The organism is Natrononativus sp. DTA114 (assembly GCF_059736515.1).
Window position 1 is genome coordinate 877,305 of the sequence record NZ_JCASSN010000001.1, and the last position, 110,963, is coordinate 988,267.

Below are 110,963 nucleotides of genomic sequence, written 5' to 3' on the forward strand. Positions count from 1 at the left end.
CGAGACCTCGCTCGGACGGCACGACCGCCTCGAGCGCTCGCTGCTCGCCGACCCGCGGCTGTTCGCGCGGGCGGCCGCCCGACCCGGCTCACTCTCCGGCCCGCGGGCGACCGACCGGCGGCTCGAAACCGTCTGTTCGCTCGTCGACGCCTGTCTCGGCGGCTACTCCCACTGGGTCCTGAAGGGGCTGCCGCGCCTCGAGGGGCTCCGTCGGTGGGAGACCGAGTCGGATTTCGAGGCGTCGATCCTACTCCCCGAGGACGCGCCGGCGTACGTCCGCGACTCGCTCGCCTGCTTCGGCTACGGCGACGACCGCCTCCTCGAGTGGGACGGCACCGACAGCGCGGTCGACCGGCTGGTCGTTCCTTCGGTCCGCTCGCCCGAGCAGCGCCGGTCCGCCTACGCGCAGCTGTTCGAGTACGACCTGACCTACAAGCTCACCTCGCCGGCGGCCTGCGCCTGGCTCAGATCCGAACTGGGGAACGCACTCGAGAGCCGCCGACCATCGTTCGACGGCTCGGGCCTCTCGGACGCCCCGAAGGGCGACGAGGGGCGGCGACTGTACGTCTCGCGAGCCGACGCGGATCGGCGGCGCGTGGTCAACGAGAACGCGCTGCTCGAGGCGCTTTCCCCCCTCGGCTTCGAGTCACACACGCTTTCGGACCTCGAGTTCGCCGACCAGGCGCGGCTCTTCTTCGAGGCAGACGTGATCGTCGCCCCCCACGGCGCCGGGCTGGCGAACCTCGCGTTCGCGAGCGACTGCGCGCTGGTCGAGCTGTTCGGCGAAAAGGTCAAACCGACCTACTGCATGCTCGCCTCGGCGCTCGAACTCGAGTACGAGTACGTCCGGTGCGAGTCGAGGGGAACCGATCTCAGGGCCGATCCCGAGCGGATTCGAGTCCGCGCGGCCGAACACTGCTGAGGCGGGGCTGGCCGACCGCCTCGCCAAGCCGACTCAGAGGTAGCCCATCTGCCGGAGGTTCTCCTCGGTCTCGGCGCTGATCGTCTCGCTCCCGCCGAGGGCGGCGTCCGCGAGGCTCTCGTAGTGGGCGAGCAGCTGCGAGCGGAGCTCGTCGTCGTCGGCCGCGGGGCCGTCGAACTCGTTTTCGTCCGGGTACCAGACGGTCTTTCGCTCCGGGGACTGCCAGACCGCGTACTGGCGGGCGGGTGGCAGGTCGTCCGCAGAGCCGTCACACTCCTCGGCTGCGCTCTCGAGCTGCGTGTCCGAACACCGGTAGTAGACGTAGGCCGCGTCGCGTCGCTCCCTGGTAAGATCGACGCTCTTCGTCTCGGGGGGCTCGATGCCGAGCAGCGAGAGCAGCGTCGGGTAGATGTCGTTCAGCTGTGCGAGGTCGTCAGTGTGACCCGGCTCGAGGGTGCCGGTCGGGTCGCGGATCAACAGCGGAACGCGGATGAGTTCGTCGGCCACGGAGAACTGGTGGCTCGTGAGGCCGCTCCAGCCCAGGTGGTCGCCGTGATCGCCGAAGACGATCAGGATCGTCTCGTCGTAGACCCCTGCATCGCGGAGTCCCTCGACCAGCCGCTCGATGTGGTGATCCGTCTGGGCGACACAGCCCCGGTAGAGGTCCGCGGCGATCGCGACCTGCTCGAGGTCGGGACGTTCGAGGCCCGCGTAGACGTTCCCCTGATTCTCCCGCAGCCGGTGCTGGTAGCGGACGTTTTGGCGACGCTCGAGCAGGGAGTGATCGCCGAATCGGGCGTGGTAGGGGGCGCTCGGGTTGTAGAGGATATGGGCGTCGTTGAGGTGCGTGAGATAACAGAACGGCCTGTCGGCGGCCGCGACCCGCTCGCGAGTTGCGTCGACGGCGGGCTTGTCCTTCATCGTGTGTCTGAACCCGAAGCTCGCGGCCTTCTCGAGTCCGGCTCTGAGAAATCGACGCGTTCCCGCCGTCGTCTCGGCGGGTGAACCCGCGCGTACCCCGTCGGTCATCGCGGCGAACCCGTTTCGGACGTGCGAAGGGTCGTGGAAGTAGTGGTGGTCGAATCCCCGGGTGAGTTCAGCGGTGTTGAGCCAGCCGTTCCGCCCGAACGACTGGGTGTCGTAGCCGATATCGGCGAGGAGTTCCGCGAACGTCGGCTGCGAACCGAGCACCTGCCCTTTGTCGTACAGTCCGTGTTCGGGCGGGTAGCGCCCGGTGAAGATCGAGCCGTGGACCTGGAGCGTCCAGACCGACGGCGAGATGGCGTTCTCGTAGACGGTCGACTCGTCGGCGAGCTCCTCGAGAAACGGCGTCGTCGGCGCCTCGCCGGAGAGAAACGAGCAGTAGTCCGGTCGAAGGCTGTCGACCGAGACGAGAAGAACGTTTGGCAGATCGCGGGACATACCGCTAGCCCGACTCGTCTGTAAAAATACGTTTTGGTCGGGAAGAGTCACGCGTCCTGGAAAACAACGAAGGACGTTTACCCGCGGCAGGGAACAGTACGCCAACGCCGGCTATGAGAATCGGGCAGACCTCGTTCCTCCAGTTTAGCGCGGAGATCGCCGCCTCCGGGATCGGGTTTTTTGCGACGATCTACTTCGCGCGTGTTCTCGGTCCCGAAGTGCTCGGCTACTACGCCGTCGCGCTCGCGGTCGTAACCTGGCTCGGCATCGGCGGCAACATCGGCCTCTCGAGCGCGATCACGAAACGGATGAGCGAGGGCGAGGAACCGAACGCCTACTTCTGGGCCGGGACGAGCATCATCCTCTCGTTGTTTGGCGTCCTCGCAATCGGCGTACTCGCGTTCAGCGAGCAAGTAAACGCCTACGTCGGCGCTGACGTTCATTGGCTGCTCGTCGCTATGCTGCTCGCGAGTCTGTGTTATTCGCTGTTCAACGCCGCGCTACAGGGCAGACACCTCGTTCACGTCTATGCCGTCCTCAAGCCGCTGAAGATCGGCGGGCGGGCGATCGTTCAGATCGCGCTCGTCTTCGCCGGCCTCGAGCTCACCGGGATGCTGATCGGCTACTCCACCGGCTGGCTGATGGCCGCCGCGGTTGCGGTCGTCGTACTCACGCCGCGGTTCGAACTCCCCTCGAGACGTCACTACAGGCAACTGATCGAGTTCGCGAAGTACTCCTGGCTCGGCCGCGTCCAGGGCAAGACCTTCAGCGAGGCCGATATCCTGATCCTCGGCGCGCTCGTCTCGAGCGCGCTCGTCGGTATCTACTCGATCGCGTGGGCGTTGTGCTCCTTTTTTCTGATCTTCGCCCACGCGATCAGCACGGCGATGTTTCCCGAGATCAGCAAGCGAAGCGCACAGGGGGAGTCCGGACGGATCGCCAGGTTGACGACGGACGCGCTCGCGTTCGCCGGCTTCGTCCTGATCCCCGGGGTCGTCGGCGGACTGCTCGTCGGCGACAGAGTGCTCGCCATCTACGGAACGGAGTTCGTCGAAGGGCACGTCGTCCTCCCGATCCTCCTCTTCGGTTCCCTGCTGTACGCCTACCTCGATCAGCTGTTGAACACGCTCAACGGAATCGACCGGCCCGACGTCGCCTTTCGCGTCAACGGCCTGTTCATCGGAACGAACGTGGTCGCCAACGTCGTGCTCGTTTACGAGTTCGGCTGGGTCGGCGCAGCGGTCGGGACCGCGCTCTCGGCCGGCGTCGGCCTGGTTGCTGCGCTCTGGTTGATCCGTCAGCACCTCGATTTCGAGCTCCCGATCGTCGAAATCGGCCGCCAGTGGGCGGCGGCGCTCCTCATGGCTGCAGTTGTGTACCCGGCGACGGTGCTCGCAGGGCCGCCTGCCGAGACGCTGTCGGCAACGGCCGTTACGGTCGTCATCGTCGGAGCCGGCGCGGCGGTGTACACGACGGCACTCCTCGTGATGTCCGCACGGTTTCGAACCGTCGTCAGGGAAAACGTGCCCGTCGACTTTCCGCGCGTCGCCGGCCCCTGACCGCTGACCGCGGACCGACCGTGTTTCACGCGTGCCGGCAACAGTTCGCGCGCCGAAGACGTTACAGTACGCTCGCGTAAATCTCGAGCAGCCGATCGCCGATCCGATCCCAGCTAACTTCCTCGACGATTTCGCGGCCGTTCGAGCGCGTCTCGGCCTCGAGAACGGCCACGAGGTGATTGACCAGTTCGTCTTCGTTCGCCCCGACGCCCGAGGGAGCGACTCCTTCGAGGCGTGTCCGGACGTCGCCGACGGGCGTCGAGACGACCGGCACGTTGCAGGCCATCGCCTCCTTGACCGTATTCGGCGACCCCTCGTGTCTCGAGGTGAGCAACAGCGCGTCGGCGGCGTTCATGTAGGTCGCCACCCGGTCGTGGCTTACGCCGGAAATCGTTCGCAGTTCGACTTCGTCGTCGATCCGATCGGCCACCCGCGCCACTACCTGCTCGGCCAGCGGGTAGTTCTTGCGCTCGTAGTCGGGCGCGTACGGAAAGAGGACGTTCGCTTTCGAGGAATCCCAGCCGACCGCCTCGCAGGCCTCGCGGCGATCCATCGGCTGGAACCGCTCGAGGTCGATCCCGCTCGGCAGGACCTCGGCGTCCCGGCCCAGCAGTTCGCGCATCTCCTCGCTTCGAACGGTGATCGCGTCGCAGCGCCACGCGCAGGCCTTGGTCACGAGCCCGTCGAAGCCGACGACGTCGGAGCCCCACAGCGTGAGGACGACGGGAAGCCGAAACTGCGTCACCGCGTACGGAGCCGTCAGGCCGTAGTTCGCGTGTATCAGGTCGTAGTCACCGCGTCGAAGCTCGCGGCGCACCCGCGGGAAAAACTGCAGGTACTCCTTCGGGCCGCGACCGCGGCCCATCGCCCCGTCGATCTGGTCAGCGCCGGGAACGACGAGCACCGTCGTCTCGACGCCCTTGCCCTCGAGGGTCTCTATCTGCTGGTCGAAAAAGACCTCTCGAGCCGTCACCAGGTGGAGAACGCGAAGCGATTCCTCGGGTACAACTCTCGGCGTCACGCGTCCGCTCCGAGTAGCTCACGTCGGGGTTTCGTCAATCCGTACAGGTAGCCGAAGCCGACCGCCGCGGTGAAGACGAAGATGGTGACGAGCTGTTTCGCCTTCGCTCTCGAGGGCGCTTCGACGAGATCACGCAGCCGAATCGGGACGAACTCGAGCAGGAGCTGTTTCAGGTAGTCGTTCTTGTCGCCGGCGGCTTCGGGTAACAGCAGGTCCATGATCCGCTTCGAGTAGCCCTGCCAGAACGAGCGAAATACTAGCCAGCCGAAGTCGCCGCGATAGTCGAACAGCCTGTGGTTGACGACGGCGTCGGTGTTGTAGATTACGCCCTTGCCGTACCGGTTCGCCATCCGGATACAGACCGGTGCCTCGTGGGCCTGAATGTGGCGGTCGCCCTTCCGCCCCGTGTTCTCGTCGTAGCCGCCGACGGAGAGGAAGACCTCCCGACGAAAGGAGATGTTCGAGCCGTAGGTGTTTCGTAGTTCCTCCATGTGCTCGCCCATCCCGCGCTCGTCACAGCCGACCAGCCAGTAGAACTCTGCGGGGAAGAAATCGGGCTTTTCGGTGACCCAGTCGGGTTTCGCGTGGCCGCCGACCGCGATCGCGTCGGTTTCTTCGTACACGCGCGCAAGTTCTTCGATCCAGTCGGATTCGGCGACCGCGTCGTCGTCGATGAAGGCGACGACGTCGCCGGTCGCGATCTTCGCCCCGCGCGTGCGACTGTACGAAATCCCCTGATTCTCCGCGTTGCAGTGGAGAACGACGTTCTCCCGGTCGCCGAACTCCGTACAGACGCGATCGAAGACGGCCTCGTTGCCGTCGACGACGATGACGACCTCGAGGGGCTCGTACGTCTGGGCGAGGACGCTCTCGACGCACTCGGAGAACACGTCGTAGCGCTCCATCGCGTACGTACAGATGACGACGGAGACCTTCATTGCCGTTGGATTTCCGCGAGCGGCGAATAAGCCTTCCCCTTCAGCCATCACGTCGGCACAATAGAGGGTTGATCCGCAGTTTGAACATGAAACTGCGGCGAGTATATGACAAGGCTTATTCTTGACTTGGGACTGTTGCAGCCTAATGAGTACTGATACCGAACACGTCGAGGAAACCACCGAGTCCTCCGTCCTCGATACGTGGGAGGAATGGTATCATCTCCCGGTAATCGGGATCGTGATGCTGTTCATGATCTGGGTGCGGACCCAGCGCTACGAACGGTTCGTTACCGACGACGGTTCGCCGGCACTCGCCGCAATCGACTCCTGGTACCACTGGCGGACCGTCCAGTGGACGGCAGAGAACTACCCCAGAACGATGCCGTTCGACGTCTGGACCGGATTCCCAACCGGACGATACGTCGGACAGTTCGGCACCCTGTTCGATCAGTTGATCGTCACCGCCGCGATGGTCGTCGGCCTCGGCGATCCCTCGACGGAAACGCTGTACACCGTTGCACTGCTCTCCGTGCCGATAATGGCTGCACTCGTGGCGCTACCCGTGTTCTACATTGGTCGTCGCCTCGGTGGAACCCTGGGTGGACTCGTCTCGGTCGTACTCCTCGCGCTCGCGCCGGGGACGTTCCTCTACCGGACGACTGCAGGGCAACTCCAGCACCACGTCGCGGAAGTGCTGTTCATGGCACTCGCCATCCTCGCGATGATGGTCGCACTTCGGGTCGCAGAACGGGAGAAACCGATCTACGAGCTGGCGGCCGGCGGAGAGTGGGACGCGCTTCGGGTACCTGCACTCTACAGCGTGCTTGCGGGCGTTGCCCTCTCGTTGTACATCTGGGTGTGGCCCCCTGGCGTCGTCCTCATCGGCATTCTCGCCGTCTTCTTTACCGTACAGCTCTGTCTCGACTACCTCCGGGGTATTTCGCCCGACCACGTCGCGTTCGTCGGTGCCGTCAGTCTCGGGGTCACGGCGCTCATTACAGTTCTCCTGGTTGAGGAGTGGTCCTCGAGCCCGACCAGTTTCGGCTATCTCCAGCCGGCCGCCGCGGCCCTCGTCGCGGCCGGCTGTCTGTTCATGGCGTGGCTGGCTCGCCAGTGGGACCGGCGGTCGATCACGCCCGTCTACTACCCGGCGGCGATCGGTGGCTTGCTCCTCTTCGCGTTCGGGATGATGGCGCTCGCCCTCCCGGATCTCTTCGGGACGATTTCGGACAACCTGGTTCGGCGACTCGTTCCGTTCGGTGCGGCCGATACGGACCTCACGATCTCCGAGGCACAGCCGCCGGATAGCTTCACCGACCACGTCGTCTCCGAGTTCGGGATGGCGTTCTACACGATGCTCGCCGGACTCATCCTGCTGGCAGCCCGCCCCCTTCTCGGCCGCGAGTATCGCGCCGAGTACACGCTGATCCTCGTCTGGTCGCTGTTCCTGATCAGCATGGCCGCAACGCAGGTCCGCTTCGCCTACTATCTCGTCCTCGCCGTCGCGGTCGTCAACGCCGTCTTCATCGCCGACATCATCCGACTATTCAATCTCGACTTCGAAACCAGCCGCCAATCACTTCGGGAGATTGAAACCTACCAGGTGATCACCGTACTGCTGGTGGTGACGCTACTGTTCGCACCGCTGCTCCCGCCAGTCGCCGCGAATACCGCGTGGGAGCGTGGCGAGGGGGCCGCACCGAGTGGAAACGCAATAGAGTGGGAAGAGTCGAACCACTGGCTTCAAGAGAACACCCCTGCGCCGGGCGACTGGGGCGGTGCCGACAACGCGAGTGAACTCGAGTACTACGGCGTCTACGACTACCCCGAAGACGGCGACTACGACTACCCCGAAGGAGCGTACGGGGTGATGTCGTGGTGGGACTACGGTCATCTGATAACGGTCCAGGGTGAACGGATTCCACATTCGAACCCGTTCCAGCAGAACGCCCGCTCCTCCTCGGCGTTCCTGACCGCCCAGTCCGAAGCGCGCGGCGAACTCGTCATGGACGGCATCGCCGCGGACGTCTCCGTCGCCGACGAATCCGACGAGGAGATCGAACGGCTCCTCGAGGACAACGACTCCCACGAAGAGCTGCGCTACGTCATGATTGACCACCAGATGGCCGGCGGGAAGTTCGGTGCGATCACGACGTGGTCCGGTCCCGGCTACGGCACCTACATCGAACAGAACCAGTACGAGTACCAGGGTGAAGAGCACACCCTCAACGGACCGGGTGAGGCATACTACGACACGATGCTCGCCAGTCTCTACCTCGAGGACGCAGACGAACTCGAGCACTACAGGCTGGTTCACGAAGCCGACGATTACGCGATCGTCGGCGGCATGGAGACTCCTCAGGGACCGACCCCCCGGAGTTCTGCCGCACTGGGACTCGAATGGAGCGACGAAACCGAGCAGTTGCACGATGAGTTCGCACAGTCTCGAGAGGAAGGCTCCGTTGAAATGCTCGGCATGACCCCGATCTGGGACGGTGCGATCGTTTCCTCCGTGAAAACCTTCGAACGCGTCGAGGGTGCGACGATCACCGGGTCCGTCGACGACCAGAGCATCGACGAGGACGCGGTCGTGTACGCACAGGTCGAACTCGAGACCGCCCCCGGCCGGACGTTCACCTACACGCAACAGGCCGACCTCGAGGACGACGGCTCGTTCGAACTGACGGTGCCGTACGCCACGAACGACGAACTCGGCACCGAGGACGGCTACACCGACAGCAGCGTCGAAGCGCTCGGCGAGTACGAGATCGCAGTCGGAACGCCGACCGACGACGGCGTCGAACAGCAGTACGCCGGCGAAACCGCAGTGTCGGAAACCGCCGTCGTGGACGGCGAGAACGTGGACGTGACGCTCGAGCAAGGAGATGGCGAAGTGCTCGAGTATCCTGGAGTGGATGATGGTGAAGAAACACAGGACGACGCGAACGGTGACGGTTAGACGACGACTCGAGTGAAAATACGACAGAGGACCTCGAGTCAAAGAGGCGTCGGTTGAAATATGGTCTCGAGCTAATATTCAATACAAGCTACCACAGTCGATCAATTCTAAACAGCTCAGACTGAGGTATGAGATGAGCTACGGCGCACCGAGAAAGCTTTTGATCTACTTTGAAGTCGTAACTATATGTTCACAATTTACGCACTCATAGATAATTGTGCACAAACCCCTCTAAAATTATAAGATAGATTGATTTCCGTTGGCAATTTAGTAGTGAATACAATGTCCGCAAAAGACAGCATGAAGGATTACCTGGAATCGCACCCACGAATGATCGGCGCGTTATTCACATTGCTCGTATTACTTGGTCAATCCAGTACGGCATTAGCGGGGAATTGTAGTTCGACTGTTGGGCCATAATAGAATACCATTTTGTTGCAGTAGCCTATAATGATTCTAAATTAGGTATTGAAATCCCATCCATCCAGTGAATTCTATCTTTGTGTAAAACCGGACCCCCTGCCCACGTTAAATATTCTTCTAACTCATATTTGTCTATATGCGTAGATGTGTGTTGACCTGGGGTTAAGTGTTCAACACTATCCGACTCTAAATTTGGACTAGACGTTGTTCCAAGTCTAAATTCTTTAGTTGGGTAGGTACGCAGCGAAACATCATACATATCATTGTGTTGTGGTTCAAGTTCAATAATAGATGGCGCACCGCCATCTGATTGAGCAATATCCGCAGATCCGTCTCCAATAATCAAGTATTGTTCAGCGAGTTCGTACGTTTCTTTAGATAATTCAACAGCTGCACGAAGCGGGAATCCTAGATTCAAAAAGCGGGCCATCATAACCCCAACATTTACAGCATCCTCATTAATGACGTTCCCGAGTGTTCCGACACCGCCAAACGCACCCTGCTGTACGAGTGCGAGTCCTTGATGATATGATCTACACGCATTGATAAAGAAGACATCAATATTGACAGATGGTAACGTATAAACATCGAGTTTACCATCTGGACAATCTAATCCAGTTTCAGTTGCATGCCCAATATAATGCAAAAAGTCGAAAGAATGATCAGTTAACAGTAACTCTAACTTATCCGTAGATATTCCGAATTCGGATTGAACAGCAAATGGTAAAGTTTCCCTATTTCCGTAAACTTCATCCAAAATATCATGCTCTTCAAGCATTCGAACGTCATTACAAACAACCAATATCTCAATAGAGTCTGATTTTTTATCACGTTTCAATTGACTTCTATACGCTTCAATAGTTGCTTTTGAGGCACCGTGGGGAATGTTTTTATCAAACCATGCGTGCTCAATTGATTCACCACAATGATTTGGGGAAATAACTTCGATGTCCTGGGCTATTGGTGAATTGGATGGGTTTCGGTTAATTTGAGTATCACCGATAGACCGTGTCAACCTGTCCTCTGTGCTTGAATCTGGATAACGGTATCTAAGAGTTGTTCCTTGTGGTTTGCGGATTATACCTAGCTCATTTATCACAAAGGGTAGCAACTCAACCCGACTTGGTTCTGCTGGTATATGCGCTGTTAGTGGCCACCGAGGAAGATGAGGTTCAAGAAGGTCGTATGGGACCTCGATATACTGCATCAACTGTGAGGAAAGTGCATCTTCATATATTTCATCAAGGTTGAAAGGTAAGAAATCCACGAGAAGGTTCCTTTCGTGAAGATCATATTGGTATAAGCCCTCTGTCCGAACAAGACAATCTAAGAAAAACACCTGTTTGAGAAGCCTACTCACGTCATTTTCTAACGAATCAGCTTCTCCAAGGGAATAAGTGAACTCGGGAGTTATAAGGTTTGCATCAGTGCCAAGTCGTATTTCGGCACCTAAATAAAATGCAAGCGGCGAAACTTGATACAATGACTCATATCGAGGTGGGGTTTCAATTATTATATCCGTGTCTGGTTTTTTAAGTGATTCTGGGATTTGGAGTTGATCTCCTCGTTCGATTAGCGGTGGATGCCCTCTAAGCGTCGGCCAGCTCCGTTCTGGCGTTATTGATTTGAGTGATGACGAAAGTGTAGAAATGGCAGTGGCCATTGATTCAATACTATCGTCAGTACGAATGGTTCCGGCTGGACGTTCATGTAATGACCGGGCACCTAATTCGACATGTGATTCACAGTCAAATACTAAATGAATCGAGTCTATTCCAGCTTCAATATATCCCGATGAAGCAATGCGACAGTATAATTTAATTGGTCCATCAAGTCCCACAAACCGAATAGATTCATCAAACGTGGTTTTTTCACCAGTTTTCAAACTGCGTATAGTACGCCCGTTCTTGTCATGAAGGTTGACTGTATACCGTTGGCCAAAAACGATAGAATCTGTTTTAATTGAGCAAACTTCATCAAGTGGAAAACAAAATTCCTCACCGGACAGAGTTGTTGGTGAAACGGCATTTGAGGTATATATTCGTAGCCGACGCTTTTCGATTTCGTCGTACACCTCGAGTCCCACCGGATCTGTTGTCCCTTCGAATTCAATTGCCATATTACTCCGCGTCGATACTTCGGTATACATCTCAGCGACTAAAAACCAACCGGCAATAAAGTTCGACGATTGTCGTATCCGGTGTTGCTGAACGAAGGCGAAGGGCACGCGGCCCGAGCACAATTACATTACAGTTTCCGGAGTAGAGTCCTTCAGCGCCGCCTCGAGCACCTGCAACGGGTGAAGAATCTCGTACCCTGTGCCGTGTTCCATCTGCATCGCACACGTCGGACACTCCGTGAGGCCGGCGTCGGCATCGGCCCGCTCCATGTGTTCGAACATCTCCTCGCCGATTTTCATCGACGCGTCGTAGTTCTCGGTTTTCCAGCCGTAGGTGCCGGAGATGCCCGAACAGGAATCGCCGACGTCGTGAGCCGAGATGTCGTCGATTTCCTCGAGGACCTCGAGCGCCTGGCCGTCGAGACCCTGGTTGCGTGCGTGACAAGGTGCGTGATAAGCGAGGTTCGGCACGTCGACTTCCGCTCCCTCGAGTGTCTCCGCCAGATCCTCGTGGACGCGGAGGTACTCCAGGGCCTCCCAGGTGTTGTCCGAAACTTCGTGAACGCCCTCGAGGTCGAACAGTTCGGGGTACTCCTGGCGCAGCGACATCGAACAGGAGGTACAGGAGGCGATGACGTCCGCGCCGTCCTCGATTGCCGCCGCGAGTTCGGGAACGTTCGTTTTCGCCGCCCGCTCGGCGTCGTCGAGCATGCCGTTCGCGTACATCGGCGTGCCTGAACAGCGCTGGTCGGGCACGAGCACCTCGTAGCCGAAGTGTTCGAACACCCGGACCATCGCCTTCCCGACCTCGGGGGTGTTGTAGTTCGAGTAGCAGCCGTGGAAGTAGGCGACGCGCTTGTCGTCGCTCTGTCCCTTGCCTCGCTTCTCTCGCGCTTCCTGCGCTCGTTTTTTCGAGGCGGCGTTGCCGCCTCGCTTCTCCCACCACGTTCGGAACGTTTCCGTCGCGAAGTCGGGGAATTCCCGCTCGCTCGTGATGCCCAGCAGTTTGTCGTTGACCAGTTTCGTTATCGACAGACCCATCACGAAATTCGTCAATCGGGGCACCTTGCTCCCGAGCCGGGCCATCGTCCCGTAGTTCGACAGCAGGCGATTGCGCCAGTACTCGAGCGAGCGCCTGCTCATGTTCTCCTCGACGTACTCGCCTCGAGCGGTGTTGTGCATCTGGCTCAGCGGGACCTCAGAGGGACAGGCGTGGTCACAGCGCATGCAGTTCGAGCACTTCATCACCGAGTCGTCGATATCGTGGTCGTCCTGGCGCTTGAGCCGCCACTGCTCCGGTCCCTGAAACTTCGGTCCGGGGAACTCGTCGTCGACTTCCGCGACGGGGCAGTTGGTGTCACAGGTCGAGCACTTGTAGCAGTTGTCCGCCCCCGGCCGGAGGTCCATCTCCTCGGCTTCGGGGAAGACCTGGATCGGGTCGAATTCGTCGTCTGCGCGGTCATCGGTGGGTTGTTCTGCGTCGCTCATTGGATCAGATCGGTGGTGGTGATTGGAGAACCGCTACGGTACGGAATATGAACCTGTGCACTCATTTGGAGGCCTCCGTCGCCCGCTCGCCAGCGCGGCTGCCTGCGACGTAGCCCGTCGCGAGTGAAACGCCGCTACCGGACTTCTCGGCCGCGTAGTCGTAGCCGCCCAGTACCGCGCCCGCTGCCCGTAGGTTCGCAAACTCGAGGCCCCCCTCGACTCCGAGGGGCCGTAGCTCCCGGTCGACGGCGAGGCCGTAGCGGGCGAACCGCTGGTCGCCGAAGGCGTCGTCGACGAACCAGTCGTAGCGGTCGGGGGCGTGGGAGACGTGGCAGTCGAAGATCGGTTCAAATACGCGGCCGGAACGCTGTGCCGGCGTCTCGACGGCCCCGTCATCGGCCACAGTCTGGGATGTGGTCGACTTCTCCCCAGAGTCCATACTCGAGCGGTAGGCCGGCGAGGCCTCCGAGCCGTGTGTCGCCGCATCGTCGCCCGCAGCCGAGGTCGCGGTGCGCTCCGAGCGAATCCCCTTTCCGACGAGGCCGCCGGTCGCGAGGACGTACTCGCTCGCGCGGTATGGCACTTCCCTGCCCTTGCGGTCGACGAGAACGTGGTCGATACGGATCGCGTCGCCCTCGTCACCAGTGCCATTCGCGTCGCCGTCGGTCGTCGACGTGGGCTCGTATTCGACTACGGGAACGCCGGTCGTCACCCGGACCCCCGCGTCCTCGAGCGCCCCGTACAGCAGGTCCTCGAGTCGCATCCCCGGCAGACTCGGCGGTCCCGACGGGACCTCGAAGACGTCGACGCCGAGGCGCTCCTCGAGATCGCGGCGCACAACGTCGGCGTGTTCGTCGCCGAGTATCGGCGGGAACCCGACTCTCGATTCGGACTCGAGGTGCGGCCGAACGGCCTCGGCTAACGCGGTCCGGGCGGGTGCCTCGCCAACGCCCGTGTCGACGGGCGTGTTCCGGTCGAGGAGGTGCGCGTACCGCGTGATCTTCGCATCGTCGCGTTGGATGCCGGGAAACGGGAGAGTCACGCCTCGAGCGGCGAACGGTACGTCGGCAGCCTCGAGGTGCGCCGCCGCCAGCGGCGCGTCGAAGTCGGGGAGGGTGGGGAAGCCAACCAGCAGGGTGTCTCGTGGATCGCTCGCGACGCCGGATTCGCTCGCAGTGGGGTAGCGAGCCGTCGGCTTGATCGCTCCGCTGCTGGTGGGGACCAGCGCGTTCGAGTCGGTGTGAGCACCGACGTAGGCGTCGCCGGCGATCGCATCGAAAAAGAGCAGCGCCTCCCGGACCGCATCGACGCCGACCCGCTCGTAGGGGTGGCCCTCGGGGAGGGCCGGAATCGACTCGAACGGCTCCGCGAGCGGTCCCTCCCCCGCCGGCGTGTAGCCGAGCACGTCGATCAGACCGCTGGCGTGTCTGAGGGTGCTCTGTTTGTACGACAGCAGTCGAACGCGGATGTCCCGTTCGGCCGCGGCGAGCGCCGCCGTCGCACCGGCGAGACCGCCGCCGATTACCAGCACGTCGTCTTCGATCGCCATTCAGCGGTCGCCTCCGTCGTCCCGGTCTCGAGGGCGGTGTGCGGGGTAGCCGCCGTCGGTCGTTACACTGTCGGCCGTCCCGCGCAACGGCGAACTCGAGTCCGGGCCGCTATCGAACGCCCCGTAGTCGACGTCCGCGTCGGTGCTCGCGGGATCGGCGTCGCGGTTCATCGTCGTCGCGTGGAGCGCGTAGTTCAGCATCGCCTGGGAGAGCTGTTCGCCCCAGAGGGCGTGGCGTTCGCCCTTCCAGCGTTCCTGGAACAGCTCGTCGAGGGCGCTCCTGACAGTCGGCTCGTCGTACTCGGGATGGAGTTCGTGGGCCATCGTGTGACAGCAGAAGCCGCCCTGGCAGTTCCCCATCGAGGCTCGCGTCCGAATTCGAACCGCGTTCAGGTCCGATCCCGACTGGGAGATGGCGTCGCGGATCTCCGCACGGCTGACCCCTTCACAGGCACAGAGAACGGGGTTCGGCTCGTCCGTCTCGAGCACGTCGGGAGCGCGGCTGCCGAGGCGCTGTTTGCTCCGCCGGGCGATCGGTGAGCGGAGACCGAAGTCGTCCATCGCGTCCTCGAGTATCGCGAGGTTCTCGCTCCCCGGGAGCGCCTCCTCGGCGGTGGCACACGAGGCCCGAACGCCGAGTTCGGCGCAGACGTGGTCGGCGATCTCCTCGGCCATCGCCCGGTAGGTGGTGAACTTCCCGCCGACGATGCTCGACATTCCCGAGACGCCGTCGCGTTCCTCGTGGTCCAGCAGGAAGAAATCGCGCGTGATGTCGGTGGGGTCGGCCGTTCCGGTTCCGGGCGGTTCGTACAGCGGCCGGACACCCCAGAACGACCGGATCGTGCGCGCGTCCTTCAGGATCGGCACGAGCTCCGAGAGGGTGTCGATCATCATGTCGACCTCCCACCCCTCCTCGGGGTAGTCGTCGGGATCTTCGACCTCCTCGTCGGTCGTCCCGAGAATAGCCGTCGTCTCGTGGGGGACGATGATGTCCGCGTCGCCTTTCGGTCGACAGCGGTTGATCACGGTGTCGACCTGCCGGACGTTCATGATCGTCATCACCCCTTTCGATGGGCGGACCGCGACCTCGAGGTCAGCCATCTTCCCGATCTGGCCGGCCCACGCGCCCGTCGCGTTGACCACGTAGTCGGCGGTGATGTCCTCGGTGGTCCCCGGCGACCGGTGGACGCGCTTTCCGGGGCCGGAGTCGTGGCGGACGGTGACGCCGTAAATATCGTCGCCCTCACGCAGGAGGTCGATCACCTCGGCGTGAGGTTCGATCCGAGCGCCGTGGGCTTCGGCGTCGAGGGCGTTCGCAACGCAGAGTCGGAACGGATCGACGGCGCCGTCGGGCACCTGGATCGCGCGCGTGATATCGTTCGCGAGGTACGGTTCGACCTCGCGGGCTTCCCGGCCGGAGAGGGCGCGGGCGGGAATGTTGCAGTCGCGACAGCCCTCGAGTTTTTCCCGAAAGTACTCGTCGGGATCGTCGGGGCCCTGGACGAACAGCCCGCCGGTCATCTCGACGCAGTGGCCCGCGATATCGCGGAGGATCCGGTTCTCCTCGATGCACTCCCTCGCGCTGGCCTGGTCGGAAACCGCGTAGCGCCCGCCGCTGTGTAACAGACCGTGCATTCGACCGGTCGTTCCGTGTGTCAGATTCCCCCGCTCGAGGAGGGTGACCTCGAGGCCGCGCATCGCCAGGTCGCGGGCGATACCACAGCCGGTCGATCCACCCCCGAGAACGAGAACCTCCGTATCATGTGCCATCCCTTCGCTCACATCGACGGGCGGGCGAGTCTTTACGGTGTCGTTGATCACAGCCGCCATCCGGTTCGAGGAGTGAGCTGCGAACGGTTCCCGGCTCCGTCCCCGGTCGCCAACATTTATACCGATCGTCGCGACAGTTTACCGGTGCTATGCGACGCCAGTACCACCGGCGCTAAACGGACCAGGAGTGATCATCAGTGACGAACAACACATACGTCGGCGCAGTTGACCAGGGGACGACGGGCACGCGATTCATGGTTTTCGACCACGGCGGCCAGGTCGTCGCGAACGCCTACGAGAAACACGAACAGATCTATCCGGAGCCGGGCTGGGTCGAACACGATCCCGTGGAGATCTGGGAGAACACGAAACGGGTCATCACGACCGCACTCGATCGGGCGGGGATCAGTCCGGAGCAGCTAGCTGCCATCGGGGTCACGAACCAGCGGGAGACGACGGTGCTGTGGGACGCGGACACGGGCAAACCGGTCCACAACGCCATCGTCTGGCAGGATCGTCGGACGACCGATCGGGTCGAGGAGCTCGAAGAGAACGGCATGGTCGAGACCATCCGCGAGAAGACGGGGCTCGAGGCCGACGCCTACTTCTCGGCGACGAAAGCCGAGTGGCTGCTCGAGAACGCCGACCCGATCAAACTCGAGCGATCCCGCCCTGAGGACGTCCGCGGGAGAGCCGAGAAGGGCGAGGTGCTGTTCGGGACGATCGACTCCTGGCTGATCTACAACCTCACCGGCGCCCACGTCACCGAGGTGACGAACGCCTCGCGGACGATGCTGTACGACATCCACGACCTCGAGTGGGACGACGCCCTCCTCGAGGAGTTCGGCGTTCCGGAAGCGATGCTGCCCGAGGTCCGACCCTCGAGCGACGACGACACCTACGGCGCGACGGATCCGGACGGCTTCCTCGACGCGGAGATCCCGGTCGCGGGCGCGCTCGGCGATCAGCAGGCCGCCCTGTTCGGCCAGACCTGCTTCGATGCCGGCGACGCCAAAAACACCTACGGCACCGGGAGCTTCTTCCTGATGAACACCGGCGGAGAGGCAGTCGAGAGCGAACACGGGCTGTTGACGACGATCGGGTTCCAGCGCTCGGGCGAACCGGTGCAGTACGCCCTCGAGGGGTCGATCTTCATCACCGGGGCGGCGATCGAGTGGCTCGAGGACATGACGCTGATCGACGATCCCACGGAGACGGCCGAACTCGCCCGGAGCGTCGACACCACCGACGGGGTGTACGTCGTTCCCGCCTTCACGGGACTGGGCGCACCCCACTGGGACCAGCGCGCCCGCGGCACGATCGTCGGGATGACCCGGGGCACCCGCCGAGAGCACGTCGTCCGGGCGACCCTCGAATCCATCGCCTACCAGACCCGCGACGTCGCCGAGGCGATGGAGGCTGACTCGGGGATCGAGATGACCTCGCTGAAGGTCGACGGCGGCGCGGTCAAGAACAACTTCCTCTGTCAGCTCCAGTCGGACATCATCGGCTCGGAGATCGTTCGACCGGTCGTCGACGAGACGACGGCGCTCGGCTCGGCGTACGCGGCCGGCCTGGCCGTCGGCTACTGGACCGACCTCGAGGAACTGCGCACCAACTGGCAGGTCGACCGCGAGTTCGAGCCACAGCTAGCGCAGTCGGCGGCCGACGAGAAGTACGATCGCTGGATGGACGCCCTCGAGTGCGCTCGCGGCTGGGCGACCGACGGCACCGAGCGGTGAAACCGGCATCGAGACGTCGACGAGGGGGTCGATCGGAGAACCAACGTCTTTAGCGCCGGGCCCCCAACCCCGGGTAATGACCGCAGATCCGCCGCTCGTCCTCGACATCGACGGCACCCTCACGCGCACCGAGGGGTGGGGAATCGATCCCCGAATCTTCGAGCCGTTGCTCGACTGGGAGGCCCCGATCGTGATCGCTACGGGCAAAGCTTTTCCGTACCCGATCGCGCTCTGCCATCTCGTCGGTATTCCCGAACTCGTCGTCGCCGAAAACGGTGGCGTCGTCTACACCGGCAACGGCGTCCACTTCACGGCCGACCGCGCCGCCGCCCAGGCCGTCGCCGAGGAGTACCGTGCCGCGGGGTACGACCTCGGCTGGGGTCCCGAAGACACCGTCAACCGGTGGCGGGAGACCGAACTCGCCGTCTCCCGCGAGCGCCCGCTCGAGCCCCTCGAAGCGATCGCCGCCGATCACGGTCTCGAGGTCGTCGACACCGGCTACGCCTACCACGTCAAGGACAGGGCGCCGAACAAAGGAGACGGCGTTCGCACCATCGCCGACCACGTCGGCTTCGACCCAGCCGACGCCGTCGCCGTCGGCGACTCGATCAACGACGTCTCGACGTTTTCGGTCGCTGGCCGATCGTTCGCGGTGGCGAACGCCGACGAGGCCGCCCGCGAGGCCGCGGACGAAGTCCTCGAAGCGGCCCACGCCGACGGAACGCTGGCGGCGCTCGAGCAGGTTCGAAGACGGCAGGTGTAATGGAGTGGGGTGGAGACCCCGAGTCGACTGGATTATCCCAGCAGGTCGTTCGTCGAGACTCCCGAGTCGATCCAGTCGCGAACGGAGACGTTGTCTGCCCGGAGACCGATCGTCTGAATCGTCTGCGGGTCGCAGCCGCTCGAGAGTCCGATTCCGGCCGATCGGCTGCCGTTTCCGCGGAGCCGACAGCCGAACAGGTCGATATCCGTCGAATCGAGGTTGACGGCACAGCCGCCGTTTGCCACGGTGATTGAACAGCGATCGAGGCGGACGTCGGGTTCGGAGATATAGACGCCCTCTCGAAGTTCATCGGGCTCACTGATCCGGAACTCACAGTCCCGAAGCGTCACGTTCTCCCGGCGGATGTGTACGGAGAAACCGCGATCGCCGTCGTAGCGCGTGTCGTCGTGGACGGTGACGTTCTCGAGAATCACCGGCTCGAGCGCCTCGTTGTTGCCCTGGCTGATGCGGATCGCGTTCGCGTCGGCGTCGGGACCGAGCGTGACGGTCGCGTTGCAGATCCGACCGCCGTCCGCTCTCCTGTTGACGCGGATGGCGTCGTTCGCAGCACCCGATGCGTCGATCGTCACGTTCTCGGCGAGCGGCGCCCCCTCGTTGAGCCAGAGGCCACAGCCGGGGTAGTCGACGTCGATGCCGTTCTCGAGGATGATACGGCAGTCGCGAGCGACGTCGCCGGCACCGAGTCGGATGTTACCTCCGCCGTTGTTCTTGGCCGTACAGCCCCGGAGCAGGGACTTCCCGGGCGAGTTCGAGACGTAAAACCCGTTGTCGACGAAGCCTTCGACGTAACAGCCCTCGAAGACGTTGATTCCCTCATGGGGTGGGTCCGCGCTGAAGGGAATCGCGTGACCCACCGAATCGGAGTTCGTCTCCCGATCGCCGTCGGGGAGCGAGACGTTGCGGATCGTCCCTACTCCCGTCTCCTCCGTGATGTTGACGAGCACCGTAAATCGGTGGCCACCGTTCGGCCCCTGCCGGTGTCGTTCTCCGCGGAGCGTGAGGTTCTCGAGGATCGCCCGGTCGTCGACGTTGACCCTGGCGACTCCGGCGTCACGGTCTGCGTCCCCGCTGATGTCGACCGTGAAGTTACGCAGCGTTGCCCGACCCGCGCCACCGCGGCCCGAGCCGAGGTTGAACGCGATATCGACGTCGTCGGACTCGATTTCGAGGGTCGCGTCAGGCGCACCGACGACGCCGACGTGGTCGAAGCCGGTGAGCGCGAACGTGGTGTTCCAGGAGTACCGTCCCCCTGGCAGGACGAACGTGTGATCGACCGTCTCCTGTCTCTCGAGATACGAGAGCATCTCTGCAGCCAGGTCACCCTCGTGGTCGATCGTCGGCTCGGCGACGACGTCGATCCGATTGTGGCCGGCCACCGAGAGGTTGTCGACGACCGCTCCCTCGAGCACCCGGAGCGGTCCGGGTTCGGGCGTTCCTGGCGCGTCGGCTCGCGCACCCTTGATCGGCGCCTGGAACTCGACCGGCCCGGGGCTGTCTTCTTCCCCCTCGAACGCCCGCAGGAAGTGCGTTCCCGCCGCCGTGTCGTACAGCTGTGCGTGGCCGCCCCCCGTCCCGGAGGTACAGAAACTCGCGTAGTCGCTCGAGGGCCAGAAGTTGTCACCGTTGATCAGGTCGTTGCCGGCCAGATCGAGATCGTCCTCGAGGGTGATGGATTCGCCGCTGTCGCTCGCTCCGACGCCGCCGGTACTGAGCAGACCCGCACCTGCCAGCCCCGCCAAGGCAAGCGCGCCCCGGCGCGTCACGCCGTCCGAGGCTCCACTATCAGTTGAATCGTTCGTCATCAACAGTCAATCGGATAGTCATCTCTGTAATAGTTTACAGCAATATGTACATTCTTTATATTCGATTCAAATTTTCGTATCATCTGGATGGACCGGTTGGGGGGAGGGGCCTACGAGTGAGCGGGTGCACACCACACGCCTTTTGTCCGCGCCTCCCCAATCGATCGCAGTATGAGCGATTCCGCCGACGGAACGGACGGGGACGGCGGGCCGATGCAGGTCTCGAGTCCGAACTACCACAGCGAGAACCACACGGCCGCCCAGACCTGCGGCTGGACCGCGAACGCCCTGCGCGGCGAGGGGAAGTGTTACAAGAACATCTACTACGGCATCGAGTCGCACCGGTGTATCCAGATGACGCCGGTGGTGCGGTGCAACGAGCGCTGCGTCTTCTGCTGGCGCGATCACAACGGCCACGCCTACGAGATGGACGATGTCGAGTGGGACGACCCCGAAGCGGTCGTCGACGCCTCGATCACGCTCCAGAAGAAGTTGCTCTCGGGTTTCGGCGGCAACGACGAGGTCCCCCGCGAGGTGTTCGAGGAGTCGATGGAACCGCGCCACGTCGCGATCAGCCTCGACGGCGAACCGTCGCTGTACCCCTACCTGCCGGAGCTCATCGAGGCGTTCCACGACCGGGACATCACGACCTTCCTCGTCTCCAACGGCACCCGGCCGGAGGTGATTCGGGAGTGTGACCCCACGCAACTCTACATCAGCGTCGACGCGCCCGAACGCCACACGTTCGACCAGGTCGTCAAGGCGATGGAGGACGACGCCTGGGAGAAGTTAGTGGAGACGATGGACGTCCTCGCCGAGAAAGAGGAGACGCGAACCGTCCTCCGGACGACGCTCGTCAAGGGCGAGAACATGCGCAACCCCGACTGGTACGCTGCCTTTTACGAACGCGCAGACCCCGATTTCATCGAACTCAAGGCGTACATGCACGTCGGCCACTCCCGCGGCCGTCTCGACCGCTCGTCGATGCCCGACCACGAGGAGGTCGTCGCCTTCACCGAGGAGATCGGGGAGTACATGCCCGACTTTACGGAACTCAAGGAGGTACCCGCCTCTCGAGTCGCGCTGCTGTCGAAAACGACGGATACCTGGGTTCCGAAGCTCAAGAAAGACAGCGAGTTCTGGGAGCGCGACGCCCACACGTGAGGCCTCACCTCTCGCCCGCCGACCCCGCGCTGTCCATAGCTGCCAACCCCACCGGAACCGCCAGGTTTTAGCCCCGACTCCTCGAGGTGTGAGTACCGATCCCGGGCGAGCCGCACCCCATCACACTTCTGGAACGCATGCCACATTCGGTATGCTTTTACGTCGAGACGGCAAACTCCAGTGTATGTCACTGACAGCGGCGTCCGCCGTCGGCCACGACGAACTGGCCGTCCTGCGGCTGCTCGCGCTCGAGGGCGGCCTCGAGGGCGACGTCAAGATCTCCTGTGCGGAACTCGCATCTCGTCTCGACGCGTCGAACCAGACCGCCTCGCGTCGCCTCCAGCGCCTCGAGAGCGCCGGACTGCTCGAGCGCGATACGGTGAGCGACGGCCAGTGGGTCGCGATCACCGACGACGGCGAGGGGGCGCTCCGGGCCGAGTACGAGGAGTACCGTCGCATCTTCGAGACGGGCGCGGAAATCGAACTCGAGGGCACCGTCACCGGCGGCATGGGCGAGGGTCGTCACTACATCTCGCTGCCGGGCTACAGCCGCCAGTTCCGAGAGCGCCTCGAGTACGAGCCGTTTCCGGGAACGCTCAACGTCGAACTCCGAGAGGACAGCGTTCGCCGCCGGAACGCGATGAGTTCGCTGGAACCGATCCCGATCGACGGCTGGGAGGACGACGAGCGCACCTACGGTCCGGCCGTCTGTTACCCCGCGACGGTCGAGACGGCCGACGGCGACGTCTACGAAGAGGCCCACACCATCGCCCCCGAGCGCACCCACCACGACGACGACCAGCTCGAACTGATCGCCCCCGAGAAACTCCGCGAGGCGCTCGCGCTCGCCGACGACGACCACGTCACGGTCTACGTGGGTGATCACTGATGGCGGGACCGTCCACCGCGGGTGCGGGACCGAGTGCGGACGTCACGCCGGACACCGTCGATCAGGCGCTCGAGGCGTTGCGCGTCGGCGACCCGGTGCTCGTCCACGACGCTGCCGACCGCGAGGGCGAGACGGACCTGATCTATCACGCCGACGCCGTCACCCCCGAGGCCGTCTCGCGGATGCGAAACGACGCGGGCGGACTGATCTGCGTCGCGTTCGACGACGACACCGCCGAAGCGTTCGACCTCCCCTTCTACGAAGAGGCGGTCGACCACCCCGCGACCGCCGACCACGACCTCGGCTACGACGACCGTTCGTCGTTCTCACTCACCGTCAACCACTGCGACACCTACACCGGCATTACGGACAACGACCGCTCGCTGACGATCCGCAAGCTCGGCGAGGCGGCGGCCAAACCCGACGAGACCACGTTCGCCGAGGAGTTTCGCGTCCCCGGCCACGTCTACCTCCTCAGGGCCGCCCCCCAGCTACTCGCCGAACGCGAGGGTCACACTGAACTCGGTCTTGCACTGGCCGCCGCAGCCGACCTCCCGCCCGCGGTCGTCGTCTGCGAGATGCTCGACGACGAAACCGGCGGCGCCCGCTCGCCGGCCGACGCGCGGGCGTACGCCAGTCGCCACGACCTGCCGTACCTCGAGGGCAGCGACGTGCTCGACAGACTGGGCTGACGCGTTTTCGAGAGAATCGCGAACGTTCATTACAGTGGCTTTCCTCTCCCCCTCTATGAGCTTCGAGGAGATGGACGTCGACACGATCTGGATGGACGGCGAGTACGTCGACTGGGACGACGCGCAGGTCCACGTGCTCACCCACGGCCTCCACTACGGCACCGGCGTCTTCGAGGGCGCCCGCTGTTACGAGACCGAGGACGGCCCCGCACTGTTCCGGTGGGAGGAACACGTCGAACGGCTCTACGACTCGTGTAAACCGTACGAGATGGAGATCGACCACGAGCCCGCAGAGCTCACCGAGGCGACGAAGGAACTCATCACCCGACAGGATCTCGCCTCCTGTTACATCCGCCCGCTGGTCTTCTACGGCTACGAGAGCCTCGGGGTGAGTCCCGGCGACTGTCCAACCCGTACTATGATCGCCGTCTGGCCATGGGGCGCCTACCTCGGCGAGGAGGCCTTAGAGAACGGTATCGACGTGATGGTCTCCTCCTGGCGCAAGCACTCCTCGAGCCAGATCCCCACCAACGCGAAAACCACCGGCCTCTACGTCAACAGCCTGCTGGCCGGCGAGGAGGCCCGCCGCAACGGCTGCGCCGAAGCCATCGTGTTGAACAAGGAGGGTAACGTCGCCGAAGGTCCCGGCGAGAACATCTTTCTCGTGCGCGACGGCGAGATCTTCACCCCCGGCCTCTCGGAGTCCATCCTCGACGGCATCACCCGCGACTCCGTGATCGAGATCGCCCGCGATCTGGGCTACACGGTTCACGACAACGTCTCGATCTCTCGAGGCGAACTCAACACCGCCGACGAACTGTTCTTCACCGGTTCCGCCGCCGAGGTCACCCCGATCCGCAAGGTCGACAACGTCGTCGTCGGCGAGGGCACCCGCGGCCCCGTTACCGAGGAGATCCAGTCCCGGTTCTTCGACGTCGTCGAGCGGCGCACCGACGACTACGACGAGTGGTTTACATACGTATAGACAACCCACCTTTTGCGCTGCGGGCTGGCTTCGCCCACCCTCCCTCGGGCCACACACGCGACGTGTCCGTCGAGACGTGCTCCCGGCCACAACTCTCTGTATAGAGATCCGAGCGGCTCCGGCCGAAAGCGCGGTCGTCGCTCCTGCGGCGACCGCGCGACCCGGGGAAGGGCAGGCTGTTCACAGGTTTGTACCGCGAGCAGCCGAAGGCTGCGAGCGGGCTGACGACTGATGTAAGCGAGTGGAACGAGCGAACGGAAGGAGGAGTGCTTTTGATCGACCATTTGCGCTGCGGTCTGCTCTGCTGGTGGCTTCGCCACACAGCAGAGCGTCCCTCGGCAAACGGTCGTTAGTCGTCGTCGGCCTTTCGTTCGTCACTCGTCAGTCGTTCGTCGACCACGTCGATAGAGATGCCCGCGTCCATTCGATTCCGGTCGGCATCGCCGAAGCCGGCGCTGAGCACACGGGTGAGGGCGTCTTCGACGTTCTCGTCGAGTTCGGTGATCCGCTCGGGTTCGACCTCGATGACGAACCCGGTGGTGATGTTGGGTGAGGTCGGTAAAAACAGCACTTCGCGGCCGTCGTCTGTTGTCTTCCCCGTCTTGAACGCGGTCATCCGAAGCCCGTTCCAGGTCTGGAGTTTGACCGGCTTCTGTAGCGATTCCTGTTCCCCGAACGCCGTCTCCGCCGCCATCTTCGAGGCGTTGTAGACGACCCGCAGCCCGGGGACCCGGTTCGCGACGTCGTCGACGACGCGTTCGACCAGCCCGCCCACGGTCGTTCGCATCAGATACCCCACCGAGAGCGTCAGGATGATCAGGACGGTCAGCGCGACGATGACGCGAAGGAACTGTGCGACCTCCTCGCGCGTTTGTTCGGCTTGCTCGCTGGTGCCCGCGATCAGCGGCTCGAGCGCTTCGGCGTCCAGAATCAGCCCCGGTGTCATCCCCGCGACGAGCCCGTAGATCCAGTAGATGATGTAGAGAGTGACCAGGATCGGACCGAGAACGACGAGTCCGCTCGCAAAGTCACGCTTCCACGAGGTCATGTGACCAGTCTCACACCACGGGGATATGAGCCCTTCCCTTTAGCGACCGACGATCGCACGTAGCGCGAACCAGAGGTTCTCCTTGCGCTCCATCACCCGCCGGTAGAAGTACGACTTCCAGCGCCCGCCGTAGGGGACGTACTGCCACATCTCGTACTCCGCGGCCAGCTCGTTCTGGGCGTCCTCGCGAACGCCCATCAGCATCTGGATCTCGAAATCGTGGCCGTGCTCTTCGTGGAGCGAGATCGCGTAGTCGATCATCTCGGGATCGTGGCTGCCGATCCCGATTCCCGCCGCGTCGTCGAAGTTCTCGAAGGCGTACTCGAGCAGTTCCCTGTACGCGCGGTTGACCTCCGATTTGTCCTTGTACGCGATCGCCGCGGGTTCGTCGTAGGCACCCTTGACGAAGCGGATCTTGCCGGGCACGTCCGCGAGCCGTTCGACGTCCTCACGGGTGCGCTTCAGGTTCGCCTGAATGCAGACGCCGACGCCCCCCTCGTGTTCGCGGGCGAACTCCTCGTAGGCGTCGAGGGTCGCGTCCGTCGTCGTGTGATCTTCCATGTCGATCCAGACGAAGACGCCGTGATCGGCCGCCTCGGCGACGATCTCCGCGAGAATCTCCCGGAAGACGCCTTCGCCGAGATCGAGCCCGATCTGGGAGGGTTTGACCGAGATACAGGCGTCGAGATTCGAGCCCGCGATGTCCGCGACGAGACTCCGGTACTCCGCGGCGTCGGCCTCGGCGGCCGTGCGGTCGTCGTAGTGCTCGCCCAGCAGGTTGATGATCGCCTTGACGTCTCTATCGTTCAGTTTACGTACGTGCTCGAGGGCTTCGGCCGGCGACTCCCCGGCGACGAACCGACTCGCGATCGGCGGTATCATAGCCACTAGTTGGCCTGCATATTATAAGGCAGTTGGTGGTTGCCGACGACCGTCGCCCCGGTTTCACCCGCCGATCCAGCGTCACACGATACCAGGGCGGCGTCGGTGGCGTTCGGGCGGGCGGCCGGAACCGATCTCTGTAGACGGTGCCGCTGACCGCTGTTGGACATCCCAACTCGTCTCGGGAAGCGTCACCGATACTGGACACACGGTTTTCCTGTAACAATGTTTAATGGACGGATACACGTGATCCGTGTATGGATCGGACGTCTGCCGAGCCGGCGGTGGAGGCGTTTCCCGGACCGAACGCGACGCGGTGGATCGAGTTCCACGGGAGGAACGCCGCCCCGAGCGAGTACTCCCACGAGTTCGTCTGGGACGTGACCGGCGAGGCTGACGGCCCGTTCGTCACCGACGTCGACGGCAACGTCCTGCTCGACTTCACCTGCCATATCGGTGCGGCACCGCTCGGCTACAACAACGAGAAGATCCTCGAGCCGCTCCGGGAGTTCGACCTCGTCGAGCCGATGAAGATCGCCGGACAGGATATGTACGCCGGCGCTGGCGCGACTCCCGGGGAGGCGGCCGTACCGGGCTCGAGTCACCTGCTGGAGAAACTGGTCGCGGTCTCGAGTCGGTACGGGATGGACACCGTCTTCCTCTCGAACTCCGGCGCAGAGGCGATCGAGAACGCGATGAAGATCACCCACGACCACCGGGCGCCCGCGACGTACGGGGTCGCCTTTTTAGGAAGCTTTCACGGCCGCACCACCGGTGCCCTTTCGGTAACGAAGTCGAAGGCGGTGTACACCCGCCACTATCCTCAGGTTGGCGGAATCGAGACGGTTCCCTTCTGTGCGGACCGGGGATGTGACGCCGACAGCTGTGACTGTGGATTCTTCTCGAGCGACGGCTCGCTCCTTCGGAACTCGCTGTCCCCGGAAGGCGGCTACCTCGATCCCGAGGAGGTCGCGTTTCTCGTGCTCGAGCCGATCCAGGGCGTCGGCGGCTACCGCTTCCCCAGCGAGGCGTTCATGCAGGCGGTCGCGGACGTCACCGACGAGTACGAGATCCCCCTCGTCGTCGACGAGATTCAGACGGGGGTCGGCCGCACCGGCGAGATCTGGGCCTCGGATCACTATCCGATCGAACCCGACGTGATCGTCAGCGCGAAGGCCCTGCGGGTGGGCGCGACGATCTCACGTTCGGAGATCTTCCCCACTGAAAAGAACCGCCTGGGCTCGACTTTCGGCGGGGGCGACCTCCTGGGGTCGACGATGGGCGCGCTCACGCTCGAGGCCATCGAGGACTACGACCTGCTCGCAAACGCCACTCGGCGGGGGACGCAGGCCAAAGAGCTGCTTCGCGACGACGCGCCGGCGTCCGTCGAGGATGTTCGTGGTAAAGGGCTGCTGCTCGCCGTCGAGTTCGACACCGCAGATCGGCGGGACGCCGTCGTCACCGAATCGTTGAAACGCGGGCTGCTCACCCTCGGCTGCGGGACGAAGACGATCCGGCTGCTGCCGCCGCTGGACTCGAGCGAGCGCGAGATCGATCTCGGAATCGGGATCTTCTGCGAGGCGATCGAGGCCGTCGGGACGGGCGCAACTGCCGCCTGAGCCACGACCAGTCCCGCCCGGTGTACTTTTGGGACCGTCGCTGCGATCCCGGAGCCGTCACCGAACTCGAGGTCAGCGACGTTCGGCTTCGCAGCTCGTAACCGTCACTCTCGGCCGGTTCTGCAGGTGATCGCAAGTTCGCTCCTCCTCGAGGCCGCTCCATTCATTCGTCCGTGCCACCCCGCGGGACGGGGTGCCGACGCTCGAGTTCCCGAATCGTCTCGACGAGCACGTCCACCCCGTGCTCGAGACTCGCCTCGTCGACGTCGAACGTCGGGGTGTGGTGGCCCGTCGGGTGATCGGTGCCGACGATCAGGTAGGCCGCGAGCCCGCCCTCCTCTTGAATGCGCTCCATCAGATAGGTCGCGTCCTCGCTCGCGCCGAAATCGGCCGTCGGAAGCACTCGCTCGATGCCCTCGAGGTCGCTCGCGACCCCGCCGACGAGCGCCCGCAGTTCGGGATCGCTGTCCGCTCGCGGGGACTCGCTAACGACCTCGACGTCGGCACGACAGCCGTGGATCGTCGCCGCTCCCGTCACGGTCCGCTCGAGGCGGGCCTTCACGTACTCCATCAGCTCGGTCGTCTCGCCCCTGACCTCGGCCTCCATGCGGGCACGTTCGGCGATCACGTTGCTCGTCGTTCCCGCTTCCGCCCTGCCGACGTTCACCCGCGTCATTCCGTCGCTGTGACGGGGGATGCCGTAGGCGTTCTCGATCGCCGTCCCCATCGCGTGCATCGCGTTGTCGCCGCGCTCGGGTGACTGGCCAGCGTGGGCGGCGGTGCCCTCGATGGTGACCTCGAGGTGGCTCATCGCGAGCGGTTTCTCGATCCCCGCGACGACCTCGCCAGTCGGATGATCGAGGCCGACGTGGACCGCGAGCAGATAGTCCAGGCCGGCGGCGAACTCGCTTCTCGCCATCGGACGGCCGCCGCCGCCGACCTCCTCGGCGGGCTGGAAAAAGACGACCAGTCGGCCCGCGAAATCACTCGACGCGATAGCCTCGAGGGTTGCCAGCCCCCAGGTCATGTGAACGTCGTGGCCGCAGGCGTGCATCGTTCCCTCGATCTCCGAGCGAAACTCCTCGGCCGCGGGAACGTGATCCCCGTCGGTCGACTCCTCGACGAACAGTCCGTCGATGTCGACGCGCAGGCCGATCACGGGACCGTCGCCGCGCTCGAGGACGGCGATCGCACCGGTGGCGCCGCCGGCCATCCGCTCGAGCAGGGCCGGATCGGCCCCGCGCTCGCGGGCGCGCTCGAGCCACGGCTCGAGGTCGTCAGGGACTGCCATTCGATCCGCGGGATCGTACGCTTCCGGGCCGACGGCGAGGTCGTCGACTCCGATCGCCCGGATCTCCTCGACGAGGCGAGCGGTCGTGGCGAACTCGCGCCAGGCGGGTTCGGGGTGGCGGTGGAGGCTCCGTCTGAGGGGAACGAGGCGATCCCGTCTCGGTACGGTCATGCGAGAGACTGACGCACCCGACCGGCTTAGTTGTGCACAACCGCCGGCGGTCGACGACACAAAGGGATAAGAAAGTTGGCGACGATTCGACGCTATCGCCCCAGCCCCACCGTTCCAGCGGGGTGGACGATCGGTGGCGAGAAACGCGTCTTCGACGCGGGAATCTACATGAACACGCATCCGGACGTCGTCGTCCTCCGCGAGGGGACGGAAGGGTTATCGATGGAATCGTACGCCGACGCGCTCCGCGAGCGGCTCCCTGAGTACGCCGTCGCGTTCGCGCAAACGCCGGACGCGGAGCGCGAACTCGTTTCGCGAGCGCGAGTCGCGACCGGAAAAACGATCGAGGTCGACCTGCTCGAGGGCGCCGATCGACTCGAACTGTTCGCGTGTACGTTCGCCGGCACCGACCACGTGCCGGTGGACGCGCTGGCCGATCGCGGCGTCGCCGTGACGAACGCGGGTGGCATCCACGCTCCCGGCATCGCCGAACAGTCGATCGCGAACATGCTCGTCTTCGCGCGGAACCTCCACGAGGGGTGGCGGCGCAAGCGCAACGGCGAGTGGCGTCACTTCCAGTCCTCGGAGTTCGCCGGGAGCACCGTCACGATCGTCGGCCTCGGATCGATCGGACGGGCGGTAGCGACGCGACTCGAGGGCTTTGCCGTCGAGACGATCGGCATCCGCTACACGCCCGAGAAGGGCGGGCCGACCGACGAGGTGCTCGGGTTCGAGACCGACGACGTTCACGACGCCTTCTCGCGCAGCGACTACGTGGTGCTCGCCTGCCCGCTCACGGAGCTGACGCGGGGACTCGTCGACGAGGCGGCGCTGGCGACGCTACCGCCGACCGCCGTGGTCGTCAACGCGGCCCGCGGCGGGATCGTCGACACCGACGCGCTGGTTTCGGCGCTGCAGTACAACGGGATCCGAGGCGCCGCCCTCGACGTCACCGACCCAGAACCCCTGCCGGGCGACCACCCGCTGTGGGATCTCGAGAACTGCCTCATCACGCCCCACACGGGCGGCTACACGCCGAAACACTGGGATCGACTCGCAGACATCGTCGCCCACAACCTCGCGGCGCTCGAGGAGGGCGGCGACCTCGAGAACGCCGTCTTCCGGCCGGACACGTGCTGAGACGTCCGTCGTTCCGCCTGGCACAATCCCGTCTCCGCCCGGCACGATTATGATCGCAGGCGGCGTACGTTCGTCGTTATGCCGATCGGAGAGTGCAACGGCGCTGATCTCTACTACGAGGAGCGCGGAACGGGGGCGCCGATCGTCTTCCTCCACGGGATACGGGCGGGGCTCAGGTTCTTCGAACCGCAGCTAACCGGACTCTCGGCGGAGTACCGAACGCTGGCGTTCGACTTCAGGGGTCACGGCCGATCGGAGAAGACCGACCTGGGCCACACCCTTCCACAGTACGCTCGCGACCTGCGCGCGTTTCTCGAGCGACTCGACCTCGAGGACGTCGTCCTCGTCGGGTGGTCGATGGGCGCGCTCGTCTCCTGGGAGTACGTCGCCCAGTTCGGAACCGACCGGCTTCGCGCGCTGGTCGACGTCGACATGGAGCCGTCGCCGTTTCGCCGCGAGGGCTACGAGTACGGAACGTACGACGTCGAGGGACTCAGTGAGACGCTCGTCGAGATCCAGACGGAGCCGTTCGCCCTCCTCGAGCGATCGATCGAGCCGTTGCTCAAGGAGCCGCCGTCTCGGGAACTGCGAACGATGATGATCGACGAGTGTTCCCGAACGCCGCCGCCGATACACGGGTCGTTGCTCCTGGAGTTGCGACGCGACTACCGCGACGTGCTCCCCGAGGTCGACGTCCCGACGCTGGTGTGTGCCGGCACCGACGAGAAGTGGCGACTAACGGCAGCCGTCGAGTACGCCGCGACGCTCCTCCCGGACGCGCGCTTCGAACGCTTCGAGGAAAGCGGCCACTGCATCACCGTCGAGGAGCCGGACCGGTTCAACGAGGTGGTAGGTGAGTTCGTCGCGTCGCTGTGACGCGGCCCCCTCCAGACGGGAGCGGGCCGTGTTAGGGCTACGGCCAGAGCCCGCGCGTCGCCTTCGCCTCGGCGATCCGGGAGAGCGCGACGACGTAGGCGGCGTCGCGCCACGTTAGCTCCTTCCGTTCGACCTCGCCGCGGACGTCGTGCCAGGCGTCGAGCATGTGTTCCTCGAGTTCCCCCTGAACCCGCTCTACGCTCCACTGGCGGCGATTGATGTCCTGGAGCCACTCGAAGTAGCTCACGGTCACCCCGCCCGCGTTCGCGAGGATGTCGGGGATCACCGGAATCCCGCGCTCCTCGAGGACGCTGTCGGCGGCGAACGTCGTCGGGCCGTTGGCACCCTCGACGACGAGGTCCGCCCGGACGTCGGCGGCGTTCTCGGCGGTGATGACGTTGCCGACGGCGGCGGGAACGAGGACGTCGACATCGAGTTCCAGGATCTCCTCGTTCGACAGGGTTTCGGGGGCGTCCTGCTCGAGGACCGCTTCGGGCTCTTCCTCGTGGGTCGGAATCGATTCGATGTCGAGCCCGTCGGGGTCGTAGATCGCGCCGTTGACGTCGCTGACGGCGACGACGTCGGCGCCCCACTCGTCGAGCAGTCGGGCGGCGTTGGCGCCCACACTGCCGAAGCCCTGGACGGCGACCGTCGCACCCTCGAGGCCGATATCGTAGTAGTCGATGGCCTCGCGGGCGACGATCGCGACGCTGCGGCCGGGAGCCTCCTGGCGGCCGTAGGAGCCGCCGACGACGGGCGGTTTCCCGGTGACGACGCCGGGTGTCGTCTCGCCCTGTTGCATTGAGTAGGCGTCCATGAACCAGGCCATCGTCTGGGCGTCGGTGCCCATATCGGGGGCGGGAACGTCCTTCGTCGGACCGACGACGGCGCGAAGCTCCTCTGCGAACCGGCGGGTGAGCCGCTCGGTCTCATCTTCGGTGAGTTCCTTCGGGTTGACCGCGACGCCGCCTTTCCCCCCGCCGAAGGGGAGGTCCATCACGGCGCACTTCCAGGTCATCCACATCGAGAGCCCGATGCACTCGTCGATGTTCACCTCGGGGTGGTAGCGAAGGCCGCCCTTGTAGGGGCCGCGGACGTCGTCGTGCTGGGCGCGGTAGCCGGTGAAAACGTCGACGGAGCCGTCCTCGCGCTCGAGGGGCACCGACACCTGCTCGACGCGGGTCGGGTGTTTCAGCCGCTCGATCACGCCCTCGTCGACGTCGACGTGGGCGGCGGCGCGCTCGAGTTGGCGGCGGGCGGTGACGAGCGCGGAGTCGGTTTCGTGTGCGTCGGAATCGGGTTCGGTCTCCTGGGCGGGTTCCATGCTCATTTCAGGCGGTGAACAGTCGTCGCGGGAACGAGGCAAGTGTTTCGACTCCGGTCGCGGTCACTCGGAACGTCTCGCTGATCTCCATTCCCACCTCGGCGGTCCAGATGCCGGGGATCGTGTGGAACGTCATGTCCTCCTCGAGCACTGTCTCGTCGCCCGGCCGGAGACTCGCGGTGTGCTCGCCCCAGTCCGGCGGGTAGCCCAACCCCACCGAGTAGCCGATCCGGTCCTCCTTCTCGATGCCGTACTGTGCGATCGTCTCCCGCCAGGCCTCCTCGACGGCCTCGCAGGTGACCCCCGGCTCGACGGCGTCGAGGGCGGCCTCGATCCCCTCCGTGACGATCTCGGCGGTTTCCCGGAGCTTCTCGGGTGGCTCGCCGACGACCGTCGTCCGGGCCAGCGGGGCGTGATACCGGTGGCGACAGCCCGAGAGTTCGATGATCACCGGATCGCCGTCCTCGAACTGCCGGTCGGTCCAGGTGAGGTGAGGCGTGCCGGTGTGCTCGCCGGAGGGCATCAGCGGGACGATCGCGGGGTAGTCTCCGCCGAACTCGTCGGTCCCCCGGACGAGGGCGTCGTAGATCTCCGCCGCGACCTCGTACTCCGGCACCCCCTCGGCGACCGCCTCGAGGCCTGCCTCCATCGCCTTCTCGGAGATGCGGGCGGCCTGGCGCATGTACTCGAGTTCCTGCTCCGATTTTTTGATCCGAACCCAGCCCACGAGCAGCGTCGCATCCTCGAACTCGGCCTCGGGGAGGTTCCGCTGGAGGCGCGTGTAGGACTTCGCGGTGAAATACGAGGCGTCCATCTCGAGGCCGATCCGGCCGTCGGCGACCTCGCACTCCTCGAGCACGCCCGCGATGTAGTCCATCGGGTGCAGATCGTGCGGCGAGTGGACGTGATCGTCGCTGTACGAACGGATGTTCTTCTCGGCGAGCCAGGTGGTCGCCCGCGCGCCGCCGGCGTCCATCTCGCGGCCGACCCAGATCGGCTCCTCGCGCTCCGTGGTCAGGACGACCGCCTGGTGGACGTAAAACGACCAGCCGTCGTACCCCGCGAGGTAGTTCATGTTCGACGGATCGGAGACGACGATCGCGTCGAGCCCCGCCGCCCGCATCCGCTCTTTGGTTCGCTCGATACGCCGCCCGTACTCACGGTCGCTGAACACGTCACCTGGCATCGGCGTATGGGAACCTCACCCACGGCCGATAAAATCCTTTCACGCACGCCGGAGACGGATACCACCTCAGTGAAGCGAGGGCAGTACCCGAGAACTGCGGTACTGTCTCCGAGGGGCCGCCTCGAGACGCGAACCATCCCCGTTAAGTTACGGGCAGTCATCGGAGGTGACATGGCAGTACTCGAGACGATCGTCATCGCGTTCTGGGCGATGTTGCCGGCCTACGTGCCGAACAACGCCGCGGTGCTGGCGGGCGGCGGCCGGCCGATCGACGGCGGGCGAACCTGGGGCGGGTCGCGGATCCTCGGCGACGGGAAGAGCTGGCGAGGAACCGCCGCGGGGATTCTCGCTGGACTGGTGCTCGCGGCCGTGTTGACGCTTCTCGCGGACGACGTGAGCGCCGCGATCGGGTTCGACGTTCCCGCGTTTACCCCGCTTGCGGCGCTCGGCCTCGCCGCGGGTGCGATGCTCGGCGACATCCTCGCCTCCTTCGTCAAGCGCCGCACGGGCCGCGAACGCGGCGCGATGTTCCCCGGCGTCGATCAACTGGACTTCGTCGTGGTGTCGCTCCCGCTCACCGCGTTGCTCGCCACCGAGTGGTTCTTCGAGGTGTTCACCTGGGGCGTCATCCTCGTCGTAGTCCTGCTCACGCCGATCCTGCACGTGACGACGAACATGATCGCCTACAAACTCGGGCTGAAGAACGAGCCCTGGTAGCCCACCTTTTGCGCTGCGCTCTTCTCTCGCCGACGCCAGCGTAGCTGGCGCACGGCGCGTCGACGCTCGGCAAAATCTTCAAAAGAGCAAAGCTCTTTTGGACCTCGCGGAAGCGAAGCTTCCGCTCAGGCTGGACCAAAAGCACTCCTCTCCGTTCGCTCGTTTCACTCGCTCACGTCGGACGTCGGCCCGCTCACTCCCTGCGGTCGCTCACGGTGGGTTTCGTAGCGCACCTACCTTTCCCCGGGGAGCACGCTCGTCGAAATACGACGAACGTGCTCCCGGCCACGTTCCGAGTGTGAGCGATCCGTCCACCCGCCGCGTTCCACACCGCTTATCTCGCTCGAGTGCGCCACTCTCGCCAATGGCGAACCAGGAGCTCATCGATGCGCTGCGGGCCGCGGACGCCGTCCAGTTCGGCGAGTTCGAACTCTCCCACGGCGGCACGAGCGAGTACTACGTCGACAAGTACCTCTTCGAGACCGACCCCCGGTGTCTCGAGCTGATCGCCCAGGCGTTCGCCGACCGCCTCGAGCCCGACGCCAAGATCGCGGGCGTCGCCCTCGGCGCGGTCCCGCTGGCGGCGGCGACCAGCGTCGCCGCGGGCGTCCCCTACGTCATCGCCCGCAAACAGCGCAAGGAGTACGGCACCGGGAACCTGGTCGAGGGGCGACTCGCCGAGGGCGAGGAGGTCGTCGTACTCGAGGATATCGTCACCACCGGCACCAGTCTCGTCGAGGCCGTCGAGGCCCTGCGCGAGGCAGGCGCGACCGTCGAGCGCGCGCTCGTCGTCGTCGACCGCGAGGAGGGCGGCCGGGAGGAAGTCGAGGCGGCGGGCCTCGAGATGGAGTCGCTGGTGACCGCGAGCGACCTGCTCGCGGATCGGGACTAGATTTCGGAGAGCATTGCTATCGACCACCCGCTGTGACTCTCTCGAGTCCCATCTACTGCCCGTAGGATTCGAACTGCTCGAGCACCGTCTCTAACTGCGCGTCGGATAGCGTCTTCGGCTCGAGACTCGCGCCGATCGACTGCAGGTACAACCGGGCCAGGCTCTCGACGTGGACCGTGTTCTCGAGGGCCGTCTCGAGGTCGGGGGCGGTCACGACGAGCCCGTGGTTCTCGATGAAGCAGGCCGTCGAGTCGGCGTTTGCCATCGCGGCCACGATGTTGGCCGCGAGTTCGTCGGTGCCGTAGGGGGCGTACTCCGCCACGGGCACTCGTTTGCCGACGGCGACGATCATGTAGTGGATCGGCGGCAGCGGCTGGTGGCAGACCGCCATCGCCGTGGACCACGGCGAGTGGGTGTGGACGATGGCGCCGACGTCCTCCCGGCGATAGATCGAACTGTGCATCGGCACCTCGCTGCTAGGTGCCATCCCGCCCTCGCGGTGTTCACCATCGACGCCGACCACCGGCGTGTCTTCGACGTCGAAACTGTCGTAGGGGACGCCCGTCGGCGTGATCGCGAAGGCGTCCGCGTCGTCGCCCCTCCCGCGGACGCTCAGATTTCCCGTCCGGCCGGGGGTGAGCGAGGCGAGTTCCGACGCATGCTCGACGATCTGTCTGCGCTCGGCTTCGAGGATCACAGTACCACCTCGGTTAGCTCTTCGACGGCATCTATCCTGTGGTCCGGGGCACGTTCGCCCTCGAGCGCCGCGTCGTCGCCCTCCCAGTTCCACAGCACCGTTTCGATCCCCAGGGCGTTCGCGCCGACGATGTCGGCCTCGACGTTGTCTCCGACCATCACCGCCCGCGAGCGCCGGACGTCGAGGCGAGACAGGGGGAGGGTGAACATCACCGAGGCGGGCTTCTCCTGGCCGGTCTCCTCGGAGGTAACGAGCGCGTCGAGGGAGGGCTCGAGTCCCAACGCCTCGAGTTTTCGCAACTGGACATGGGTCGTCAGGTTGGTCGTGATGGCGACGGCGACCCCTTTCTCGCGAAGCGTCTCGAGGGTCTCTTCGACCCCCGGAAAGAGCGCCATCTCCTCGATGTAGGCGTCCCAGTACGCCGCACCTAGCGCCCGCGCGTCGGCGGGTTTCGGCGTTCCCGTTCGCTGCTCGAGGGCGCGTTTGAAGTAGAGATAGCGCTCGTGGGAGGCCGCCCGGCCCGCGAGGTCGAGTTTGACGTCGTGGCGGCCGCTCCGGTAGAGGTCGTCGAATTCGTCGCGCTCGAGGTCGTATCCCCGTTCTCGGCCCGTTTGCCAGGCCGCTTCCTTGCCCGCTTCGTTGCAGGGCGAGTAGGGGTACAGCGTGTCGTCGAAGTCGAAGAGAACGGCGTCGACGGTCATACCCTGTCGTCGGCGTCGAGAAAAAAACGCGTATCGGTCTCGGGACTCGACTCCGCGCTCACTCGATCGGCATGGAGCGGTTTCGCAGTGCCGCCTCGCACGTCGGACAGGTGAGCGGGTGGTCGTCAGCCGTGACGACGAGACCACAGTCGAGACACTCGTACTCGACGTCGCCCGTCGATTGGTAGCCGACGTCCCAGAGTCGGGCCGTCTCACCGTCGCTCGAGGGGTCGTCCGCGTCGGGGTTCTGCACTGCGTTCTGTGAGTCCATGCCGTGCAAGTATTGCCGACCGCCCAAATCCGGCATCGTTTACAGTACAACCAGCGCCGGTATAGAGTGGTTTAACTATAAACCATCGTCCGCCCGGCCGTCGAACGCCGCGTCGAAGAGTTTGCGCTGTGCGGCGCGGATGTGCTTGTAGAACGCCTGCGGTGAGATCTCGAGTGCGTCGGCGACCGCCTCGCCGTTGCTCTCCCGGGGCGACGCGAAGTAACCGGCGTGGTAGGCCGTCCGGACGACCTCGACCTGTCTATCCGTTAGCCGGTCGACGAACGGCGTCGGGCCGTTTCGGTGGGACGAAGAACGGTCGCGCTGGGCGCGAAGTTCGGCGTCCGGATACCGCTCGGTGACGAGGGCGTCGACGGTCCGCGTCGCGACCGGCGGCGAGACGGCGACGACGAGTCGCAACTCGTCGGGATCGGCCGCGAGTTCGCGTAACTCGGCCCCGTGGTCCGCGAGCATCGTGGCGACGAACGGCGGGCGGAGTCGAAGCTGGACGACCCCGCTGTTCTCGCCGTCGGTGACGAGACGGGCGCCGAGAACGTCGGCGAATCGGTCGGCTTCCTCGAGCACGCGAGTCGGCGCCACGCCGTCGACGGTGACGAACGCCAGCACGCGGTCCTCGCGGTGGATCACGCCGTCGAGGGTGAGCGTCGCCCCCGTGCGCTCGGCCAGCCGCCCGAAGAGCCCCTCGGGTCGGTCGATCCGGTACTCGAGTTCGGTGCCGGGGTCGCCCAGCAGCGCGTCCTTTCGCGCGAGGGCGCTGATCGCCGAGCCGACGGTCTGGCCCAGTTCGGTCAGCACGCTCCGGGTGACCTCGTCGAACGCGTCGGGGCGAGTCGCGTAGACGGTGAGCGTCCCGTGACTCGCGTCGTCGGCGAGCAACGGCACGCTCACGACTGACTGGAAGCCGGCGGCCAGCGCCGCCGTCCGCCACGGGGCGGCCCGGGGCGAGTCGGCGACGTTGACGACGGCGACCGGCTCGTTCTGCGTCCCCGCGCGGACCGACGGCTCCCGCGGATCCGCGCCGTCATCGAACGCCTGATCGAGGTAGCCCCGATCCGAGCCGGCCCACGCCCGCGGCTGGACGACCTCACCCGCTCCCGCGTGCTCGCCGATCCAGGCGAGCGCGAACCGGTCGGCGCCGACGAGGCGCTGGCAGACGGCGTGTTCGATCTCTTCGCGAGTCTCCGCGCGGACGACGGCCCGATCGACCTCCCGAATGAGGTCGTTGATTCGGTTGGCTCGCTCGAGGCGTCTGTTCTGCTCGCTGAGTCGCCGATCGCGCTGTCGGAGATCCTCCTCCCGGCTGACGCGGTCGAAGGCGGCCTCTGCGGTCGCGGCGACGAGTTCGGCGACCTCCCGGGTGACGTCGTCGATCGCCTCGTCGCCGACGGCGAAGACGCCGTGGTCGCCCAGCGGCACGCAGAGCGCCCGACCGCCGTCGACCTCGCTGCCGATTCGCGCGTCGGCAACGGGGTCGCCCGTCAGAAACACCCTCCCGAGGTCAGAGTCGCCGGGCTCGAGGGGATGCAACGGACCGTAGCGTCGCTCCATCGCCGGACTCGTCGCGTCGGGCCGGAGCAGGTTCTCCGCCTGGTCGTAGCGGTAGAGCGCCACCGCGTCCGTCGCGAGCACGTCGGTCGCGTCGTCGACGACGACTCGTCCGATCTCGTGGGCGGTTTCGGCGTACGAAAGGTCGTGAGCGGTACTGTGCAGCGCCGATAGCGCCCGCTCGCGGCCCTTCCGCTTCGTGATGTCCCGACAGCTGTAGAGGGTCGTTCCCTCCTGGATCGACACCTCCTTGACGTTGACCAGCAGCGTGTGCTCGTCGCCCGCTTTGTCCTGGGTGGTACACTCGAGGTTCGTGAGGACGCCCCGCTCGCGAAGCTCCGCGGGGTCGTACAGATCGCTGCCGAGGAGTTCGTCGATCGTCCCCATCGCCTCGATCTCGTCGACGGTGTAGCCGAAGATGAAGTGGACGTTCGGACAGATGTAGGTGAACCGGCCGTCCTCGTCGGTGACGAGAACCGTGTCGGTCATGTTGTTGAGCGTCACCCGGTGGAGTTCCTCCGAACGGCGCAGGCGCTCGGCGAGTGCGGCCCGCTCGCTCACGTCGATCGCCGTCGCGAGCAGTCGATCGTCCGCCGTCGGACGGACGCTCACCTCGACCGTCGCGCGCGTATCGGGGTCGACGAACGCCGTCGTCTCGAGCGTCGCCTCCTCCCCCGCCCGTGCCTTACGCACCCGCGCCCGGAGTTCTTGGGTGTCACCGGCCGTCCACCACGGCCCGTCCCACCACGGCTCGCCCGCGAAGGTCGTTGCGTCGTCGCCGACGGCCGCCGCAGCCGCCCGGTTCGTCCGGCGAACCCTCCCCTCGCGGTCGAGCACCCACCGGAGTTCGCCGTCGTCGAACGCCGACTCGAATAGGCGTGCCCGCTCCCGCCGATCACGGTCGGTTTCGGCCGCGTCGACCGCCGCCTCGAGCACCGCCGGAAGCGACTCGAGGTCGTCGTTCGACAGCGCGGTCGTTCCGGCGGCGGTCGTCGCGCCGAGAACCGCACTCGAAAGCGCGTCGGCGCAGGCAACGACCGGCAGCGACGGCCGCCGCTCGCGGATCGCGTCGAACGGCTCACGCGTTTCGTCGTCGACGTGCACGACAGCCGCACCGACCGCCTCGAGTGCCGAAAGCGCCTCTTCGGGGCCGGCCGCCGTCCGGACCGGTGCGGGCTCGAGGGCCGCGACGACGTCGCGGCGCCAGGCTGCCGGCCCGACGACGAGTACGTCGTCCGTCGACTCCGTCGGTTGCATGCGACGACGGTAGTCAGCGCGGCCACATATCTTCGACGGTCACTCCGTCGAATCGCGCCCGGCCGGAACCGCCACGCACCATCACAACGCTTTTATCCCGAACCGGACTATCGATAGCCACGATGGTAGGTGTCCGCTTTACAGGGGCTCTCGCCCGCTATTAACTCTCACCTACCCTGTGTTCTGTCGACGCCACTCGACCGACCAGCGATAGCGACGCCAGCGACGCCCCCGGCAGCCCTCGCTGCCGACTCCCCGGACAGCCAGCCAACGAAGATCGATACGTACCCACAGCCATGTCAGAATCAGAATCACAACGAGGAATAGCGGTCGTACTGCCGGACGGCTCCGAACTCGAGGTCGACCCCGACGCGACGGTCGAAGACTGCGCCTACGAGATCGGCCCCGGCCTCGGTCGGGACACGGTCGCCGGCAAACTCGACGGCGAACTCGTCGCGAAAGAACAGCCGGTGTACGACGGCGCCCGGCTCGAGATCGTCACGGACCAGTCCGACGAGTACCTCGAGGTCATGCGCCACTCCGCCGCGCACTGTCTCGCCCAGGCCGTCGAGCGACAGTTCGACGACGTCAAACTCGCCATCGGCCCGCCGACGGAGGAGGGCTTTTACTACGACTTCGACGACCTCGACGTCGACGAGTCGGACTTCGAGGCGCTCGAGCGCGAGATCGAGGAGATCGTCGCCGAGGACTACGAGATCGAACGCGAGGAACTCTCCGTCGCGGAGGCCGAAGAGCGCCTGGCTGACGAGCCGTACAAGCTCGAGTTGCTCGAGGAACTCGCCGAGGAGGGCGAGCAGGTCACCTTCTACAGCCAGGGCGAGTGGGAGGACCTCTGTGCCGGCCCGCACGTCGAGTCGACGGGCGAGATCGGCGTCGTCAAACTGCTCGAGATCGCCGGCGCCTACTGGCGCGGCGACGAGGAGAACCCGATGCAGACGCGGATCTACGGAACGGCCTTCGAGGACGAAAGCGATCTCGAGGCGTTCCTCGAACGAATGGAAGAAGCCGAGGAACGTGACCACCGCAAGATCGGCACCGAGATGGATCTCTTCTCGATCCAGGACGTCACGGGGCCGGGCCTCCCCCTCTATCACCCGCCGGGGAAGACGATCCTGCGGGAACTCGAGCGCTTCGTCGAGGAACTCAACGAGGACGCGGGTTACGACTACGTCGAGACGCCCCACGTGTTCAAGACGGACCTCTGGCACCGCTCGGGCCACTACGAGAACTACGTCGACGACATGTTCATCTTCGACGTCGGCGACGACGAGTTCGGCCTGAAGCCGATGAACTGCCCGGGCCACGCCGCTATCTTCCAGGATCACTCCTGGTCCTACCGCGACCTGCCAATTCGGTACGCCGAGAACGGCAAAGTGTATCGGAAGGAACAGCGCGGCGAACTGTCGGGGCTCTCGCGCGTCTGGGCCTTTACGATCGACGACGGCCACCTGTTCATCAAACCCGATGGGATCGAACGCGAGGTCGAGGCGATCATCGACGTCATCGTCGAGGTCCTGGAGACGTTCGACCTCGAGTACGAGATGGCGCTGGCGACCCGTCCCGAGAAATCCGTCGGCAGCGACGAGATCTGGGAGCGCGCGGAGGAGCAACTCGAGTCCGTCCTCGAGAAGCGAAACTACGACTACGACTTAGAGCCGGGCGACGGCGCGTTCTACGGGCCGAAGATCGACTTTGCGTTCAAGGACGCCATCGGTCGAAGCTGGGACGGGCCCACGGTCCAGTTGGACTTCAACATGCCCGAGCGCTTCGACCTCTCCTACGTCGGCGAGGACAACGAGGAGCACCGGCCGGTGATGATCCACCGCGCGCTGTATGGCTCCTACGAGCGCTTCTTCATGATGCTCATCGAGCACTTCGAGGGGAAGTTCCCGTTCTGGCTCGCCCCCGAGCAGGTGCGAGTGTTGCCAATCTCCGACGCCAACCTGGGGTACGCCCACCGGGTCAAAAACGAGTTCGACGCGTTCCGCGTCGAGGTCGACGGCCGCGACAGCACCCTCGAGCGCAAGATTCGGGCGGCTCACGACGATCGGGTCCCCTACCAGATCATCGTCGGCGACAACGAGGAGGAGGCCGGGAACATCTCGGTGCGCGACCGCTTCGAAGACCAGGAGTACGACGTCGAGATCGAGGCGTTCCGGCGCCACCTCGAGGAAGAACGCGACGAGAAGCGAGCCGAGCCGGACTTCCTGGCCGACTGAGACGGTTGGCTGTAGCGATTTTCGCCGCAACCGCGACCGGTTTGTGGTGACTCTGTTGAATCACGCTATGATTGACACACCCCACTGCTGAATAGAGAGGCGGTACTGTGCTCGGTACTGGAACATTAGCTACCGTCACCTTTCACGCAGTCCCCCGCCCGTTGCTTCAGTGGAAGGCTTTTAGACGTTCTTCTAAGGAAACTTCTCATGGATTCTGATCGGGTAACGGACTTTGAGACGTTGGCTGCACTCGACGACGTGGGATCAGTCCATGAACAGGCACGGAGATCAGGACTCTGGAGGTGAGACGGACCGAAGTGAGACGATAATCCGACAGCCACGGGGCTCGTTTTCCTCGATGGTGAACGTCCCACCGGATCGCGTAAGAATCCAGTAGGCCGTCAAGAGCTTCAACGAGGTGAAATGATCCGTCTGGTCTATCTCTGTCGATTCCAGCTTTGCCTTCGTGCCCGACGGCATTCCCGGCCCATTGTCAGCGATGATCACTTCAGTCGTCTCCTTCTGTTTCACTTTGACGGTAACACGAGGGTTACTGAAATCGTTGTGGACAATCGCGTTCTCGATGAGTTCACGAAAGGCTTCATCGTACGAGGGATTCAGCCAGACCCAGACCGATTCGGGAATGCTGGATTCGAAAGTAGCTACGTTTTGGTCGTCGTACTCGGCAATTATCCCCTTGAGGGTGGGTGCAACATCCACTACATCCGGCGTATACTCAGACGACGCGAGGGTCTGAATTAAGGTGACTTGATCCACCGTCTCGATGAGGTTCTCGACCTCCTCAAGAAGGTCAGTCAGGTTTTCTTCTACTGCTTCATCATCGACGTCATCTCTTGTTAGTTCTGCTAGCCCAAGAATAACGTTCAGGCTGTTCCGGAAATTGTGCCTGACTACCCGATGTAGGACGGCAAGCTCCTTACTGAGTTCGTCTTCAAGAGTTTCTCCCTGACTGGAAACATCTTGTTGAGATGTTTTCTCTTTTCCATTGATAACCCGAGAACATTCCTCCATAAAATAGAGATCCAGCGCCTGAGTTTACCCTTTACTGTTGAGGTGATTAATAACTCGTAGAGCAGTTTGAATACCACAGATATTCTACCGGGATACAACAGTTACTGTCGTACCACCCCTTATATTTCGAACAGCAGAGCCAGTAGTGACAACGAGACAGCGAAAACTCCGGGCGCTGAACGCAACCTCTGGATGTTGTTCGCTGTGTTCCAGCAGACGTACAGATCTGCGCTATTGCGTTACATCGCCCACCTGCACTCAACGCTCACCACCCTCGCAAATCGAATAGAAGGATGAACGGATCACCAGTTTCCGCACGAGCGAACCGAGCGCGGTTCCCGGACGACTCAGCCTTCGGCCCCGTCGTCCGCCTTTTTCACCGAACTCTTGCGTTCTGTATTCAGCAAGACTACTGAAACGCGTCACCGTGTAAGTGGCATCACCGTGTAAGGGAGGTTCGACAGAGCCGCGGTGGTTGCACCGGTACCGACGTACAGTAGACAGTCTCCACTCACGCGGGGCGCTCGCCCCACGTTCCCAACAACTCCCGAACAGTTCTTCGGCCGACGAACCGCGGCGTCCGCGCCGCGTACCGCTCGTAGGCTGCCCCGTATTCCTCGAGCAGCCAGGGCTCCTCGGCGAGGGGCAGGAGGAGCCACCATAGGACGTACAGCGCGCAGAGCACCGCGACCAGTATCGAGTTCGCCAGCAGCGCGAAACCGACGCTCGCGACGAGATAGCCGACGTACTGGGGATTCCTCGAGTAGCGGTACCAGCCCTCCGTCCGAAGCTCCCCGGAGAGCCCCGCCGTCTCCTCGGTGCCCAGGTCGAAGCCCGCGGCGAGGGCGACAACGAACCCCGAAACGAACAGCGCCAGTCCGGCGGCGAGCGTGGGGGGCCGCGAGAGTCCAAGCGAGCCCCAGTCCAGATAGGAGACGACGAGCAACGCGACGGTGAACGTCTGGGCGAGCGTCCACTGGGTGTAGAACCGCCAGCCCCGTTCCCCAGGGGGCCAGTAGCTCGCGCGACCTGCCATCGTGGCAAGAACGCCGACGAAATTCGTGAGCAGTGCACCGGCACCGACGGCCGCGACCGCGAGAGCGAGCGTTGAGGACTCGAGCGATATCCCGATCATACTCGACAGTCGTCGCGGCCGAGCCCTCGGAATTGCTGCGGACACACTAGCGATTTTATATAGTCACGGCCGCTGTCTCGACTCGAGCCCCCGATGAAGTACCTCAGCGTGTGGCTCTCCCAGCCCGACTGGATGCTCCACCCGATGCAGCGGTTCATCCGCGAGGAAGAGGCGGTCCGGTACGAGGAGCTACAGGCCTGGAACGTCGACGCGCGAGCGCCCCACCTCGAGTACGAACTGTTCTACGTCGAGGCCGACCGCGGGCCCTACGAGCGGGCGCTCGAGGGCGTGGACTCGATCCGGTGGTACGATCTGACGCCGATCGACGACGACTCGTTCTACCTCTACGTCTGTCAGGAAACCCGCGAGGAGGACCGAGAGTGGCGCGCGGGGCTCACGGCCCTCGACCTCGTCGTCGTCCCGCCGATCGTCTACGACGAGCGCGCAGATTTCTCGATGACGGTCGTCGGGACTGGCGAGAACCTGCGGGCGCTGCTCGAGGGGCTCCCCGACGAGATCGACGTCACTGTCGAAGCGATCGGCGACTACGACCGCAGACACGCGCCCGTCGCGGACGCGCTCACCGACCGCCAGTTCGAGGCGCTCGAGGCCGGCCTGGCCGTCGGCTACTTCGAGGTTCCGCGGGAGGGTAGCGTCGAGGCGGTTGCCAGGGAACTGGGCTGTGCCTCGAGTACGGCCGCGTTGCTCCTCCAGAAGGCCCAGGCACGGCTGGTCCGACGGCTGATCGGGCGCTACCGGCGGTAGCGAGACGACCCGCCCTCGGTCCGCCGGCCAGCCCACGTTCGTGGTGATCTCGCACACCGAGGTGATCGAAATAGCCATACTTGTGGAATCGTGCATATTTGTATGAACCGAGCCGAGAAGGCCGCCCTGCAGTTGCGGGCGGTCGACGTCTTGCGAATGCTGAAGCAGACCCGGACCTACGACGAACTCGCCGCCGAGACCGGGCTGCCGGCGGGCGATCTCAACCGGTACGTCAACGGCCACGTCCTGCCGGGGGCCGAACGCGCTCGAGCGGTCGTCGAGGAGGTCGGCTACGACGCGCTCGGGGTGGAACTCGACGAGCGGATCCGCGTCGATGCCGACGGCTACGTCGACAACTCGGGCGCCGTCTTCGACCAGCCGTTTCTCGACCTCGTCGCGCCCATCGCCGCCGACGCCTTCGAGTTCGGCCGGCCGGATCTCGTCCTCACCGCTGCCACCGACGGGATTACCCTCGCCGCCTCCCTCGCGAGCTACTACGGCACCCGCTGTGCCTACGCGAAGAAGCGCAAGGAGACCGCCGTCGAGGAGTTCATCGAGGCCAGAGAGCGCCTCGAGTCCGGCATCGAACTCACCTACTACCTGCCCGCGGCGGCGATCGACGACGGCGACTCGGTGCTGGTCGTCGACGACCTCATCCGCTCGGGCGAGACCCAGGAGCTGCTACTGGACATCGTCGACACCGCCGACGCCGACGTCGCGGGCGTGTTCGCGCTCATCGCGGCCGGCGAGGACGGCATCGAGCGCGCTCGCGAGCGGACCGACGCGCCGGTGGGTGCGCTAACGACGGTCTGAGACCGGCTACGACCGGACCGTCAGGCGGGGGACACACGCCGCCGAAGATCCGCCGGTCGGCAGCCGATCGAGCACCGGGGGAGAATCCGGCCCACGCGACGAGTTCTTCGCCGCCCCTGTCCGGACGCTCACCGAACGATCGTTACCGGAACGGGTGAGCGGCGGGCGACGTTCTCGGCGACGCTCCCCAGGAGAATCCGGCTGGCGCCGGTTCGGCCGTGGCTACCGATGACGACGTGGTCGACGTCGTTCTCTTCGGCGTACTGGACGATCGACCGCGAGACGCCACCCAGCACCTGGTCGGTCTGGACGGTCACGCCGTGCGTATTGCCCAGTTCACGCGCCTGTTCGAGCAGCTTTTCCGCGCGATCCTCGTGGTTCTGCCGTATCTGGTCGTAGTTCGCCATCGCGCCGCCCTCGATGCCCGTCGCCGCGTAGAACTCGCCGGGGTCGATGACGTTCAGCGCCGTGATCGTCGCGTCGGGGTACTCCTCGAGTGCGAACTCGAGCGCCTGGGTCGCGCGGTCCGAATCGTCGACTGGAACGAGCACGTTGTTCGCCATAACCGCCGGTACATCGCCCCCGCAAATAAGTTTCCGCCCGGCGACGACAGCGGGTTAGGCCGAGAGCACGCGCTCGAGGGCGGCTTCGATCCGATCGGCCGACGGGCGGTACGCCGACTCCCGTGCAAACAGCGGAATCGGGACGTCGTAGCCCGCGACGCGCTCGATCGGCGCCTCGAGCGACCACAGCGCCTCCTCCGCGATCCGGCCGGCGACCTCCGCGCCGAAGCCCGCGGTTCGCGGGGCCTCGTGAACGACCACGCACCGGCCCGTCTTCCGGACCGAGGCCAGCACCCTCTCGGCGTCCATCGGGCTGATCGTCTGGAGGTCGACCAGTTCGACGTCGGCTTCGATCCCGTCGATCGCTCGCTCGGCCTCCCTGACCATCGAACCCCAGGCGACGACGGTCGCGTCGGCTCCCTCCTCGACGATTCGGGCTTCGCCGAGCGGGACGGTGTGGCCGTCCGGAACCGGACGGCGAGCCCCGCGGTACAGCACCATCGGCTCGAAGAAGCAGACCGGATCCGGGTTCCGAATCGCCGATCGCAGCAGACCGGCGGCGTTCGCGGGCGTCGACGGGATGACCATCTTCAGCCCCGGAATGTGGGCGTACCCCGCCTCGTAGCTCTCGGAGTGGTGCTCCAGGGCTTTCACGCCGAGTCCGTACGGCGCGCGGATCGTCAGCGGGCAGGTGACCCGCCCCCGCGACCGGCTTCGCAGCCGCGAGACGTGCTGCTGGATCTGGTCGAACGCCTGGAAGGCGAACCCCGAGAACTGAATCTCAGCCACGGGCCGGTAGCCCGCGGCGGCGAGCCCGACGCCGAGACCGACGATCCCCGCTTCCGCGACCGGCGCGTCGTGTACCTGCTCTGGGAACGCCTCGAGCAGCCCCTGCGTGGCCCTGAACACGCCGCCGTCGACGCCGACGTCCTGTCCGTAGACGAGGACTCGCTCGTCGCGCTCGGCCTCGACGTGGAGCGTGCGACGGATCGCCTCGACCAGGTTCCGGCTCTCCGCCCCCTCATCCTCGGGCTCGGCGGCCGCCTCGAGACCGGTCCTGTCGTTCGACGACGGGTCCAGAGCGGCGAGTTCCTCGCGCTGTCCCGCCTCGAACGCCGCCCGCTGGCGCTCCACGTACCGCGGCGGATCGCCGTACGCGTACTCGAACATGTCCGCGGGATCCGCACCCTCGGCGGTGTCGCGGGCGGCTGTGATCGCCTCCTCGAGCGTTTCCTCGATCTCCGCCTCAACCTCGGAGACGACTTCGTCGTCGAGCACGCCCCGATCCCGGAGATAGGTCTCGAACCGCAGGACCGGATCGAGCAGCTCCCACTCCTCTTCTTCTGCCGTCGTCCGGTACACCGACGGATCGTCCGCCGTCGTGTGCATCTCCCGCCGGTAGGTGACCGCCTCGATCAGCGTCGGCACGCCGCGACGGGCGCGCTCGAGGGCCTCCCGTGTCACGAGGTAGACGCCGAGGACGTCGTTTCCGTCGACCTGCACTCCCTCGATACCGCCGGCGACGGCCTTCTGGGCGAGCGTCGCCGCCCGCGTCTGCTTCGAGAGCGGCGTCGAGATCGCGTACTGGTTGTTCTGACACAGAAACACCGCCTGGGCCTCGTAGACGCCGGCGAGGTTCATCGCCTCGTACACCTCACCCTCGCTCGTCGCCCCGTCGCCGAAGTACGCCAGCGCGACCGCGTCGCTCCCTCGCATCGCCTCGGCCCAGCCGATCCCCGCGGCGTGTAGCGACTGCGTCCCGACTGCGATCGATGGGGGCAGCGACCGGGCGTCCTCGGGCGGGGTCCCGCCCTCCTCGAGCCCCATCGCGTACTCGAACACCTGCCGGGGTGCCAGGCCGCGAACGAGCCCCGCGGGGTGTTCGCGAAAGGAGGGGACGAGCCAGTCCTCGGCGGCGAGGGCGCCGGCGCTTCCCACCTGGGCCGCCTCCTGGCCGATCGCCGGCGCGAACGTCCCGAGTTCGCCCCGGCGCTGGAGCGCGATCGCGCGCCGGTCGAGTCGACGCGAGCGCTTCATCGTTCGGTACCACTCGAGTAGTCGCTCCTCGGAGAGCGCCGGCTCGAGATCCTCATCGACTCGTCCCTCGGGATCGAGCACCTCGACGCGGTCGATCGAGAACGTCGCAACCTGCGAGCGTGGCATGCAGTTTCCACGTCGAGCAGTGACTTAGTCCGGGTCGTCGCGAGCGCGAGGTGAGTGCCGTCGCTCGAGGGGCGGTTGGTTCGAAAAAGACGACACCGCGAACGGCGTTATTTCGCGCGGCCCTGGCCGCCGGTGTTCGACGGACGGACCTTCTCTGCGCCCTTGCCGCGGGTGTTGAGGCCGCGGTTTGCCTTGCCGGCGTTGGTGAGCCCGCGGAACGCGCGGTTGGTGTGGGCGTCGTCACAGATCCAGTTGAGGTCGTCGTCGTTCTGGATCGCGGGGTGGTTCGGATCCACGAGGATCACTTCGAACCACTTCTGGGAGCCGTCCTCGCCGACCCAGTAGCTGTTGAGCACGCGCAGGTTGGGGAACTTCCGGGAGACGCGCTCCTCGCCGATGCGTTGGATGTTCTTGCGCCGACCGATGCGGCGGACACCCTGGCGCTTCGAGCGGCGACCGGCCTTGTGTCGCTGCTTGCGTGCGGTCCCCTTGCGGACCGAGACGCGAGCGACGACGATCCCCTGTTTTGCCTTGTAGCCGAGTTCGCGCGCCTTGTCCAGCCGCGTGGGGCGCTCGATGCGCTCGATGGCGCCCTGTTTGCGCCACTTCTGTTTTCGCTGCCACTGCAGTTCTCCCAGCTTACCGTCGCCGGGGGTCTTCCATGCCTCCTTGATATGGGAGTAGAAGCTTCGTGCCATTGTGTGTATCCGCGGGCGTTTCCTGGTTCAGAACCGCGAGGATCGACGATCCTCGAGCGTTCCACATCCCGACCTGTGGCGAAGCCGTACAGGTGCCCGCTGTCGCCCGCAGCCCAGCGAGTCGTCTCAGAGTATCCAACTCGCGAGTATAAGGGCTTCGAACCGCGCCTCGGAATCACATCCGCGGCGGTGGGTTCTGTGAGAGGCTACTGGGCGAGTTATCCCCCCGCCGCTCGAGCCACACCAGGACGCCGATCGGCACGCCGATCACCAGCAGGAAGAACACGAGCGGCGCGTACGTGGTGCCGCCGGTGAGAATCATCACGACGGCGATCCCGAGGCTCACACAGACTGGGACCGCGATCGGATGGGTGAGTGCCGATCGAACCGATCGTCGGAGCCCTCGACTGCCGAACCGGTGGCGCAGGCGACTCGAGCCGATCCCCCCGTCTCCGAGCAGGACGGCAGCGAAGCTCACGACCGCCACGAGCGCGAGGGCGACCGGAACGACCGCCTGCCAGCGGTAGGTCGGCGGCGAGACGGTTCCGAGGCCGTACATCGCTCCAGTCGCGATCAGGACGCCGACGAGACCGACCAACCCACTTCCCATCGCGTGAACGAGTTCGGTCTGGCGGGAGTCGACGCCCCCACCGAGATCGCGGCGCATGGAGAGGGCGTTCTCGCCGACGTCCCAGACGAGGATCGAGGCGGCGACGCCGACGAAGACGAGCGGTGCTGCGAGGCCGCTGAGTGCAGCGACGACCGTCGTCGCGAACAGCCCGACGGCGCCGACACCGAGGCTCCGGTGTCGCCAGGCGTCGCCCCAGCCTCGAGCGGCTACCGTGCGGGCGAGTAGCCCAACGACCAGGTACGCGGCGACGAGTACGCCGAACAGCGCCCACACCGGCGTCAGTGTGTCGAGGGCCATCGTCGGAGCGAGGGCGAGCGCGGCGAGCGCGACCAGTGCGCCGCCCGCCGCGAACGCCAGGGTTCGCAGCGGGTAGGGCTCGAGCCAGAGCTGACCGAACGGCGAGAGCGCACCACCCATCCAGACTGCGGCTGCGCCACAGAGGACGACGCCGAGCGGGACGTGGAGCAGCCCGGACGTGAGCGCCGACGCGACGAGTGCACCGACCGGTCCGAGCGCGACGAGCGTCGACTCGAAGACGCCGGCAGTCCCGGGGAAAAACCACAACAGCACCTGGCCCCCGAAGGCGTAGTGAACGACGGGCGGGAGCGTCGTCGCGCGCTCGAGGAGTTCGCCCGTGGATGGAGCGCCGAGGCGACCCGGTATTACGGGCTCGAGAACGGAGAGCGCGCCGGTTCCGAACAGAACCGCCGCGATCAGCACCAGCTGAAGCGAGACGAAGCCGACGAACGGTGAGCTCGTCGCGACGGCGAACAACCCCGCCAGGAACGCCACCGAAACGCCGATCCCACCAGAGAGAACGATCAGCCCGAGCCCGGCGACTGCTGTCGCCGTCACCGCCGACGACCGGATCGCGTGCGCCACCGGCTGTCGAAACGACGAGCCCGGAGCGAGTGCGACCGCCGTCGCCCCGGTCGCGACGCTCGCGGTGACGGCGAGGAGACCAGCCTGGACGATCGCCAGCGGCAGAACCGCCAGCGCGCCGAGCAGCCCACAGCTCCCCACGGCTCGTCGGGCGAGCGACGACGACTGGAGCAACGTCAGACTCACACCGACGGCGAGGCCGGCCATCGCGCTCGCGACGACCGGGACGAGCAACCATCCACCGACGCCGAGGCTGACGCCGGCACCGAGGCCGATCGTCACGAGCGCCGCGAGAGCTATCGTTGCCGTTCCGAGATCGGTACCCCCTGTCTCCGTCGTCCGTCGTTCCGTGTTCATCGTGACCACAGCCGGGTTGCGCGTTCGGTTGCAACGTGGAGCGATTCGTCGGGCGCCCACTCGAGGACGCGCACGTCGTGTTCTCTGAGCGTCCCGAGGCGGCGCTCGTGGCCGATCACCTCGACCGGGCCGCCCGGGGAGTCGACGGCCGCGACCGTGGGGCAGACGACCGTCACCTGATGACCGTAGGCGCGAAAGCGTCGAGCAGAGGTGAGCGGTGCCTCGTCCAGCGCCGGAGTGACGAACACGAGCTGGGTGTCGTCGGCGAGGTGTCGACAGAACCGACCGACGTGGTCGTCGCCGGCGGCCAGCCACGCTGACCGGCCGAACGAGCCCTTCCACTCGCCCTCGAGCAGGGCCGCGGCTCTGGCCCGCTGGTCGCGCCCGCTGCGGGGGAGCAGGTAATCCCCGCTGCCGCCGTACAGCGCGAGCCCGACCCGGTTGTTCTCGTTCAACAGCGCCTCGACGAGCCAGCCGGCGGCGTGTTTCGACAGCGAGACGCCGTCGAGTTCGCCGGTCTCACGAACGACCTCGTTCGCTCGCCGGACGTCGACGACGACCACGACGTTGGCGGCGCGTTCCTCGCGGAACTCGACTGTCGTAAGACTGCCGTCGCGGGCGAGGCGCTTCCAGTCGACTCGATTCATCGGGTCGGTCGGCTGGTACTCCCGCAGCGAGTAGAACTCCGTCCCGGCCCCGCCGACGTCGGTTTCGACGCGACCCGTGTGCTGGATCGTCTGACCGGCGAGCGGGAGGCGCTCGAGGGCGTCGTCAACCTCGAACCCGTCCTCGAGATCGACCCGCTGGCGTTCGATCTCGCTTCCGCTTACGTTCCGGGCGACGACTGCGACGTCGCCGAAGGCGTGCTCCCCGCGACGCGCACGGAGGCTGTACGCGACCGTCGCCGTCTCGCCGGGCTGGAGGGTAGCCGCGCCGTGTGTTTCGCCGTCGGTGACTGGCAACTCGGCCGGCGGCTCGTCCGCGATCCGGAGGTCGGCGACCGCCTCGTCCGCGTCGTTGGTGACCCGGACGACAACGTCGACGTCGTCGCCCGGCAGCGGCTCGCTCGGCTCGAGAATCCGGTCGACCGAGAGTTCGGTCGGCGGCGAACGGGTCGTGTAGCCGTAGGCGACGTAGCCGAGGCCGACCACCGACGAGAGGAAAACCGCGGTGTTGCCCGCGAGAATACCGATCCCGCTCGCCAGCAGCGCGACGGCCAGACCGACGGTCCAGCGGTGCGTCGCGGTCATCGGCGACCCTCCGCCTCGAGTTCTCGACTCGGCTTCGACCTCTCCTCGGCGAGGGCGTCGACCTCCTTGATGGCCGCCCGGAGCCCGCGCTGGTAGCCCGCGCCGTGGGCCCAGTCCTCGAGTCGGAGTCGAAGCGGCAACGAGACGTTGCCCGCGTAGGACGCCGCTCGGGGGTCGTCTGTCCAGGAGCCGTCGCCAAGCCGTCGAGCGGCCTCCTCGGTCGAACCGTCGTGGCGGTCCGCGAGGAGCGAAACGGCGCTTTGGTTGATCGCCGCTCGTGCCTGTCGTCGCTGGTAGGACCGCCGGCCTGCGTCGGCGGTCGTCTCCCCCAGTTCCGGCCGCTCGAGGGCGCGGTCGATCGCCTCTGTGGCCCGCTTGTGTTCCCGCGTCGGCGTCCCAGAGCGGTCGGGCAGGGTCGCGGCTTCGACCCTGTCGCTCGTCGGCGTTCCCGTCCGGAGAAGCCCGACGAGTCCGACCGCGATCGCGAGAGTCGCAACGGCGAAGACGGCCCAGTCGGTCCCGAGAAGGGCGAGCGGTGGCACCGACGGTTCGAGGACCGCGACGCCAACTGCCGCGAGGAGGGCGAGCAACCCCAGGCCACCGACGACGACGGACGAGCGGTTCATCGGCGCTCACCGCCGTCCTCGTCCTGCGTTCCGTCGATCCGTTCGAACGCCTCCCGCGCCCGCCGGGTTCTGTCGGGTGATGGGGGGAAATCCCCGTAGCGAACGTCCCGGAAGGCCTCGGTGAGCTGTGCGACGGGTTCGGACGGGAATCCGGCGTCGACGGCCGCCCGCGCGTACTCGCCCGGCGTCCGGACGGTTCGACGCGAAACCGGGACGGCTGCGGTCATCTCGGCCCAGGCTTCCTCGATCGTTCTGGGGCCGAAGTCAGGCTCCTCGGTATCGGTGTCGTCGCCCACCGGCCGTGAGTTACGTGTCGAACGCGAGCGCGATCGGTTCGATCGGTTTCGAACGCTACCGAGCAGCGAGGAGAGTCCGGCGGACGGCGACAGCGAGAACAGCGAGCCGAACCCGCGAGAGGTGACCGACAGCGCCGTCGGCAGCGCCACGGCCGCTCCGGCGAACCCGCCGCCGACGTCGCGCGTGACGGCACCGATCCCGGCGCCGACGCCCCGGGAGAGACTTCCGATGCCGTCGAGGAGGGTCGGCAGCGTTCTCGAGGCACCGATCGTGGCGGCCATCGTTAGCTGCGGGATGCGTCGCAGACGGAACCGGATCGACGGGAGAATCCCCTCGGGTATCTCACCCGTCCGCGGACCGGTGAGTCGCCAGCAGAGGGCCAGACCGGCGACGGAGAACGCGAGCAAGACGAGCCAGCCGGCGACGCCGCCGAACAGCGAACCGCTCGAGGCGTCACTCGAGCCGGAACTCGCCGGAGGCTCATCCTCGTCTTCTTCCTCTGACTCCTCGTCCGACCGGTCGTCTTCTTCTTCCGCTTCGGGGGGCTCTTCATCGGACGATTCGTCGGGGTCGTCGGCTGCACCGTCGGATGCCTCGGGCGTGAGATCGATTCCGAAACCGATGTCGCTCTCTGTATCGGCGTAGTAGTCGCTCTCGACGGCCTCTCGATCGGGGGCGTCGCCGTAGCCGGCCGCGGGGAAGAACGCTGCGGCGACGACGACCGCGAGGACACAACAGACGATCAGGGCAGCGTAACGGAGGTTGTATCCCACACGTGTACTGTATACTGTCGCACCAAATGTGTTTCTCTTACATCACGATAGGACCGACGGTTCGTTTCGATGGACTACCCACGGCGAAACTGTTTTCGTCTAACACTTCGAACGGTAGAGACGAATGGGCAGAGACGACCTCACGGCACGGATGGGTGTGACCCTCGCGCTCGTCGTGCTGATCGATCTCGCGTTCGCGTTCGTCGTCGCCGTCTTGCTCGAGCCGTGGCTCGGCGGCGTGTTGAGTTCGCTCGGCCTCGCGTCGACGGCGGCGCGCTACACCGTCCTGGGTGGGCTCGTTCTGGGCGGGCTCCTCTGGGCACAGTTGCAGTATACGCGCCGGGAACTGCTCGCCGAAGCCGGCGCGACCCCCGTCGACGCCGCGACCCACCCCGACCTCCACGCTCGAGTCACCCGTCTCGCCTCGCTGGCCGACATGCGCGTCCCCACCGTCGCCGTCGCCGACACCGACGTGCCGAACAGCTTCGCCGTCGGCGGCCTCCGCGGGGAGACAGTGGTCGTCAGCGAGGGGCTCCTCGAGACGCTCACCGAAGACGAACTCGACGCCGTCCTCGCACACGAGCTCGTCCACCTGAAGAACCGGGACGCGCTCGTAATGACGCTGGCGTCGTTCCTGCCGGCGCTCGTCTCCGACGAGTACTCGCTGCTCGAGGAAACCGTCCCCGAAGCTCAGCGGCCGCTCGTCTGGGGTGGACTTCTACTGGGCTGTTACCTCCTGAGTACTGCCTTTATCGACGCGCCGCTGGGCTCGCTCTCCGGGCTCGCGCAGTTCGCCGTCGCAGCCGCGCTCACGGTCGTCGTTGGCGGCATCGTCCTGGGACTGTTCGCGACGGTGATCGTCTTCCTCAGCCGCAACCTCTCGCGAAAACGCGAGTTCGTCGCGGACCGGGACGGCGCCCGCCTCACCGGCGACCCCGTCGCGCTCGTGAGCGCACTGGAGACGCTCGACGAGAGCGTGAGAACGCCCACAACGGACGCCCGGGTGGCGTACGCCGGCCTCGATGGAATGTGCCTGCTTCCCTACGGTTTCGAGCGCGGGAGCGACGACAGTGCGGACGGCTTTCACGTCGAAACGCGCTCGCATCCGCCGACCGAGGAGCGGATCGCCAGACTCCGGTCAGTCGCCGATACCCTCGAGCGGGCCGGTTGAGCGGTCAGTTGCTTCGAAAGCGGTCGAGTCGACTCGAGTTATTCTCTGGTTCGGTTTCGTCCTCACCGCTTCGGAAGCGGTCGAATCGGCTCGACGACCGTTCCGCTTCGGTATCGTCGGTATCGCGCCGTCGCCGCTCGAGCCGTCTGCGGACCCACGCCCGGGGTCCGCCGATCCGGCCGAGGAGCCACGTCGGAAAGTAGAGAGCGACGAGTCCCAGTGCGAAAAAGCCGACGCCGCCGACGAGAAAGCCGTCCCGGGCGTACTCGAGGCCGATGATGAACATCGGTCCGGCCATCGATAGCCCGGCGGCGGTCTGGAGCATCCAGAGGATCCCCGGTCCTTTCATCGACCCCGTCTACGGACGCGGTGGTCTTAACGTCCGTGACACGGGCGGGGACAGCGAGGAGCTAACACCAACCGCTCAGTCGTCGTCTGCCGTCGCCGTCCGGTGAGCAATCGCCTCGAGCCCGCACTCGAGGTCCCCGAGCAGGTCCTCGCGGCCTTCGACGCCGACCGACACCCGGATCAGCGTCTCGGAGATGCCGAGTTCCGCACGCTGCTCGGGGGAGAGTGGTTCGTGGGTCATCCCGGCAGGGAGTTCGATCAGGCTCTCGACGCCGCCGACGGAGACGGCGAGGGTGAACTCCGAGAGCGCCTCGAGGAACCGCTTTGCGTCGTCGATATCGCCCTCGAGTTCGAAGCTAAGGATACCGCCGAAGCCGTCCATCTGTTCGCGGGCGAGGTCGTGCTGGGGGTGGCTCTCGAGGCCGGGGTAGTACACCCGGGAAACCTCCTCGCGAGCCTCGAGGAACTCGGCGACGGCCGTCGCGTTTCGCTCGTGTTCGCGCATTCGCATAGGGAGAGTCTTCAGCCCCCGAAGCAGGAGGTAGCTGTCGAAGGGTGCGAGCATGTCGCCGACGCCGACCTGCTGCTGGAACCGTAGCTCTTCGGCCAGGTCGTCGTCGTTGGTCACGACCGCGCCGCCGATCGAGTCCGAGTGGCCGTTGAGGTACTTCGTGGTGCTGTGGGCGACGACGTCGGCGCCCAACTCGAGGGGGCGCTGGAAGAACGGGCTCGCGAAGGTGTTGTCGACGCCGAGAGTTGCGTCGTAGCTGTCGGCAATTTCTGCGATCGCCGCGACGTCACACAGCGCGAGCGTGGGGTTCGTCGGCGTCTCCATCCAGACGAACTCGGTATCAGATTGCATCGCAGCCTCGACTGCGGCCGTCTCGGTCGCGTCGACGAACGACACCTCGACGTCCAGTCGCCCCTCGAAGACGTCCTCGAGCATCCGTCGCGTGCCGGCGTAGAGGTCGTCGAAGGCGACGACGTGGTCGCCGGATTCGACACAGGAGAGCGCGGTCGTGAAGATGGCGGCGGTCCCCGAGGAGAAGGCCATCGCGTGCTCGCCGCCCTCGAGGGCGGCGAGTCGCGTCTCGAGGGCGTGTCGCGTCGGGTTCGACAGTCGGGAGTAGACGAACTCGCCGGCGTCGGGGTCGACATCCTCGAGGCTCATCTCGGTGTCCAATCCGGGGAGCGCGTAAGTGGACGCCAGGTGGATCGGCGACGTGACGTCGCCGGCCTCGCTCCCGGTCGTAAACGGCGCTTCCCCTTCGGTGACGGCGAGCGTCTCGAAGGTGCGATCGCGGGTCATAGTCGCTCCCACGGCCACCGGCAAGTAATATATTCGGATCCTGCGGTAATATTAACCGCAGCCTGTAATTACTCGCAACTATTGCCACAGCAGCGTGCCTGTCGACGCGGAAGAAACTAGTTACACATTGTCTGTCGTTTATGACCATATACGCAGTTAACCGGTACTATTGGATGACTTTGTCAAAATCATTTATTAGCAGTGAGGCGTAAGTCAGCATGGTTCATGAGAAACAACGACAGCGTGGGTGAAACTCCGGCCGACGACGCAGTATCGCGACGTAGCGTCCTGAAACTCGGCGCGGTTGCGGGAGCCGGTCTGCTGGGAGGGACCGGCCTCTCGAGCGGTTCGGCAGCGGCGCTGTCCGTCGAGGAGAGCGGCATTGACCCGACACACCTGAACGTCCGGGTTCGCGAGGCGATCCACGCCTGGGACCGCGGCTATCGCGGCCGGGCCGATCGGCCGCTCGCGCTGACCGACAGCGGAACCGACTCGCGCCATCCGGACCTCGGCCCGTGGAGCGGGGCGACGGTCTCCACCGAGGACGGATTCGAGATCGACGGCAACCCGTTCGCCAACACCGGTGGCAGGATCACCTCGAACACGACCAAACTCGTCGGCTGGCACAACGACGAGGATCGCTACGGGGAGTACTCTCGTCCCCGGGACTCGAACGGTCACGGCACCCACGTCGCCTCGATCATGGCCGGCAGCGGCCGGGCGAGCGCCATCGATACCGACCGCTACCAGGAGGACGAGCCGCGGACGACCCTGCTGCTGGGCGACACCCTCAGCTACGAGGTCGAGGCCGCCGCGGGAACGGGCGTCTTCGCCAGCGTGTACGGCGAACTGGTCGAAATCGCCATCGAAGGCCCCGACGGCGAGGAGCTGACGACCTCGAGCGATCTCGTGGGAACGAGTCTCGAGGAGAACATCGTGGCCCAGACGCCGACGGTTCACGACGACGGCGAGGCGACCTACACCGTCTACGTCCGTGCACTGGAGGGGGAACTCCTCACGACGGGAACCGTCGAGCGCGTCGCCGCCGGGGCGTTCCTCGATCCCGCGGAAACCGCGGGCGACCGAACCGACGACGGCGACCTCTCGCTGCACGCCGGGATCGCCCCCAACGCGGGGATTATGTCACTGTCGGGTCTCAGCGGCCCGACCCTCGAGATGGGCGATCACGCCGAGGCGTTCGCCGACGAACTCAACGTCCGCGCGGTGAACATGTCCTGGGGGTACGTCGGCGGCCTTCCCCTGGGCGCCCTCGGGGGACGACTCGACGACATCCCCGAAGCGATCGGCAACCTCGCGGACGCCGGCATCCTCTCGGTCGCCGCGGCGGGTAACGACGCGACACCGGCCACCGGAAACGGCGCACCCGCGGTCGTGCGCGAGGCGATCTCGGTCGTCGCGACCGGCGCGCGAGACGGCATCTCGGCGTACTCCTCCGGCGGGGTCGGCGGCATCGACGAGCACGACGAGCCGTACATGAAGCCGGACGTTACGGCTCCCGGCGGGACGATCAACGTCCCCGACCTCGCCGCGCTTCAGGGCGACCCCGAGGAGGAAGTCACCGAGACCGAACCCGACGACGACCTCGCGACCGCCGATCTCGAGCCCGTCGAGGAGTTCGAGGATCTCGAGGAGTCCGACCTCGAGCCGCGGACGACGTTCGACCAGGAGATTACGGGTCCGGCGGAGTACGAGTTCGATCTCGCCGACTCCGTGTTGGACACGCTGTCGGACGTGAGTCTCGATACCTCGCTCGAGTCGCCGCTTTCGGGCGCGAACACGGAGGGCGACGGCAGCGACGGCGTCCGCGACTACACCGGCAAGGCCGGCACGTCGATGGCCGCGCCGTCGTTGGCCGGCATGGCCGGCCTCGTCGCCGAAGCGATGGAGTTCGACGCGCCCGATTCTATCGCGCTGCCCGAACCCGCCGACACCAGCCGCGACGACGTGTTCCGGCTGAAGCAGGTGCTGCTGGCGACCGCGAGCGAGTCGGCGCTCACCGCCGCACCGTACCACCGCGCGAAGGCCCCGCGGTACACCTTCGGCGGCCGCGACCAGTACGAGGGCTACGGCCGCGCGAACGTGGGACCCGCTATCGACGCCGTCACGCGGGATCTCACGGACGAGGCGGTATCGGGAACCGTCGGCCTCGCCGTCCCGGAGGACGAGCGAGCCATCGCGGGCCACGTCCGCGTCACCGATCCCGGCGAGGTCGACGCCTCGGTCGCCTTCAGCCACTACAGCGGCGGCAACTCGAGCGCGACGAGGGGCGACCCGCACGTCGACCTCTTCCTCTACGACGCCCAGAACCCCGACGACCAGACGGGTGAGCCGACGGTCGTCGACAAGGACGCGGGGCTCGAGGGCGACGCCGACGTCTCGACCTGCGTCTCACCGGCCGACCTCGAGGCAAACGGCGGCGAGCGCGTCTTCTACGTGGTCGCGAAGCTCGTCAACGTCCCCGGTCTGGTCAACGGCTTCGACTGTCGTGCGCATCTCGGTCTCGAGACCGCCTTCGACGAGGCCGGCCTCATCGTCGAGGGCGCACGCGAGGACGACGCCTCCGTGTTCACCGGCGGCCAGACCAACCGAACGGAGCTCGACGCAGCGGTCCGCCACCCCGAGGGCGAGGAGGTCATCGTCCGCGACACCGTCCCCGAGGGCTGGGACGTCGACGAAGAGCACGGCGACCTCGAGGCGACCACGCCCGCCTTCGGCGGCGGCACCCACGTCTACTTCGGGGTGGACGACGCCCAGTCGGCCTACGAAGACCTGACGCACTTCGCCGAGGCGCCCGACGAGATCGACGAGTCGGGACGGTACACGTTCGGTCCCGTTGCTGTCACGACCGACACCGACGACGACGGCACCCTCACCGACCGCGAGTGGATCACGGTAAGCGGCACGGAGAGCACGGTCACCGTCGTCGCCGAGGAGACCTGAAGACGACCCGTCCAATTTTCCGTTGACTGACCACCACCGACGGGAGCTCGCTCACGCCGTGTGAACTGCACGCATCCGACACGATCCCCACGAATGACAGACACCACACCACGGACCGAATCGAACCGACGACAGTTCCTTCGCCTCGTCGGCGCGGCCGGCGCGGACGAGCCGGTCGGAACGGGCGAGTACACGACGACTAACGCGGGCGCGGGGTACATTGACGACCTGGCGGCGACCCAGCGGGCCGAGGACGGCGACCTGGCGACGTTCGACGACGTGACACTGGCAGGTGAGGAGCAGTAGCAACGGCGAGCAACCGAGTCAATCCACCCCCAAATCATGAGCAAACACGAGACAGGACGCGGCGATCGGGAGAACGAACACGACCAGAAACGCGGCCGCGGGCACGATCACGACCGCGACCTCCCCGACGAGAGCGCGTTCGAGGCCGTTTCGATCAACCGCCGTCAGTTCGGAAAGCTAGCGACGGCCGTCGGCGCGGCGCTCACGCTCCCCGGCAACGCCCTCGCCGACCTCGAGGACGCGGCGATGACCGACGAGTACGAGTACGTGGTCAACCACACGCCCGAGGAGTATCCGGTTCCGACGCTGATCCAGTTCGCGGACGGCGGCCTCGAAGACCTGCTCGGACTCGACCTCGAGATGGAAGACGACTGGCTTCTCGAGGAGCAGTCGGTCGCATACGCACAGCTAACGACTCCCGAGGTCGAGGAGGTCGTCGACCTGCCGTCGGCCGAGGAGCTGAGTTACTCTCCGGGATCGAACCCGTTCTGGCGGCTGGGCGAGTACCCGCTGGGCGTCTTCCCCGCTCCCCACCGCGCCGTCGACTTCATCGATTACGAGCAGATGATCGACGGAATGGAGCACCTGGAGTCCGAGCACGCCGACCGACTCGACTTCTACGCACTGGCCGACGACGATAATCCGCACAGCGACGACGTCGACTTCGGGCGGAGTCCCGGTCACCACAACCGCATCACAGACCGCGAGGACCCCAAGGATCTCCACGTCGCCGAACTCACGAACGACATCGACGATATCCGGGGAACGGAGGAGTTCGAGCAGCGCCAGAAGGTGCTGTTCGAGGCGTCGATGCACGGCTTAGAGCGCGCCGGACCGGAGGCCTGTTACCGGTTCATCGAGCGCATCCTGACCGGCCGTGAGACGGAGTTCGAGCAACTGCTCGACGACTGCGTGCTCATCGTCCTCTCGGTCAACCCCGACGGCTGGGTCGCCCGCAGCCCGCAGTACGACAGCGGCTGGCAGGTCGGTGGCGACGGCACGGGTTCGCCGCGCGTTCCTGGCGCGCCGCTGCACGAGCGCGGCAACGCGGAGGTGTTCGACACGAACCGTCAGTACCCGACAGTCGGCTGGATCGATCCGACGCACCACCCCGGTGAACCGGACGAGGATCGCTGGGCGGAGGACAACCCCCACGACATCGTCAACACGGTTCCGGACGCGATGGGTGCCGTCGAACATTTCAGAGGGTACGAGAACCTCACCCACGGCGCCGACCTCCACGCGATGCTGTGGAACTCCGACTTCATCCTGGGGCTGATCAACCAGATCGAGTACACCCAGAACGAGTTCCACGACCTCTACGAGATGAACCGCGTTTTAGAGGAGAGCTTAGAGGAGAAACTCGACACCTGGGAGACGCTCGCCGACGTTCAGGAGGAGGCGACGGGCGACTTCAACACCGACGCGATGGGGTTTCCCGTCCTCCCCGAAACCGCCTACGACTACTCGACGATCTGGGACACGATCGGCTACACCATCACCGGCGGATTGATCGGGTTCATGGGCGCCAGCGAGGACCGCGGCGGCCTCGACATGACGACGATGGCCTTCGAGATGGCCTACAGCCACATGGTCGGCGGCAACGTCTACAACCCGGAACTCTGCGACATGTGGGTCACTGGCTACATGGAGGCGATGCGGACCATGACCGACTACGCCCTGCGCGACGTCGACTCGACAGTCGAGACGCGCAGCGGGGAGACGACCGAGGTCGCCTACGTTACGACCGACGAACTCACCCGCTCTTCGGAGGAACTCAGCTTCTTCGAGGAGGACGGAAGCGCGGACGTAGAAACGACCCAGGAGGAACTCGTCGTCGAGGCGTACGAGACGGAGACGACGGCACTCGAGGTCGCGGAGGGGCTTCACACGCTCTCGGTGCACGCCCACGCCGAGCAGGACCTCGCGGACGTCCTCCTCCGGAATCCGGCGGGCGAGGAGGTTCGCGCCTACCGTCCCTCCGAGACGGGCGGCGAGGCACACCACGACTTCGAGCCGTTCGTGATCCGCGATCCCGAGGCGGGCGAGTGGACCCTCGAGGTCGCGAGTCTGATGGAAGAGCGGCCGGTCCACATGGACGTCCACGTCGGCACGCTCCAGTCGGACACCGAGCATCCCGACCCGCGCGACGCGCTGGGCTTCGAACAGGAGGCGTACGAGGTCACGCCTCTCGAGTTCTTCGTGGACTACGAGGAGGCGAACGATCTGGTCGACGCGGTCGGACTGACCCCCGTGGAGGTCGCCGACGGGGCGGCGACCGACTACGACCACCTCGTCGTCATCCACGACGACGCGGGCGACGACCCCGAGGCGTACGTCGAGGCGCTCGACGCCTTCGTCGAGGACGACGGCAACCTCGTGGTGACCGATACCGGCCTCCACCTGCTCGCCGAGATGGCGACCGCGCCGGGGATCGACGACGACGACGTGACGACCGAGACGTTCGGCGTCGCCCACCTCGAGGAGAAAGACGAGGATCACCCGCTGCTGACCGACACGCGGCCGATCCAGCGAATGCTCTGGAAGGTCGCCCCGCTCGGCTACCCCTACGCCGAGGACGCGCCGATGACGCTGCTCGACGCCGACGCCTTCGAGGAGTCGGGCGGGACGGTCGCCGGCACGACCGACGACCGGGTCGGCGCCGGTTCGATCTTCACCGACGACGAGGCCTGGCAGGGGATTCACGTCGTTGGCGGCCTCCTCCCGCCGGCCAACCAGACGGAACTGCACCCGTTCGGCCTGAAGAATCACGTCCTCGCCTTCTTCGGCCACACCGTGTTCACGAACGCGCTCGGCTTCGAGCAGGTCCGGATCGTCGACGGCGAGGAACAGGCCCGGATCGGCGACGCCGAGCAGGGACCGACCGAGAACGAAGAGCCCGAACCGTCGTTCGACGCCGACGGCGACCGCGACGACTCCGGTTCCGTCTTCACCGGCGGTCAGACCAACCGCACCGAACTCGACGTCGAAGTGTTCGAGCCCGACGACGAGACGGTGCTGGTTCGCGATACGGTCCCGGAGGGCTGGGAGGTCGACGAGGATCACGGCGACCTCGAGGCGACGACGCCCGCGATGAACGGCGGCACCCACGTCTACTTCGGGCTGGACGATCCTCGGGAACGATACGAGACGCTCACCCACTTCGCCGAGGCACCCGACGGCCTGCTCGACAGCGACACGTACGAGTTCGGCCCGATCGCCGTCTCGCGCGAGACGGACGGCGACGGCACGCTCACCGACCGCGAGTGGATCGAACTCGAGGAAACTGACGCGGACGTAACCGTACTTGCAGCAGACATCTAACGATGACCGACGACACTCACACCACGACACGATCGCGACGAACCGTTCTCAAAGGAGTTGGCGCCGGCGTCACCGGCAGCGTCGCCCTCAGCGGGAGCGCGAGCGCCCTGCTCGGGGACACGCTCGAGGGACTCACCAGCGTCGGAGACACCCTCGTCGACGACGCCCTCGATCTCGAGAGCGACGCCCTCCAGGAGGTGTTGATCGTCTTCGAGGAAAACGACGATCTCGTCCGCCTCGAGGCGCTCGACGTCGAGGTGGCCGTCGGCTTCGACGTGCTCCCGATCGGCTACGCCGAGCTACCGGGACCGCTCATCGAGAGCGTTGCCGGCTGGGACGAAGTCAGGTTCGTCTCGTCGAACTACGAACTCGAGTACCACAACGACGACGCCCGCGGGGACACCGCGGCGGATGAGGTACAGGCGGGGACGGGCCTCGAGCGCGCCTACACCGGCTCGAACGCCCACACCGTCGTCATCGACAGCGGCGTCGACGGCGCCCATCCGGATCTCGAGGACAACCTCCAGGCGAACCTGCAGTACGTCGGCGTTCCCGACGTCACCGACCCGCTGTGGTGGCAGGACGTCGGCCTCGTCGACAGCGACGCGAGCGGCCACGGCACACACTGTTCGGGAAGCGTCGCCGGCGACGGCTCGGTCAGCGACGGCGAGTACACCGGGATGGCACCCGACGCCGACCTCACAGTGTACTCCTGTGGTGCCGGCGGCCTCCTGATCGTCTACACCGTTGCGGCGTACGACGACATGCTCCGCCGCCAGCGAGAGGGCGACCACGACGTCCAGGTCGTCTCGAACTCCTACGGCCCGCTCGACGACGATCGGCCGTTCGTCCCCGACGATCCGCTGAACGTGGCGACCTGGCACGCCCACGAGGACGGTATCCTGCCGGTGTTCTCGGCGGGCAACAGCGGCCCCGAAGAGGGGACCCTGAGCCAGTACACGAAGGCCCCACACGTCCTCGGCGTTGCTGCCACACACGCCGATCAGACCGTGACGGACTTCTCCTCGCGCGGTCGGCCCCGGGACGGCTCCTGGGACCACGACAACTACGACCGCGGGGCGGCCTACGAGAACCTTACTTCGCTGTACGCGGGTACTCCGGAGGACGAAATCGACGGCCCACTCGGCATCTATCGCAACGGGGTCGCCGCGAAAGGCGGGGACGTGATGAGCACGCTCAACCCGGCTCACCCGTTGAACGCGATCGAACCGGACGACGAACTCTACTACGGGCTTATGTCCGGCACGAGCATGTCCTGTCCGGTCACGGCGGGCTGTGCCACGCTGGTCGTCGACGCCTACTACGAGAACCACGGCGCGTATCCCGATCCGATGGACGTGCTGACGACGCTCGAGGCGACGGCCGACCAAACCGTCCACGACGCGTACACCGCCGAATCGGTCGGCGCGGGGTACGTCGACGCTCTGAGTGCGGTCGAACGGGCCGAGGCCGGCGATCTGGCCGGGTTCGACGAGATCGACGTCGCGCCCAGCAGCCACGAGTAAGGCGCGGGGCGACCCGCTTCGCCGGCGGTTCTCTGTCCGGCTACTGGTCGACGCTCGCTTCTGTCGCCTCCACGCCGGCTGTCGTGCCCACGACCGTCGCGTACACCGCACCGAGCACGACACCGTAGACGAGGTGGCCGCCCGTTAGCAACAGCGCGAACAACAACTCGCCAGCGGCCCCCGGCAGCGGAAGAAAGGGTACCGGGTACGCGATCGTTCCGAAGCGGTTGAGCGACAGGGGGAACAGAAAGCCGCCGGAAAACAGCCCCAGGAGCACACCGTAGGCGAATCCGAGGCCGACGTAACTCGAGGCGGTTCCCCGAAACTCGCGAAGCGGTGCGCTCGAGACAATCGCCGCAAACGCCATCCCGAACAGGACGCTGAACGTCAGGTGGACGAGCCAGCCGACGGCGACAGTCGGTGAACCGACGAGGGCCCCGAACAGCGCCATCTGGTTGGCTCCGGCGTGAAGGACGATTCCCATTCCGACACCACCGAGAAGGCCGCCGGCGATTCCACCCTGCCAGACGCGTGCGTTCGCCGTAGTGGTTGGCTCTCGCATCGACGGATCTGTGCTAGTCATACACAATCACACGACGGCGAGGAGAATAGTTCTGTGGGACCGTGAACCGAGTTTGGCCCGTGGGAGGAGTTACTGGACGTAGACGACCGCCTCCTCGATCACCGGCGGCGTCGAGGGGACGTCTTCGCCGTCAGTAACGATTCCTTCCACGCGCACGTCGTACCCCTCACCGTAGTCCGATCGGGGCTCGTCGGGATACACCATTCGGAGGGTTCCGGTATCGTCCTCGAGTGCGAACCGTTCGACGGTGTCCCCGCCGACGGCTTCGGAAACCGTCCCCTCGACGCGGACGCGCTCGCCGATCCAGTCACCGTCTTCGATCTCGGCGACGGTCAGTTCGTAGGCACCGTCGACCTGTTCGTACTCATCGGCCGAGTCGTTTTCAGAGCCACCGGTCGGTTCGTCTTCTGATTCGTTCTCCGATCCCTCGATCGGTTCGTCGTCGGTCGGTTCGGTTTCGTTCGAGTCATCGGTGTCGTTCGAATCGGCGTCGTCGGAGTCGATACCGAGATCCGAGAGACAGCCGGCAACGGAGAGCGGTATCGTACTCGTCACTCCGGCAAGCACCGTTCGTCGGGTGACCATAGAACGCTCCATCACAAGGCAACGATTTTCTATTGTGTTGCCGGCAATTCTTGCTTCGGAGACGATCACGTTCGTGCTACTGCGCCCTATTTTATATCGCAGCATGAAGTTTATGCGGAAGGGGAGCGACCGCTATCGGCTGTTTCACCAGAAACTGTTTACCGGGCGAGTTGCTCGAACGTCCCTTCCTCTATCTCGTCCGCCAGCGATTCGTGCTCGAGGTCGTCGGGGACGAGCCGCGGATACTTTCTGCGGAAGTATCCCAGGACGTTTCGGACGTCTCGGCGGAGGAACGCCGCGGCGTTCTCGTGATCGGTCGGCACCGCCTGGGGCCAGTCGAAGATCGTCGGTCCGGACTCGCTGAGGAAGACGTTGTACTCGCTCATGTCCGCGTGCACGTACCCCCGCTCGTACGCGCGAGCCATCTCCCGGAGGAGGAGTTCGAGCACGCCCAGCACCTGGTCGTCCTCGAGTTTCGTCCGGGAGAGTTCGACGCCGTCCATCTTCTCCATGACGATGGCGTGGCGGTTCTGATCGATCGGCCGGGGAACCGCGACATCGGGGTACAGTTCCTCGAGGATCTCGTACTCGCGTTCGGCCGCCTTGCGGGCGGTGTACATCCAGGAGACGTGCTGTTTGTCCGAGGTGTAATCGCGCTCCTTGTTCACCTCGCGGAAGTTGGTGTACCCCTCGCGGTGGTACTTCAGCGCGAGCGGCTTGTACGATTTCACCTCGTAGACGTCGCTTTCCTTGCCGACGCCCAGAGAAGAGCCGAACTCCGAGATCGTATCCCGTTCGACGAGCGCCCGCAGTGCGAGCACGTCGTACCCCTCGAACTGCAGGGTGTACCCTTCGTACTGGATGGTCTTCTTCTCGACGAGCCCCCGCTTGAGCGCACGCTCGAGGCGGTAGTCGACCTCCTCGTCGGTGAGTCCAGAGAACTTCGAGAGTTTGTTTCGCTGTACCCACTCGGAGAATCGCATCCCCTGCTCGACGCCGGAGAGCAGATAGAAGTCCTCCTCCTCGAGTTCGGCCAACAGACCGGCGACGTTCCGCACCATGGGCCTGCTATCCGTCGGATACGTAAAAACGTCCTGACGGCGGCTGAACGGTCGACTCTCGAGCCGGCCCCCCGACTGATAAACCGTATGCTAGGATAGGAAATACACGTCCACGCCAAACGAGGCGTCGTAATCGCTATCCCGGCCCCGGCCGATTCGGTAGGTATGACCGATCTCGCCGACCGCAACTGGCGACTCATCCGGGACGAGCCGCGAGAGGGGGCGACACAGATGGCACTCGAGGAAGTCGCCGCAAAAACGGCCCTCGAGGAGGACCTTCGAACCGTGCGCGTCTACGACTGGGAACCGAGCACGCTTTCGCTGGGCTACCGACAGGAAACCGACACCGTCGACTGGGACTACTGTGAGCGCGAGGGAATCGACGTCACGCGACGCCAGACCGGTGGCGGCGGGATCTACCACGACTCGCACGCGGACATCTCCTACACGATCGTCGCGCCGGCCACAGAGGTTCCCGGCGACCTGATGGACTGCTACGCGCTGTTCTGCGAGCCGATCCTCGAGGCGTTCTCGCGGATGGGTGTCGACGCCGACTTCGCCGGTGCGAAACAGGAGGCGATCTACCAGCCCTCGTGTTACCTGCGGGACATTCATCCGGCCCACGACGTGGTCGCCCCAATCGAGGCGGGCGAGGCGGCGAAGAAGATCAGCGGCAACGCCCAGTACCGCCAGCGCGACGTCGTCATCCAGCACGGCTCGCTGAGTTTCGACCTCGAGCCAACCCACCATCTGGGCGTCTTCGACGCCGACCTCGCGGAGTCGACGTTCACCGATCGCGTGACGAGCATTCGCGCGGAAGCCGGAATCGACCGCGAGACGGCCGTCGAGGTCCTCGCCGACTCGCTCGGAGAGTGGTGCGACACCGCTGAAGGCGGATGGCGAGAGGAGGAACTCGAAGCCGCCAGCGACCTCGCGGATCGGAAGTTCGGCGCCGACGCCTGGGTTCGAGAGCGAGAGGTGCTCGAGGCGAACGAACCCCGCTGAACATCCGGCTTCGAAGTACCTTTCATGGGTCGGTACGGACACATCGGCATGAAGGTAGGCGCACACGTGTCGATCTCCGGCTCGCGGGTTTCCTCCGACGAGGAGACGCCGCCGTACAGCGACGTTCGCAACGCCGTTCACCGCCAGCTCGCGTTCGGCGGCAACTGCGGCCAGATCTTCACCACCTCGCCACAGGTCTGGGCGACGGCCGACATCGACGAGGAGACGGCCGCCGGGTTTCGCGAAGAGAGCGACGAACACCTCGAGGGGCCGTGGGTGATCCACTCCGCGTACCTCGTCAACCTCTGTACGCCGAAGGAGGACCTCCGGCGGAAGTCGATGGAGTCGATGCAGGCCGAACTCGACGCCGCCGAGAAGCTCGGAATCCCGTACGTAAACGTCCACCTCGGCGCCCACACGGGTGCCGGCGTCGAGGGCGGTCTCGACAACGCCGCGAGCGTCATCGACGACCTCGACGTCCCCGAAGACGTACAGATCCTCGTCGAGTCCGACGCCGGTAGCGGCACCAAGCTGGGCGGTGAGTTCTCACACCTCGCGGGGATCATCGACCGCACGGACGAGGAGATCGGCGTCTGTATCGACACCGCCCACACCCTGGTCGCGGGCAACGACCTCACCACGCCCGAGGCCGTCGACGAGACGGTGGAACGGTTCGACGAGGAGGTCGGTCTAGAGCACCTGAAATACATCCACCTGAACGACTCGAAACACGACGTCGGCACTCACAAGGACGAACACGCGCTCATCGGCGAGGGTTACATCGGCGAGGACGGCATCCGCGCCATCGTCAACCACCCTCACCTCCGGGATCTGCCGTTCGCACTCGAGACGCCCACCGAGGACGGGAAAGGGTTCGCCTGGAACATCGCGAAGGTCAAGGAGTTGCGGGAGGCGGAAGCCGAAGCCGAGGCGTAGGTCGCGTCGACTGCTTCCGCCAGTCTTTCACCCTGCGATGAACCGACCCGTTTTTCACTCGAGACACCGAACCCCGGCCCGTGCGAGAGTTCTCCGAGGAGTATCTGACGCGAACCCGCGAGGGGATGTGGGAGGACTCTCTCGAGGCCCTCGAACCCCTCCATCTCGGTTCCCGCGAGCGGATCCTCGACGTTGGCTGCGGGACGGGGGAGTTGAGCCGCGTGCTCGCCGACGAATCGTCCGCCGAGGTCGTCGGTTGTGACGTCGATACCGCCCTCCTCGAGCACGCAGGCGAGTCGGTTCCCGTCGTCACGGGCGACGCCACCCGGCTGCCGTTTTCCGACGATAGCTTCGACATCGTGATCTGTCAGGCGCTGCTGATCAACCTTCCCGATCCGACCGCCGCAGTCTCCGAGTTCGCCCGCGTCTCGAGTGACCTCGTCGCGGCCATCGAGCCCGACAACGGCGCGGTACGGGTAGAGTCGACCGTCGACGCCGAGTCCCGTCTCGAGTCCCGCGCCCGAAGCGCGTACCTCGCGGGCGTCGAGACGGACGTCACCCTCGGGGCGGCCGCGAACGAGGCGTTCGAGGAAGCCGGACTCGAGGTCCTCGAGACTCGGCGGTACGACCACAGCCGGACCATCGAACCGCCGTACGACGACCACGCCCTGGCGGTGGCTCGGCGGAAGGCGACGGGCGCGGGACTGGCCGACGACCGGCCGACGATGCTCGAGGGACCGCTGACGGAGAGCGAGTATGACGAGTTGCGAACCGCGTGGCGCGAGATGGGACGGGACGTGATCGAGCAGATGCAGGCACGAGCGTACAGGCGGGAAGAGACGGTTCCGTTTTACGTCACCGTCGGGCGCTGAATCCGTCGTTTGCGCGGGTTCCGGGAGTGCAGCCGGTGCTACGCGTAGTACGTCACGGCGATTCCGACGAATCCGATGACGACGATGAGGATCCCCGAAAACATGTCGATCAGTCCAAGAAGCGCGAGCACCGAACCGGAGAACACGAGTCCGAGGTTGGCCAGAAGGGCTGCACGCGGCGTAAACACCCGGTTCGTGACGGACGACGGCGACATACTCGAGCAAGGAACCGTGGCGAGAAAGTAGTTTGTGATCCGCCGCGAGGGCCGAACGCGTTAGACCACGTCGCCGCGAACGGTCGCGCCCTCCTGGTCCGTCCGCCAGGCGTGGAGCTCCCGAGCGGCCTCCTGGGCTTTCGCCTCCTCGAGCCCGAGCATCTCGAGAGCCGCCGACAGCGTCGGCATCGCGAACTCGCTCTCGCGGAGTTTGCGAAACGCCTCCTCGCTCCTGGTGCCGTCGGCCCACAGGCAGACCCCGCGAGGGTCGAGCAACTGGGTGTAGTCCTCGCGCAGTTTCGCTCCACGAAGTCGCTGGGTGACGTTGTCCTCGAAGGAGGCGTTACAGACCTCGAGGTGGATCGGTTCGTCGCTTTCGAGGAGATGGGCGGCGAGGCACTTCTCGGGGGCGGCGTGGCCGTTCGCGTTCGCCCGCACAAAGTCGGGGTACTCGGCGGCCCACGCCGCCCGAACGGACTTGCCGACGCCGCGGACGCCGTGTGACTCGCGGAACTCGGCCTCGCGGCCGGGGTCGTCGCGCATCAGGATGTCCTTGGTGAGATAGACGTCGAGGCGCTCGACGGGATCGAGACCCAGCGCGATGTCGCCGTATACCCAGATCTCGCGGACGGGAACGGGCATCGTCTCGGTTTCGACTACGTCGACGAGTTCCTCGAGGCGGTCGACGGCAGCGTCTCGGTCCAGTCCACTCATTGTCCGTCGTTGGGCACCGAGCCCCAAAGCGGTTTCTCAGTCGGTCAGGCGCGCTTTCCCTGGTCGGTCGTGACGTACACCGTCTTGCGGACCGTCGCGTGGACGACTCCCTGGCTATCGACCAGGTCGACGGTGTAGACGCGGTCGACCGACTCCCGTGTCTCGAGTGCCGCCCGGATCGCCGCGAGTTCCTCGTCGGAGATCGTAAACGTCGCATACAACGCCTCTCGGCCGGGCTTCTTGAACCGGATCTCGGCTTCCTTGTCCCAGACGACGTACTCGTCGCCGAGGGACTTCAGCAGCATCATCATGTAAAACGGGTCGACGGCGCCGTAGATGCTCCCGCCGAATATCGTTCCGACGTAGTTGCGCGTCCGCCAGGAGAATGGCAGTTTCACGCGGATCTCCTGCCAGTCGGGCGCGATGTACGTGACGCGGCCGCCAGTGCCGCGGTAGGCGGGAAACAGGTTGAACCCGATCCGGTAGAGCCGACTCGAGAGCGACGGGAACATGTCTCCGTGTCCGACCGGACGGCTGAAAGACGTTCCCAACCGGCGTGCAGAGCGGAGAGACCGCGAACCGACCCCGGCGTGTGAGATGTTGTCTATCGACTACATTTTTGTGGCTTCCCGCTGAACGCAATGATATGAGAGATCGCATCTTCAACGAGGAGGGTGAAGAGGACCTCGTTTTCGTCATGGGCTGGGGTAACCGCTGGACCCACGAGAACGTCAGCTGGCTCATCGGAACGCTCGCAAACGCCGGCTACCGGGTCCACGCGTTCGAACTCCCTACCAACATCGACGACTTCAAAGCCGACTGGCTCGAGCCGATCGCCGAGTACGTCGTCGACCTCGACGGCTACCAGCTGCTGGGCCACAGCGCCGGCGCGCTGATCGGCCAGGCGCTCGACGGCGCGGAGAACCACGTCTACCTCAGCCCGTGGTGGGGGTACAGCGACGCCTACCCCGCACCCGCGCTCGATCTGCTCGGAGAGATCCCCACGAGCTTCCCGTTCGTTCCCTTCGGCGGCTTCGAGCGCGAGGACCTGGGCCAGCTGGCGACCGACCACCAGTTGGCGACGATGCCCCAGTGGGTGTCACCCGCGTTCGTCCGCGAGACTCGCCGCGCCCAGCAAGAGCTGCTGACGATCGACCACGACGCCGTCGTCTTCTGTTCGCTGCGCGATCCGGTCGTCAGCCTCCGCCCGATCGGCGAGCGCGTCCCCGCTGAACACGTGGTTCTATACGACGGCGGCCACGAGCTGTTCTCCTCGCGCGCCCGCGATCGCTACGTCGACCTCCTTCTCGAGTCCCTCGAGGAGGGTGCCGACGTCGTCGAGGAGCGGGAGACGGTTCCGGCCCGGTAGCCAGCTCCGGCTGACCGACCGCTCCGTTCGGCCATCCGGGACGGAGCGAAACCGGTTTCCCCGCGAGTTCACTACCTCGAGTCGATGGACTGCAACCGGTGTGACAGCGAGGCGGTGATGCACGCCGCCTACTCGGGGGCACACCTCTGTGAACACCACTTCCGCGAGTCGGTCGAGAAGCGGGTGCGCCGGCGCGTCCGACGGGACGACCTCGTTCCGAAGGACGCCTCGCCGGAGAACCCACAGACCTGGGTCGTCGGCCTCTCGGGCGGCAAGGACAGCGTCGTCCTCACCCAGATCCTCCACGAGACGTTCGCCGAGGACCCCCGGATCGAACTCGTCGGGCTGACGATCCACGAGGGAATCGAGGGCTACCGCGACAAGAGCCTCGAGGCCTGCGTCGACCTCGCCGCCGAACTCGAGATCCGCCACGAGGTCGTGTCTTACGAGGAGGAGTTCGATATCCGGATGGACGAGGTAGTCGAGGACGACCCCGAGAACATGGCCGCCTGCGCCTACTGCGGCGTCTTCCGCCGGGACCTGCTCTCGAACTACGCCGAGAAGCTGGGCGCGGATCTCATGCTCACGGGCCACAACCTGGACGACGAGGCCCAGACGGCGCTGATGAACTTCCTCGAGGGCGACGTCGCCCAGGTCGCCAAACACTTCGACGCGAGCCTAGGACCGCTTTCGGAACGCGAAGAGCAGGACGAGTTCGTCCCGCGCGCGAAGCCACTGCGAGATATTCCCGAGAAAGAAGTCGCCCTCTACGCCCACCTCCGGGATCTGCCGGCCCACATCACGGAGTGTCCCCACTCGAGTGAAGCCTACAGGGGCGAAATCCAACAGCTGTTGTACGGCCTCGAGGAGAACCACCCCGGCACCCGCCACTCGATCCTCTCGGGCTACGAGGAACTGGCGGGGATCGTCGCCGAGCGCTACCGCGGCGACGAGGACGGGGTAGAACTCCGCGAATGCGTCGAGTGTGGCTCGATCACCACCCGCGAAACGTGTCGCAAGTGCTCGCTGCTCGAGTCGATCCACGCGGTCTGAGTCGAACACCGAACACCGACGTAAACGCCCGGTTTTCGGTTACAGGCCCTCGAAGTGTTCCCGTGCCCGCTCGAGGTCCGCCGGCGTGTTGACGTTCAGGTGCCAGCCCGGCGATTCGACGCCGACGTACCGCTTCCCGTCGTCGACGAGCGACTGCAGCGCGTCGGCGAGTTCGTACTCGCCGCTCTCCCCGCGGTCGACCGCGCGGCAGGCCTCGAGCAGCACCGGACCGTGCGTTTGCGCCCCTGCGGCGACGTATCCCGTCTCGGGCTGGTCGACCGCGGTTGACTCGAGTTCCCGGATCGTCCCGTCAGGTGTGAGATCGCAGACGGCGGCCGTCTCGGCCTCGTTTCTCGAGATCCGATCGAGCAGGACGGTGCCGTCGACCGCCGGTTCGCGGTGGCGCTCGATCAGCGGCGACAGGTCGCAGTCGAAGACGTTGTCGCCGTTTACCGTGAGAATCGACTCGAGGTCGTCCGCGTCGAGCGCGTCGGCCCCCCGGAGCACCGCGCGGGCGAGTCCGTTCCGGTCGTCCTGGTGGGCGTAAGTGATCGGAACGCCCTCGAAAGCGTCACCGAACGCGTCGACGATCTGCTCGCGACGGTAGCCGACGACGAGTCCGATTCGGTCGACGCCAGCCTCGACGACGGCGCGTAAGCAGTGAGCGAGCAGCGGTTCGCCGCCGACCTCGAGCAGCGGCTTCGGCGTCTCGTCGGTGTGCGGGCGCAAGCGCGTGCCACGGCCGGCGGCGAAAACGAGCGCGTCCATGTCCGACACGGAGTACAGCCGCTCACAAAGGCATTCGTATCACGGCTCGAGACCGAATTCGACCGGCGCGACCGCTGGTCGGTTGAAGAACGGAAATCGCGAGAAGTGACGTCGGCGAGGTGGTGTGTGGTGTGTCGTGGTCTCGCCGACGCAGTCGTCGCGATTTCGTGGGTGTCCGCGACGCGGTGTGTGGTGTGTCGAGGTCGCGGACGGTGTGTCAGTCGCGGTCGCGAATTCGCGGTGGTGTGTGGTGTGTCAGGTGCGGATTCGCGACAGTGTGTCGATCGTGATTAGCGAATGACGTCGACGCCGTTCTGGCGCTCGAGTTCGTTGCGGCCGCCGTCGCTCTGGGCGCCGTAGGCCGATTTCGACTGCTGAACGTTCTGGCTGGCGTCGAAGTCGGCCTCGTTTACGCCCTCGAGGCTGGCGCGGGACTTGTCGGCCTGCTTCTGGGTCGAGGGGCCGAGCACCTGGGCGCTCTGGACGCCGGTCATGATCGCCATGACGCGGACCTTCCCCTTGTAGTTCTCCTGAATGCGGGCACCCCAGATCACGTTTGCACTCGCCTCGAGTCGCTCCGTGATGTTGTCGGCGATCCCTTCGGCCTCTTTGAGGGTGAGGTCGGGACCGCCGGTGATGTGGACGAGTCCACCCGAGGCACCCCGGTAATCGACGTCGAGTAGCGGGTGGTTCATCGCGTCCCGGACGACCTCCTCGGTCTTGTTCTTGTCCTGGGTTTCCCCGACGAGCATCACCGCGACACCGCCCTGATTCATGATCGTGGACATGTCCGCGTAGTCCAGGTTGATCAGCGACGGCTGGGTGATCGTCTCGGAGATTCCCTTGACGGTTTCGGCGATGATCTGGTCCATCACCGAGAACGCTTTGCCGATCGGGAGGTTCGGGACGTAATCCAGCAACCGGTTGTTGTCCAGCACGATGATCGAGTCGGCCTGCTCGCGCAGTTTCTCGAGGCCCTCTTCCGCTTTCACCGTGCGGGCTCGCTCGACGTTGAACGGCGTCGAGACCATGCCGACGACGATCGCACCCTGTTCTTTCGCGATCTTGGCGGCGACGGGCGCGGCACCGGTACCGGTCCCACCACCCATCCCCGCAGTCACGAAGACGAGGTCCGCTTCGCCGAGGACCTCCTTGATCGTGCTCTGGGCCATCTCGGTCGCGCGCTCGCCCATCGACGGATCGCCACCGGCACCCAGTCCGTTCGTGAGCGACTTGCCCACGAGGATCTTCGTGTCGGCCTCGATCATCTTGAGGTGCTGTTTGTCGGTGTTGATCGCGATGGTGTCAGCACCGTCAACGCCGATGTTGTACAGCCGGTTGATCGTGTTGTTACCGGCGCCGCCAGCACCGATGATGACGATTCGGGGGTCACCGAACTCGTCGCCGTCCATCGACGCATCCATCTCTCGGGCCTCTTCTTCGGCGTTTTCGAGGGCTTCCTGTACGATATCCTGCATTTTACACCTTCGCCCAGGTCCGTTTGCCGGCCTGTTCGTGGCGGGTGTCCTGTTCGTTGATCATCTCCCGGACGGCCGACCGGATCGCTTCGCTCCGGTTCGGGTACTCGCCGGTTTCGACAAGCTGTTCGACCTCCTCGATCTGCTGTTTCGGTATTCGCAGTGTCACACGCTCCATTTGTTGTATTCCCCGTGGAGTAAGACGGTGCGCGCCCCTGTCAGACGCGGCCCGTCTTACACCCGAAACCGAACGCAGTCGGCCGGTTTTCCGGTTCGTTCCGGCGGGTGTAAGACAACCGTCTTACGCGGTATAGTCAACCTTGTCATACGTAATAAAACTTTCGTCGGACGTGAGAGTTATTGTCTTACGACGTTCTCGAATACTGGAGAGTCATGACTCTAGAACGTCAGCTGCGGGCGTCCGGCGCCCGCAGCTGGGACAGAACGCCCAGTCCGACCGAACCTCGTCACCGCACTCACAGAACAGTCGCCGGGACGCCTTCTCGCCGCAGTTCGGACAGTAGACGTGGTCGCCCGCGACTCGTTCACCACACTGGTTACAGGAATCGGTTTCGGCGGGTTCGTCCGCCTGACGCGCCGGTTCATCACGGCCACCGGTGTGAGTCGACTGCGGTTGGCCGTCGACAGCCGGTCGGGCGACGGCTCCGTCGACACCCTCGAGTGAGACGGTCAGGTTGATATCCTGGGAATCGCGACGAGCCCGCGCGTCGGACCGGCGCTGTGCGAGCATCTCGTCGACGCGCTCACGAATGAGGCTGTCGACGCTCTGCTCGTGTTCCGACTGCGGCGGTGAGTGCTGGCTCGAGCGTGGAGCGGACGCGAGGTAGGTTCGGAGTGCCTCACGCATAACCTCGCTCTTCGAAGCCTCGAGCGCCTCGAGTTCGGCGACGAGGTCGTCGTCCGCTCGGAACGTGATCTTACCCATAGTCGATTCGGTTACGCCGAGTGTTATCACGCCTACTATATCAATCATTCCATCATGTATGACAATCGTCGTACGACCGCCGTCGGTGGGAATAATAACCCTTATGTCGGCTTCGTCTGCTACGTAGAAGTGACCGCCCTTAGCTCAGACTGGTAGAGCAGTCGACTGTAGATCGACTTGTCCCCCGTTCAAATCGGGGAGGGCGGACTTTTGCTGCGAACACTTCGTGGGCGGGAAGCACGCTCTACCGTGCCGATTTGACCTTTGAGTCGTGCGTAACGAAGGAACACGTCTCAGTGTTCAAACTAGGGCAGCGGACCCTGGAGCAGGCACCGGAAACCACGTTTGCATGCATCTCACGGGCGAGAGACTCGAGTCTCCGTGTCTGTCGTGCAGGAAGCGGTGTGAGTCGTCTCGAGGCGAACGACGAGACACCGTCTTGCTCCGAAAGGTGTGAAAAGTTTGAGTGAAGGGTGGGGCGTGATCCCCTGACACGTCCGGGGAGGTGTGCGGTAGGGGTGGGGCAAGGAACGCACACGCATCAACGGCAGGTAACCCCTCAACATATTTTGTATTGAATCTGAGGGAACCGGTGGAAATATCCGTAAGAACGATTCGTGATCGTGCGAGCTGTTTACTGTAGCGAACCGTGTCTCGCGTAGGACGCTTCTGGACGTTCGCCCGGTCCACGTCACGACGGTATCTTCGGCCGAAACCCGGCCGTTTCGGTGCTATCGCTTTCGGAACTGGGCGTTGCCCACCGACGGATCTGCGCCCACCTCGGCGAGAAGACAGCAGAAACCGACGTCTCCCGCGGGTTTAAGAGGGGTTGGCGTCGTACGATCCGGCGATGGCTGAACTCACTATGCCAGCGACCCTCGACAACGAGGAGGCAGCAGAACGCGTGCGCCAGTTCGCCGACGTTGGCGCCGAGGTCGAGCTGTACCACGAGGTGATGAACCTCGAGGAGGAAAACCGGCTCACGGGAACGATCGTCGAGATCAGTCCGGAGCACGTCACGCTCGAGACCGGCGAGGGGGCGAACGAGCGACTCCGGCCTACCGAGATCGACCGGATGGTGCTGCTCAGCGAGGACTGACCCCCGTCTCGGTCACTGGATGCGACCGCGCTGTCGCCGGCCGGCCGCTTTTATCCGCAGCTGTTGGTAGGTCGAATATGAGTGACGATCCCGACCGCGACCGCGCCCAGGACCGCATCGAGCGGCGCAAGTCCGAGCGAGCGGACCGGACCGAGTCAGTTCTCGAGGACGTCGAACGCCACCTCGGCGGCCACGAGTATCCGATCTCCAGCGAGGAACTCGCCGCCGAGTACGCCAACGAACCGATCGACCTCCCGAACGAGACGGAGTCGCTCGGGAGCGTCTTCGACCGGCTGGCAGGCGAGGAGTTCGACTCGCCCGAGGCCGCCCGCGAGGCGGTGTACGGTGAAATCACGGGCGAGGCTGGCGGGCAAAACGAGGCCAACCCGGAGCGCGACCTCGAGTCGCTGGACGACGAAGCGCAGGGGTCGCCGAGCGAGCGGGGAGGCGACGCGCTGTAGCCCTCCGAACCCGCCCGCCGGTTCTCAGCTGAACGCCGCCAGCGGCCCGGATTACGATAGCAGAACCGATTTACGTCAGCGCCGTCTGGTTTCGCGTATGGATTACGAGTCGAGTCTCGACCGGGCGATGGAGAACGTCCCGGATATCGGCGGCGACGAACAGCGACTGCAGATTCCGGACCCGCAGGCCCAGAAGGACGGCGCGTTCACCCGGCTGACGAACCTCGGGGAGATCGCGGACGTCCTCTCCCGGGAGGACGAACACGTCCACCGGTTCATTCAGCGGGAGATGGGGACCAGCGGAAAACTCGAGAGCGGCCGCGGCCGGTACAACGGCAGCTTCTCGAGCCAGGACTTCTCGGCCGTCATCGACGCCTACGTCGACGAGTACGTCCGCTGTTCGGAGTGTGGACTGCCGGACACGCGGCTGGTCCGAGAGGACCGCACCCCGATGCTCCGCTGTGACGCCTGCGGGGCGTTCCGACCGGTCACCAAGCGCTCGACCGGCAGCCAGCAACAACAGCAGCGAGACGCCGTCGAGGAGGGGAAAACCTACACCGTCGAGATCACCGGCACGGGCCGCAAGGGCGACGGCGTCGCCGAGAAGGGGAAGTACACGATCTTCGTCCCCGGCGCGAACCAGGGCGACGTCGTCGAGATCTACATCGAGAACATCTCGGGCAACCTCGCGTTCTCTCGCCTCGCCTGAGCCCGCCTGACTTCCGCTGACCGTGGCTGTCAGCGGCTGACATACAAACCCTGTGGTGACTGCCGACTGAGCAGTACTGAAGGGGCTGTCTCCCGTCGTGTGGCGTATGTCCGAAGAATCCATCCACAAGGGACTCGACGGCGTCGTCGTCGACGAAACGCGGCTCAGCACGATCGATGGCGAGAAAGGGGAACTCACCATCGGTGGCTTTCCGCTGGCAGAACTCGCCGAAAACGCCCGATTCGAGGAAACCCTGTTTTTGCTATACGAGGATTGTCTCCCGACGGGAGACGAACTCGAGGCGTTTTCCGACGACCTCCGCGAGCATCGCGCGCTCGACCCAGCTACGCGCGACGTCGTCGTCGCGGCCGGCGAGAACGAACAGTCCGCGATGGACGCGCTTCGGATGGGAATCGCGAGCGCGAGCCTCACACGGGACGGTGAGGAGGGGGCCGAGACGGACGCCAGACTGGCGGTCGCCCAGCTGCCGACGATCGTCGCGACCTACTGGCGCGCTCGCCAGGGTAGGGAGCCGCCAGAGCCTCGCGAGGACCTGAGTCACGCCGGCAACTACCTCTACATGCTCACCGGCGAGGAGCCGACCGAGGCCGATGTACAGGGAATCGAAACCTACCTGAACACCGTGGTCGACCACGGGTTCAACGCCTCGACCTTCACGTCGAGAGCGATCGCGTCGACCGAATCCGACGTAATCTCTGCGGTCACGGGCGGCGTCGGCGCGCTCAAGGGACCGCTCCACGGCGGCGCACCGGGGCCGGTTCTCGACATGCTCGAGGAGACCCACGAGGCCGACGATATCGAGGCGGTCCTCGCCGGGAAACTCGATTCAGGCGAGCGGCTGATGGGCTTCGGCCACCGCGTCTATCGCGTGCGCGACCCGCGTGCGGCGGTGCTCTCGAGCGCCGCGGAGACCTTCTATCGAGCCGAGGACGGCGGCGACGAGGCGTTCTTCGAATCCGCCCGCGAGACCGAGGAGACCGCCCAGAAGTTGCTGGCCGAGCGAAAGCCCGACCTCTCGCTGGCGGCCAACGTCGAGTTCTACACCGCCGTCCTGCTCAACGGCGTCGGCATCCCGCGGGATCTCTTCAGCGCCACCTTTGCCGTTTCACGGGTCGGCGGCTGGACGGCCCACTGCCTCGAGCAGCTTGCGGACAACCGGATCGTCCGCCCGCGCTCGCGGTACGTCGGCGAGCGTGGTCGAACGTGGACGCCGCTCGAGGAGCGAGAGTGAGACGAGCCGTCGGGAGCCGATCAGTCGTCGACGGTCGCCGGTGACTGCGTTGGCTCGTTCGCCCGGTCGCGTGCGGAGTCGCGCCCGAGCGATGGACCGACGACGACCACCACCAGTAGCGCGCTCGCACAGAGCACGCCGATGAGCACGACCTCTCCGCGGACCAGCCACTCGGCGGAGAGATCGGGCGGAAACGGCACGTAGGAGTTGGCGGCGTTGAACCCGCCGTGAAAGACGACCAGCAGGGGAACGCTCCCGCCGCTCCCGTTGAACGCCCAGGTGAAGACCACCGACACGGCGACCGCCAGGACGACGTACACCGAGAACAGCCCAGAGCCGGTCCGGGCGAATCCGAGCGCGAACAGCGGGTAGTGCCAGACCGCCCAGAGCAGCCCGATCCCGACGCTCGCCGCGAGCGGACCGACTCGCGCTTGTAGGTGCGGGAGCGCGTAGCCGCGCCAGCCGAGTTCCTCCTGACCACCGCCGATCAGCGAGGTCATCACGAGTAGAATCGGGTACGTCCACAGCGGCATGAGGTACGTCGCGTCGAGTCGGCCGCCGACCGCGGCGTAGCCGGCGACGGTCGCCACGATCAACAGCGGCGGACCGAGAAGCGCGAGCGCGTACCAGCGAGGATCGACGTGCCAGCGCAGGAGTCGGGCGCGGAGTTCCTCGAGGTCGCCGGCCACCGTTGCGACGAGGGCGGCGGCGACCGCCGGGCCGAACGCGCCGACGCTCATCGTCACCATCGAAAGGCCGCCGGCTATCCGGTCGACGCCGAACCACCAGCCCCAGGAGAGGGTCAGGGCGAGGACGGCGAAGCCGACGACGCGGCTCGCTCGAGTCGGTTCGCCGGGTGCGGGTTCCGAGCCGTCGATCAGTCGTTCCGTTCTCATGTGAGTGAATCACACGGGGCAGGTAATAGTTCGATCCAGCAACGCCCTACAGTAGGGAATCTGACGGGTTCCGCGGGGCCCGAACCGATTTGATCACCGCGCCGGTAGCACTCGTATGGGGGGAGACGAACCGGCTCTCGGCGAATCGGTCGGCGACGCCTTCGACGTGCTGTCCGACGAGACGCGACTGCGGATTCTCGAGGCGTTGACCGAACGGCTCCGGGCGCGACCGGAGGAGCCGGCGCTCGGCTTCTCGGAGCTGCGGCGGGCGGTCGGCCGTCGCGACTCCGGGAACTTCAACTATCACCTGCAGCAGCTTCTCGGACGGTACGTCGTGGAGACCGACGAAGGGTACCGCCTCTCGGCCAGCGGCCTGAACGTCGTTACCGCGATCATCGCGGGCACCTACGATCGGGCCGACGAACCGCTCGCCGGCGATCTCGACGAACCCTGTCCGCGCTGTGAGGAGCGGCTGTCCGCGAGCTACGAGGACAGTATGTTCGAGGTCTCCTGCCCCAACGATCACCGGTTCAGGAACCTCCTGCCGCGGGGAGCGGTCGCCGACCGGCCGCTGGCGACGGTCGTTCGGCTGATGACGCTGCTGACACGACACGACCTCGAACTCGCTCGAGAGGGGATCTGCCCCCAGTGTTACGGCTCGCTGAACTGGTCGCTCGAGGCCGACGAGGTCCGGGAGGAGACGGAGGTTCGAACGCGCTGTGAGCGGTGCGGGGGGTTCTTCGAACTCCCGCTCGGAACCGTCCTGATTCGTCACCCGGCGGTCGTCTCGTTCTACTACGATCACGGCGTCGACATGCGGACGGAGCCGTACTGGTCGCCGGCGTTCTGGGAGCCGATCGGGGTGGCCGTCGAACGCGACGACCCGCTCAGAATCCGGATCCGTCACAGGCGGGACGACGACGAACTTCGGCTGGTCGTCGACGAAACCCTGGCCGTGGTTTCGATCGAACGAGGGGACGATCCGGCGGAACCGGGTGCCGATCGGGCGCGCGAGTAACGAGCGGCGGATCGCCCTCGCGGTGCCGCCTCCTGAACGTTTTTGCACCAGGCAGACGAGCCTGCCGTATGGCAACACGACTCCCCGAGAGCGAGTTCGACGACCGGCTCGAGGCCGTCCGCGACCGGATCGGCGATGCCGGCGTCGACGCCGCCGTCTGGTTCGGCGCGACGAGTATCGAGTACCTGACCGGCTTCGACCACATCCAGACCGAGCGCCCCGTGGTCCTCGTCGTGACGGACGACCGCATCGAGATCACTGTGCCGCGCCTCGAGGTCGAGCGCGTGAGCGCGAATCCCCGAATCGACGCGGTTCACCACTATTCGGACTACCCCGGCGGCCGCCCCATCGGCGTCGCCGTGGCGATGCTCGAGGGACTGGACGTTGAGTCGGTCGCCGCGGATACGGACGGCGCACCCGGCACGATGGGGTATCAGGGGCCGGCACTTTCGGAGGCTGGCGACGTCGCGGTCGACACCCAGAACTGGGTCTCTCGGATGCGCTGGGAGAAGACCGATGCCGAAATCGACCTGATCCGCGAATCGGCAAAATGGGCGAACCTCGCACACCGCTATCTGGCGGAGTACACCGAAGCCGGCGAACATCCGGCCACCGCGAGCCAGCGGGCGTCGACCGACGCCTCGAGAGCGATGCTCGACGCGCTGGGAGACCGGTACGTCGCCCGGACGCGAGGGACGGGTCCGGTTTCGGCGGGTTACATCACCGGCGAGCAGACCAGGCTTCCCCACGGCCACACCGCGAACCGCCGGCTCGAGGTCGGAGACGTCCTCGTTACGGGAGCCTCCGCGAACGTCGACGGCTACCACTCCGAACTCGAGCGGACGATGTTCGTCGGGGAGCCGACCGACGAGCAGGAACACTACTTCGAGCTGATGCTCGAGGCTCAGACGATCGCCATCGAGGAGCTGGGACCGGGCGTCCCGATTTCGGCGGTCGACGACGCGGTGAACGACTACTTCGAAGAGCAGGGTATCACCGACCTCGCCCAGCACCACGTCGGGCACAACATCGGAATGGACGGCCACGAACCGCCGTACATCGACCGCGGCTGGGGCGACCACTGCGAGTCGGCGGAGACGAGCTACGACGACGAGGACGCGGTGATGGCGCCGGGACACGTCTGGACGATCGAACCCGGCATCTACACCGATACCTACGGCTACCGCCACTCCGACACGATCGCGATCACGGAGGACGGGATCGAGTGGCTCACCTACTATCCGCGGGATCTCGAGTCGAACGTCGTTCCGCTCGAGTGAGGGCCGCGGTCAACGACTGGCCGCTCGGGGCGCGGGGCCTGTAGCGTCACCCCGACCCGGAGAGTGCCCGTGTCGGGGGAGACAGACGACCTTCTCGCGGCCGACGCGATAGCGATCGATCGCGTCCTCGTCCTCGAGGTCCGAGAGGAGACGACTGATCGTCGACGCGGACCAGCCGTACTCGTCGACGAACCGGCGCTGTTTCATTCGCCCGCCGTGATCGCGGAGGACGCCGTAGACGTACGTCCTGGGCACGAATCCGTACTCGGCGAGTTGATCTCGGGTCGTCGGGCCGTCGACTCGGTCGACCGCGGAGACGGCCCTGTTGGCGGAGCCGTCCGCCGGCGTTTCCGTCGAGACGGAAGCGGGGGAGTGGAGTTTACGAGCGACGGTTTCGACGGCCCGTCCGAACCGGCTTCGGGTGCGGGTCGCGAGGCCCGTTGCGCTCTGACAGCCCACGGTCGCAGCCAGCGTGCCGGCGCTGGCGGCGAGGAGCGCGGTTCGTCTGAGCGTTCGTTTCACGTCGTCGACTGGAGGGAGATGTCGGCGGCGCATAGCTGAGCGCTCGAGTGGGTGGATAAAAGGGGTGTTCACAAAGTCGTCCAAACGTCGGTCGGCCGCCCCACGTTCGGACCGCGGGAGTAAAGTCAGTTTGTACGTAGTCACACGACTATGGCAGTCTCGTTCGACCTCTTTGGAACCCTCGTTCGTGCCGAGAAGCCCGGCGACCCCGCCGCGGCGATCGCCGCGGAACTCGAGGCCCGAGGCGTCGACGTTCCCGCCGGCTGGTCGGACGCGTACGCGACGACCCACGTCGACGCCCCCGCGGGCGCGGAGGTGCCGCTCCCGGCACACGTCGGCCGGACGCTCTCGAGTCTGGACGTCGACGCCCCCGGCAATGCGATCCGCCGGGCCGTCGTGGCCGCGTTCGACCCCGACGTCGAAACCAGAGCGGGGGCGAGCGCCGCCGTTTCCGCCGCCCGCGAGCACGGTCCGGTCGGACTGTGCTCGAACTGCAGTGTGCCGGAACTCGTCGGCCGGACTCTCGTCCGAGCGGACGTCCGACGGGACGACTTCGACGCAATCGTCACCAGCGTCGGCTGTGGCTGGCGCAAACCCGCGCCGCAGATCTTCGAACTCACCGCCGATCGGCTGGGCGTCGCTACCGAGAACCTCGTCCACGTCGGCGACACCCCTGGCGCAGATGGCGGCGTGGAGGCCGTCGGCGGGCGATCGATTCTACTCGAGAACGTCCCTCTCACCCAGGTTCCCGACCGGTTGGGGGGGCTGTGTCGCTGAACTCGAGACTCGGGAAACGTCGTGTTCGCCCCGACGACGGGCGGCCCCGAGAACTGATGACTCCCCGCCGACCGGGCGCCGTGGTCGATCGTTCGAGCCACGGCAACTAACTCCCCGCGGGTCCAACGACCCCCGATGGGAGCCGACGATCCGTCCGTGATCCGATCGCTCGCGGTGTCTTCCGAGGACGTCGTCGACGCCTACGTCTACGACCGGGAGAACCCCGGGTCGGCCGTGCTGCGCGTCACGCCGCCCTTTCACGGCCGAATGCGTGCCCGAATCCACGTCTACCACACCGACGACACCGACGCGACCGGCGCGGTTCACGTTCCACCGAGAACGCTACTGCGAGACGAGACCGCGGCGGCGTATCCCGATCTCGAGGAATTCGCGACGGAAACCGCTCCGGGCGACTGCTACGCTGACGCCGTCGAGCAGTGGCGCGAGCGGGCGCGCGATGCGATCGTCGACCGAGTGGCCCTCGAAACCGAGACCGGCCCTCACGAGGTCGCGGTAAAACGCCTCGGCTAAGCGGGACACGTCCACTTTCACTTTCACTCCGGATGGGTCCGATTTACATACTGTACAGATAATACGAACGTATGACCCTGATCGTCGACCGTATCGAGGGAGAGTCCGACCGAACGACCCCGGAACCGAGCCGCCGCCGCATCGATGTCACCGAACTGGACGCTGGCGGCGTCCGCGACTTCGTCCGCGAGAGCGTCGGCACCGACCGCGTCTCGCTCGAGCACCGGGGCGCACGAACGTACCTGCTGGTCGAGCAGTAGTTCGCTCGAGCGCGAGGGTCGATGGCAGGAGCGACTGGTCAGTTCGTACGCTGCTCACGACCCCCGTTCGCTTTCGGGAGAAGGTCGCGTCGCTCAGTTCTCCTCCGTTCCGCGGTTCGCCTTCGGCTCACCGCTTCACCTCGAGGCTTCGCTCACGTCGTTCACTCAGCCTCGCCCGTCTCGCGGGTCACTCCGTTCCCCGCTCGAGTTTTCGAGGGCTCGTTCACTCGCCCTCGCCTGTCTCTATCGGCGCCCGGATCAAATTCCCCCACTCGGTCCAGGAGCCGTCGTAGTTGTGAACGTCTTCGTACTCGAGCAGTTCGTGGAGGGCGAACCAGGCGATCGCCGACCGCTCGCCGACCCGGCAGTAGGTGACGACCGTCTCGTCACCGTCGATCCCCTCCTCCTGGTATCGAGCCTCGAGCTCCTCCGGCGGCTTGAATCGCCCGTCGTCGCGCAGGTTCTCCGCGACGGGGACGTTCGAGGCGCCAGGGATGTGGCCGCCTCGCTGTGCGGTTTCGTCGAGTCCCTCGGGGGCGAGGATCTCGCCGGTGAACTCCGCGGGCGAGCGGACGTCGACCATCGGCAGCCCCGCCTCACGGGCCTTGTCCACGTCGTCCTTATAGGATCGAATATTCTCGAACGGGCCGCGAGCGGTGTACTCGACAGCGGGGTACTCAGGTTCCTCCTCCGTCAGCGGGTAGTCGTTGTTGACCCAGTAGTCCTTTCCACCGTCGAGGACCCGCGTGTCCTCGTGGCCGTAATATTTGAACTCCCAGTAGGCGAAGACCGCGAACCAGTTGGGAATGTGGCCGTTGCCGTAGAAGACGACCGTCGACTCCTCGTCGATGCCGAGACTCCCGACCAGCTCCTCGAAGTCGTCCTTCTTGAGGATGTCCCGCTGAGTCTCGTCGGAGAGGTCCTCCGCCCAGTTGAGGCCGATCGCGCCGGGGATGTGTCCCTCGTCGTATTTCGATGGAAAGTCGCTGTCCGGGGGCTCCGGGCTCTCGATCTCGATCAGCCGGTAGTCGGGATCATCCGCCTCGAACTCCGCTACGTGATCCTCGACCCAATCCGCCGTCACTAACACGTCGTTGTCGTACTCGCTCATGCGGTGGTGACTCCGACGAGCAGGCCCAAAAGGCTAACAGCCGAGGTACGTATTCCCCGCGTCTCGGACGGCGAAACCCGCCGTTTCGGTCCAGCAGAACGGGAGAGACGGCGGACTCGGCGTCGCTACCTCCCTCGACCGCGAGCGTCGCCTCGAGCGGCCACGCGTGGGACGGCGGCAACGACTGCCGGGCTCTCGGAGCGGCCGCGGGTCCGCGGATTCGTCAGCGCTCGAGTGCGGCCGCGAGCTTCTCGACCGGATGCGCCGGCGATCCCGCTCCGGGTCGGTCGCCGAGCTGGGTGCGACAGGAAGTTCCCGGCGCCACCGGCTCGCCGTTGCTCGCGTCCACCTGCTCGAACAGCAGTCGGCCGATCGCCTGCGAGAGCTCGTAATGTTCGGCCTCGTAGCCGAAGCTGCCGGCCATTCCGCAGCAGCTCGCCTCGACGGGCTCGACCTCGTAGCCCGCCCGACGCAACACGCCGACGGCGTGGTGGTCGGCGCCGACGGCCTTCTGGTTGCAGTGGCCGTGGTAGGCGAGGCTCCCTGCGGGGGCGGCGAACGACAGGGCGTCATCCAGGCACTCCCGGTCGACGTACTCGCAGACGCCGAACGCCGCGTCGCAGACCCGCTCGACGGTGTCGGCGTACAGTTCCGGCGTGTCGGGGCCGACCAACAGGTCGCGGTACTCGTCCTGGAACATCACTGCGTCGGAAGGCTCGACGAACAGCACCGACCAGCCCTCGGCGACGAACGGCGAAAGCGCCTCGACGTTGTGGCGGGCTCGCAGCCGCGCCTCGTCGAGGAAGCCGGTCGAGTACGCCGCCCGGCCGCTCGCCCGGAGGTCCGTGGGAATCTGGACGTGAACGTCGGCGGCCTCGAGGACCGCGACGGCCGCCCTCGCGGGGGCCGGGTTGGAGTACGTCGCATACGTGTCAGGATACAGTAGGGCCCGCCGATCGGCCGTCGATTCGGGTACTCGGGGTCCGCCCCGCTGCTCGAACCAGTCGTGGAGCGTCTGGCGCCGGAAGGTCGGGAGTTCGCGCTCTCGAGCGATACCAAACACTCGCTCCATCGCGACTCGGGCGCCGGGCAGCCGGGGCAGCCAGTTCGAGACCGGCGCCGTCGCGGAGCCGAGGGCGGCCAGCCGGTCGACGTCCGAGAAGAGCCGCGAGCGCAGACCCGCGCCCTCCTCCTCGTGATACCGGTGTTTCACCTCGGCCTTGAGCTTCGCCAGGTCGACCCCCGTCGGACAGTCGCTCGCACAGCCCTTGCAACCGACGCAGAGGTCGAGCACCTCCGACTGGAACCGTTCGGAGGTGAGTTCGTCGGCCGGCAGTTCCCCCGAAATGGCCGCCCGGAGCATGTTCGCCCGGCCGCGGGTGGTCTGGATCTCCTCCCCGGAGGCGCGGTAGGTCGGACACATCACGTCCGACTCCGTCTGGCGGCAGGTGCCACAGCCGTTACAGAGTTCGACGAGGTGGGAGAAGCCGCCCTCGTCGCTGAAATCGAGCGCGGTCTGGGGCTCGAGCGACTGGTACGCCGGTCCGTACCGCAGGTTCTCGCGCATGTCGGCGCCGACGCCGCGCGCCGAGTCGGGTCCCGGATCGTCCGGTCCATCGCGGTAGACAACGTTGCCAGGGTGCATCTGCCAGTCGGGATCGAACGCCGTCTTGAGCTCCTTGAAGGCCTCCCAGAGCTCGGGGCCGTACATCTTCGGCGTGAATTCCGTCCGGGCCATCCCGTCGCCGTGCTCGCCCGAGAAGGAGCCACCGTACTCGAGGACCAGGTCGGTGACGTCGTCGGTGATGGAGTGCATCGTCTCCACGCCGTCCTCGGTTTTGAGGTTGAGGATCGGTCGGATGTGGAGGGTGCCCGACCCCGCGTGGGCGAAGTAGGCCGCGGAGGTGTCGTGGTCCGCGAGGATTGCCTCGAAGCGCCCGACGTACTCGGCGAGTTCCGCGGGCGGCACCGAGGCGTCCTCGATGAACGGGTACGGCTTCGGATCGCCCTCCATGCTCATCAGCAGCGGGATCGCCGCCTTCCGCAGCTTCCAGAGATCGGCCTGCTCGTCGGGATCGTAGGCCTCGAGAACTCCGAACGCGCCGGTTCCGTCGGTCTCGCCGCCGCGAGCGTCCGGGTCGCCCGCTTCGGCGCCGCGGTCCGTCGGATCGCCGACCAGCCGCTCGGTTGTCTCCGCGATAGCCGCCTCGAAGTCGTCGACGAGTTCGGAGTCGAACTCGAGCATCAGGGCCGCCTCGGTTCCCTCGGGCACCGGTTCCGCGTACTCGGCGTAGCCCTCCGACTCGCGGGCGAGCCTGAACACCTCGTCGTCCATCAGCTCGACGCCGCCGACGGGACCCTCGAGGGCGACCGGCACCGCGGCGAGGGCCTCGAGTAAGTCGTCGTACCAGTAGACGGCGAGCGCGGTCTCCTCGGGTACCGTCACGAGCGAGAGCGTCGCCTCGACGACCACCCCCAGCGTGCCCTCGCTGCCGGCGAAGAGTTTCGAGAGGTTGATCACGCGCTCGCCGGCCGCGGTTTCCCGAATCACCTTGTGGAGGTTGTAGCCGCTGACCGAGCGCTTTAGTTCGGGGTAACGCGCCTCGATTTCCTCGGCGTTCTCCTCGACGAGCGCCCGAACCGTCTCGTAGATGTGCGCCTCGCAGTCGTCCCTCGAGACGATCTCCTCCCACTCCGGCCCGTCGACGACGACGTCGCGGGTGCGGATCAGCGAGCCGTCGGCGAGCACCACCTCGAGCTCCTCCACGTACGCGTCCGTGATCCCGTACCTGACCGAGTGGGCGCCCGTCGAGTTGTTGCCGATGCCGCCGCCGACCGTCGCCCGGTTCGAGGAAGCGGGATCGGGTGCGAACTTGAGGCCGTATTCCGCGAGGCGGGCATCGAGGTGGTCCTGGACGACGCCGGGCTGGACGCGCGCGAGCCGGCGCTCGGGGTCGATCTCACGGATCTCGTTCATGTGCCTCGAGCAGTCGAGCACCACGCAGCCGGGACCGACGGCCTGACCGGCGAGCGAGGAGCCGGCGCCGCGGGGCAGCACCGGGACGTCGAACTCGGCCGCCGTCGCGGTGGCGGCCTGCACGTCTTCGACCCCGGTCGGGTAGACGACCCCCGCCGGCCGGGCCTGGTAGATGCTCCCGTCCGTGGCGTACAGCACCTGCGCGTACTCGTTGAACTCGACGCCGCCGTCGACGCGCTCGCGCAGCGCTCTCGCGAGTTCAGCGTACTCGGCGACGTTGCTGGCGTGCGTCGGCATCTCCTCGAGGGCATCGGACTCCTCAACGGCCATGGGTCGACTTCGAGGTGTGGCGGGAAATAAACTGTGTCAGACATCGTCTCACGGGGGCGTCGCGAGCGGCCGTCGACGCCGCAGCCAGCAGGGCGAACCGGTACGGCTACCTGTCGGGGCCGACGAGACGTGGTATGCGACTCGCACGACTGGCGACGCCGGCGGGACCGGTTTCCGGACGGTACGAGGACGGGACTGTGTACGCCGACGACGGCAGCTACGAGGTCGGCAGGGACGGGCCGCTCCTCCCGCCCTGCGAGCCCTCGGCGCTGTACTGCGTCGGGCGGAACTATGCGGAGACGCTCGAGCAGATGGAGTACGAACGGCCCGACGAACCGGACTTCTTCATCAAGCCGCCGGCCGCGCTACTGGGCCACGGGGAGGCGATCCCCTACCCCGACTTCACCGAGGAGTTGACCTACGCGGGCGAACTCGCGGCCGTGATCGATCGGCGCTGTCGGAACCTCGAACCCGACGACGTCCCCGGGGCGGTTCGCGGCTACACGATCTTAAACGACGTCGACGCGCTGGACCAGCAGGGCCGCACGGCGAGAAAGGCGTTCGACGGCTCGGCGCCGCTCGGGCCGTGGCTCGAGACCGACGTCGATCCGCGGAGCCTCGAGATGCGGACCGACGTCGCCGGCGAGCGCCGACAGGAGGCGAACACCGAGCTAATGCTGTTCGACCCCTACGAGGTCGTCTCCTACCTCTCGAAGCGGTTCACGTTCCGCCCGGGCGACGTGGTCGCCTTCGGCAGCCCGGCGAATCCGGGGCTGCTCGAGGCCGGCGACACGGTGGAGATTACTTACGAGGGCGTCGGGACGCTCGCGAACACGGTTGCGAACCGGGACGGCCAGTCCTAACGCGCCGCTCGAGCAGGGCTCGACCGGGAGTGAAAGACACTTCCGCGCGGACCGCCTTTCGGTGGGCGTGAGCACCGACCCAGCCCAGGATGTGCCCCGCCGCGTCGAGGTCTACCCCGGCCGCGAGGCGGTCGTCGAGTTCGACCCCGCCCTCACCTTCGAGTGCGTCGACGACTGCACCTGGTGCTGTCACCACGGCGTCCTGCTGTACGACCGGGACCTGATCGAACTCGCCGCGCGGGCGAACCTCGCGGAGACGACGACCGACTTTCGCGGCGAGAAGTTCGTCACTCGCGAGGAGAAGGCGCGCGACGAACACGTCGCCGACGACGGCCACGCCTGCGCCTTTCTCCGGGAGGACGGCCTCTGTTCGCTCCACTTAGAGGCGGACTGGAAGCCGACGCGGTGTTCGGTGTTCCCCCTCGGCGTCTGGCGCGAGGCCGACGGCCTCCACGTCGACATCCGAGAGTCCGCCCACGAACACTGCGAGGGGCTGAACGTCAGCGACCGGCGCGTGATCGAGAACCTCGAAGCCTTCCTGCCCGAACTGCTCTGGGAGCTCGAGAACCCCGACAGCGACCGGGCGCTGTAGCGTCCTGCCGAAAGGGCAATGCCGGCTGTCGCAATCCAAACGCTTGTACGCCGGATCGTGGTACGCCGGGCCATGCAACACGATCCGAACAGACACAGAGAGGCGACGGAGTCGTTCGACTACCACGAGGAAGATCACTCTCGGTTCGTCGGCGCGATGCAGTCGGGCCGGCCGCTGTACTTCGACGAGAACGAGCGGAGCTTCTTTACGGGAGAGTACGACGACGAAACCCAGACCATCGTCGACTCCGAGGAAACCGAACGCGAACTCGGCGCCCGCGAATCGGTCGGTGACGCCCTCGAGTCGCTCGGCGACAGCCTCGAGATGGAGTCGCTCTCGGAGTTCGCCCGCGAGCACGTCAAAGAGGAGAGCGACGACAGCGGCGCTCAGGACTGATCTCGGCTCGCCTGCTTCCACTCCCGGAGGCCGACCACCGCGCCGTCAATCGTCTCGGGATCGGCCGCCGTCGCCGCCCAGACGAACATTCCGGCGACCGACTCCGGCTCGCGTCCCTGGCCGCCCGTGAGACCCGTCGCGATCTGGCCCGGATCGAGACAGCCGACGACGTGGTCAGTGTCGGCAGCGAACCCGCGAACGACCGCCTCCGCGCCGGCTTTCGACACCGCGTAGGCGCCGTAGCCCGGTTTCGCCTCTCGAGCGACCGCCCCCGTCGGGACCAGCACGCGCCCGTCGTCACCCAGATGCGGGAGCGCCTCCGTAATGGTCGTAAACACCCCGCGAGCGTTCGTCCGCCACTGGTCGTCGAAGGCGGTGTACGACTCCCGGTCGGTCGGCGTCTCCCCTGGTTCGCCGTGGTAGACCCCAGCCGCGGCGACGACGACGTCGATCCCGCCGGAGTCGCCCGCTCTCGAGGCGGTCTCCATCAGTCGCTCGACGTCGAACTCGTCGCGGACGTCCGTCCGAAGCCCGGTCGCCGTCGCGCCCGACTCCTCGAGATCCGTCACGGCCTCGGACACCGCGTCGGCGTCTCGGGCGCCGACGACGACGGCTGCACCCTCCTCGGCGAACGCCTCCGTCACTGCACGACCGATTCCGCCGGTTCCACCCGTCACGACGACTGTCGTCTCGTCCATACGACTCGTATCGCCCGCTCACACAAGGAACCCACCGGTCGAGACGACGAACGAGTCGCAGCCGAGAGGAGCGGCTCACTCCTCCGAGTCGTTCTCGGCGGCCGCTCTGGCCTCGTCGAGCCACTCTGGCTCCTCGAGCGGGCGGTCGGGCTCGGAATCGAGGTCGAACCGTTCCTCGACGGTCAGGCGGCCGTCGTCGGTCGACCGCTCGGCCGTGTACGTGTACGCCGTCAGATATCCCGTCTCGTCTACGTGGAGCGTGACCGAGACGTTTTTGTCAGTACCGAACTCGTCGAGGGTCGCCTCGAGGCGGTATCGTTCACCGCCGTCTTCGACCGCCACCGTTTCGACGGCGGCGTACAGCTTCTCCAGGGCCAGGAACTGAGGCGGGTACGGATCGGACGGATCGAACCCGCTCACGCCCGATAGTCCGGAATCTTCGGCGTAGTTCGGCCCGTCGGAGCCCTCGGTCCAGCGGACGTACGCGGTGTCGTCGACGAACCAGACGTCGTCGGACTGGGCGTCGGTTTCGGACTCGACGACGTGACGAACGCGGGCGGGCTCGCGTTCCCCCGAGACGCGTCTGGTTTCCTCGGCGAACTCGAGGATCGTTCCGTTCTCGGCGCGGATCGTCCGGTTCCACTCGCTGCGGTAGGGCTCGTCCTCGAGTGCGGATCGGTGCTCGCCGTACAGTCTGTACTCGTCCGTGACGCCCTCGCTGGTGAGCCCGGGCAGGAGTTCGCCGCCGGTCGGCTCGACCGGTTCGTCGACGCCGTAGGGCTCTCGGTCGTCGCCGCCCTCGAGTGCGCCACAGCCTGCGAGCAAAACGACGAGGGCGACCAGCGCCAGCGTTCGGAGCGAAACGGACATACTATATGTGGCCTGGCCAACGTGTGACAGCGAAATAACGGTACCGGACAGCGGTGGTCTCCTCGAATCGACCGAAGCCGACGTGAGTATGATATACGTTTATCATCCAGCCGATGTTCCCCTCGAGCATGAAATCGCTGGCCGATGAGTCGGTCGTCGTGATCGGCGCCGGCGTCGGCGGGCTCTCGACGGCCTGCTATCTCGCCGACGCGGGTGCGGACGTTCACGTCATCGAAAAGAACGAACAGCTCGGCGGCCGGGCGAGCCGGCTCGAGGTCGACGGCTTCCACTTCGACATGGGCCCCTCGTGGTACTTGATGCCCGACGTCTTCGAGCGCTTCTTCGCGGAGTTCGGCCGGGAGCCCGAAGCGTACTACGGGCTCACCCATCTCGATCCACACTATCGACTATTTTTCAAAGACGGGGACGAGGTCGACGTCACCCCCGACAGGGAGCGAACGAAGCGGATCTTCGAGAGCTACGAGCCGGGCGCCGGCGAAGCGCTGGATCGCTACCTCGAGAAGTCCCGTGAGAACTACGAGGTGGGGATGGAACACTTCGTCTACGAGGACCGCGAGCGCCTGCGGGATTACGTCGACCCCAGCGTCGCCCGCCAGGCCCGCGGCCTCTCGCTGCTGGGGTCGATGCAGGGGCACGTCGAGGACTACTTCGACCACCCGAAGCTCCAGCAGATCATGCAGTACACGCTGGTCTTTCTGGGAGGGTCCCCGCGGAACACCCCCGCGCTGTACAACCTGATGAGCCACGTCGACTTCAACCTCGGCGTCTGGTACCCCGAGAACGGTCTCGGCGGCGTGATCGACGGCATCGCCGACCTCGGGACCGAACTCGGGGTTACCTACGACACAGACCGCCCCGCGACCGAGATCAAGGGCCGCGAGGGCGGATTCCTCGTCGAGACGCCTGACGGTCCGCTGACGGCCGATCTGGTGGTGAGCAACGCCGACTACGCTCACACCGAACAGGAACTGCTGCCGCCCGAAAAGCGGGGCTACAGCGAGTCCTACTGGGAGTCCCGCACCTACGCCCCCTCCGCCTTCCTGCTCTATCTGGGCGTCGAGGGCGACCTGCCCGAACTCGCCCACCACACCCTCGTCCTGCCGACCGACTGGGAGGAGCACTTCGCCCAGATCTTCGACGACCCCGAGTGGCCCGAGGACCCCGCCTACTACTGCTGTGTCCCCTCCGAAACCGACGACACGGTGGCTCCGGAGGGCCACAGCAACATCTTCATCCTGGTTCCGATCGCGCCGGGGCTCGAGGACACCCCCGAACGACGAGAGAGCTACCGAGAGCTGGTGCTCGAGGACCTCGCCACGCACACGGGCGCCGACCTGCGCGATCGGATCGTCGTCGAAGAGCGCTTCTGCGTCGAGGACTTCGCCGACCGCTACAACAGCTTCCGGGGGACCGCCCTCGGGATGGCCCACACGCTCCGCCAGACCTCGCTGTTCCGGCCGCCACACCGCTCGAAGGCGGTCGACGGTCTCTACTTTACGGGGTCGTACACGACGCCCGGAATCGGCGTCCCGATGTGTCTCATCAGCGGCGAGCTGACGGCCGAGAAGGTGCTCGAGGACCACGCCGAATGACCGAGCGAATCACTCAGCGGCGGCGGAGGTGTCCGCGTGGCCGCTAACCGAACCACCATGGTCGGCAGCGGGCTCCTCGAGCGACTGTCGTACCTGTTGACCCTCTCGCGGCCCCGCTTCTGGCTCTACCTCGCCGGCCCTGTTCTGGTCGGGGTCGCCTACGCCGCCTCGTCGGTCGGAGAGTTGTTCGAGCCGACCGCCCTCGCGCTGTTCGTCTACTTTCTGCTGCCGGCGAACGTGTTCCTCTACGGGATCAACGACGTCTACGACCGCGAGATCGACGCCGAGAACCCCAAGAAAGAGGAGCGGGAGGCGCGCTATCGGGGCCAGCGGTTCGTCCCCATCACCGTCGCGCTCTCGGCGGCGCTGGCGCTCGCGTTCGCCCCTGTTCTTCCGACGACCGCGCTGGCCTGGTTCGGAGCGTTCCTGTTCCTCGGGGCGTTCTACAGCGCGCCGCCGCTGCGGTTCAAGACGACGCCACTGCTCGATTCGCTCTCGAACGGCCTCTACGTCGTCCCCGGAATCGTCGCCTACATCGCTGTCGCCGGGAGCCAGCCGCCGCTGCTCGCGATCGCCGGCGGGTGGCTGTGGGCGATGGGGATGCACACCTTTTCCGCGATTCCCGACATCGGTCCCGACCGGGAGGCGGGGATTCGGACCACCGCAACGGTGCTGGGCGAGCGCCACACCTACGCCTACTGCGGACTCTGCTGGCTCGCCGCCGCGGGGGCGTTCGCCGCCCTCGACCTCCGGCTGGGTGCGCTCATGTTCGTCTACCCGGCGCTCGTCGCCGGCGTCGCGACCTCGAGCGTCGGCGTCTCGCGGGCCTACTGGTGGTTCCCCGCGATCAACACCGTCGTGGGCGCACTCCTGACGATGGGCGGGCTCTGGGGGGTGTTCTATGGCTGACTCGAGCGGGGACGGGCTGAGGCGGACCGAGGTGCAGCGCCGCCTCGAGTCGATCGTCCGCGAGAACCGCTTTACGATCGCCGTCGTCTTCCCTGCCATCGGCGCGTTCACGCTGGTCGCCAGCGCGGAGGGGTGGTTGCCGGGACCGCTCGAGTACAACCCGCTTCTGATCCTCTTCGGGACCCTGGTGATGCGCTCGCCGCTGATCGTCGGCCTGCTGCCCAGGGTCGGCCGGTGGGCGCTCGGCTGTCTGGTCGTGCTAACGATCTACACCTACGCCATCGAGATGATCGGCGTGCGAACCGACTGGCCCTACGGCGCCTTCGAGTACACGATCCAGCTGGGACCGATGCTCTTCGGCGAGGTCCCCCTCGCCCTCCCGCTGTTTTTCATCCCGCTGGTGCTCAACGCCTACCTGCTTACCCTGCTGTTGCTCGGCTCGTGGGCCGACAACGCCGTCGTCCGACTCCTTACCGCCATCGCGGCGGTCGTCGCCATCGACCTCGTGCTCGATCCCGCCGCGGTCGCCATCGGATTCTGGGCGTTCGAGGAAGGCGTCTACTACGGCGTTCCCGTCTCGAACTACGTCGGCTGGGTGATCTCGGGCACCGTCGCCGTCGTCCTCGTCGACCTCGCGTTCGACCGGTCGGCGCTGCTCGAGCGGGTGCGAAACTGCGAGTTCATCCTGGACGACCTGGTGAGCTTCGTCCTCCTGTGGGGGTCGGTCAACCTGCTGTACGGCAACTGGATCGCCGCCGCCGTCGCCGGCGGCTTCTGTCTCGGACTCCTCGGGACCGGCCGGTACGACCTCGAGTTCCTCGAGACGGCGAAACCGACCGGCTGAGCGAGGCGGGTAAAACAAGCGGCCGGCAGGCTACCGTGTCGGAACTCCCTCGCCGTGGCCCGGCCCTCTCGAACCGGTTTCGACGCTCGGGACCGCCGAAACCCGTTCGAACACGGCCTCCGGATCACGATTCCAGTGCCAGTGCCAGCGCGTTTTTGCGACACACCAGAGCTTTCGAGCCGTCGAGAGCGACGGTTCCTCGGCGAGCACGTCGTACCCCTGGTTTCGGATCACAGCGTGGTGTTCGGCGTACAGCACCGCCGCGAGCAACACCGGTAGCTGGCAGTCCTCGGGCAGATACCGAATGCCGGCGACGCCCTCGCGGTACAGCGTTTCCGTCCGCTGGAGTTCCTCGGCCATCACCGCTGCGAACGACTCGTCCATCTCGAGGCGTTCGATCTGCTCCTCGGTGACCCCGTGTCGCCGGAGCGTCTCCTGTGGGAGGTAGATCCGGTCGCGCTCCCTGATGTCCTCTCGGACGTCCCGTAGGAAGTTCGTCATCTGGAACGCCTCGCCGAGCGTGAGCGCGTGCGGGAGCGCGATCTCCTCGTCTCTGGGTTCCATGATCGCGGTCATCATCACGCCGACGGCAGCCGCCGAGCCACGCATGTACGCCTCGAGGTCGGCGTACGTTTCGTACCGGCTGGTGTGGATGTCGGTCGCCATCGCGTCGATGAACTCGTCGACCTCCTCGTCGGCGATCCCGTAGCGCTCCCGAAGTTGTTGAAACGCGACGAGTACGGGTTCGTCGGGTTCGACGGTTCCGAGCGCCTGGGCGCGTAGCTCCTCGAGACGTGCGGCCTGCTCGTCGGCCGGAACGTCGGCGGCGTCGTCGACGACCTCGTCTGCGATCCGGAAGAACGCGTACAACACGTGTGTCGCGTTTCGGACCCGTTTCGGGAGGAACCGCGTTGCGAGGTAGAATGTCTTCCCGGTTTGTTTCTGTATCTCCTTTCCGGCGGCGATGTGTTCCTGTTGCATTCTCACCCTCTCTGTGCTGTCTGACAACGGTTCAATGCGTTTTCTTCGATAGAAGAGTATAAAAGAACTCGCCCTCCCGAAGTTGGGCCGGGACGAGTGCTCGAGCGGTTCTACCCGATACGGCAGGCCCAGATGGAAGGCGGGCATACCGCAGCGTTTACGCGTCCTTCCAGTCGCCCGGCTCCTCCCCGTGGATTTCACCCTTCGCCTGGCGCTTTTGCGGCCACTCCGCCAACACGAGAACGCAGAGATAGAATACCCCGAGCAGACCCGCGACGACCGCTCCCGGAACGCCCGGAAGCTCGGCCGCCTCGGTCCACTGCGTTTCGGGCGTAAAAAGGGTGACTTTCGCGATCCAGGCGACGCCCAGCACCGCGAACAGGAGGCCGTAGATCCGAGACAGTCGGCGGGACAGCGCCTCCTGCGCGCTCACCTTGAACGTCGGATGCCGGAGGTCGTCGCTCAGTTCCTCGCGCCACCGCGGGTGCTCGGCGCCGACCGGTTCGAGTGCGTTCGCGAAAACGTTCTCCTGGAAGAAGCGGACCCGCGCCCGGTACATGTCGAAAAACCGGTAGCGCCGAACCTCGTACGAGAGAAACACACAGAGGATGACGATTCCGACCAGGAGCAGGTAGGCGGGCATATCCAGGCTCGAGAAGACGACCGAAAGCAGAGCGGCGATCACCGTGATCGCCCAGTTGGTCGTCTGATCGATCCGGTCCTGGGCGCTGTTGGCCTGGCTGACCTCCCCCCGGTAGTAGTGAGGCAGCGCCGCGAGCAGCGTTTCGGGATCGTCGGCGACCTCGGCGGCGATTTCCTGGTCCACCTGCTCGAGCGGGCTGTCAGCGTGTTCCTCGTCACGATTCATGGGGTCGGTTCGCCGCCGGCGGGTATAGTGCCGTTGTGCGGTTCAACGTCAGGTCAGATGCCGTGAACGGAATCGCTCGAGCCAGCTACCGATCAGATATATATACTGTCGCCCGAAACGGAAAGAAGATGGGTGCCGTTCGCGTGATCGCGGTGGTAGTGGTGGTGGTCCTCGCGGGCTGTGGGGCGTTTGCGGAGCAGACCGACCGCGAACCGTACGGTGTCGAGGAGCCGGTCGACCCGACTGACGGCGAACTCCTCCCGGGGCTCACCGACGACGAGGTGACCGACTCGACGGCGCTCTCCAGCGCTCACTTCGACGCACTCGAGGATCAGGCCTACACGATCCGAACGATGCGGTACGAACGGGGCGACCGACCCGACGACAACGAGACACGCCTCCGGTTGATGGGTGTCAAACAGACCGTTTCCGCCGATAGAGCGACCGCGTCGATCACCAGGGAGATACAGATCAACGAGGGGAACAGAAACGCGACCACGTCTCAAAACGAGACGGTCGGGCACGCAGTCTGGGTAGCCGACGGCACGACCCACACCCGTAACGTAAACGAATCGGGGGTCGTGTCGTATCACGAAAACCGGGGCACAGTACCGCTCTCCCCGAATCCCGCCCTTCCGATGGATCGACTGTACGATGCGGCAGAAACCATCGAGCAGGCCGACGACGGGCGAATCGAGCTAACGGCGACCGACGTCGAAGTCGAGCGCCTGTTCGAGAACGCGACGTACACAATCGTTCTCGCCGAGGACGGTCACATCGAGCGCTACGCTCTCGAGGGGACGACGAGCGGCGGTGACCGCTTCCTCGAGCTCGTGTGGGCTCTCGAGACCCTCGAGGAGCCCGACCTCACGGAACCCGAGTGGCTCGAACAGGCGAAGGCGGAGGGTGAGGCGGACGAGGCCGAGGACGATGCGGACGAGACCGAAGGCGATGCGGACGAGGCCGAGGGTGAAGAGGTCGAAGAACCCGAAGCGGAAGCCGAAGGGGGATAGTAGGCGGAGCGGGCGGATTGCCCGATCACTCGAGCAACTCTTCGGCGAGCATCGGCAGGAAGGTCCCGATGTCGGTCACCATCCCGATTGCGTGGGCGCTGCCGCGGTCGAGCAGTTGCGTGACGGTAGCGGGGTTGATGTCGACGCAGACGGTCTTCGTCGTCGACGGGAGGCAGTTACCCACGGCGACGGAGTGCAACAGCGTCGAGAGCATGAGCACGAGGTCGGCCTCCTGGGCCTGCTCGCGGATCGCGGCCTGGGCTTCGACGGCGTCCGTGATCGTGTCCGGAAGCGGGCCGTCGTCGCGGATCGACCCCGCGAGGACGTAGGGAACGTCGTTCCGTACGCACTCGTACATCACGCCCTCGTCGACGATTCCGTCCTCGACGGCGGCCTCGATCCCTCCGGCACGACCGATCTCACTGATCGTGTAGATGTGGTGTTTGTGGCCCTTTCGTGGGTGTTCTAAGGTTTCGGTATCGACGCCCAGAGACGTCCCGTACAGGTCGCGCTCGAGGTCGTGGACCGCGAAGCCGTTGCCGGCGCTGATCGCGCCGACGAACCCCGCACGGACGAGGTCGGCGAGCGCGTCGCGCCCGCCCGAGTGGACGATCGCCGGCCCGCAGACCGCGAGCGTGGTCCCGCCCGCCTCGTGGACCTCGCGCATCTCGGCGGCGATCTCCTCGATCAGCGATGCGGAGGGTCGCTCGCTCGAGACGCCGCCCTGCATGAACCCGAATGAGCTCTCGGCCGACCGCGGTCGCTCGGGTGGTTCGACCCGGATACCGGTGTCGCCGGTGACGACGCGGTCGCCGGCCTCGATGGCGTTCAACACTCGTGTCCGAACGACCGCGTCGTCGCCCTCACCCTCGACGACGAGCGCGCAGTCCATCTCCGGGCCCTGGACCTCGAGCCACTCGCCGTCGACCCGAACCGCCGTCGGGTGGTTCGTCGTCGAGTAGAAGTCGACGGGGACGACCTGGTCGTCCGGCGCGGGCTCGAGGACGGCGTCCCGCGGCCCCTCGATCATCGCCCCGTTCTGGTTGAGTTCGTGGAGGATCTCCCGGAGTTGGCCCTCGTCGGCCGCCGAAACCGTCATCCGGCAGTACGATTCGGCGTGTTTGTGCCTGCCGACCTCGAACGCCTCGACGTCGAACTCCCCGCCCAGATCCATGACGATCCCGAAACACCGCCCCATCGTTCCCGAATCGATGATGTGACCCTCGAGTTCGACCGTGCGAGTGACTGTCATTGGCGGCTGTAGGCGGCCGGCGACCGTCAATCTGTGCGTGGGTGCAACGGTCGCCGGCCACGAGGCCCACGGAGGTTCCAGCCACGGCTACTCGAACAGCGCCCCGTGGCGCTCGGCGAGGTTCGTGTACTCGCCCGAAGAGTACTCCTCGAAGATCTCGGCGGGGTCGATCGTCGTCTCCGAGAGCGGCGTCACCGAGGCCGGAACCCCCCTGACGAACGACCGGGCGGGGATGTCGTAGCCGTCCGGGACGACGGTTCCGGAGGCGACGATGCACTCGCTGCCAACGTGAACCGCGGAGTTGAGCGTCGCGTTGAAGCCGACGAGCGAGCCGTCGTCGACGACGGCGTCGTTCAACACCGCGCCGTGGCCGCACAGCACCCGGTCGCCGATACTCGAGGCGTGCAGCGTCGCGTTGTCGCCGACGTGGGCCGACTCCCCGATCCGAACGGGGTCGACGTCGCCCCGGAGGACGACGCCGGGCCAGACGCTGGCGTCGGCGGCGACCGTAACATCGCCGATCAACGTCGATTCGCGGCTCACGTGGGCGTCCTCGTGTATCTGTGGCTCCGTGCCGTCGAAGGGGTAGTGTCTCCGGTCGGTCATAGGAAGTTCCCCACACCGGCGACGAGCAAAGTTCTTCCCGGCCGGCATCCGCTGCTGTCGCGTCGTCGCTACCGAGTCGAGGCCGTCAGCCGGTCGGCCACCTCGAGTCCGCTCGAGAGCGCCGCGTGGACCCGGCCCTCGCCGGCCACCCAGTCGCCCGCGACGAACAGTCCGTCGGATTCCGCCGCGCCGACTTCCACGCTCGCTTCCTCGTCGGGAAGCGCGTAGCGCCAGCGCCGCCGGTCGACCCAGTCCGGATCCGCAAGCCGGTCGTCCGCGAGCAGGGCCGCGACCTCGCTCGCGGCCGTCGCGGCCGCCGTCTCGAGCGGCGTCTCCCGGTGGTCGACCGACCAGTCGGGAGCCATCTGGACGATCAGCAGCGTCTCGTCGGCCGGCACGTGGCCGCGCTTTTCGCCCTCGCGGGCGAGCCACCCGATCGGGTGGTCGCGGTCCGTGTTCACCAGCGCGTAGTACGGCCGCTCGAGGGGAAACGGGTGGTGAAGCGCGAAGGAGTGGACGGACCGGTAGGGAACCGCGGCCGCAGCGCCGGCAACGGCGGCGAGATCGACCCCGGGAGCGGTGCTGGCCTCGAGCAGCGCGGCTGTTTCCGGCGCTGGTGGCGTGAGAACGACGGCGTCGAACGGCCCGGTGTGGTGCTCCTGGCGCCCGGTCGCAGCCGTCGCCGCGGTCTCGAGGCGCCACCTACCGTCGGGGTCGGTTTCGAGCACACGCACCGTCCGTCCCGTGCGAACCTCGGCGTCGGACAGGTCGCACAGTCGGCGAGGGAGGGTCGCGAGACCGCCCTCGAACGACCACTTCCGGTCGTCGCCACGCCCCTCGTCCCCCGGCCCGATATCGCCGCTTGCGTCGAACGTCCAGACCGGTGAGTCGACGCCGACCAGGTCGCCCCCGTCGAGGCGCTCGAGCAGGTCGACGACGGCCGGTTCGTCGCCGGTGACGTAGTTCGCCCCGATGTCGTAGAGGCAGTCGTGGCGCCGTTCGGTCGCCGTCCGACCGCCGGGACTGGGGGCGCGTTCGACCAGCGTTACCTCGAGCGGTTTGGAGCGAAGCGCGTACGCGACGGCCGCACCGGCGACGCCCGCACCGACGACGGCGACTGCTGGAGTCATCGCTCAAAGGGATGGGAGCCAGCGCCAAATCCGTTGGCGTGTTCGCGTCCGTGACTCTCGCGTCGGGGCGAGAAAACTACTATGCGACGCTACCGCATACCAACTCGTATGGCAAGCGAACATCGCACGCTCGAGCGCTCGCGCTGTCTCAACTGCGGCTTCGAAGCACCGGGCGGCGACGACGCCTGGCTCCGACTCGAGGTGCCGAAGCTCGGTCGGATGACCCAGTGCCCCGAGTGTCACAGCACGAACGTCATCACGGGTCGCTGAGACGGGGTGACAGCCCCCGCCGGCGAGAACGAGCCCGCAGTCTTCCGGCCACGAGCGTGCCGGCAGAGACAGACACTTACGCCGCGCGCCCCTCCCTCGAGGTATGGGCGATCAGACCGGCGAGACTCCGACTACAGACCCCGAGTGGCGAGAGCGACTCGACGACGAGGAGTACCGAATCCTCCGCGAGGCCGGCACCGAAGCGCCATTCAGCGGCGAGTACGTCGATCACAAAGAGGACGGCAGCTACGCCTGTGCGGGCTGTGGCGCCGAACTGTTCGACTCCGAGACGAAGTACGATTCGGGCTGCGGGTGGCCGAGCTTCTACGACACCGACGACGACCGCATCGAGACCAGGCGGGACACGAGCCACGGAATGGACCGTATCGAGGTACTCTGTGGGAACTGCGGCGGCCACCTCGGCCACGTCTTTGACGACGGTCCGGAGCCGACCGGCAAGCGCTACTGTATCAACTCCGCCGCTCTCGACTTCGAGGACGACCGGTAGCCAGGAGTTGACCTCGAGAGACGGCAACCACCAGACTGCGGCTGCAGGCACCACGTTTTTCGACGCGAATGGTGCACGTCCAGCCATGTCAGGCGATCCACCGTCAGCCGACGAACTGCGGCAGGGAATCACCGTCCGCATCGTCCAGGAGGACGAGGACGTCCACTCGACGGAGGCCGAGCCACTGATCGGCGAAATCGCAACCGTCCACGACGGCGACCCGCCAGAGGGGCCGAAAGTCGAACTCAAAAGCGGCGCGGTCGGACACGTCCAGTCGGTCGTCACCGACGAGTGACGCCGGCCCCCTCCGCTCACGGCTCGGGCGAGGTTCGGCGTCCATCGGCGTCGCCGCGCCCGACGCGAGTGCCGAGACAGTGCGTATTTCTGCCCGGTCATCGAAGCTACCGGTAATGGATCGGGCTCGTCTCGTTTCGCTGGCACACGACGTGATCGCAGTCTCTCGCGAGTGCCAGCTCTCGGTGAAGTCCGCGGGCCTCGCCTACCACGCGTTCAACACGCTCGTCCCGCTGGTGATCCTCCTGCTGGTTGCCATCACCGCCGCCGACTCCCTCGAGATCCTCTTCGATACGTTCGAGACAGCAACGGGACTCGACACGGCGACAGCCCAGGAAACCCTCGAACGGGTGATCGGCGGCGGCGACGGTCGGCTCGGCGCGGCGGCGCTCGCGCTGGTCATCTTCCTCTGGAGCGCCGCCCGAATGTTCCAGGCGACCAACAGCGCATTCACCGGCGTCTACGGCTCGCGCAAGCGCCAGTCGTACCTCAGCTCGGTGATCAACGTCTCCTTACTCACGCTGACGGTGACGCTCGCAGTCGTCCTCGTCGCCATCGTCGGCGTCGCGCTCTCGTTGGTCATCGATGGAACCTGGTGGCGGTTCATCAGTCCGCTGTTGCTCCTCGGGCTGCTCGTCGTCGTCTTCCTGCCGACGTACTACCTCTTTCCCGTGGCCGACGTCTCGGTTCGCGAGGTGCTTCCTGGAACGATGTTTACGGCCGTTAGCTGGACCATCCTCGCCGTGAGTTTTCGCCTCTACGTCGTGATGTCCGACAGCGTCGAACTGTTTGGCGTCGCCGGCGCCGTCCTGATCGTCCTCACCTGGGTCTATCTCGGCGGGCTCTGCGTGCTCACCGGAGCCGTCCTGAACGCCGTCCTCGCCGACCGCGTGGAGGCCGACGACGGCTGGATACCGCTACTCGATCCGGAGACGGGCGAAACCGCGGACTGAACCGACGAGAGTCAACCGGGGCCCACCGGCCGGTCCGAGAGCGCGGTCGCCTCGCCGAAACGACGGCGTCGAAACCGGCGGTTCACCGCTCGAGGTAACCGATCGCCTCCTCGTCGCTGACCTGGCCGAACGACCGGTAGAACTGCCCGACAGCGCCGAACCGTGGTGGGTGCTCGAGAGCGACGACCTCGTCGACCGCCGCCTCGATGGCCGCGAGCGAGTCGGGTGCGCCGACCGGCACCGCGAGCACGACGTCGCTCGCGCCGGCCTCGCTGACCTGGCGCAGGCAGGCCCGGGCCGTCGCGCCGGTCGCCAGCCCGTCGTCGACGACGACGACGCGCTTTCCCCCGAGATCAGGGGGGTCGTCGCCGTCGCGGTAGCGCTCGAGTTTCTCGCGGGCCGCCTCGACCTCCTCGCGGCGCGCCCGCTCGAGGTAGGTGTCGGTCACGTTAAGGTGGGAGATGACGTCGTCGTTGTACCAGACGCTGCCGTCGCTCGCAACGGCGCCGAGGGCGAGTTCGGGGTTCGTCGGCGCGCCGATCTTCGAGGCGACGACCACGTCGAGCGGCGCGTCCAGCGCGTCGGCGACCGGACGCGCCACGGGAAGCGCCCCCCGCGGAATCGCGAGGACGACGTCCGCGTCGATCCCCCGGTCGACGAGGGCGTCAGCCAGGCGCTCGCCGGCCTCGGTGCGGTTTTCGAACATGCGGAAAATACCACGGGTCGCACGTTCTTTGTTGTTATCCGTGAAGGCCGGCCCCTGGTGTGCGATCGCCGACTCGGCCCGAAGCAGGCACACGAGCGGCCAAGATCTACCCGTTTTCACGCCGAACTCCGGGCGATGACACGCTTTCAGCGGACGCTGTCGGAGGTCGCCGGCGCCTCGAGCGGTGATGCCGGACGGGTCGGCGTCGTCGGCGGTGGGATCGACTACCCCGGCCAGCCAGCGATCGTCGGCATGGCCGCGCTACGGACCGGTTCCGACGACGTTCGGGTGATGGTCACCGAGGAGATCTACCCGATCGTCGCCGGCTTCTCGCCGAACCTGCTGGTGAGTCGCTATTCGGGAACGCACTTCGAGGAGGCGGCCGCGAACGAGACGATCGAACGCGCGGCCGACCTCGATGCGCTCGTGCTCGGCCCCGGTCTCGCCGACGCCGATCCGGAGGCGATCCAGCGAACGATCTCGTCCGTCGAGATCCCGGTCGTGATCGACGCGCTCGCGATCGAACCCGGCGTCGAGGCCGATCTCTCGAACGCCGTCCTCACGCCCAACAGCGAGGAGCGCGACGAACTGGTCGACGCCTACGGCAGCCTCGAGTCGTTCACGATGGAGACGGACGCCGTAGTGGTGTTCACCGGGAGCGAGGACGAGATCGTCGCCGACGGCGAGCGGACGGTAAACGAGACGGGCACCGAGGCGCTCACCGTCGCCGGCACCGGCGACACGCTGGCCGGCATCGTCGCCTCGCTGCTCGGCCAGGGGATGGAGCGAGAGACGGCGACCGAACTCGGCGCCTGGACGCTGGGGAAAGCCGGCGAACTCGCCACCGCCGAGCGCGGCCCCGGCGTGGTCGCGACCGACGTCATCGACCGGATCCCGGATACGATTCGGTAGGGACTCGAGTGGGGTGGTAGCGTCGACGGGCAACCGCGCGCCCGGTTTCGAGAGGGTCAACCCGCAAGCGGGAGCGGACTGGTTCTGCAGAGCAACTATGCTCGTCGGCACACGATTTCTTCCGGATGAATCTCCACAATGTATCACTGACCCGGTTTCTGACTCTCCTCGGCCTCGGCTCTCTCGGAATCCTCGCCCTAATCGCTGACGGGGTTCGCCGTCCGGATCAGTACCAGGAAATCGCTGAGCAAGCCGGAATGTCCCCGGAATCGATCGTCGTCGCGTCCGCCGTGCAGATCGGCGTAATTCTCGCTCTCGCGGTCGCCGTCGGACAGTACATCGCCCCCAGGATCGGCTTGACCTCCCGCGTCGTAAACCGTGTGAGCGACGGAAGCCCGCTGCTCGAGGGGGTCAAAGGAGACTGCAAAACCCGCCCTGGGACTCGGTGCGGGAGTGGGCGGCCTCCTGGTGGTCGCGGAGCGCTTTGCGCCCGAAGTGGTCGACACGGACGGTTACGAGATGACGTTCGAGTCGTTGCTCCAGTCGATTCCGCTGCGCGTTCTCTACGGCGGGATCACCGAAGAGATACTCCTTCGATGGGGTGCGATGGCGCTCATCGCGTTCGTCCTGTGGCGAGTCGTCGGGCGTGGGACGGAAAAGCCATCTAACGCCGTCATGTGGACTTCGATCGTTCTCGCCGCGGTTCTCTTCGGTCTGCTCCACCTGCCCATGGCAGCGACGGTCTATGGCACGCTCACTCCGGACGTGCTCGCCTTCATCGTCGGACTGAACGCCGTCGGGGGAATCGCTTTCGGGTGGTTGTTCTGGCGCTATAGCCTGGAGGCTGCGATACTCGCCCACGCCTTCGCCCACGTCGTTGCGGTCACCGTATGGGTCGGACTGCTGCTGGTGTAGCTCGAGCGCCTGGTGAACCCGTAGCTACTACTGCCCACCCGTCACGGTTGTCCGACTGCACTCACTCCTCGTCGAGACGCCGGTCGATCGATTCGAGCGCCGCTCTCGTCGCTCGCATCTCCTCGACGAGTTCCTCGAGCGTCGCACCGTCGATCCGGACCGATTCCCGGCGGTCTCGATCGGAGCGATCGTCCGCAGACGGCCTCCTGGTCGCCATCCGATCGAGTTGTGACTGTACTGCCAGCGGGTCGGGGACGTAGTCGAGAGACATTTCGACGCCGCTGCCCCCCGCGGTGCTGATCTGGACGGTTCCGAACCCGTAGTACCGGCCAACGACACTCTGTGTGTATCCGGTGTCCTGGATGTTCTCGTGGCCGATATCGACGACTTTTCGGGAGAGGATACCGGTCTTTTTGAACACGCTGTCGGTCGTGATCACGTACGCGGTGTTCTTCAGGTTCAGATAGGCCGAAACGATGACCACCACCCCGACGCCGAACAGCGGAATCGTCAGGACGCCGATAACGAACAGCCAGGCGTAGCCCAGCAGGTGCGGTTCGCCTGACCAGACGATCTCCTCCTCGGCGTCCAGTTCCAACCAGTCGTACCCGTGGGAACTCACGACTGCTCCCCTCGCTGTTCGAGACGGTGGTCGATACGCTGTGCGGCTTTACGCGTCGCGCGAAGTTCGGAGAGGAACTCGTCGACACCGCTCTCGCTCGAGCGCCCTGCGTCAGCTTTCTGCCCCCGTTTCACTGCCGCAACCTGTCGATCGACCGCCGATTTCGCCGTTGCCGGCTCGTCGACGACGTAAAACGCGAGGGCCGCTCCCTCTCCCCCGGCGGTGCTGAACGAGACCGTTCCGTAGCCGCCCTGGGTCCCGAGGATCCCCTGGCTGAGCGTGGTATCCTGCACGTTGTGCAGGCCGACCTGCGTGACCGATCGTCCGAGCATTCCCCACTTCGAATAGAGGTATCTGCTCGAGACGACGTAGTCGACGTTCGTCACGTAGACGTATCCGAGAGCGGTGAGAGCACCCCAGACGAACAACCCGATGAGTCCGCTGAGGAGCGTCGACCGAACCGCCAGCAGCAGCGCCGGGATCACGAGCGCGGGCACGGCGACCCAGAGCACAACGTGACGGCGCGGCCCGCCGGACCAGACGATCTCCTCGTCGTCGTCGAGCGACAGCCACGAAAACGTCTCTGTCATACGGGAGTGATATCGTTCACCGTAAATGATTGTTTACATCGGGTTCCGTGCGTCCGACACTCGTTCGGTTTCCCGTCGAACACGCCGTATACGTTCCCGCCGGACAGCACGGCTTCGAGAACGTGACCCCGGCCGGCGGTGCGCGAACCGAGACCAACGCTTACCCGGCCGCTCGTGTTAATTGGCACCAATGTCCACCCAGGACGAGATCGCCCATCCGGTGTTCGCCGCCCTCTACGACCGGCTCCTGCCCGAATCGCTGCTGTTGCGACCCCACCGCGAGTATCTCGCACGGGAGCTCTCGGGTCGCGTCCTCGACCTGGGGGCGGGCGGCGGCGCGATGTTTTCCTACGTCGCCGGCGACGACCTCGAGTACCACGCCGTCGAACCCGACCCACACATGCGCCAGCGCGCCCGCGAAGCGGCGCGGGAGGCCGGCCTGGCCGTCGACCTCCGGGACGCCCGCGCGGAGTCGCTACCCTACCCCGACGACAGCTTCGATTTTGTGATCGCGGGGATGGTGTTCTGTACGATCGAAGACCCCGACGCGGCGCTTTCGGAGGTCGCCCGCGTGCTGAACCCCGGCGGGGAACTGCGCTTTCTCGAGCACGTCCACGCCGACGGCTGGCGCGAGCGGGGCCAGGACCTGCTGACTCCCGCCTGGGAGCGGGTCGCGGGCGGCTGTCAGCTGAACCGGTACACGGTCGAGCGGTTCGCCGGCCACGACGCCTTCGACCTCGTGGAACTCGAGCGGGTCAGGGTCGGGGTATTCCCGGCCGCGCCGTTCGTCCGTGGGCGGTTGCAGCGGCGCAAGCGGGAGTAAGGGGTCGTGATTCGGTCTCGAGACACCAGCCAGATCTGGCGACAAACAGTAAATCGATGGTGAATAAGGCGTGCTGAATAGAGCGGATGTACGCAGCACACTGTTTCGGTTTCTTTCTTACGATTTGTTCTGAGTCGTCCAGTACAGAACGTGCGAATTGAACATCGGGCGGGAGCATGCGTCGGAAACGCACGATGTACCTCTAATCTCGTTACGCGACACCAGTTTGGCTTGCTCACACTGGGGGTGGGACTATTTGTCTCGCCGTAATTCACTGAATCGTTATGAGTTCGGAGGAGTTGGACCGTGTAGACAGAGGAATACTACACATGTTGCAGGAAAACGCTCGGAATATTACGAACGAGGAGATCGGAGAGCGAGTCGGCGTTTCGCAAAGTACCGTTCGAAACCGTATCCAGAACATGGAAGAAAACGGGATCATCCGAGGCTACTACCCAGACATCGATTATGATCGTGCGGGATACCCGCTTCACCTTCTCATTCTCTGTACGTCTCTCGATCCCAGTACCGCGCTTTCCGCTAAAGACATACTCGATGTGCATGGTGTTATCGAGGTTGATGAACTGGTGGGCGGCGATCAGGATATTCTGGTCGAGGCTGTTGCCGCAGACTCGAGTCAACTCGGTTCTATCCACGATTCACTGAGGGAGTCCGGACTCCGTCTCCGACAGTCCGAGATATTCCGAAATAAGTACCTCCAGCCGTTCAACCACTTCGGTCAGTCGCTCACTCACGAGTGAGCGCTCACCACTATCCCGGCACTACTATCCGTACGAAAATCGCAGCAATAATCGTAAAAATGAACTAAATCGCAGCCCACATTGTATAGAAAGCAATAACGCTTATCCCTATCAGTAGAATAGCAGGGGCAATGGCTGACTCGAGATCCCACACAGACTCGCTGCCTGATCAGCTGAAAGAGCGTGAGCGGTTTAACACCGTATACGACGCACTTTCACACCATCAGCGCCGATTCATCTTATATATCTTGTTCAACCAAGAGACACCGGTCACGTTCGACGAACTCGTTCGGGAAGTCGCGACAGCAGAACACGAGACTCCACATACAGAATTACCTTCGAAGAGTATTAACGCTCTACACGTTTCACTCCATCACAACCACCTTCCTCATTTGGATGAGGTCGGCCTCGTAACATACGATCAGGAACAGAACCGCGTTGATCTGTCTGATGACCAGAAGTTACTGCCTATCTGCCGGGATTATCTCATCGAGGGTGACTAAATCACCCGCAAAATCGAAGTGTAGCGTACATCCTCCTTCCAAATACGTCTGCAAGTGGTCGCAATGCTATGTTGTTCGTCTGTACTGAGCGTTCGACCCTCCGCGTTAATCACGCTCTGGTTTTTGCCACATTCGCGCCCTGTATTCAGCGATAGCTGAGCGTCCTACCCAAATTCTGTCAAGAGAGGGGTGCTGCAGACAGAGAGTGAATGCGTTACAAGTCTCCGCGCGAGCAACGCGAGCGCGGTTCCCGGACGCGAGGCCGAAGGCCGAGTCGTCCGCCGTTTTCATCGAAGTTTTTGCGGCGAATCGCTCGCCGCAAAAACTTCGCGCTGTGTATTCAGCACGACGCTGCGGACACCCATCACGTTCGATACGACAGCCGACGATCAACACGCGGTCCCCAGGCTTCCTCGAGCCCGTACCCACTGGCAACCATTATACGCCCACGAGCCACCGGTTCTCCCATGGCAGACGACCGACTCCGGATGACGCCCGGACCGACCGAGGTACCGCTGGGCGTGCGCAAGCGGATGGCCGAATCCACGCCGAACCCCGACGTCGAGGCGGAGTTCTTCGAGTTCTATGGATCGCTTACCGAGAAACTCGAGGAGATCTACGGCGAGGACG

The 110,963-nt window shown here is 65.6% G+C and carries 106 protein-coding genes and 1 tRNA gene (2 of these 107 cut by a window edge); 55 read left to right on the forward strand and 52 right to left on the reverse strand.

Annotated elements, in window-relative coordinates:
- Positions 1-922, forward strand: partial view of a glycosyltransferase family 61 protein gene (locus AC6I6S_RS04680; RefSeq protein ID WP_497948570.1) — the 3' portion only. The gene continues 347 nt to the left of window position 1, outside the view; only the last 922 of its 1,269 coding nucleotides appear in the window; its start codon lies off the left edge, out of view; its stop codon occupies positions 920-922.
- Between the two features lie 33 nt (positions 923-955).
- On the opposite strand, the gene AC6I6S_RS04685 is transcribed toward AC6I6S_RS04680, so the two are convergent.
- Complete coding sequence (locus AC6I6S_RS04685; protein WP_497948571.1) at positions 956-2,344, reverse strand: sulfatase; 1,389 nt, start codon at positions 2,342-2,344, stop codon at positions 956-958.
- Between the two features lie 113 nt (positions 2,345-2,457).
- Between AC6I6S_RS04685 and AC6I6S_RS04690 the strand changes: the two genes are divergently transcribed.
- The gene (locus AC6I6S_RS04690; protein WP_497948572.1) at positions 2,458-3,903 is read left to right on the forward strand and encodes a lipopolysaccharide biosynthesis protein; all 1,446 of its coding nucleotides are present in this window, start codon (positions 2,458-2,460) and stop codon (positions 3,901-3,903) included.
- Positions 3,904-3,964: 61 nt separating this feature from the next.
- Here AC6I6S_RS04690 and AC6I6S_RS04695 read toward each other — a convergent pair whose 3' ends face one another.
- Both AC6I6S_RS04695 and aglG read right to left on the reverse strand, forming a co-directional pair.
- Positions 3,965-4,924 (reverse strand): glycosyltransferase, encoded by a 960-nt coding sequence (locus AC6I6S_RS04695; protein ID WP_497948573.1) that lies wholly within the window; start codon positions 4,922-4,924, stop codon positions 3,965-3,967.
- Positions 4,921-5,862, reverse strand: a complete 942-nt coding sequence (gene aglG / locus AC6I6S_RS04700) for a glucosyl-dolichyl phosphate glucuronosyltransferase (RefSeq protein WP_497948574.1) — start codon at positions 5,860-5,862, stop codon at positions 4,921-4,923. The genes AC6I6S_RS04695 and aglG overlap by 4 nt, the downstream gene beginning before the upstream one ends.
- Before the next feature lie 145 nt (positions 5,863-6,007).
- Here aglG and AC6I6S_RS04705 point away from each other — a divergent pair, with 145 nt between their 5' ends.
- Entirely contained in the window at positions 6,008-8,821 is a 2,814-nt protein-coding gene (locus AC6I6S_RS04705) for an oligosaccharyl transferase, archaeosortase A system-associated (protein WP_497948575.1), read from the forward strand.
- 282 nt (positions 8,822-9,103) lie between these two features.
- Positions 9,104-9,241 carry a DUF7503 family protein gene (locus AC6I6S_RS04710; RefSeq protein WP_497948576.1) on the forward strand — a complete coding sequence of 46 codons (138 nt, stop codon included), beginning with the start codon at positions 9,104-9,106 and terminating at the stop codon, positions 9,239-9,241.
- 25 nt (positions 9,242-9,266) lie between these two features.
- Here AC6I6S_RS04710 and AC6I6S_RS04715 read toward each other — a convergent pair whose 3' ends face one another.
- The 4 genes from AC6I6S_RS04715 to glpA all read right to left on the reverse strand — a co-directional run bounded on the left by AC6I6S_RS04715 (position 9,267) and on the right by glpA (position 16,170).
- Positions 9,267-11,318, reverse strand: coding sequence for a hypothetical protein (locus AC6I6S_RS04715; RefSeq protein ID WP_497948577.1), 2,052 nt, complete (start codon positions 11,316-11,318; stop codon positions 9,267-9,269).
- A gap of 168 nt (positions 11,319-11,486) precedes the next feature.
- The gene (locus AC6I6S_RS04720) at positions 11,487-12,851 is read right to left on the reverse strand and encodes an anaerobic glycerol-3-phosphate dehydrogenase subunit C (protein ID WP_497948578.1); all 1,365 of its coding nucleotides are present in this window, start codon (positions 12,849-12,851) and stop codon (positions 11,487-11,489) included.
- A 61-nt stretch (positions 12,852-12,912) separates the two neighbouring features.
- Positions 12,913-14,400, reverse strand: coding sequence for a glycerol-3-phosphate dehydrogenase subunit GlpB (glpB, locus tag AC6I6S_RS04725; RefSeq protein WP_497948579.1), 1,488 nt, complete (start codon positions 14,398-14,400; stop codon positions 12,913-12,915).
- Positions 14,401-16,170, reverse strand: coding sequence for an anaerobic glycerol-3-phosphate dehydrogenase subunit GlpA (gene glpA, locus AC6I6S_RS04730; protein WP_497948580.1), 1,770 nt, complete (start codon positions 16,168-16,170; stop codon positions 14,401-14,403). It lies immediately after the preceding gene.
- Positions 16,171-16,367: 197 nt separating this feature from the next.
- Here glpA and glpK point away from each other — a divergent pair, with 197 nt between their 5' ends.
- Both glpK and AC6I6S_RS04740 read left to right on the forward strand, forming a co-directional pair.
- Positions 16,368-17,912, forward strand: a complete 1,545-nt coding sequence (glpK, locus tag AC6I6S_RS04735; protein WP_497948581.1) for a glycerol kinase GlpK — start codon at positions 16,368-16,370, stop codon at positions 17,910-17,912.
- Between the two features lie 76 nt (positions 17,913-17,988).
- Positions 17,989-18,675 (forward strand): HAD-IIB family hydrolase, encoded by a 687-nt coding sequence (locus AC6I6S_RS04740; RefSeq protein WP_497948582.1) that lies wholly within the window; start codon positions 17,989-17,991, stop codon positions 18,673-18,675.
- A 32-nt stretch (positions 18,676-18,707) separates the two neighbouring features.
- Here the strand turns inward: AC6I6S_RS04740 and AC6I6S_RS04745 are convergent, their stop codons facing one another.
- Entirely contained in the window at positions 18,708-20,498 is a 1,791-nt protein-coding gene (locus AC6I6S_RS04745; protein WP_497948583.1) for a hypothetical protein, read from the reverse strand.
- 171 nt (positions 20,499-20,669) lie between these two features.
- Between AC6I6S_RS04745 and twy1 the strand changes: the two genes are divergently transcribed.
- The 4 genes from twy1 to AC6I6S_RS04765 all read left to right on the forward strand — a co-directional run bounded on the left by twy1 (position 20,670) and on the right by AC6I6S_RS04765 (position 24,228).
- Complete coding sequence (twy1, locus tag AC6I6S_RS04750; protein WP_497948584.1) at positions 20,670-21,662, forward strand: 4-demethylwyosine synthase TYW1; 993 nt, start codon at positions 20,670-20,672, stop codon at positions 21,660-21,662.
- A 184-nt stretch (positions 21,663-21,846) separates the two neighbouring features.
- Positions 21,847-22,551, forward strand: coding sequence for a DUF120 domain-containing protein (locus tag AC6I6S_RS04755; protein WP_497948585.1), 705 nt, complete (start codon positions 21,847-21,849; stop codon positions 22,549-22,551).
- A complete protein-coding gene (gene ribB / locus AC6I6S_RS04760) occupies positions 22,551-23,243 on the forward strand; it encodes a 3,4-dihydroxy-2-butanone-4-phosphate synthase (protein WP_497948586.1) in 693 nt (230 codons plus the stop codon). The genes AC6I6S_RS04755 and ribB overlap by 1 nt, the downstream gene beginning before the upstream one ends.
- Positions 23,244-23,298: 55 nt before the next feature.
- Positions 23,299-24,228: a branched-chain amino acid transaminase gene (locus AC6I6S_RS04765; RefSeq protein WP_497948587.1), complete on the forward strand. Its 930-nt coding sequence runs from the start codon at positions 23,299-23,301 to the stop codon at positions 24,226-24,228.
- Positions 24,229-24,577: 349 nt separating this feature from the next.
- Here AC6I6S_RS04765 and AC6I6S_RS04770 read toward each other — a convergent pair whose 3' ends face one another.
- The gene (locus AC6I6S_RS04770) at positions 24,578-25,276 is read right to left on the reverse strand and encodes a DUF502 domain-containing protein (protein WP_497948588.1); all 699 of its coding nucleotides are present in this window, start codon (positions 25,274-25,276) and stop codon (positions 24,578-24,580) included.
- A gap of 39 nt (positions 25,277-25,315) precedes the next feature.
- A complete protein-coding gene (locus AC6I6S_RS04775) occupies positions 25,316-26,158 on the reverse strand; it encodes a proline dehydrogenase family protein (RefSeq protein WP_497948589.1) in 843 nt (280 codons plus the stop codon).
- Positions 26,159-26,415: 257 nt separating this feature from the next.
- On the opposite strand from AC6I6S_RS04775, the gene AC6I6S_RS04780 reads away from it, so the two are divergent.
- A complete protein-coding gene (locus AC6I6S_RS04780) occupies positions 26,416-27,777 on the forward strand; it encodes an aminotransferase class III-fold pyridoxal phosphate-dependent enzyme (protein ID WP_497948590.1) in 1,362 nt (453 codons plus the stop codon).
- 163 nt (positions 27,778-27,940) lie between these two features.
- On the opposite strand, the gene AC6I6S_RS04785 is transcribed toward AC6I6S_RS04780, so the two are convergent.
- Positions 27,941-29,239 (reverse strand): amidohydrolase, encoded by a 1,299-nt coding sequence (locus tag AC6I6S_RS04785; RefSeq protein ID WP_497948591.1) that lies wholly within the window; start codon positions 29,237-29,239, stop codon positions 27,941-27,943.
- 168 nt (positions 29,240-29,407) lie between these two features.
- On the opposite strand from AC6I6S_RS04785, the gene AC6I6S_RS04790 reads away from it, so the two are divergent.
- Together AC6I6S_RS04790 and AC6I6S_RS04795 are read left to right on the forward strand one after the other, a co-directional pair.
- Positions 29,408-30,379 carry a D-2-hydroxyacid dehydrogenase gene (locus AC6I6S_RS04790; RefSeq protein ID WP_497949299.1) on the forward strand — a complete coding sequence of 324 codons (972 nt, stop codon included), beginning with the start codon at positions 29,408-29,410 and terminating at the stop codon, positions 30,377-30,379.
- A gap of 78 nt (positions 30,380-30,457) precedes the next feature.
- A complete protein-coding gene (locus tag AC6I6S_RS04795; RefSeq protein WP_497948592.1) occupies positions 30,458-31,255 on the forward strand; it encodes an alpha/beta fold hydrolase in 798 nt (265 codons plus the stop codon).
- Between the two features lie 37 nt (positions 31,256-31,292).
- Here AC6I6S_RS04795 and gdhB read toward each other — a convergent pair whose 3' ends face one another.
- Together gdhB and AC6I6S_RS04805 are read right to left on the reverse strand one after the other, a co-directional pair.
- Positions 31,293-32,585: a glutamate dehydrogenase GdhB gene (gene gdhB, locus AC6I6S_RS04800; protein ID WP_497948593.1), complete on the reverse strand. Its 1,293-nt coding sequence runs from the start codon at positions 32,583-32,585 to the stop codon at positions 31,293-31,295.
- Position 32,586: 1 nt separating this feature from the next.
- The gene (locus AC6I6S_RS04805; RefSeq protein ID WP_497948594.1) at positions 32,587-33,765 is read right to left on the reverse strand and encodes a M24 family metallopeptidase; all 1,179 of its coding nucleotides are present in this window, start codon (positions 33,763-33,765) and stop codon (positions 32,587-32,589) included.
- A 171-nt stretch (positions 33,766-33,936) separates the two neighbouring features.
- On the opposite strand from AC6I6S_RS04805, the gene AC6I6S_RS04810 reads away from it, so the two are divergent.
- A complete protein-coding gene (locus AC6I6S_RS04810) occupies positions 33,937-34,482 on the forward strand; it encodes a CDP-2,3-bis-(O-geranylgeranyl)-sn-glycerol synthase (RefSeq protein ID WP_497948595.1) in 546 nt (181 codons plus the stop codon).
- Between the two features lie 364 nt (positions 34,483-34,846).
- Positions 34,847-35,374 carry an orotate phosphoribosyltransferase gene (gene pyrE / locus AC6I6S_RS04815; protein WP_497948596.1) on the forward strand — a complete coding sequence of 176 codons (528 nt, stop codon included), beginning with the start codon at positions 34,847-34,849 and terminating at the stop codon, positions 35,372-35,374.
- 52 nt (positions 35,375-35,426) lie between these two features.
- On the opposite strand, the gene AC6I6S_RS04820 is transcribed toward pyrE, so the two are convergent.
- From AC6I6S_RS04820 to AC6I6S_RS04835, 4 genes are all read right to left on the reverse strand, one after another.
- On the reverse strand, positions 35,427-36,071 hold the full coding sequence (locus AC6I6S_RS04820; protein WP_497948597.1) for a ribulose-1-phosphate aldolase: 645 nt from the start codon (positions 36,069-36,071) through the stop codon (positions 35,427-35,429).
- The gene (locus AC6I6S_RS04825) at positions 36,068-36,772 is read right to left on the reverse strand and encodes a ribulose-1,5-bisphosphate 5-phosphatase (protein WP_497948598.1); all 705 of its coding nucleotides are present in this window, start codon (positions 36,770-36,772) and stop codon (positions 36,068-36,070) included. The genes AC6I6S_RS04820 and AC6I6S_RS04825 overlap by 4 nt, the downstream gene beginning before the upstream one ends.
- A gap of 58 nt (positions 36,773-36,830) precedes the next feature.
- Complete coding sequence (locus AC6I6S_RS04830; RefSeq protein ID WP_497948599.1) at positions 36,831-37,043, reverse strand: rubrerythrin-like domain-containing protein; 213 nt, start codon at positions 37,041-37,043, stop codon at positions 36,831-36,833.
- Between the two features lie 75 nt (positions 37,044-37,118).
- Complete coding sequence (locus tag AC6I6S_RS04835) at positions 37,119-39,863, reverse strand: bacterio-opsin activator domain-containing protein (protein ID WP_497948600.1); 2,745 nt, start codon at positions 39,861-39,863, stop codon at positions 37,119-37,121.
- A 296-nt stretch (positions 39,864-40,159) separates the two neighbouring features.
- On the opposite strand from AC6I6S_RS04835, the gene thrS reads away from it, so the two are divergent.
- Positions 40,160-42,103 carry a threonine--tRNA ligase gene (thrS, locus tag AC6I6S_RS04840; protein ID WP_497948601.1) on the forward strand — a complete coding sequence of 648 codons (1,944 nt, stop codon included), beginning with the start codon at positions 40,160-40,162 and terminating at the stop codon, positions 42,101-42,103.
- Between the two features lie 288 nt (positions 42,104-42,391).
- Here thrS and AC6I6S_RS04845 read toward each other — a convergent pair whose 3' ends face one another.
- Both AC6I6S_RS04845 and AC6I6S_RS04850 read right to left on the reverse strand, forming a co-directional pair.
- A complete protein-coding gene (locus AC6I6S_RS04845) occupies positions 42,392-43,135 on the reverse strand; it encodes a sensor histidine kinase (protein WP_497948602.1) in 744 nt (247 codons plus the stop codon).
- A 511-nt stretch (positions 43,136-43,646) separates the two neighbouring features.
- Positions 43,647-44,270 carry a methyltransferase family protein gene (locus AC6I6S_RS04850; RefSeq protein ID WP_497948603.1) on the reverse strand — a complete coding sequence of 208 codons (624 nt, stop codon included), beginning with the start codon at positions 44,268-44,270 and terminating at the stop codon, positions 43,647-43,649.
- A gap of 93 nt (positions 44,271-44,363) precedes the next feature.
- Between AC6I6S_RS04850 and AC6I6S_RS04855 the strand changes: the two genes are divergently transcribed.
- Positions 44,364-45,035 (forward strand): helix-turn-helix domain-containing protein, encoded by a 672-nt coding sequence (locus tag AC6I6S_RS04855; protein ID WP_497948604.1) that lies wholly within the window; start codon positions 44,364-44,366, stop codon positions 45,033-45,035.
- 102 nt (positions 45,036-45,137) lie between these two features.
- Entirely contained in the window at positions 45,138-45,848 is a 711-nt protein-coding gene (locus tag AC6I6S_RS04860) for a phosphoribosyltransferase family protein (RefSeq protein ID WP_497948605.1), read from the forward strand.
- A gap of 128 nt (positions 45,849-45,976) precedes the next feature.
- Here the strand turns inward: AC6I6S_RS04860 and AC6I6S_RS04865 are convergent, their stop codons facing one another.
- The 7 genes from AC6I6S_RS04865 to AC6I6S_RS04895 form a co-directional block, all read right to left on the reverse strand.
- A complete protein-coding gene (locus AC6I6S_RS04865) occupies positions 45,977-46,411 on the reverse strand; it encodes a universal stress protein (RefSeq protein ID WP_497948606.1) in 435 nt (144 codons plus the stop codon).
- Positions 46,412-46,465: 54 nt separating this feature from the next.
- Entirely contained in the window at positions 46,466-48,574 is a 2,109-nt protein-coding gene (gene pdhA, locus AC6I6S_RS04870) for a pyruvate dehydrogenase (acetyl-transferring) E1 component subunit alpha (RefSeq protein WP_497948607.1), read from the reverse strand.
- Between the two features lie 107 nt (positions 48,575-48,681).
- Entirely contained in the window at positions 48,682-49,272 is a 591-nt protein-coding gene (locus tag AC6I6S_RS04875) for a 50S ribosomal protein L15e (RefSeq protein ID WP_497948608.1), read from the reverse strand.
- Positions 49,273-49,447: 175 nt separating this feature from the next.
- Positions 49,448-51,142, reverse strand: a complete 1,695-nt coding sequence (locus tag AC6I6S_RS04880; protein WP_497948609.1) for a DUF7519 family protein — start codon at positions 51,140-51,142, stop codon at positions 49,448-49,450.
- Entirely contained in the window at positions 51,139-52,392 is a 1,254-nt protein-coding gene (locus tag AC6I6S_RS04885) for a DUF58 domain-containing protein (RefSeq protein WP_497948610.1), read from the reverse strand. The genes AC6I6S_RS04880 and AC6I6S_RS04885 overlap by 4 nt, the downstream gene beginning before the upstream one ends.
- Entirely contained in the window at positions 52,389-53,018 is a 630-nt protein-coding gene (locus AC6I6S_RS04890; protein WP_497948611.1) for a DUF7269 family protein, read from the reverse strand. Before AC6I6S_RS04890 ends, AC6I6S_RS04885 begins: the two co-directional genes overlap by 4 nt.
- A complete protein-coding gene (locus tag AC6I6S_RS04895) occupies positions 53,015-54,088 on the reverse strand; it encodes a DUF4129 domain-containing protein (protein WP_497948612.1) in 1,074 nt (357 codons plus the stop codon). Before AC6I6S_RS04895 ends, AC6I6S_RS04890 begins: the two co-directional genes overlap by 4 nt.
- A gap of 124 nt (positions 54,089-54,212) precedes the next feature.
- Between AC6I6S_RS04895 and AC6I6S_RS04900 the strand changes: the two genes are divergently transcribed.
- A complete protein-coding gene (locus AC6I6S_RS04900) occupies positions 54,213-55,259 on the forward strand; it encodes a M48 family metalloprotease (protein WP_497948613.1) in 1,047 nt (348 codons plus the stop codon).
- Positions 55,260-55,263: 4 nt separating this feature from the next.
- On the opposite strand, the gene AC6I6S_RS04905 is transcribed toward AC6I6S_RS04900, so the two are convergent.
- The gene (locus AC6I6S_RS04905; protein ID WP_497948614.1) at positions 55,264-55,608 is read right to left on the reverse strand and encodes a hypothetical protein; all 345 of its coding nucleotides are present in this window, start codon (positions 55,606-55,608) and stop codon (positions 55,264-55,266) included.
- Positions 55,609-55,683: 75 nt separating this feature from the next.
- A complete protein-coding gene (locus tag AC6I6S_RS04910) occupies positions 55,684-56,916 on the reverse strand; it encodes a trans-sulfuration enzyme family protein (protein WP_497948615.1) in 1,233 nt (410 codons plus the stop codon).
- A 225-nt stretch (positions 56,917-57,141) separates the two neighbouring features.
- Here AC6I6S_RS04910 and AC6I6S_RS04915 point away from each other — a divergent pair, with 225 nt between their 5' ends.
- From AC6I6S_RS04915 to AC6I6S_RS04930, 4 genes are all read left to right on the forward strand, one after another.
- A complete protein-coding gene (locus AC6I6S_RS04915; protein WP_497948616.1) occupies positions 57,142-59,877 on the forward strand; it encodes a S8 family serine peptidase in 2,736 nt (911 codons plus the stop codon).
- Positions 59,878-59,970: 93 nt separating this feature from the next.
- Positions 59,971-60,183, forward strand: coding sequence for a hypothetical protein (locus tag AC6I6S_RS04920; RefSeq protein ID WP_497948617.1), 213 nt, complete (start codon positions 59,971-59,973; stop codon positions 60,181-60,183).
- A 36-nt stretch (positions 60,184-60,219) separates the two neighbouring features.
- Positions 60,220-63,507, forward strand: a complete 3,288-nt coding sequence (locus AC6I6S_RS04925) for a M14 family metallopeptidase (RefSeq protein ID WP_497948618.1) — start codon at positions 60,220-60,222, stop codon at positions 63,505-63,507.
- A gap of 2 nt (positions 63,508-63,509) precedes the next feature.
- Positions 63,510-65,033 carry a S8 family peptidase gene (locus tag AC6I6S_RS04930; RefSeq protein WP_497948619.1) on the forward strand — a complete coding sequence of 508 codons (1,524 nt, stop codon included), beginning with the start codon at positions 63,510-63,512 and terminating at the stop codon, positions 65,031-65,033.
- A 40-nt stretch (positions 65,034-65,073) separates the two neighbouring features.
- Here AC6I6S_RS04930 and AC6I6S_RS04935 read toward each other — a convergent pair whose 3' ends face one another.
- From AC6I6S_RS04935 to AC6I6S_RS04945, 3 genes are all read right to left on the reverse strand, one after another.
- Positions 65,074-65,616, reverse strand: coding sequence for a hypothetical protein (locus AC6I6S_RS04935; protein WP_497948620.1), 543 nt, complete (start codon positions 65,614-65,616; stop codon positions 65,074-65,076).
- 69 nt (positions 65,617-65,685) lie between these two features.
- Entirely contained in the window at positions 65,686-66,201 is a 516-nt protein-coding gene (locus tag AC6I6S_RS04940) for a hypothetical protein (protein ID WP_497948621.1), read from the reverse strand.
- Between the two features lie 158 nt (positions 66,202-66,359).
- Positions 66,360-67,262: a serine/threonine-protein kinase RIO2 gene (locus AC6I6S_RS04945; protein WP_497948622.1), complete on the reverse strand. Its 903-nt coding sequence runs from the start codon at positions 67,260-67,262 to the stop codon at positions 66,360-66,362.
- Positions 67,263-67,427: 165 nt separating this feature from the next.
- Here AC6I6S_RS04945 and AC6I6S_RS04950 point away from each other — a divergent pair, with 165 nt between their 5' ends.
- From AC6I6S_RS04950 to AC6I6S_RS04960, 3 genes are all read left to right on the forward strand, one after another.
- Positions 67,428-68,267 carry a lipoate--protein ligase family protein gene (locus AC6I6S_RS04950; protein ID WP_497948623.1) on the forward strand — a complete coding sequence of 280 codons (840 nt, stop codon included), beginning with the start codon at positions 67,428-67,430 and terminating at the stop codon, positions 68,265-68,267.
- A gap of 48 nt (positions 68,268-68,315) precedes the next feature.
- Positions 68,316-69,203 carry a deoxyribonuclease IV gene (locus AC6I6S_RS04955; protein WP_497948624.1) on the forward strand — a complete coding sequence of 296 codons (888 nt, stop codon included), beginning with the start codon at positions 68,316-68,318 and terminating at the stop codon, positions 69,201-69,203.
- An 80-nt stretch (positions 69,204-69,283) separates the two neighbouring features.
- On the forward strand, positions 69,284-70,075 hold the full coding sequence (locus AC6I6S_RS04960; protein ID WP_497948625.1) for a class I SAM-dependent methyltransferase: 792 nt from the start codon (positions 69,284-69,286) through the stop codon (positions 70,073-70,075).
- A gap of 38 nt (positions 70,076-70,113) precedes the next feature.
- On the opposite strand, the gene AC6I6S_RS04965 is transcribed toward AC6I6S_RS04960, so the two are convergent.
- Genes AC6I6S_RS04965 through AC6I6S_RS04975 form a run of 3 tightly spaced genes read right to left on the reverse strand, consistent with a single transcriptional unit; the run spans position 70,114 to position 71,516 of the window.
- Entirely contained in the window at positions 70,114-70,290 is a 177-nt protein-coding gene (locus AC6I6S_RS04965; protein ID WP_497948626.1) for a hypothetical protein, read from the reverse strand.
- Positions 70,291-70,350: 60 nt separating this feature from the next.
- Positions 70,351-71,004: a DUF7095 family protein gene (locus AC6I6S_RS04970; protein WP_497948627.1), complete on the reverse strand. Its 654-nt coding sequence runs from the start codon at positions 71,002-71,004 to the stop codon at positions 70,351-70,353.
- A 44-nt stretch (positions 71,005-71,048) separates the two neighbouring features.
- Positions 71,049-71,516 carry a DUF4442 domain-containing protein gene (locus AC6I6S_RS04975; protein WP_497948628.1) on the reverse strand — a complete coding sequence of 156 codons (468 nt, stop codon included), beginning with the start codon at positions 71,514-71,516 and terminating at the stop codon, positions 71,049-71,051.
- A gap of 134 nt (positions 71,517-71,650) precedes the next feature.
- Between AC6I6S_RS04975 and AC6I6S_RS04980 the strand changes: the two genes are divergently transcribed.
- Both AC6I6S_RS04980 and ncsA read left to right on the forward strand, forming a co-directional pair.
- The gene (locus AC6I6S_RS04980) at positions 71,651-72,373 is read left to right on the forward strand and encodes an alpha/beta fold hydrolase (RefSeq protein ID WP_497948629.1); all 723 of its coding nucleotides are present in this window, start codon (positions 71,651-71,653) and stop codon (positions 72,371-72,373) included.
- 84 nt (positions 72,374-72,457) lie between these two features.
- Positions 72,458-73,426, forward strand: coding sequence for a tRNA 2-thiolation protein NcsA (ncsA, locus tag AC6I6S_RS04985; RefSeq protein ID WP_497948630.1), 969 nt, complete (start codon positions 72,458-72,460; stop codon positions 73,424-73,426).
- Positions 73,427-73,465: 39 nt separating this feature from the next.
- Here ncsA and AC6I6S_RS04990 read toward each other — a convergent pair whose 3' ends face one another.
- The 4 genes from AC6I6S_RS04990 to AC6I6S_RS05005 form a co-directional block, all read right to left on the reverse strand.
- Entirely contained in the window at positions 73,466-74,194 is a 729-nt protein-coding gene (locus tag AC6I6S_RS04990) for a sugar phosphate nucleotidyltransferase (protein WP_497948631.1), read from the reverse strand.
- 290 nt (positions 74,195-74,484) lie between these two features.
- Positions 74,485-75,672 carry a cell division protein FtsZ gene (ftsZ, locus tag AC6I6S_RS04995; RefSeq protein ID WP_497948632.1) on the reverse strand — a complete coding sequence of 396 codons (1,188 nt, stop codon included), beginning with the start codon at positions 75,670-75,672 and terminating at the stop codon, positions 74,485-74,487.
- Between the two features lies 1 nt (position 75,673).
- Positions 75,674-75,850: a transcriptional regulator CdrS gene (gene cdrS, locus AC6I6S_RS05000; RefSeq protein WP_497948633.1), complete on the reverse strand. Its 177-nt coding sequence runs from the start codon at positions 75,848-75,850 to the stop codon at positions 75,674-75,676.
- 213 nt (positions 75,851-76,063) lie between these two features.
- On the reverse strand, positions 76,064-76,618 hold the full coding sequence (locus AC6I6S_RS05005) for a double zinc ribbon domain-containing protein (protein ID WP_497948634.1): 555 nt from the start codon (positions 76,616-76,618) through the stop codon (positions 76,064-76,066).
- Positions 76,619-76,751: 133 nt separating this feature from the next.
- On the opposite strand from AC6I6S_RS05005, the gene AC6I6S_RS05010 reads away from it, so the two are divergent.
- From AC6I6S_RS05010 to AC6I6S_RS05030, 5 genes are all read left to right on the forward strand, one after another.
- Positions 76,752-76,825 (forward strand) — tRNA-Tyr (locus AC6I6S_RS05010).
- Positions 76,826-77,468: 643 nt separating this feature from the next.
- On the forward strand, positions 77,469-77,717 hold the full coding sequence (locus AC6I6S_RS05015) for a hypothetical protein (protein WP_497948635.1): 249 nt from the start codon (positions 77,469-77,471) through the stop codon (positions 77,715-77,717).
- 77 nt (positions 77,718-77,794) lie between these two features.
- On the forward strand, positions 77,795-78,178 hold the full coding sequence (locus tag AC6I6S_RS05020; RefSeq protein WP_497948636.1) for a DUF5789 family protein: 384 nt from the start codon (positions 77,795-77,797) through the stop codon (positions 78,176-78,178).
- A 97-nt stretch (positions 78,179-78,275) separates the two neighbouring features.
- Positions 78,276-78,887 (forward strand): translation initiation factor IF-2 subunit beta, encoded by a 612-nt coding sequence (locus AC6I6S_RS05025; protein WP_497948637.1) that lies wholly within the window; start codon positions 78,276-78,278, stop codon positions 78,885-78,887.
- Between the two features lie 106 nt (positions 78,888-78,993).
- On the forward strand, positions 78,994-80,139 hold the full coding sequence (locus AC6I6S_RS05030; RefSeq protein WP_497948638.1) for a citrate synthase: 1,146 nt from the start codon (positions 78,994-78,996) through the stop codon (positions 80,137-80,139).
- Positions 80,140-80,159: 20 nt separating this feature from the next.
- Here AC6I6S_RS05030 and AC6I6S_RS05035 read toward each other — a convergent pair whose 3' ends face one another.
- Positions 80,160-81,035 (reverse strand): CPBP family intramembrane glutamic endopeptidase, encoded by an 876-nt coding sequence (locus AC6I6S_RS05035; protein ID WP_497948639.1) that lies wholly within the window; start codon positions 81,033-81,035, stop codon positions 80,160-80,162.
- Positions 81,036-81,150: 115 nt separating this feature from the next.
- Here AC6I6S_RS05035 and AC6I6S_RS05040 point away from each other — a divergent pair, with 115 nt between their 5' ends.
- A complete protein-coding gene (locus AC6I6S_RS05040; RefSeq protein WP_497948640.1) occupies positions 81,151-82,053 on the forward strand; it encodes a DUF7351 domain-containing protein in 903 nt (300 codons plus the stop codon).
- Positions 82,054-82,121: 68 nt separating this feature from the next.
- Positions 82,122-83,333: a M24 family metallopeptidase gene (locus AC6I6S_RS05045; protein WP_497948641.1), complete on the forward strand. Its 1,212-nt coding sequence runs from the start codon at positions 82,122-82,124 to the stop codon at positions 83,331-83,333.
- Positions 83,334-83,342: 9 nt separating this feature from the next.
- Here the strand turns inward: AC6I6S_RS05045 and AC6I6S_RS05050 are convergent, their stop codons facing one another.
- Positions 83,343-83,888 (reverse strand): helix-turn-helix transcriptional regulator, encoded by a 546-nt coding sequence (locus AC6I6S_RS05050; protein ID WP_497948642.1) that lies wholly within the window; start codon positions 83,886-83,888, stop codon positions 83,343-83,345.
- Positions 83,889-84,005: 117 nt separating this feature from the next.
- Here AC6I6S_RS05050 and AC6I6S_RS05055 point away from each other — a divergent pair, with 117 nt between their 5' ends.
- The 3 genes from AC6I6S_RS05055 (at position 84,006) to AC6I6S_RS05065 (ending at position 85,423) form a co-directional block, all read left to right on the forward strand.
- Complete coding sequence (locus AC6I6S_RS05055; protein ID WP_497948643.1) at positions 84,006-84,632, forward strand: HAD family hydrolase; 627 nt, start codon at positions 84,006-84,008, stop codon at positions 84,630-84,632.
- A gap of 135 nt (positions 84,633-84,767) precedes the next feature.
- Positions 84,768-85,163: a DUF8009 family protein gene (locus AC6I6S_RS05060; protein ID WP_497948644.1), complete on the forward strand. Its 396-nt coding sequence runs from the start codon at positions 84,768-84,770 to the stop codon at positions 85,161-85,163.
- A 71-nt stretch (positions 85,164-85,234) separates the two neighbouring features.
- A complete protein-coding gene (locus AC6I6S_RS05065) occupies positions 85,235-85,423 on the forward strand; it encodes a hypothetical protein (protein WP_497948645.1) in 189 nt (62 codons plus the stop codon).
- Positions 85,424-85,646: 223 nt separating this feature from the next.
- Here AC6I6S_RS05065 and AC6I6S_RS05070 read toward each other — a convergent pair whose 3' ends face one another.
- Positions 85,647-86,534 carry a sulfurtransferase gene (locus AC6I6S_RS05070; protein WP_497948646.1) on the reverse strand — a complete coding sequence of 296 codons (888 nt, stop codon included), beginning with the start codon at positions 86,532-86,534 and terminating at the stop codon, positions 85,647-85,649.
- A gap of 223 nt (positions 86,535-86,757) precedes the next feature.
- On the reverse strand, positions 86,758-89,841 hold the full coding sequence (locus AC6I6S_RS05075) for an FAD-binding and (Fe-S)-binding domain-containing protein (RefSeq protein WP_497948647.1): 3,084 nt from the start codon (positions 89,839-89,841) through the stop codon (positions 86,758-86,760).
- Positions 89,842-89,975: 134 nt separating this feature from the next.
- Between AC6I6S_RS05075 and AC6I6S_RS05080 the strand changes: the two genes are divergently transcribed.
- From AC6I6S_RS05080 to AC6I6S_RS05090, 3 genes are all read left to right on the forward strand, one after another.
- On the forward strand, positions 89,976-90,704 hold the full coding sequence (locus AC6I6S_RS05080) for a fumarylacetoacetate hydrolase family protein (protein WP_497948648.1): 729 nt from the start codon (positions 89,976-89,978) through the stop codon (positions 90,702-90,704).
- A gap of 67 nt (positions 90,705-90,771) precedes the next feature.
- Positions 90,772-91,296 carry a YkgJ family cysteine cluster protein gene (locus AC6I6S_RS05085; protein WP_497948649.1) on the forward strand — a complete coding sequence of 175 codons (525 nt, stop codon included), beginning with the start codon at positions 90,772-90,774 and terminating at the stop codon, positions 91,294-91,296.
- Positions 91,297-91,368: 72 nt separating this feature from the next.
- Positions 91,369-91,692, forward strand: a complete 324-nt coding sequence (locus AC6I6S_RS05090) for a hypothetical protein (protein WP_497948650.1) — start codon at positions 91,369-91,371, stop codon at positions 91,690-91,692.
- Here the strand turns inward: AC6I6S_RS05090 and AC6I6S_RS05095 are convergent.
- Both AC6I6S_RS05095 and AC6I6S_RS05100 read right to left on the reverse strand, forming a co-directional pair.
- Positions 91,683-92,390: an SDR family NAD(P)-dependent oxidoreductase gene (locus tag AC6I6S_RS05095; protein WP_497948651.1), complete on the reverse strand. Its 708-nt coding sequence runs from the start codon at positions 92,388-92,390 to the stop codon at positions 91,683-91,685. The genes AC6I6S_RS05090 and AC6I6S_RS05095 overlap by 10 nt on opposite strands.
- A 75-nt stretch (positions 92,391-92,465) precedes the next feature.
- Positions 92,466-93,260 (reverse strand): hypothetical protein, encoded by a 795-nt coding sequence (locus AC6I6S_RS05100; protein ID WP_497948652.1) that lies wholly within the window; start codon positions 93,258-93,260, stop codon positions 92,466-92,468.
- Between the two features lie 128 nt (positions 93,261-93,388).
- Here AC6I6S_RS05100 and crtID point away from each other — a divergent pair, with 128 nt between their 5' ends.
- From crtID to cruF, 3 genes are read left to right on the forward strand one after another with little or no spacing between them, the layout of a single operon-like run.
- Complete coding sequence (gene crtID / locus AC6I6S_RS05105) at positions 93,389-94,873, forward strand: bifunctional phytoene desaturase/3,4-desaturase (RefSeq protein ID WP_497948653.1); 1,485 nt, start codon at positions 93,389-93,391, stop codon at positions 94,871-94,873.
- 57 nt (positions 94,874-94,930) lie between these two features.
- Positions 94,931-95,782: a prenyltransferase gene (locus AC6I6S_RS05110; protein ID WP_497949300.1), complete on the forward strand. Its 852-nt coding sequence runs from the start codon at positions 94,931-94,933 to the stop codon at positions 95,780-95,782.
- A complete protein-coding gene (gene cruF, locus AC6I6S_RS05115) occupies positions 95,775-96,626 on the forward strand; it encodes a bisanhydrobacterioruberin hydratase (protein WP_497948654.1) in 852 nt (283 codons plus the stop codon). Before AC6I6S_RS05110 ends, cruF begins: the two co-directional genes overlap by 8 nt.
- A 30-nt stretch (positions 96,627-96,656) precedes the next feature.
- Here the strand turns inward: cruF and AC6I6S_RS05120 are convergent, their stop codons facing one another.
- The gene (locus tag AC6I6S_RS05120) at positions 96,657-97,607 is read right to left on the reverse strand and encodes a phytoene/squalene synthase family protein (protein ID WP_497948655.1); all 951 of its coding nucleotides are present in this window, start codon (positions 97,605-97,607) and stop codon (positions 96,657-96,659) included.
- A gap of 157 nt (positions 97,608-97,764) precedes the next feature.
- A complete protein-coding gene (locus AC6I6S_RS05125; RefSeq protein ID WP_497948656.1) occupies positions 97,765-98,475 on the reverse strand; it encodes a DUF2270 domain-containing protein in 711 nt (236 codons plus the stop codon).
- Between the two features lie 128 nt (positions 98,476-98,603).
- Between AC6I6S_RS05125 and AC6I6S_RS05130 the strand changes: the two genes are divergently transcribed.
- Positions 98,604-99,488, forward strand: coding sequence for a hypothetical protein (locus AC6I6S_RS05130; RefSeq protein ID WP_497948657.1), 885 nt, complete (start codon positions 98,604-98,606; stop codon positions 99,486-99,488).
- A gap of 25 nt (positions 99,489-99,513) precedes the next feature.
- Here AC6I6S_RS05130 and AC6I6S_RS05135 read toward each other — a convergent pair whose 3' ends face one another.
- The 3 genes from AC6I6S_RS05135 to AC6I6S_RS05145 all read right to left on the reverse strand — a co-directional run bounded on the left by AC6I6S_RS05135 (position 99,514) and on the right by AC6I6S_RS05145 (position 102,476).
- Positions 99,514-100,740 (reverse strand): ornithine cyclodeaminase, nickel-pincer nucleotide-dependent, encoded by a 1,227-nt coding sequence (locus AC6I6S_RS05135; protein WP_497948658.1) that lies wholly within the window; start codon positions 100,738-100,740, stop codon positions 99,514-99,516.
- 87 nt (positions 100,741-100,827) lie between these two features.
- A complete protein-coding gene (locus tag AC6I6S_RS05140; RefSeq protein WP_497948659.1) occupies positions 100,828-101,346 on the reverse strand; it encodes a gamma carbonic anhydrase family protein in 519 nt (172 codons plus the stop codon).
- 68 nt (positions 101,347-101,414) lie between these two features.
- Entirely contained in the window at positions 101,415-102,476 is a 1,062-nt protein-coding gene (locus AC6I6S_RS05145; protein ID WP_497948660.1) for an NAD(P)/FAD-dependent oxidoreductase, read from the reverse strand.
- Positions 102,477-102,584: 108 nt separating this feature from the next.
- Here AC6I6S_RS05145 and AC6I6S_RS05150 point away from each other — a divergent pair, with 108 nt between their 5' ends.
- From AC6I6S_RS05150 to AC6I6S_RS05165, 4 genes are all read left to right on the forward strand, one after another.
- Positions 102,585-102,746, forward strand: a complete 162-nt coding sequence (locus tag AC6I6S_RS05150; protein WP_497948661.1) for a hypothetical protein — start codon at positions 102,585-102,587, stop codon at positions 102,744-102,746.
- Between the two features lie 103 nt (positions 102,747-102,849).
- Complete coding sequence (msrB, locus tag AC6I6S_RS05155; protein WP_497948662.1) at positions 102,850-103,254, forward strand: peptide-methionine (R)-S-oxide reductase MsrB; 405 nt, start codon at positions 102,850-102,852, stop codon at positions 103,252-103,254.
- Between the two features lie 85 nt (positions 103,255-103,339).
- The gene (locus AC6I6S_RS05160; protein WP_497948663.1) at positions 103,340-103,549 is read left to right on the forward strand and encodes a DUF2196 domain-containing protein; all 210 of its coding nucleotides are present in this window, start codon (positions 103,340-103,342) and stop codon (positions 103,547-103,549) included.
- A gap of 115 nt (positions 103,550-103,664) precedes the next feature.
- Positions 103,665-104,501 (forward strand): YihY/virulence factor BrkB family protein, encoded by an 837-nt coding sequence (locus AC6I6S_RS05165; protein WP_497948664.1) that lies wholly within the window; start codon positions 103,665-103,667, stop codon positions 104,499-104,501.
- 82 nt (positions 104,502-104,583) lie between these two features.
- Here AC6I6S_RS05165 and AC6I6S_RS05170 read toward each other — a convergent pair whose 3' ends face one another.
- Positions 104,584-105,207, reverse strand: a complete 624-nt coding sequence (locus AC6I6S_RS05170) for a phosphoribosyltransferase (protein ID WP_497948665.1) — start codon at positions 105,205-105,207, stop codon at positions 104,584-104,586.
- 135 nt (positions 105,208-105,342) lie between these two features.
- Here AC6I6S_RS05170 and AC6I6S_RS05175 point away from each other — a divergent pair, with 135 nt between their 5' ends.
- Together AC6I6S_RS05175 and AC6I6S_RS05180 are read left to right on the forward strand one after the other, a co-directional pair.
- Positions 105,343-106,119: an NAD(P)H-hydrate dehydratase gene (locus tag AC6I6S_RS05175; protein ID WP_497948666.1), complete on the forward strand. Its 777-nt coding sequence runs from the start codon at positions 105,343-105,345 to the stop codon at positions 106,117-106,119.
- 453 nt (positions 106,120-106,572) lie between these two features.
- Positions 106,573-107,034: a CPBP family intramembrane glutamic endopeptidase gene (locus tag AC6I6S_RS05180; protein WP_497948667.1), complete on the forward strand. Its 462-nt coding sequence runs from the start codon at positions 106,573-106,575 to the stop codon at positions 107,032-107,034.
- Between the two features lie 61 nt (positions 107,035-107,095).
- Here the strand turns inward: AC6I6S_RS05180 and AC6I6S_RS05185 are convergent, their stop codons facing one another.
- Entirely contained in the window at positions 107,096-107,656 is a 561-nt protein-coding gene (locus AC6I6S_RS05185) for a PH domain-containing protein (protein WP_497948668.1), read from the reverse strand.
- On the reverse strand, positions 107,653-108,246 hold the full coding sequence (locus AC6I6S_RS05190) for a PH domain-containing protein (RefSeq protein ID WP_497948669.1): 594 nt from the start codon (positions 108,244-108,246) through the stop codon (positions 107,653-107,655). Before AC6I6S_RS05190 ends, AC6I6S_RS05185 begins: the two co-directional genes overlap by 4 nt.
- Positions 108,247-108,436: 190 nt before the next feature.
- Between AC6I6S_RS05190 and AC6I6S_RS05195 the strand changes: the two genes are divergently transcribed.
- From AC6I6S_RS05195 to AC6I6S_RS05210, 4 genes are all read left to right on the forward strand, one after another.
- Positions 108,437-109,069 (forward strand): class I SAM-dependent methyltransferase, encoded by a 633-nt coding sequence (locus AC6I6S_RS05195; protein ID WP_497948670.1) that lies wholly within the window; start codon positions 108,437-108,439, stop codon positions 109,067-109,069.
- 284 nt (positions 109,070-109,353) lie between these two features.
- A complete protein-coding gene (locus tag AC6I6S_RS05200; protein WP_497948671.1) occupies positions 109,354-109,830 on the forward strand; it encodes an Lrp/AsnC family transcriptional regulator in 477 nt (158 codons plus the stop codon).
- Between the two features lie 131 nt (positions 109,831-109,961).
- Complete coding sequence (locus AC6I6S_RS05205; protein ID WP_497948672.1) at positions 109,962-110,333, forward strand: DUF7344 domain-containing protein; 372 nt, start codon at positions 109,962-109,964, stop codon at positions 110,331-110,333.
- 467 nt (positions 110,334-110,800) lie between these two features.
- Positions 110,801-110,963, forward strand: the 5' end (the start) of a protein-coding gene (locus AC6I6S_RS05210) for a pyridoxal-phosphate-dependent aminotransferase family protein (protein WP_497948673.1). Its footprint extends 908 nt past the window's final position; 163 of the gene's 1,071 nt are visible here — the first part of the coding sequence; it begins with the start codon at positions 110,801-110,803; its stop codon lies off the right edge, out of view.

What these genes read in the sequence shown, in the direction of transcription:
- AC6I6S_RS04685 (WP_497948571.1), bottom strand. Translation starts at nt 2,344, where the DNA reads ATGTCCCGCGATCTGCCAAACGTTCTTCTCGTCTCGGTCGACAGCCTT.
- AC6I6S_RS04690 (WP_497948572.1), top strand. Translation starts at nt 2,458, where the DNA reads ATGAGAATCGGGCAGACCTCGTTCCTCCAGTTTAGCGCGGAGATCGCC.
- aglG (WP_497948574.1), bottom strand. Translation starts at nt 5,862, where the DNA reads ATGAAGGTCTCCGTCGTCATCTGTACGTACGCGATGGAGCGCTACGAC.
- AC6I6S_RS04705 (WP_497948575.1), top strand. Translation starts at nt 6,008, where the DNA reads ATGAGTACTGATACCGAACACGTCGAGGAAACCACCGAGTCCTCCGTC.
- AC6I6S_RS04710 (WP_497948576.1), top strand. Translation starts at nt 9,104, where the DNA reads ATGTCCGCAAAAGACAGCATGAAGGATTACCTGGAATCGCACCCACGA.
- AC6I6S_RS04720 (WP_497948578.1), bottom strand. Translation starts at nt 12,851, where the DNA reads ATGAGCGACGCAGAACAACCCACCGATGACCGCGCAGACGACGAATTC.
- glpB (WP_497948579.1), bottom strand. Translation starts at nt 14,400, where the DNA reads ATGGCGATCGAAGACGACGTGCTGGTAATCGGCGGCGGTCTCGCCGGT.
- glpA (WP_497948580.1), bottom strand. Translation starts at nt 16,170, where the DNA reads ATGGCACATGATACGGAGGTTCTCGTTCTCGGGGGTGGATCGACCGGC.
- AC6I6S_RS04740 (WP_497948582.1), top strand. Translation starts at nt 17,989, where the DNA reads ATGACCGCAGATCCGCCGCTCGTCCTCGACATCGACGGCACCCTCACG.
- AC6I6S_RS04745 (WP_497948583.1), bottom strand. Translation starts at nt 20,498, where the DNA reads ATGACGAACGATTCAACTGATAGTGGAGCCTCGGACGGCGTGACGCGC.
- twy1 (WP_497948584.1), top strand. Translation starts at nt 20,670, where the DNA reads ATGAGCGATTCCGCCGACGGAACGGACGGGGACGGCGGGCCGATGCAG.
- AC6I6S_RS04755 (WP_497948585.1), top strand. Translation starts at nt 21,847, where the DNA reads ATGTCACTGACAGCGGCGTCCGCCGTCGGCCACGACGAACTGGCCGTC.
- ribB (WP_497948586.1), top strand. Translation starts at nt 22,551, where the DNA reads ATGGCGGGACCGTCCACCGCGGGTGCGGGACCGAGTGCGGACGTCACG.
- AC6I6S_RS04765 (WP_497948587.1), top strand. Translation starts at nt 23,299, where the DNA reads ATGAGCTTCGAGGAGATGGACGTCGACACGATCTGGATGGACGGCGAG.
- AC6I6S_RS04770 (WP_497948588.1), bottom strand. Translation starts at nt 25,276, where the DNA reads ATGACCTCGTGGAAGCGTGACTTTGCGAGCGGACTCGTCGTTCTCGGT.
- AC6I6S_RS04775 (WP_497948589.1), bottom strand. Translation starts at nt 26,158, where the DNA reads ATGATACCGCCGATCGCGAGTCGGTTCGTCGCCGGGGAGTCGCCGGCC.
- AC6I6S_RS04780 (WP_497948590.1), top strand. Translation starts at nt 26,416, where the DNA reads ATGGATCGGACGTCTGCCGAGCCGGCGGTGGAGGCGTTTCCCGGACCG.
- AC6I6S_RS04785 (WP_497948591.1), bottom strand. Translation starts at nt 29,239, where the DNA reads ATGACCGTACCGAGACGGGATCGCCTCGTTCCCCTCAGACGGAGCCTC.
- AC6I6S_RS04790 (WP_497949299.1), top strand. Translation starts at nt 29,408, where the DNA reads ATGAACACGCATCCGGACGTCGTCGTCCTCCGCGAGGGGACGGAAGGG.
- AC6I6S_RS04795 (WP_497948592.1), top strand. Translation starts at nt 30,458, where the DNA reads ATGCCGATCGGAGAGTGCAACGGCGCTGATCTCTACTACGAGGAGCGC.
- gdhB (WP_497948593.1), bottom strand. Translation starts at nt 32,585, where the DNA reads ATGAGCATGGAACCCGCCCAGGAGACCGAACCCGATTCCGACGCACAC.
- AC6I6S_RS04805 (WP_497948594.1), bottom strand. Translation starts at nt 33,765, where the DNA reads ATGCCAGGTGACGTGTTCAGCGACCGTGAGTACGGGCGGCGTATCGAG.
- AC6I6S_RS04810 (WP_497948595.1), top strand. Translation starts at nt 33,937, where the DNA reads ATGGCAGTACTCGAGACGATCGTCATCGCGTTCTGGGCGATGTTGCCG.
- pyrE (WP_497948596.1), top strand. Translation starts at nt 34,847, where the DNA reads ATGGCGAACCAGGAGCTCATCGATGCGCTGCGGGCCGCGGACGCCGTC.
- AC6I6S_RS04825 (WP_497948598.1), bottom strand. Translation starts at nt 36,772, where the DNA reads ATGACCGTCGACGCCGTTCTCTTCGACTTCGACGACACGCTGTACCCC.
- AC6I6S_RS04830 (WP_497948599.1), bottom strand. Translation starts at nt 37,043, where the DNA reads ATGGACTCACAGAACGCAGTGCAGAACCCCGACGCGGACGACCCCTCG.
- AC6I6S_RS04835 (WP_497948600.1), bottom strand. Translation starts at nt 39,863, where the DNA reads ATGCAACCGACGGAGTCGACGGACGACGTACTCGTCGTCGGGCCGGCA.
- thrS (WP_497948601.1), top strand. Translation starts at nt 40,160, where the DNA reads ATGTCAGAATCAGAATCACAACGAGGAATAGCGGTCGTACTGCCGGAC.
- AC6I6S_RS04845 (WP_497948602.1), bottom strand. Translation starts at nt 43,135, where the DNA reads ATGGAGGAATGTTCTCGGGTTATCAATGGAAAAGAGAAAACATCTCAA.
- AC6I6S_RS04850 (WP_497948603.1), bottom strand. Translation starts at nt 44,270, where the DNA reads ATGATCGGGATATCGCTCGAGTCCTCAACGCTCGCTCTCGCGGTCGCG.
- AC6I6S_RS04855 (WP_497948604.1), top strand. Translation starts at nt 44,364, where the DNA reads ATGAAGTACCTCAGCGTGTGGCTCTCCCAGCCCGACTGGATGCTCCAC.
- AC6I6S_RS04860 (WP_497948605.1), top strand. Translation starts at nt 45,138, where the DNA reads ATGAACCGAGCCGAGAAGGCCGCCCTGCAGTTGCGGGCGGTCGACGTC.
- AC6I6S_RS04865 (WP_497948606.1), bottom strand. Translation starts at nt 46,411, where the DNA reads ATGGCGAACAACGTGCTCGTTCCAGTCGACGATTCGGACCGCGCGACC.
- pdhA (WP_497948607.1), bottom strand. Translation starts at nt 48,574, where the DNA reads ATGCCACGCTCGCAGGTTGCGACGTTCTCGATCGACCGCGTCGAGGTG.
- AC6I6S_RS04875 (WP_497948608.1), bottom strand. Translation starts at nt 49,272, where the DNA reads ATGGCACGAAGCTTCTACTCCCATATCAAGGAGGCATGGAAGACCCCC.
- AC6I6S_RS04880 (WP_497948609.1), bottom strand. Translation starts at nt 51,142, where the DNA reads ATGAACACGGAACGACGGACGACGGAGACAGGGGGTACCGATCTCGGA.
- AC6I6S_RS04885 (WP_497948610.1), bottom strand. Translation starts at nt 52,392, where the DNA reads ATGACCGCGACGCACCGCTGGACCGTCGGTCTGGCCGTCGCGCTGCTG.
- AC6I6S_RS04890 (WP_497948611.1), bottom strand. Translation starts at nt 53,018, where the DNA reads ATGAACCGCTCGTCCGTCGTCGTCGGTGGCCTGGGGTTGCTCGCCCTC.
- AC6I6S_RS04900 (WP_497948613.1), top strand. Translation starts at nt 54,213, where the DNA reads ATGGGCAGAGACGACCTCACGGCACGGATGGGTGTGACCCTCGCGCTC.
- AC6I6S_RS04905 (WP_497948614.1), bottom strand. Translation starts at nt 55,608, where the DNA reads ATGAAAGGACCGGGGATCCTCTGGATGCTCCAGACCGCCGCCGGGCTA.
- AC6I6S_RS04910 (WP_497948615.1), bottom strand. Translation starts at nt 56,916, where the DNA reads ATGACCCGCGATCGCACCTTCGAGACGCTCGCCGTCACCGAAGGGGAA.
- AC6I6S_RS04915 (WP_497948616.1), top strand. Translation starts at nt 57,142, where the DNA reads ATGAGAAACAACGACAGCGTGGGTGAAACTCCGGCCGACGACGCAGTA.
- AC6I6S_RS04920 (WP_497948617.1), top strand. Translation starts at nt 59,971, where the DNA reads ATGACAGACACCACACCACGGACCGAATCGAACCGACGACAGTTCCTT.
- AC6I6S_RS04925 (WP_497948618.1), top strand. Translation starts at nt 60,220, where the DNA reads ATGAGCAAACACGAGACAGGACGCGGCGATCGGGAGAACGAACACGAC.
- AC6I6S_RS04930 (WP_497948619.1), top strand. Translation starts at nt 63,510, where the DNA reads ATGACCGACGACACTCACACCACGACACGATCGCGACGAACCGTTCTC.
- AC6I6S_RS04935 (WP_497948620.1), bottom strand. Translation starts at nt 65,616, where the DNA reads ATGACTAGCACAGATCCGTCGATGCGAGAGCCAACCACTACGGCGAAC.
- AC6I6S_RS04940 (WP_497948621.1), bottom strand. Translation starts at nt 66,201, where the DNA reads ATGGTCACCCGACGAACGGTGCTTGCCGGAGTGACGAGTACGATACCG.
- AC6I6S_RS04945 (WP_497948622.1), bottom strand. Translation starts at nt 67,262, where the DNA reads ATGGTGCGGAACGTCGCCGGTCTGTTGGCCGAACTCGAGGAGGAGGAC.
- AC6I6S_RS04950 (WP_497948623.1), top strand. Translation starts at nt 67,428, where the DNA reads ATGACCGATCTCGCCGACCGCAACTGGCGACTCATCCGGGACGAGCCG.
- AC6I6S_RS04955 (WP_497948624.1), top strand. Translation starts at nt 68,316, where the DNA reads ATGAAGGTAGGCGCACACGTGTCGATCTCCGGCTCGCGGGTTTCCTCC.
- AC6I6S_RS04965 (WP_497948626.1), bottom strand. Translation starts at nt 70,290, where the DNA reads ATGTCGCCGTCGTCCGTCACGAACCGGGTGTTTACGCCGCGTGCAGCC.
- AC6I6S_RS04970 (WP_497948627.1), bottom strand. Translation starts at nt 71,004, where the DNA reads ATGAGTGGACTGGACCGAGACGCTGCCGTCGACCGCCTCGAGGAACTC.
- AC6I6S_RS04975 (WP_497948628.1), bottom strand. Translation starts at nt 71,516, where the DNA reads ATGTTCCCGTCGCTCTCGAGTCGGCTCTACCGGATCGGGTTCAACCTG.
- AC6I6S_RS04980 (WP_497948629.1), top strand. Translation starts at nt 71,651, where the DNA reads ATGAGAGATCGCATCTTCAACGAGGAGGGTGAAGAGGACCTCGTTTTC.
- ncsA (WP_497948630.1), top strand. Translation starts at nt 72,458, where the DNA reads ATGGACTGCAACCGGTGTGACAGCGAGGCGGTGATGCACGCCGCCTAC.
- AC6I6S_RS04990 (WP_497948631.1), bottom strand. Translation starts at nt 74,194, where the DNA reads ATGGACGCGCTCGTTTTCGCCGCCGGCCGTGGCACGCGCTTGCGCCCG.
- ftsZ (WP_497948632.1), bottom strand. Translation starts at nt 75,672, where the DNA reads ATGCAGGATATCGTACAGGAAGCCCTCGAAAACGCCGAAGAAGAGGCC.
- cdrS (WP_497948633.1), bottom strand. Translation starts at nt 75,850, where the DNA reads ATGGAGCGTGTGACACTGCGAATACCGAAACAGCAGATCGAGGAGGTC.
- AC6I6S_RS05005 (WP_497948634.1), bottom strand. Translation starts at nt 76,618, where the DNA reads ATGGGTAAGATCACGTTCCGAGCGGACGACGACCTCGTCGCCGAACTC.
- AC6I6S_RS05015 (WP_497948635.1), top strand. Translation starts at nt 77,469, where the DNA reads ATGGCTGAACTCACTATGCCAGCGACCCTCGACAACGAGGAGGCAGCA.
- AC6I6S_RS05020 (WP_497948636.1), top strand. Translation starts at nt 77,795, where the DNA reads ATGAGTGACGATCCCGACCGCGACCGCGCCCAGGACCGCATCGAGCGG.
- AC6I6S_RS05025 (WP_497948637.1), top strand. Translation starts at nt 78,276, where the DNA reads ATGGATTACGAGTCGAGTCTCGACCGGGCGATGGAGAACGTCCCGGAT.
- AC6I6S_RS05030 (WP_497948638.1), top strand. Translation starts at nt 78,994, where the DNA reads ATGTCCGAAGAATCCATCCACAAGGGACTCGACGGCGTCGTCGTCGAC.
- AC6I6S_RS05035 (WP_497948639.1), bottom strand. Translation starts at nt 81,035, where the DNA reads ATGAGAACGGAACGACTGATCGACGGCTCGGAACCCGCACCCGGCGAA.
- AC6I6S_RS05040 (WP_497948640.1), top strand. Translation starts at nt 81,151, where the DNA reads ATGGGGGGAGACGAACCGGCTCTCGGCGAATCGGTCGGCGACGCCTTC.
- AC6I6S_RS05045 (WP_497948641.1), top strand. Translation starts at nt 82,122, where the DNA reads ATGGCAACACGACTCCCCGAGAGCGAGTTCGACGACCGGCTCGAGGCC.
- AC6I6S_RS05050 (WP_497948642.1), bottom strand. Translation starts at nt 83,888, where the DNA reads ATGCGCCGCCGACATCTCCCTCCAGTCGACGACGTGAAACGAACGCTC.
- AC6I6S_RS05055 (WP_497948643.1), top strand. Translation starts at nt 84,006, where the DNA reads ATGGCAGTCTCGTTCGACCTCTTTGGAACCCTCGTTCGTGCCGAGAAG.
- AC6I6S_RS05060 (WP_497948644.1), top strand. Translation starts at nt 84,768, where the DNA reads ATGGGAGCCGACGATCCGTCCGTGATCCGATCGCTCGCGGTGTCTTCC.
- AC6I6S_RS05065 (WP_497948645.1), top strand. Translation starts at nt 85,235, where the DNA reads ATGACCCTGATCGTCGACCGTATCGAGGGAGAGTCCGACCGAACGACC.
- AC6I6S_RS05070 (WP_497948646.1), bottom strand. Translation starts at nt 86,534, where the DNA reads ATGAGCGAGTACGACAACGACGTGTTAGTGACGGCGGATTGGGTCGAG.
- AC6I6S_RS05075 (WP_497948647.1), bottom strand. Translation starts at nt 89,841, where the DNA reads ATGGCCGTTGAGGAGTCCGATGCCCTCGAGGAGATGCCGACGCACGCC.
- AC6I6S_RS05080 (WP_497948648.1), top strand. Translation starts at nt 89,976, where the DNA reads ATGCGACTCGCACGACTGGCGACGCCGGCGGGACCGGTTTCCGGACGG.
- AC6I6S_RS05090 (WP_497948650.1), top strand. Translation starts at nt 91,369, where the DNA reads ATGCAACACGATCCGAACAGACACAGAGAGGCGACGGAGTCGTTCGAC.
- AC6I6S_RS05095 (WP_497948651.1), bottom strand. Translation starts at nt 92,390, where the DNA reads ATGGACGAGACGACAGTCGTCGTGACGGGTGGAACCGGCGGAATCGGT.
- AC6I6S_RS05100 (WP_497948652.1), bottom strand. Translation starts at nt 93,260, where the DNA reads ATGTCCGTTTCGCTCCGAACGCTGGCGCTGGTCGCCCTCGTCGTTTTG.
- crtID (WP_497948653.1), top strand. Translation starts at nt 93,389, where the DNA reads ATGAAATCGCTGGCCGATGAGTCGGTCGTCGTGATCGGCGCCGGCGTC.
- AC6I6S_RS05110 (WP_497949300.1), top strand. Translation starts at nt 94,931, where the DNA reads ATGGTCGGCAGCGGGCTCCTCGAGCGACTGTCGTACCTGTTGACCCTC.
- cruF (WP_497948654.1), top strand. Translation starts at nt 95,775, where the DNA reads ATGGCTGACTCGAGCGGGGACGGGCTGAGGCGGACCGAGGTGCAGCGC.
- AC6I6S_RS05120 (WP_497948655.1), bottom strand. Translation starts at nt 97,607, where the DNA reads ATGCAACAGGAACACATCGCCGCCGGAAAGGAGATACAGAAACAAACC.
- AC6I6S_RS05125 (WP_497948656.1), bottom strand. Translation starts at nt 98,475, where the DNA reads ATGAATCGTGACGAGGAACACGCTGACAGCCCGCTCGAGCAGGTGGAC.
- AC6I6S_RS05130 (WP_497948657.1), top strand. Translation starts at nt 98,604, where the DNA reads ATGGGTGCCGTTCGCGTGATCGCGGTGGTAGTGGTGGTGGTCCTCGCG.
- AC6I6S_RS05135 (WP_497948658.1), bottom strand. Translation starts at nt 100,740, where the DNA reads ATGACAGTCACTCGCACGGTCGAACTCGAGGGTCACATCATCGATTCG.
- AC6I6S_RS05140 (WP_497948659.1), bottom strand. Translation starts at nt 101,346, where the DNA reads ATGACCGACCGGAGACACTACCCCTTCGACGGCACGGAGCCACAGATA.
- AC6I6S_RS05145 (WP_497948660.1), bottom strand. Translation starts at nt 102,476, where the DNA reads ATGACTCCAGCAGTCGCCGTCGTCGGTGCGGGCGTCGCCGGTGCGGCC.
- AC6I6S_RS05150 (WP_497948661.1), top strand. Translation starts at nt 102,585, where the DNA reads ATGGCAAGCGAACATCGCACGCTCGAGCGCTCGCGCTGTCTCAACTGC.
- msrB (WP_497948662.1), top strand. Translation starts at nt 102,850, where the DNA reads ATGGGCGATCAGACCGGCGAGACTCCGACTACAGACCCCGAGTGGCGA.
- AC6I6S_RS05160 (WP_497948663.1), top strand. Translation starts at nt 103,340, where the DNA reads ATGTCAGGCGATCCACCGTCAGCCGACGAACTGCGGCAGGGAATCACC.
- AC6I6S_RS05165 (WP_497948664.1), top strand. Translation starts at nt 103,665, where the DNA reads ATGGATCGGGCTCGTCTCGTTTCGCTGGCACACGACGTGATCGCAGTC.
- AC6I6S_RS05170 (WP_497948665.1), bottom strand. Translation starts at nt 105,207, where the DNA reads ATGTTCGAAAACCGCACCGAGGCCGGCGAGCGCCTGGCTGACGCCCTC.
- AC6I6S_RS05175 (WP_497948666.1), top strand. Translation starts at nt 105,343, where the DNA reads ATGACACGCTTTCAGCGGACGCTGTCGGAGGTCGCCGGCGCCTCGAGC.
- AC6I6S_RS05190 (WP_497948669.1), bottom strand. Translation starts at nt 108,246, where the DNA reads ATGACAGAGACGTTTTCGTGGCTGTCGCTCGACGACGACGAGGAGATC.
- AC6I6S_RS05195 (WP_497948670.1), top strand. Translation starts at nt 108,437, where the DNA reads ATGTCCACCCAGGACGAGATCGCCCATCCGGTGTTCGCCGCCCTCTAC.
- AC6I6S_RS05200 (WP_497948671.1), top strand. Translation starts at nt 109,354, where the DNA reads ATGAGTTCGGAGGAGTTGGACCGTGTAGACAGAGGAATACTACACATG.
- AC6I6S_RS05205 (WP_497948672.1), top strand. Translation starts at nt 109,962, where the DNA reads ATGGCTGACTCGAGATCCCACACAGACTCGCTGCCTGATCAGCTGAAA.